Here is a 115,343-nt window from a genome sequence, read left to right on the forward strand (position 1 = left end):
TGTTCACAATGATTTTAGGCTACAAGAATTATTATTTGCCCCGCCGCGATTGGCAGTATTAGATCTCATTGCAGAAAAACTGAATTCACCGGCTCATACATTTGCTAATGGACGTATAACTCAGTCTGTCAGAACGCTGACCAAATGGGATTTTGCCCCTGCGATTCGTGCTTCTATGGCAGATATGTATTACCTACCACCGACGCATATCGCAGCCCTTGGTTGGTGTTTAGGCGGAGTGATTAATCTCACACCCATTGAGCTGGCGTGTCAATTGGGTCATAGCGTATTTGCAGAAACCAAGGCGGGTTATGATTCATGGCTTGCCGCACCAGCCATTCAACGTGTTTTTGGTTTTGACCCCAACGAGCGTTTGGCACAGGTGCAGGGTTTTGATTCAACAGAAACGCTGCCACGCGCTGATTCTGTTGAAACCAGTCCTCGAGTGAATCAACTACATTGGTTACCTTTTGCAGATAATGCTCAGCAGTTGGCAAGGCAGCATGTACAAAAGCGTTTTAACATCAGACAAATGACCGTTGAGCTCATCCACAGTGACTATGATGGCTTTGTGCAGCAAATGCAGGCGCAATGGCAGTATGGTTATCAGCGAACCACTGACTATATACGGCAGCAGGGTCTATGAGTTCGCAAATGAAAGACCTTACACACCCTACTTCAGCTCATAATCCATCGCATATCATCGTTTTCGGCGGTACGAGTGGACTTGGTTTGGCACTGGCGCTGCATCATCAGGCGCTTGGCTGGCAAGTGAGCGTGGTTGGTCATAGTATGGAGAAAATAGATAATATCAATAGTCAGCATCCTAATATTATTACTTATTGCTGTGATTTGACTGATAACGTGCAAACACAAAGTTTGTTAGAGAGCTTGTCAGGTATCAGTTTTCAAAGAGTAATTTATAGTGCGGGTAGTTATACCAATGAGCGTATTCACCATCTGAGTCAAGCGGACAGCGATCAAATGCTAGCAATTAATCTGCAAGCGTTTGAGCAGGTTTTTAGATGGGCAAGTGAGCAATTAAGGCGGCAAAGCTGTGCGTTGGATTTCAACGAAAACAGCAGCCTAAGCCTAATTTGTATTGCTTCTATCGCCGGTACAATGGATTATCCTTACGCCAGTCTTTATGCCAAAAGCAAACGCGCGATGATTGCCAATGCTAGCGCCTATCGTGCAGCACTTGCGCCTTATGATATCCAAGTAAACTGCATCGCCTCAGGCTATATCGATACCCAAGCATTACGTGATTTAAATAATGGTGATGCTAGCCATAAGCCATTCATAATAAAAACACAAACGGCGGTTGAGAAGATTATGCAGGCAATTGATAAAGATATTGAGCTGGCCATATTTCCACGCTCTATGGGCTATATCATTCGGGCGCTAAACCATTTACCTAAGCCTTTGCTTAACTGGATATTGCGTAGTAAATTGGATAAAACCACTTGATAACAGCTTAGCCAAGCAGCCAATAAAATAAGGTAAATAATGGCACACCAATCAGCAGACTATCTATTCTATCCAATACGCCGCCATGTCCAGCGAGCATAGTACCCGTGTCTTTTACTCCGTGCTGACGTTTAAAGGCGGATTCTAATAAATCTCCAGCGATACCACTTACCGCTAAACCATAGGCGGCCAATAAGCAAATCCACCAGCTAAAAGAAGTGAGCCAGATGCCTAATAGTGTGGCCAATATCGCTGCTAATACACTGCCAAAGAGAGCACCTTCGATACTTTTATTCGGGCTGATGGTTGGAGCAAGACCGCGCTTAAAGATTTTGTGACCAAGCAATCGTCCGCATAGATACTGTGCAATATCATTAAATTGACTGGCGAATAATACAAAAAACAAAATGCCATATTGTTCGCGTTGCCACGTTAATTGCTGTAAGGCAATCAAGCTGATAATCAATGCGATAAAGACAGAACTAAACAGCAAGTCTAAGAATTTTAAATGTGTATAGGCTTGCTTAGAATCAGAAGGAGTTTTTATAAAAGGCTGAGTATTTGGTTGCAAGCCACGCGCTTGAAGCTTACTAATAAGCCTAGCTTTGCTAGGTAGGTGCCATAATCGTTTAATCTCGTAGCAGCCACGCACACCAATCAACAAGAAAAAAGCGATCAGCAACCACTGATAGGGGTATGTGCGAGAGTGTAGGTGTTGACTATTATCAGTTATCTTAGCGATAACATAACAAGCGCAAAGCGCTGCTAACATGAGCCACCATGAGCGTGCTATCAAGTAGATTTTCGGTAAGCGCTGACGCAAGCGAGGTAGGGCAAGCATAGCCCAAACCGAACTCACGACTAGCATTAGAACCATCACAAACCGTAAGTCAGAAGCCATGTTTTTAGCACTTTGAGGTCGATAGAGAACGGTAACCCACCGTTTTTTTATGGCTGAAGTGGCAACGCTTAATTGCTGTTAGGCGTTAGCAACTGTACATACTGATCCAGCCTCTGTATCATCGATTATAGGCTGAATCAACCAATCAATACCACCTTCTTTCAACTTTGATAATGGCTCAATCACACTCGTCCGAGGTGTGCTTGTTAAGTTGGGATAATCCTTGCGGTAATGCCCACCGCGACTCTCATGACGCTGATAAGCAGATTGAATAACCAACGTCGCTAATTGTAATTGTCTTGCTAATTGAAAGTAAGGCAGCTCATTCAAAATAGTAGCGTTGTCTTTATTATAGATGCTTAGTTGATTAGAGTCGTAACAGTTAAGTTGTTGTTGCCATTGCTGTATTTGTAAAAGTGCTTGTTCTAATTGTTTGGCATCACGGGTAATACCCATATGAGAGGTCATCAAAGCCTTTAGTTCTGCGGTTATTCCAGTGGTGTCAGCATTTGTATTGACGTTATCATTAGTATAGCTTTCATATTCAGTAGACGATGGCAAGGTAATGCGCTGACTATTTTTAAGCGTTGGCGCTGTCCACTTATCATGGATTAATTTGTCTAAATTAGCATGAGGTAAAGTTATTTCCAACTTCTCTATTGCTTCCAGATAGCGCGGCAAGTCAGCAGCGATATTGCGCCCAACGACCACACATTCTAATAGAGAATTGCTTGCTAAGCGATTTGCACCATGCAGACCTGTATAAGCAACTTCGCCTGCGGCATAAAGCCCTGCCACATCGGTCAAACCATTGGCAGACGTTACTACACCGCCGCAGCTATAATGAGCGGTAGGGGCAACTGGAATAGGATCGATAGTAATATCGATGCCAAGCTCTAATAGCGTTTGATAAATCTGCGGGAAATGCTCTTGCAAAAATTCCGCTGGCAAGTGACTGACATCAAGATGTACATAGCTAAGTCCGTTGGTATTAATTTGCTCAGCGATGGCACGGGCGACGATATCTCTTGGAGCCAGCTCTGCACGCTTATCAATATCGAGCATAAAACGTTTGCCCGTTTGCGGACAATACAAGCGTCCACCTTCGCCGCGCAGTGCTTCAGATATCAGAAAGCTACTGTCATCTAAGGCTAAGCCAGTTGGGTGAAATTGAATAAATTCCAAATTAGCCAAGCGGCAACCCGCTTGCCATGCCATCATAACCCCATCGCCGACACAGACATTCGGCGCACTGGCACGCTTAAATAACTGTCCTAAACCGCCACTTGCCAATACGACAGAGCGACTACGAAAGGTAAGTTTACGTTGATGTACATGATCAAAAACAAGCGCACCTTGGCATTGCTTATTTGGATTAGCGCTATTTTTTAAAAGGCTCAGTGCTTCATGGTAGGGTAAGGTAGTAATATTGGATGCAGCTTGCGCTTTTAGAGTCAAGGCTTCCATAATATGCCGACCAGTTGCATCATCGGCATGTGCAACTCGCCGACAGCCATGCCCACCTTCTTTGGTCAGATGCAAATCGCTAGTCTGTAATGTCGCTAAAGGATTTGCATTATTATATGGCTGTCTTTCTTGTTGCGGAATCAGGGTAAAGGGTACACCCTGCTCACATAACCATTGTACGGCTTGCTGTCCAGCGCTGAGGATATTAGTGGTATTATCAGTCTCACATAATCCTGCGCCAGCGACTAGCGTATCAGCGATATGATCAGCGACACGGTCATTCTTGTCTAGGCTGGCTGCAATGCCGCCTTGGGCATAATGGCTTGAGCACACTTCTATCGCGGATTTACTTAATACCGTTACACTTAGCGATTTTGGCAAAGCAAGGGCGGTACTTAAGCCTGCAAGACCAGCACCGATGATAAGGACATCTGTCTGGACAGTATCCTCAGCATTATTAGTATTTACCTTATCCGCTGACCATGCCTCACTCATATTAGGCTGCTCCCACATTGGCAAATAATTCGCGGTCTTTGACGATATCACCGCTCGCCGTCACGCGTTGTTTTTGCGCTTCAGCAAAATCAAGCATGCGTTGTAAAGGTTTTCTAGCTGCTGCTGCGAGCTCAGGCGTCATGAGCACTTCACCGCTGCGCTGAGACAGACATTGCTCAATCCCTTTTAGGCCATTCATTGCCATCCAAGGACAAAATGCACAACTTTTACAACTGGCGCTCTCACCAGCCGTCGGCGCGGCTAAGAAACGTTTGTGTGGCGAGCGCTTTTGCATCTCGTGCAAGATACCCAAGTCGGTAGCGACAATAAAGGTATCGGCATCCATCTCATAAGTTGATTGTAATAGCTTACTGGTTGAGCCAACCACGTCGGCCAGCGCGACTACACTATCAGGTGATTCAGGATGTACCAACACCTTAGCGTCTGGATGCTCTTCTTTTAATTGCATCAGCTCAGTTGCTTTAAACTCGTTATGAACCAAGCAAGAGCCTTGCCAGAGCAGCATATCGGCGCCAGTCTCTTGCGCTATGTATTTACCCAAATGACGGTCAGGGCCCCAAATGATAGGCTCGCCTTGCGCATGCAGATGACGCACGATATCGATACCAACGGACGAGGTCACAACCCAATCAGCACGCGCTTTGACCGCAGCACTAGTATTGGCATAAACCACCACGGTACGCTCAGGATGGGCATCACAAAATGCGGAAAACTCATCAGCAGGGCAGCCTAAGTCAAGCGAACATTCCGCTTCCAAGTCTGGCATCAGTACCGTTTTTTCCATGCTTAATATCTTTGCCGATTCGCCCATAAAGCGTACGCCAGCGACGACCAAGGTTTGCGCGCTATGCGCTTGACCAAAGCGTGCCATCTCCAATGAGTCACCAACACAGCCACCCGTTGCTAATGCCAAATCTTGTATAAAAGGGTCGACATAGTAATGGGCAACCAATACCGCGTTATGCTCTTTCAATAATTGCTTGATATTTTCCTCAACCGCAAGCCGTTCGGCATGCGGTAAATCTTCCGGTATTTTAGCCTTGGCATATTCGATGTTCATTTGAGTCGCAATGCGATTGTCATTGCTCATGATGGGCGCGTCATAGGGATAAGTTTTCATAAGTGCAACCTTTAGTACATTAACGACAAATGAGGTGTCGTTAGAAATAAGACAGTTAAATACGGTGAATGAATAAAGTGTTTTAATTATGCTCATTTTGAGCATAAATACAAGTATTTTTTATAATTAACTTAAAAATTGAACTAAATGTGTGTGGGTGTTTTCTAAATAGCGCCGTTTCTTATACTGTTGTTCTTGCATTTATCTTCCAGTATTTATTACATGCAATTGGTATATTTACAAGGGCAGGCTATGATAGTTTTAGATTCACGCTATACTAAGCCGTGTTATAAAAGTCAGAATTTGTAGCTTTTTCACTGCATTCTTCAAGATAAAGGATATTTACTAAAGCCATGACGTTGTCTTACTCACATGCACATCAACAGGGTAGTGGCACCACAGAAGTGGTCGCCGTGTTGGTGGCGATTACTGAGCATACCGCTCGGGTCTTAACCGTTGATCAAGGTAAGCTATTGCCCAATGGGCCGTTGATGCCATTGCACCGCTCGTTGCAAGCTGGCGTGCGCCAGTGGGTTGAAGAACAGACACAGCAGCCGCTCGGTTATTTAGAGCAGCTATATACCTTTGTCGATACCAATAGACGCAATGTCGATGGCCATGCGTTGGTGTATGTCAGCTACTTGGGATTGGTGCAAGAGACGCAAACGCAGCAGCTACAGAGCCAAGCTCTATGGCGAGATTGGTATGATTATTTTCCTTGGGAAAATCACTTACAGGGTAAGCCAAGTATCATCATGGATTTTATTGTGCCAGCACTATTAGAGTGGGCGAATGATACAACAGATGCCATCGTTCAGCAGCGTCGTCGTCAGCGCATTGGCTTGTGCTGGGGATTGAGTGAAGCGTTCTTAGCGGGTAATTATTTTGGGAATTGCGAAAATAAAAATGCTGGTATTGATACAGCGAGTGATAACAATCACGACAGTCGAGAGTGGGTTGCCGAACACGTACTGCTACGCTATGAGATGCTATATGAAGCGGGGCTGATCCCTGAAGCGCCGACCTATCCACCCAGTTATTCAGCCAATGCTCAGACCAGAGCTTTACCTGAAAATTGGTCGCAGCTGATAGGTGCGCCTATGTATTATGACCATCGCCGCGTGATTGCTACCGCCATTTCACGTCTGCGCGCCAAGATTGAATATCGACCGCTTATCTTTGGCTTGATGCCAGATGTTTTCACCTTATCGCAATTACAGCAAAGCGTTGAGGCGTTGTCAGGCGTGCGCTTGCATAAGCAAAACTTCCGTCGTTTGCTAGACTCACAAAACCTTGTGATGGAGACAGGGCAGAGTAGTAGCGCCCAACGCGGTCGCCCTGCCAAGCTCTATCGCTTTCGCCACGACATTGAGCTACAAAGCTTGCTGATGGACAGTAAATTGCCCAAACGCAAATAGTGCCAATATTATTAATGCCTGCATAACGCTTCCCCCATTAGGTTTAAATATAAATTGTTAAATAAATAAAATAACGCCCTTTTCTTGCGAGGCTAGGCGCTTTACGTTATATTTATGCTCATTTTGAGCTTAATAAAATAAAGCTCGGATTAATAATGCGCATTTACCATGTAAAAGCCATCACACAAAAATAAGGGTAAAATATGACAGTTAAACAAGAGCCAGCATTGGATGAAGTATTACTTAAGCCCTTAGTGGAAGCCGCTTTAACTGAGGATTTGGGTAGACGTGGTGATGTGACGTCGCAAGCAACCATCCCAGCTACTATGCAAGCACAACTACACATCAAAGCGCGCCAAGCAGGTGTGATTTGCGGTATGGATTTAGCACGTTTGTCTTTTGCTTTGGTTGATGCGCAGATAGAGTTCGCTGCTCAGATTATTGATGGTGAAACGGTTGCAGCGGGTACGGTATTGGCGATTGTCAGCGGCAATGCGCGTCATCTTTTGACAGCGGAACGTACCGCTCTAAACTTTATGACCCATCTCAGTGGTATTGCAACGGCAACACGGCAGATTGTCGATAGTGTGGCAGAGTATCCCGCGCAAATTACCTGTACGCGTAAGACTATTCCAGGTCTACGTACGGTACAGAAATATGCGGTACGCTGTGGCGGTGGGCGCAATCATCGTTTAGGATTAGACGATGCGATTTTAATCAAAGACAATCATATTGCCATTGCAGGTGATATAAATACTGCGATTAAGCAAGCGCAAGACTTTGCAGGTCACCTGATTCCTATTGAGATTGAAGTCGATACGTTAGAGCAATTAGAGCAAGCCTTAGAGGCTGGCGTGAGCTTGGTTCTTTTAGATAATATGTCACCCGAGACATTATCGAAAGCGGTTACCATGTGCAAAGGTCGCGCCAAGACCGAGGCATCAGGAGGTATCACCCCTGAAACCGTGCAAGCCGTAGCAGAGACAGGTGTTGATTTTATTGCGATGGGTTATTTGACTCATAGCACAATGGCGCTAGATATCGGGCTTGATTTTAGCGCCTAACGTCAGCGCTTAGTCTGAGTTTATATCCGCTTTTATAGGTTAAATCTCGGACTAATAGTCTATTAAAAGGGCAGATTTGTATGGATATCCTATGGATTTGGTAAGGCGTAGGGATTAAGCGAAGTTAATGATTTAATTGGTTTATCTGCCTGTGCTACAATGCCGCTGCTACCGACTATAAGGTCATCGTACACGCGCACGACGACCTTATCTTTTGCCTGAATTGCCCAATAGATAAGCGAGCGCTTAGTGAATACTGAAATCATCAAGATAATCTTAGCCTTTATGGTATTGATTAATCCCTTTAGCGCTTTGACCTTATTTTTGGATTTGACCCGCGGTTATTCAATGAATAATCGACGAAAAGTGGCACGTGTTGCTTGTTTAACCATTTTTATCACCATCAGTTTTTTTACCGTAGCAGGCGAGACGTTACTTAAATTGCTTGGTATCTCGATTGGTTCGTTCCAGTTGGCAGGTGGTATTTTGGTGTTTTTGATTGCCCTAAATATGATGAATGGTGATGGTAACCCTGTTAAGCCTGACCAAGAAAACTTCGATGTAGAGTATGACAAACATGCTGCACCCAGTACTGCATCTGCTGTCGTGCCATTGGCCATTCCTATGATGATTGGACCGGGTGGTATCTCAACAGTAATTATTTACTCATCGCAAGTTTCCGGTATGTTGCAAGTCTCTGCTATTTTGATTGCGGGTTTGTTTATCAGTTTATTCTGTTATTTAGCCTTGATGGCGGCAGGTCGCATCAGTCGTCTATTGGGTGATACTGGGCTAAACATCATGAGCCGAATCATGGGTATGCTCCTAGCCGCTGTCTCTATCGAGATTATCGTGAATGCCTTACGTACACTATTTCCTGATTTAGTCTAGAGCGTCTCCTCAATTCAATTGATGGGCATCTAAATGGTCTAAAAATGGCTAAATTCTGCCAAACTTCGTCAAATAGCTGGGTAATATCTCGATATTAACTACACTATTTTCCTTGTTTGGCTACAATTTATCTCATTATTATCACCATTTTTAAAATGAGGACACGCCCTAATTAATTCCTAAGTGCTCATTGCTTTTATCTGCCTTTTTAATAACGGCTATTACAAGCTATATTCTATCAAAATTATAGCCTAGCACTCGCCAAAAGATAGCATTCATCAAAAACCTCCTGTCTACTTCCTAAAAGATATCTCCTAAGCAAATTTTAAAATTAATTGCTGATTTTAATACCTACGATCAATTACCAAAAGTATTAGCAAAAAACGTCAATTATGAAATTATGTTATAATAGGGGTACGATAATTTCATAGGAGTTAGTTTTGAGTAAGAAAAGGATTGCTATTTTAGGTGCAGGTCCAAGTGGTTTGGCGCAGTTGCGTGCTTTTGAAGCAGCTCGTTTGGCTGGCGCAAAAAACTTGCCTGAGATAGTTTGTTATGAAAAGCAAAACGCTATCGGCGGCATGTGGAATTATAGCTGGCGCACAGGTTTAGATAGAAACGGTGAGCCTGTCCACGGTAGTATGTATCGCTATTTATGGTCAAATGGCCCTAAAGAGTGTTTAGAGTTTGCCGATTATTCGTTCGATGAGCATTTTGGTGAACCCATCCCATCATATCCACCACGTGAAGTCCTAAAAGACTACATTATGGGTCGTATCGATAAGCAAGATATTCAAAAATACATCCGCTTTGAGTGCCCTGTACGTTGGGTATCATTTGATGATGAAACGCAAAAATTCACCGTGACGGTGATGAATCATAAAACCGATGAGCAAGAAGTGGAAGAGTTTGATTATGTCGTGGTTGCGACCGGTCATTTCTCAACGCCAAACATGCCATACTTTGAAGGTTTAGAAGCGTTCCCCGGTCGTATTCTACACGCTCATGATTTCCGTGATGCACTAGAATTTAAAGACGAAGATATCTTACTTATCGGTAGCAGTTATTCTGCCGAAGACATTGGCACGCAGTGCTACAAATATGGCACCAAATCAGTCACCATTAGCTATCGCACACAAGCGCTAGGTTATGACTGGCCAGAAGGTATTAAAGAAGTGCCATTAGTAACGCATTTTGAAGATGATGTGGCACATTTTGCTGATGGTACGAGCCAAAGCTTTGACGCCATCATCATGTGTACGGGTTATTTGTTCCACTTCCCATTTATGCCAGATGAGCTACGTTTGCAGACGCATAACTGCTTATACCCAGCCAACTTATATAAAGGTATTTTTTGGCAGCCGAATCCAAAGCTGATTTATTTAGGCATGCAGGATCAGTACTTCACCTTTAATATGTTTGATGCGCAAGCGTGGTATGCACGTGATGTGATGCTGGGCGATATCGAATTGCCTGATTTGGCGACTCGTGAAGCCGATGAGCAAAAGTGGTTGGCGACTTATGCTAAGTGCGCAACGGTCAGTGATTCTATTGATTTTCAGGCTGCTTATATCCGTGACTTGACCAATGGCACCGATTACCCAGAGTTCGCGGTAGAAGAGCAGGGCGAAATCTTAAAGGAATGGCAAAAAGATAAAGCTGAGAATATCATGACCTTTAGAGAAAAGGCCTATCGTTCTACTTTAACTGGAACGTTATCTCCTGAACTACCAGAGCCATGGTTAGATATTCTTGATGATTCGCTAGAGCATTTTTTAAACTTAACCTTTGTTAAGCCTAAAAAGCGCAAAAAAGCGTCCTAATAAGAAGTCATTAATTCAAACGAAAAAACCAAACACGTAATGTGTTTGGTTTTTTCGTTTTGATAAGCTATGTTTATTTCTTACGCTTCATTAACTTTGATATAGATGCCAAGCCAAATACAGCATTAAAATACCGACCAAAGCATCGAGTATATTCCACGCTTTTGGTTTGGCAAATAAGGGTCGAAGTAATCGCGCACCATAACCAAGCGCAAAAAAGAAAAAGAACGAGGCGCTTACCGCACCAGCGGCAAATACGACTTTGCTAGTTGCGCCTGTTGAAACCATGCCGACGAGCACCAATGTATCTAGATAGACGTGCGGATTGAGCCAAGTAAAGCCAAAGCATAATAACAGTGCTTTTTTTAAACTGGTGACGACTTGACCATCGACGGTAAGCGCATGCGATACGCGTACACTGGCGTATAAGCTTTGCAGTCCATAGCCAAGTAAAAACAAGACGCCTGCAAATTTAGCAATGTTTACGACTTGCGGATAACGTGCCGTCACTGCGCCAAAACCGCCAACGCCAGCAGAGATTAAAATCGCATCACTGACCGCGCAAAATAAGCAGACGAAAAATATGTGCTCGCGTTTCAGTCCTTGTTTGAGGACAAAGGCATTTTGTGAGCCGATGGCAATGATGAGCGATAGCCCAAGCAAGAAGCCAGAAATATAGTCGGGAGCATTCATAATAGTGCGCTTATGATTTTAAGGTTTGGTGTTTTTAGGGTTTTGTCTTTCACATGATTTGGGAGGTTGCGATGTGAGAATCTTGACATTTTGCTTACTGGCAGCGCCGTAAAAAGCTGTTAAGATACGCTATTGAATAAATCAATGCAATATGAATAAACGCAGTACGAGCAAAATATGAATGCACTGGAAGAGAGGCAGAAGCGGTCATGGTCGTAAGTTTGGCAAGAATGCTACAGTCCTTTGGGCAAGCTCAAGACCTGCCAACACTCGCGGCTAAAAATGCTCAGAAAATGGCAAGTAGTGATGATAGTACGTCTAATGATAAAGCAGCCGATAATGAGCAGACTCAAGCGAGCAGCAAACGTTCTACGCTTACGCCGCCTGAGCGTGCCGACCGTATTTGTGCTGCGTTAGCACAAGTAAATGATATCCGCTCGGCAACGCCATTGACCGATCGCTATTTAGCCAATCGTGCTCAGATGCGCCCAACCAATCGCCCTCCTTTTGACCCTGATACGTTATGGTATCTCAAACATGGACGCTGTCCGATTATGACTGAGCTTGTTGATGTGGTCGATGAGGCCACCCTAAATGCCATGCCTATTGAGGCTATTGCGATACTAGATAGGATTAATGGTAAGTTAAAGCGCTACCGTGAGTGGAGTAGCGAGCTCAATGCTGAGCAACAGCAGCAACATAATGAGCGCCAGTTTGTTATTGATAAGCTGGTGTCTGAAAGTATTCCAGAAGCGCTACACCATTATGAACAGCTGCAACGCTTTAGTCCGCACCGTACCAAAAACAATATGGTGCAAGGTAAAATGACCGCAGGCGATATGTTGACCGATTTGTTTTTAGAGATTGATTATGAGCTTGATGAATTACTAGATGAGCTCCACCAAACGGTGATGAATAAACTGGCTTCAACGCACCGTTATGTTAAAAGCCGAACCCAAAGCTAGTTGTTGCTTGCTTTTTAATTATGGGCTTTTACTCATGGGCTTTCACTCATGAACTTTGAATTGGCGTTATAAAAGTAATATAAATCAGCATGATTAAACACAATCGATTCAATGTATAACAATATAGGGCTTTAATAGAGCCTTATTTTTTTGTTTAATGATAACTATCGATTTTTACTTAGAATAATACGTTTATTAAGAATAATAAGAAATTTGCCAAGCAATTTTGCTAAGCAATAAGGACAACCTAATGACCCAATTGACTGCGATGTTCGTAATGTTTGTTTTATATGGCGTGCTGCCAGCCGCTGGGTTGTACCTAGGATATCGTGGTATCAAAAAAGTGACGGCGCCCAAAATGCTTGAGTATAAAGCGATGCCGCAGTTGGGCTATATTCCCGAAAAAAGCTTGCCAGTTGAGGTCAAAACCGCCCTTGACCAAATCAATGACAAAGGCGAAAAGCTGCGCGTTATTTATGGCGATACCAATAATGATGGCAAAATTGATGATAAAGATACCGTCAACGAAACCTATGTCATGATTCAAAACTTAATGGACAGGCATGTGCCACTTGCCGTAGCAGACTATCGCCGCTTGCATGACTTAGATGTGGGTGACGGCGCGCTTGCCGACAGCACTAAAATTAAGCACTCCAATGTCACTGGTAAAGAAGCATTGTTAGATGTGTTAAGTACGATTAATAGCCAGTTTGATGATTTGCTTAATGCTTCCTATCATCAAGATGGGCAAAAGCTACTTGCAACCAACCGATACTTACAAAAACGTTTTAACAATCCTACCGTTAATGCGGATATTCAGGGACTTAATAATAATGCCGATAGTACCATTATTAATCATAGCAATAGAGAAATCGAAGCGCTTGAAATTCCAACTGATGCAAGCGGCAAAAGCGCGAATACGAATGTTAAAGATATTAAACTGTAATTATCCAATCGTATGAGCTAAAAAAGGTTAGGCATATATGAGTGTTTTAATAGGCGTTGGCATTGTGACGATAGTCACTACCATTTATTTAGGTAGAAAAGGCTGGCACGCATTGCATAAAATGGTCGGCATTACCCCAGGTGTGCTTACGTATCAAGATAATAATACGCCATTGGCACTATCTTCAGTAAATTGGCAGCAGCTAACTTTAAATAAAAAGCACCTGAAAGTATTGCCAGATAATCACCTACGTCAACTACAACGTATCGATGAAAAGGTCAGCAGCTATCAATCTTATCAAAAAACACTACAAGCTCAGAATAAAACGCCTGCGGTCACAGAACAGCATTTTGTGTTAAATAAAATGTTGCATACCCGTTTACCTGAAATGCTGGTCAGTCATTATCAGCTAGTAAATATAAATAATAATGAGTTGAATCAGCAAAAAAAAGCTGAAGCCAGTGACTTATTGCAACAGGTCTTAGATAATATCGAACAACGTTTAGACAGACTGTTAGAACAAATGGCTACGCAGCAGTTGCAGGAATTACGAGTCATGAAGAGCTATATTAATAGCCATGATAGCTAAGCTTTGGGGTAATAACGTTATTAAGAAAACGCATAAAAAAGCGGTCAATGAATGAATCATTGACCGCTTTTTTTATTAACTACTTCAAATTTATAAAAAATTCAAAGTAAGGTTAAATTAGTCCGATTAACGCTTGTTGTTACGGTCACGGGTATTACGCGTACCGCGACTGGCAGGACTAGCACTGCTCTTAGGTTTTGCGCTGCTAGGACGGCTATCGCTACGAGTGTCCGTACGACGTGCTTTAAGCGGCTTGTTTTTAATACGTTCTTGCTTCTCTTTAGCTGCACCATGCAGACCTGTACCGTGACGGGGGCGTAAGCTCACCAAATCCGTCAAGGTATTGATGTCTTTTTTATCAAGCTCTAAGAAACGACCGGTACGTAGCTCTTTTGGTAAGATAATCGTACCGTAACGTGTACGCAGCAGACGGCTAACTTTAAGACCTTGCGACTCAAACAAACGACGTACTTCGCGGTTACGACCTTCTTTTAGCTTGACGTGATACCATTTATTGACGCCTTCACCGCCGCCTTCTTTAATATCTTCAAACTGCGCCATGCCATCTTCTAACATGACGCCAGACGTTAACGTACGAGCGATATCTGGTGTCACTTCACCAAGCACGCGCACTGCATATTCACGAGTCACTTCGCTAGACGGATGCATTAAGCGATGCGCCATTTCGCCATCATTGGTAAATAATAGCAGACCAGTCGAGTTAATATCCAAGCGACCAACCATTACCCAACGGTCATGAGTTAGCTTTGGCAACCGCTCAAAGACTGTTGGACGGCCTTCTGGATCATTGGCAGAGCACACTTCGCCCTCAGGCTTGTAATAGGCTAAAACGCGACGACGCTTTTCATTTTCGGCAGTGTATTTGATCTGACGACCATCAACACGAATCTCATCGCCTTGTTCGACACGGTCGCCGATAGTCGCAGGACCATTATTAACGGTTACGCGGCCTGCTTTGATCACTTCTTCCATCTGACGACGTGAACCAAGTCCCATACGGGCGAGGGCTTTTTGGAGTTTTTCATCTTTCATAACGATATCCTTGAGTCGGTGGGTTTACATTTCTCAATGTATAAATTTGGACTGACTATTATACGCTATTTATCAAAGCTATGTTTAAGAGAAATTTTTTAAGGCTATCATTATTGGTAATAAGCCATGCTTTATTAGATAGTTATGAGTTTAAACAAGGTCTCTATATCTGGCGAAAGCGAATATAAATTGATTGTTACTCTTACGTAATTTTTGCCAAAAACAGCCCATTATTATTCAATATTTAACCACCTATGTTATTATGGCTTTGTTTTTTTGTAGCTAATATAGCCCTTTAGTATAGTTGTCTTAATTGGTTTAATCGGTAGACGCTACTTATACCTATGATTTATAAAGGTTTTTCTATGTTTTTCAATTCATCAAAGTTATTAAGTGTAGCGTGTCTACTCATGATTAGCCTAGTGTCAGGCTGCTCTAGCATCAATTCGGGCCTACAATCTGGCGACTTACCACCTAGTGGATCGTTCTTGGCTGCGAGTGGTATACAGTTCAATGTTCAACCTTTAAGTCTAGCAACGCTGCCACCTAAAAAAACTATAGCTCCTAGTAGTGATTTAGCACGTTTGATAAAGACATCTGGTCGAGTGGATTATCGTATCTCTGAAGGGGATATTTTGGGTATTACTTTAGTAGGGTATCCAGAGATTGCACCTCCTTTAACAAACAGTAGTAATACTGCTAACCCTTATGCATTAGGTTTTCCCGTTGACCAACAGGGTTTCGTGCAATTTCCACTAATTGGGCGTATCAAAGCCAGTGGTATGAGCGTGCCGCAATTTACCGCTAATTTACAAAGACAGCTTCAGCGTTATCTTAAGTATTCAGATCCGCAGGTTAAAATCGTTAACTATCGTGGCAATAATTTTTTTATTGACGGTGAAGTAAAACAGCCTGGCGAATTTGCTATTGCTGATGTACCAGTGTCGCTATATGGTGCGATTTCTATGGCAGGCGGTGCTACTCCTACGGGTGATTCAAACAATGTCGTGTTGAATCGTAACGGGGTTAGCTACAATATTGGATTACAGTCGCTCAGACAAATGGGTGCTTCTGCAAATCAGATTTATTTGCAAGATGGTGATTCTATTCATGTGAACAGCCAAGATCGTAATAAGGTGTATGTTCTAGGGGAGTTTGGACAAGTAGAGCCTGTACCTATCTTAGAGCAAGGTATTAGCTTAGCGCAGGTCTTGGGGGAGTCTAAAGGGCTCAATTCCAGTACGGCAAATGCTGCTAAAATATATGTGGTCCGTGATAATCTGAATACGAGAGCGACGGATATTTACTATGTAGATATGCAGACCATTACTAGCTTTGCGCTTGCCAATCGTTTTGAGATGCAGCCTAATGATATCGTTTATGTTGATCCAACTGGCTTGACGCGTTGGAATCGTGTTATTAGCTCTATTCTACCTTCCACATCAGCCATCAGAGCGCTCTCAGGCTTATAGATAATAGGTGATAACAGTTATGGCGTTTGATAATATTTTAGTCGTATGTGTTGGTAATATTTGTCGCAGTCCCATGGCAGAAGCATTATTAAAACAGCGTTATCCACATAAGAATATTGATTCTGCAGGTGTTGGTGCTTTAGTCGGTCACCCTGCCGACCCTGCTGCGTTAGAGATCATGACAGCGCAACAGCTTGATATCACTAAGCATGTCGCGAAACAGCTTGACGAAAATTTGGCTAAAAAGGCGGACATTATTTTTACCATGTCAGATGGTCAAACGAAATGGATTGAAGAACGTTGGCCATTTTGTCGCGGCAAAACCTTTAAGCTTGGTCATTGGAAAAATAAAGACATTGCCGACCCTTATAAGCATGAAATGAGTGCTTTTAAAACAGCATATCAAGATATTGTTGAGAGCCTAGAACAGTGGGCCGATAAAGTTAGCTAAATAGCTGCCATTAAACGACTAACCTTAAGTGATGAACATACAGTTATGAATACAGATTCAAAGAATTTATCAAACTCTGCTTCTAAAGAAGATAATGACGAAATTGATCTTATGGCGCTGCTGTTTGCCATTTTGCGTGGCTGGAAAGTCATCGTATTTTTCGCTGTATTGGGCTTGGTAATAGGAGTGTTATATAGCAGATATGTCAATCCTACCTTTAAGTCAGACGCACTTATTCAAATTGAGGAAAACTCTAAAGGGGTTGCTGCCTTAGGGGCAGATATTTCTGAGCTAATTGGTTCAGAAGTTAGTAAAGCTCAAGCAGAGGCAGAGCTGATAAGGTCGCGTATGATCTTAGAGCCTGTGGTCAATTTATTGCATCTACGTATCCAACTGTCTGATCCTAATATTGGTGCTTTAGATAGAATAAAAAGTAATAGTACGGATACTCAGATCAATAAACCGGAAGGTGTCTCTCTTAAAACTGAGGATGGTGAAGTACAAGTCAGTCAGTTTAATGTTTCGCGAGAGTATCTAAATCAACCATTTACCTTAACGCGCTCTGCGACAGGGTTTGTGTTAAGTAATGGTTTTGATGATTTCAAAGGTCAGATAGGTAAAGCTCATCAATTCAAAGGGACGGATGGTCAGATTCAAATCACAGTCAACGACCTGCCAGCTGATGGATATCCGATTAATATTACCAAGCAATCGCTTCAAATAACGACTGAGCAGATTAATAGTGCATTATCCGTGGTTGAAAAAGGCAAGCAGACAGGCATTATTCAGTTGTCTATGACAGGTGCCAATCAGCAGCAGACCAGTTTGATATTAAAACAAATCGTTTTATCTTATATTGATCAAAACCAGTCGCGTGGCTCTGAAGAGACCACGAAAACGATTAGCTTTATGGAAACTCAGATTCCAACCTTAAAGAAAAAACTGGAAGACTCTGAAGCCATATTCAATGAGTTCCGTAAGAAATATGGCACTATTGACGTAGGTAAAGAGGCAGAGCTGTTATTGACAGAAAACTCTCAAATCGATGCTCAGCTTAATGAGTTAAAGCTCAAAAAAGCGGATCTTACGACTTACTACACGGAAGAGCATCCATTGGTTATCCAAATCAATGAGCAGCTTGCAGTACTTAACGATAGAAAAAATGAGATAGACGATACGATTGCGGGCTTACCTGAGATACAAAGAGAGTTTTTACAACTGTCAGCTGACAGTACGATTAACAGAGAGATTTATTTAACTCTACTCAAAAACTATGAACAGCTAAAAATCGTTAAAGCGGGTCAAATTGGTTTCGCACGTATTATTGATCTGCCTATTAGTACCTATCGAGCAATTGCACCTAAAAAATTGCAAATTATAATCTTGGCTATGTTGTTAGGAGCCATGCTTGGAACGATGCTCGTACTGCTTAAGAACATGCTTAGAAATGTGGTCAAAGATCCTGAACGTATTGAAGCTAAAACAGGTGTTCCTGTGGTAGCGACAATCCCACGCTCTCCACTATTAACAAGACTGCGTAGAAACAAGAAAGCGCCTAACAGATTGCTGGCTTACGTAGATAATAATAGTCTGAGCTATGAAGCTATTAAGAGCTTAAGAACGAACTTGATGTTTGGTATGCCAGTGCAGGGTCGAGCAGGTCAACGAGCCAAAGTTATCCTCATCACGGGTGAAAGCCCTGGTGTTGGTAAATCCTTTATTTCTTCTAACTTAACTGAGGTATTTGCCCAGTTAGATAAACAGGTTCTTATTATAGATGCCGATATGCGCTTGGGCGAGCTGCATAAGACGTTTAGTATGAGCCAAGATAATGGTTTGGCAGATTATCTATCACAAGATACGTCTCATTTATCAAAAGATAATTCTGAAGTATCAAAAGTTGTTGCTACTCAAGATGCTAATAGTTTGGCAAGCTTTATCCATCCGACTGGTATAGATAATATCGATTTTATGCCACGCGGTCAGCATCCACGTAACCCAGCATCACTATTGGCTAATGGCAGTTTTGATCATTTAATGACAGAACTAAACCTGCATTATGATTATATTATTATTGACTCACCACCTATCTTAGCGGCCTCTGATGCCATGATACTAGCGCAGCACGCTGATAAAGTGTTGATGGTCACAAGATATGATGACTCGATAGAAGGGCAGTTGGTTTATGCGGTCAATCAGATGAATAAAGCCAATATTAAAGTTGATGGCATTATTCTCAACGATGTACAACAAGGGATTATGAGCAAATATAGTTATCACTATAGTTATGCTTATGGTAACAATAATTAATTATTTTTAGAGTTTTACCTAAATTAATATCCTTTAAGTAGTTGAGTGTTATGTTTATAAAGTCAGAAACTAAAAGTGCGTATCAGTTACTGAATGATAAAAGCGGCTGGTTACAACGTATAGCAGAATACTTGTTGTCGTTACCTCGTGGTGTCAAGCGGGGAATCTTGCTTAGTATAGACTTTGCGCTGTCATTGATTTGTTTGTTTTTAGCCTTGTCTTTACGCTATGGCTATCTTGGCAATCACATTGGTCTATTGGCACTATGCTTTTATGCCATTATCCCTATCATAGGGTTGTATGCGATAGGGTTTTATAGAGGGGTGGCTAGGGGTTTCTTTGATGCCGTTATGGCAAATGTCTCACAGCTGTTTTTTTTGCTGATTGTGTTGTATGAAGTCGTTCTATTTATTGACTTCTTTCCCACCATGCCGCGCTCAGCCCCTATCATATTCTTATTTCTATTCTTTATATGGTTGTGGAATAGCAGACTGACTATCCGTGAGTTTCTAACGCGCCTACAAGGCAAGAGCCAACAACGCACTAAAAATGAGGATGGTTATGAGAATGTCGTTATTTATGGTGCGGGAGAGGCGGGTCGCGACCTATTAGAAGGCTTAAGAAACTCGCATAAATATAATGTTGTGGCCTATATTGACGATGATCCTCAGCTTACCGGTGCTTATTTACTCGGCAAAAAGATTTATGCTGCTGATGAGTTAGTAGGCTTGATTGATGAGCTAGATGTTGCACAGGTGTTTTTGGCCATTCCTTCTATCAGTCGCGCGCAAAAACGCCAGATTATAGATAAGCTCTCAGGCATTGCCATAAAAATAAAAGAATTGCCAAGTTTAGAGGAAATCGCTGACGAAAAAGTAACCGTCAGTAGCATGCGCAAAGTAGATATCTTGGACGTGTTAGACAGACAGACTGTTGAACCTGATGCAAAATTGCTGCAGATGAATATCAAGGGTAAGTGCGTGTTAGTCACTGGTGCTGGTGGCTCCATCGGTAGTGAATTGTGCCGTCAAGTAATTAAGAACCAGCCTAAATGTCTTGTACTTTATGAGTTGTCTGAATTTGCGCTTTATAGTATCCATCAAGAGCTAACCATAAAACAAGCTAATACCCCAGCGTATCAAGATATTAAAATCGTTGCGATCATTGGTAACGTCACCAATGAATCGAACCTGCTTAGAATACTGAATCTCTATAATATACAGACGGTTTATCATGCTGCTGCCTATAAACATGTACCTATGGTTGAACACAATCCGTTTGAAGGCGTCATTAATAATACTAAAGGTACTTATCATTGTGCCCGAGCTGCGATTGCAGCAAATGTAGAGACCTTTGTCCTTATCTCTACTGATAAGGCGGTAAGACCGACCAATGTGATGGGTGCTTCTAAGCGTTTGGCAGAGTTGGTTTGCCAAGCGCTAAGCCAGACGGATAGCCAGACCTGTATTAGTATGGTGCGTTTTGGTAATGTTCTAGGCTCGTCAGGCTCTGTTGTACCGTTATTTACCAAGCAGATAGAACAAGGTAAGCCGATTACGGTCACCCATCCTGATGTGACCCGTTACTTTATGACGATTCCAGAGGCGGCAAACTTAGTCATCCAAGCGGGTGCGATGGCATCAGGTGGTGAAGTATTTGTGCTTGATATGGGCGAGCCGGTCAAAATAGTTGATTTGGCTCAGCGAATGATTCATTTAAGTGGTTTTGATATTAAAGATGCCGCCCATCCTGAGGGTGATATCGAAGTCATCTTTACGGGTCTTAGAGATGGAGAAAAGCTTTATGAAGAGCTCATCATCGGTGAAGATAATGTCGAATCCACTGATCACCCTCTTATCATGCAAGCAATTGAGCATAGCTTCCCATTAGATGAGCTGGAATCGATATTGTTTGAGCTGACTGAAAAACAAAAACAATTCGATGTCCCTTGGCTAAAACAAAAGTTTAAGCAGTTTGTAGCAGGTTATCAAGAAGGCTCTAAAGCTGCATAACTCTCAATAAATACCCTAAATACTATTTTTCAACTAAAATTGGTTAGATAAACAAAGGAAAATTATGCTAGATATTAACAATATAAAAATAGCAGTTATCGGACTTGGCTATGTAGGTCTGCCTTTAGCAGTTGAGTTTGGTAAGCATCTGTCAGTAGTGGGCTTCGATATCAATGCCAGTCGTATAGCAGCCCTGTGTGCAGGTACAGATCATACCTTGGAAGTCAGTGATGAAGAGCTGACCCAAGCGTCACATTTGAATTATAGCTCCGATATACAAGCGCTTAAAGACTGTAATTTTTTTATTGTTACGGTACCGACGCCTATCGATGATTATAAACAGCCCGATCTTACACCTTTAATTAAAGCCTCAGAAGCTATCGGTAGTCTACTTAAAAAAGACGATATTGTCGTTTATGAATCAACCGTCTATCCGGGTGCCACAGAAGAAGTTTGTATTCCGGTGTTGGAGAAAGTCTCGGGATTAACCTTCAATCAAGACTTTTATGCTGGTTATAGTCCTGAACGTATCAATCCTGGTGATAAAGAGCACCGCGTTACCAATATTTTAAAAGTAACGGCGGGCTCAACGCCTGAAGTCGCTGATTTTGTGGATGAAGTATACAATTTAATTATTACTGCCGGCACTCATAAGGCAGCAAGCATCAAAGTAGCAGAAGCGGCAAAGGTGATCGAAAACACCCAAAGAGATGTCAATATTGCCTTAATTAATGAGTTAGCCGTCATTTTTAATAAAATGGGTATCGATACCCAAGCAGTCTTAGAAGCGGCTGGCACCAAGTGGAACTTCTTACCGTTTCGTCCGGGTTTAGTCGGTGGTCACTGCATCGGTGTAGATCCTTATTACCTAACTCATAAAGCACAAGCGATTGGTTATAATCCAGAGATTATCTTGGCCGGTCGTCGCTTGAATGACAGCATGGGTGAGTATGTGGTCACGCAACTGGTCAAAACCATGATTAAAAAGCGTATTCAAGTTGAAGGGGCAAAAGTTCTGGTCTTAGGGCTGAGTTTCAAAGAAAACTGCCCTGATGTGCGTAATACCAAGGTCATCGATATCGTCCATGAGCTAGAAGAATATAATATCGAAGTTGATGTCTATGACCCTTGGGTAGATAAAGCAGAAGCTGAGCGTGAATATAATGTGACGCCTATCAGCAAGCCCGCTATGAATCACTATGATGGTATCATTTTAGCCGTTGCGCATAATGAGTTCGTCGAGCTGGGTGTAGAGCAGATTAGAGCCTTTGGCAAGAATGAACACGTGCTTTACGATTTAAAGTATGTTTTCACTAAAGAAGACACTGATATCCGCCTATAAATCTATAAAAAATACGGAAAGTAATGGTTATGACGTTCACTGCATATAAAAAAGTTCAAAAAGTACTAATTAATGAACCAAAGACTTGGCTGATTACTGGGGTAGCGGGATTCATAGGCTCTAATTTACTAGAAGAGCTATTGTTACTAAATCAAAAAGTAGTCGGTTTAGATAACTTTGCGACGGGTTTTCAGCATAATCTAGATGAAGTGCAGGGTTTGGTAAGCAAAGATCAGTGGCAGAACTTTACCTTTATAGAAGGCGATATTCGTAATCTAGATGACTGTCAGGCAGCATGTATAGGCGTAGATTACGTATTGCATCAAGCAGCATTAGGTTCAGTACCACGCTCTATCGCTGATCCTATTAATACTAATGATACCAATATCTCAGGCTACTTAAATATGCTCGTAGCAGCTCGTGATGCTCAGGTAGCTAGCTTTACCTATGCGGCGAGTAGCTCAACGTATGGCGATCATCCAGCATTGCCAAAAGTCGAGGATGCTATTGGCAATCCATTATCACCCTATGCGGTGACTAAATATGTCAATGAGCTGTATGCAGATGTATTCTCACGTACTTATGGCTTTAAGACGATTGGTCTACGTTATTTCAATATCTTTGGTAAACGCCAAACGCCTGATGGTGCATACGCCGCGGTAATACCAAAGTGGACGGCTGCTATGATCGCAGGTGATGAGGTGTTCATTAATGGCGATGGCGATACCAGCCGCGACTTTAACTTTATTGAAAATGCGGTACAGGCCAATATTTTAGCAGCGACTGCTACTGAAGAAGCTAAGAACCAAGTATATAATGTGGCTGTTGGCGGTCGTACTACCCTTAATACACTGTTTTCAGCACTGAAAGAACATTTAAGTGCTAACGGAGTTAGCTACACTCAAGAACCAGTCTATCGAGATTTTAGAGCAGGAGATGTGCGTCATAGTCAGGCTGATATTAGCAAAATACAAAATGCATTAGGCTATGCGCCGCAATTTGATATTATTCAAGGCATTGAGAAAGCGATGCCTTGGTATGTGAATTATAAATGAAGATATCTTTAAAAATATTTAATACTATTGCTGCAAGAGGGGGAGTCGCTTTAGGTAACTTTTTACTCCCTATATTAATTGCTAGCTATTATGGTTTAGAGAAATTAGGGCTTTTTGCAACTATTATCTCAGCTATTACTTTTTTCCATATAATCCTTAAGTTTGGAATGGATAAAGTATTAATGAGAGAGGTAGCTAAATTAGAAAAGATCAAAGAGTTTATTGTTTTGGCTCTAAAAATATTTTTAATAGTATTGATGTTCTTAACGTCATTAATAGCTGTTTTTAAAGTATATATGAATTTCGACTTTGAGCAATATATTCATTATATATTAATAACGTCTATACCCTTTACTTTAGTTTTCTTAAATTCAGCTATTATACAAGCATTAAGTAAACCTGATTTAGGTCTAGTGTTTAATCCTGGTTTAGTTAGTCTGCTGTTATGTGTCTTAATATTTTTCTTACATCATCAAATAAGTGTCAATGAATTGTTAAGCATCTATAGTTTAATGTTATGGATATTATTTTTAATTTCATCTATATGTGTCCTATTCTTTATAAGAAATGAGAAAAAGTATAGTATAAAAATTTTTGAGAAGAAATCCTTTATTAAGACTTCTTTTGTTTTCTTTATTATATCTTTTTTTATATATTCTCAGCAGATTAGTTTAACATTTACTCTGAATTATTTTGAAGACTTAAATACTGTTGGCTTGATCAGGTATGTAGAGAAAATTTCTTTAATATTTACTTTCCCACTAATGGTAGTTGTGGCTATTTTCTCGCCTAGATTTTCGTTTTCTTTTTACAAAAAAGATACTATCAAGTTGAAAAACAGTTTCTTTGAAGCTCTTAAGCTTTGTTCGGTTTTAGGTTTTATACTGTTTCTAGGTCTGATTGTATGTTGGATATTATTTAAACAGTTTATACCAAGTGAATATGAGAATTTAGTTATCTATGCCATACCTTTTTTTGCAGCTCAGTTTTTTAATTTGGCAACTGGCCCTAGTGATGTTCTATTAGGAATGGTTGGAGAAGAAAAATTCTTATTATTTCTTACTGTTTTTTCTGGTTTGCTATCAATAGTTTTGTTTTATATATCGTTACTGTTTTTAGAACTTATCTATGCAGTATATATTATGAATATAATTTATATAATAAGAAATATTTTACAGCTTAGATATGCATTATTGTTTGTAAAGGAAAGTAAATAATGCTTTTAATATATATTCTTATTATTTACATGAATATTTGGCTGATTTTTTCAATAAGTTTTTATGGTTTTGCACAGATTATAACAGCTTTAATATCAGTTTTTTTCTTAATGCTAGTGCCTACAAAAAAAAACGCATTTGCAAATAAAAATATTAATATTTTGCTAATCTTACCTTTAATGCTTCTAATTTCAAACATAGGTTCTTTTTTTGTTTATGTTGAGCCTTCATTCATAGCCCGCGCTATTTACACAGCAACTCCATTAGTATTATTTTTATGCGTGCAAAGATTAAAATTAAAAAACATAGGTAAAGTTTTTAACTTTTTTTTGTACCTTTATATTGTAACTAACTTAATAGCACTGTTCTACTTTACTAAATTTAGTGTTGCTCACTCTAAATTTATCCCAGCAGTAGATTGGGCGTTTATGACTTCTAATAATATATCTTATCACACAACATTACTGGGATTTTTTCTTCTAATATTTTCCTATAAAATTAAAAAATCATTAAAGTTAACTTTTCTAGTAGTATTTTTGTTCACGATAATACATTTTTCAAAGTCACATATTGCCTTTTTAATGATTTCTTTAATTCTTTCTGGGTTAATAATATCTAAGTTAAAAATTAAGCTTTCTATTGTATTTATTTTCTCTATCATATTGTCAATATTTAAAAATTTAGATATTGAAAATATAGTTATTCAAATGAATATTAAACCGCTCTCTAGAATATATTATGGTTTATCAGAATTGCCATATTTGATTGAAGCTAATGGGTGGCAAGAGGGTTTGATAATAGCTGTTTCAGATATCGGCGATGAAACTAGAGCTGATATATATCTAAATGGTATAAACAATTTATGGAAAATAGGTTTCTTTGGTTCTGATCCAGATTTACATAACCTAGTATTCAATGGTAGGGATTATCATAATACGTTACTTTATTTTGCATATGAATATGGGCTGATAGGCTTGTTATTTTACTTTGTGTTTATCAGTACGATTTTTATGCTATCTTTAAGTATTAAGCAAAGATTTATTAAGTTTCTCCTCCTATCTGCTTTTTTCTATTTCATTTTTAGGTCCTTCTTTATCTCAATAGATATTGTTTGGATCACTATCTATTGGTTTTTTATATTATATATTTCTAATATTGGTGATTATTATGGTACTAGTAGATTTTGAGTTCGCTATATCTTGCCTAAATCAAGATATAAATAAAATTTATGATAATTTAAAAAATATCTTTGATAAGGAAGGTGTGCTTATACATATTATTCATCAAACTAGTGATGAAAATGATTATTCGAATGTGATAAAAGCTTTAATAGAGCATACGAATGTTAGATACACTAATCTGAAGAAACTGGGGCTTCCTTACAGTCGTAATTATGCATTGAAAAATTGCAGAGCTAAATATCTGATTCCCACCGATTCAGATGTTATTATATTCCCAGAAAGCTTAGATTCTATTAAAAAATTTTTTCAAATGAATGATGATGCAGATTTTCTAACGCTTCAAAGCTTCTATGATGAAAAATCTGAAAAACCAAGACGAAGTTTTAGTGCAACGAGATTTAAACATAACAAACGAACTTTATTATCTGTATCTTCGATTGAAATAATAATCAAAGTTGATAGTTTTTTGAGTAAAAAAGTGATGTGGGATTTAAACTTTGGCTTAGGCGCAAAGTTTGGCGGAGGGTTAGAAACAGTCATGTTACAGAATGCAAGTTCTGCTAAACTAAATGGTTACTATTTACCTTTACCTCTATGCTATCATAAAGAAGCATCATCAGGTAGTGAGATTACTATTGAAAGGGTTTTTATTAGATCTGCTGTATTTGAACAAATTTTTGGGAAAAACAGAGGTAAGATTATGTCTTTATTGTTCCATATTAAAAATTATAAAAAATATGAAACTCTAGGTTTTTTTAATATAATTAAAAAAATTATAGAAGATAAAGGTATATAACTTATGAATATAATATATTTACATCAGTATTTTAATACTCCAAGTATGTCTGGCGGGACTCGTTCCTATGAAATGGCAAAACGATTAATAGAATCTGGTCATGAAGTTCATATGATTACAAGTTGGACTAAAGAGACAGATCAAGATGATTGGTTTTATGAGCTGATAGACGGTATTCATGTACATTGGCTTCCCAACCCATATAGTAATAAAATGTCTTTTAAAAGACGTCTCATGGCATTTTCTAAGTTCGCTATAGCTGCCACCAGAAAAGCCATTTCAATTAAAAATTCTGACATCATATTTGCGACCAGCACGCCTTTGACTATTGCATTTCCAGGGGTAATAGCTTCTAAGGTAAAAAAAATACCTATGGTTTTTGAGGTAAGAGACCTATGGCCTGAAGTACCCATTGCGATGGGAGTTCTAAATAAACCATATCAAATTTACTTAGCTAAGCTATTAGAAAAGTGGGCATACAATAATTCTGAACATGTTATAGCTTTATCTTCTGGTATGAAAGAAGGAGTCATTCAAGCAGGTTATCCTGATAATAAAGTAACAGTTATTCCTAATAGCTCAGATAACAGCCTATTTGAAGTTAGTGATGCGGAGTACGATAGTTTTATAGCTAAAAATAAATGGTTACCAACTGGCAATTCACTTATTTATACAGGTACTTTCGGAGTAGTGAATAACGTAATTATTGCCGTAGATATTGCTGTAGAACTAAAAAAACGCAATTCCGATATTTCTATTGTTTTGATAGGTGATGGTAGTCAATATGATGAAATCATTGACTATGCAGAGAATAAGGGTGTTCTCAATAAAAGTATTTTTATAAAAAAGCAGGTTCCAAAACAGGAAATACCTTTTTATCTAAAATATGCTTCAATTGCCTCTAGTTTTGCTATTGATTTGCCTGCTATTCAAGCCAATTCAGCAAATAAATTCTTCGATGCGCTAGCAGCTTCAAAGCCTATACTCATAAATTACGGGGGATGGCAAAAAGACATTATTGAAAAAAATCAATGTGGGGTTGTAGCGTGGAAAAAAACTATCCCAGAAATAGTTGATGAACTAGAGAGTTTTTTATACGATGAGAAAGTATATAAGCAAGCTTGTATTAACTCTAAGCAACTAGCGCTTAATGAATTTTCAAGAGACAACCTTGCTAAGAAATTGCAAACAGTCCTACTTGATGCTTGCAAAAAATAGAGGTTTTAAATGATAAAAATAAAACGCCTTTTCGATATCACTGCTGCGACCACCGCTTTGGTCGCTTTATCTCCGGTATACGCCATCACCGCTTATAAAGTCAAAAAAAACTTAGGCTCGCCGGTGCTATTTCGTCAAACACGCCCGGGTCTAGACGGTAAGCCGTTTGAGATGATTAAATTTCGTACCATGAAAGATGGCATAGATAGTGATGGCAATCTTTTGCCCGATAGTGAGCGCTTGACTGTCTTTGGTAAAGCACTACGTAATAGTAGTTTGGATGAGCTACCTGAACTGTGGAATGTCGTCAAAGGTGATATGAGCTTAGTGGGGCCGCGTCCATTATTAATGGAATACCTACCGCTATATAGTAAAGATCAAGCGCGTCGCCATAATGTGCGCCCTGGTATTACCGGTTATGCGCAAGTCAATGGTCGTAATGCCATCGGTTGGGATAAGAAATTTGAGCTTGATACTTGGTATGTAGATAACCAGTCATTGTGGTTAGATATCAAGATATTGCTTAAGACAGTAAAAAAAGTGGTTATTAAAGATGGTATTAGCGCTGACGGTGAAGCGACAATGAGTAAGTTTACTGGTTCTCAAAACCAATCAGCTTTAGAAAATAGCTATGAGTAAAGTATTTGCCGTCTATGGTGCCTCAGGCTGTGGTCGTAGCTTAATGCCTGTAGCCGTTGATCAATTACAAAGATTAGATGCTCAAGCAGATAGCCAAATCGTATTTATTGATGACGCATTAGATAAAGATGCGAATGTTAACGGCTATACAGCGATGAATTATACAAAATTTAAAAGTATAAAAAGTGATGATAAATTTGTCCTGATTGCCATTGCTAATAGCAGCATTCGTGAAAAAATTGCAGATAAATTGGTTCAAGATGGTATCTCATTGTGGACAGTAAAAGGAACGACCACCTTAATTATGGATGCAGTCAGTATCGCTGCCGGTGCTGCACTCAGTCCGTTTGTCACTATTGCTGCTAATGTGACTATCGGTAAGTGCTTCCATGCCAATCTATATAGCTATGTCGAACATGATTGCGTGATTGGCGACTATGTCACCTTTGCCCCGCGCGTTAGCTGTAATGGCAATATTCATATCCATGACCATGCCTATATCGGTACAGGAGCAGTCATCAAACAAGGCACACCTGATAAGCCATTAATTATTGGTAAAGGTGCCATTGTTGGGATGGGGGCGGTTGTTACCAAAGACGTGCCAGCGGGAGCTGTCGTGGTTGGTAATCCTGCAAGACCCCTCAATAAATAAAGAGTATAAATAAAAAATCAGAATCAAATATTTCGTTATAAATTACTAATCATCAATGATGAATCACGAATCATCAATTATAAATAAGTACCATCGAGGCAACTATGTTAAACACCCCATTTTCACCTTGGCCAAGCTTTACTCAAGAAGAGGCTGATGCGGTCAGTCAAGTATTATTATCCAACAAGGTAAATTACTGGACAGGGCAAGAGTGTCGTCAGTTTGAGACGGAGTTTGCTAAATGGGCTGATAGCAAATATGCCATTGCGATGGGTAATGGTACGTTGGCATTAGACGTTGCCTTACAAGCGTTAGAAATTGGCGCAGGCGATGAAGTAATCGTCACGCCACGTACCTTTATTGCGAGTATCTCATCAGTCGTCAATGCGGGAGCAACCCCTGTTTTTGCTGATGTCGATGAGGCAACTGGTAATATCACGCCTGAGTCGATCGCGGCGGTATTGACGGCTAAAACCAAAGCTATCGTCTGTGTGCATTTGGCAGGTTGGCCTTGTGATATGGATGGCATCATGGCGTTGGCAGAACAGCATAATCTATATGTGATAGAGGACTGTGCACAGGCGCACGGTGCACGTTATAAGGGTCGTAGCGTGGGGAGTATCGGCCATATCGGTGCGTGGAGCTTTTGCCAAGATAAAGTAATGACCACAGGCGGCGAGGGCGGTATGGTTACCACCAATGACGAGCAATTATGGCGCAAAATGTGGGCGTATAAAGACCATGGTAAAAGCTACGCCGCTGTCTATGAGACCGAGCATCCACCGGGCTATCGCTGGCTACATGAAAGCTTTGGTACCAATTGGCGCATGACTGAAATGCAAGCAGTGCTTGGGCGTATCCAATTAACGAGAATGCCTGATTGGACCGCCAAGCGTACGGCTAATGCGCAAGCTATCTTAGATACCTGTGCTAAATGGGAAGCAAAAGGCTATCTGTCTGTACCAAGATTAGAAGAGTCGCTGCAGTTTGCAGATTCGACCCATGCCTATTATAAACTTTACGTCTATGTGCAGTCAGATAACCTACCTAAAGAGTGGTCAAGAGATCGTATTGTTCAAGAGATAAATGACTTAGGGGTGCCTTGTTTTTCAGGATCCGCTTCTGAAGTTTATCTGGAAAAAGCGTTTGATAATACAGGTTTACGTCCTGAAAGCAGATTGCCAGTCGCCAAGCAGCTCGGCGAAACCAGCTTGATGTTTCTCGTGCATCCAACGTTGACAGAAGACGAAATTAAGCAAACCGTACAGGCGATTGATAGCGTATTTGCGAATATACATAACCAATAAGATATCAGTTATTGAGTTAAATTTAGTTACGTTAATGCAAATTGATATTTGACCCATAGTATTTATAAGCCATTGGCATTTATAATAAACCCTTTATAACCGAAGAGTATGTGATCATGTACAAGAAGCTAAGCATTTTATTGGGTTTTGGTGTCTTATCCTCAGTGTCGGTGTTGGCATCTGCACAAAACCTGTATATGAACGATCTAAAGCTTAAGGCAGATCTTGATTGGCTGAATACTCAAGGGGTCGCGCAGATTAGCACCAGTACTTGGCCACTGACAGCCAACGAGATCAAGCGCGCTTTAAATACAGCTAATGCCCAGACGCCAGCGCAGCAGCAGATCCTACAGTCGGTACAAACGCGATTGAATCAGAACCGCAACTCAGTGGTAAAAGGCTCGGCAGCCCTGCATATACAAACCGACAGAGATCAGCTACCACAAAAATTTGCTGATGATAAGCTGGCGGGTCAACAAGGAAGCGTTGGCGTGTCGCTTAGCGAAGCGGAGTGGGAATTTAATTTACAAGCCAATTTAAAAAATGACAAACTCATCGATGACAGCTCAGACGTTAGCTTTGAGGGCTCGTACCTTGCTGGTACTGCTGCTAATCAGTGGTTGATAGCGGGTAAAATTCCAACGTGGTGGGGACCTGGGCATGATGGTAGCCTTATTCGAGGCGATGCAAGCTTACCAGTGACAGGTTTTACCATGCAGCGAGATCAGCAAACTGCGCCGATATCCCCATATTTATCGTGGGTCGGACCTTGGCAATATCAGCTATTCGCCGGTCAACTAGAGGATTATGAAGCGATTCCTGATGCTAAGCTGTTTGGTGCACGCTTAACTGCTAGCCCATGGGAATGGTTAGAAGTCGGTGCTTCACGTACCTTTATGTGGGGCGGTGAAGGTCGTCCACAGAGTTTTGGCTCCTTTACTGACGCTCTTTTAGGAACCAAAGATAATGCTGATGATGGTAATGTAGACGGTGACCCTGCCAATCAGTTAGGTGGTTTTGATGCGCGCTTAAGTTTAGCGCCATTAGTCAATGTTCCTGCTGGCGTTTATGCGCAATATATTGGTGAAGATGAAGCAGGCGGCTTACCAGCTAAAAACATGTATTTAGCCGGTGTTGATTATGCATCTGCTGCTTACGGCAAACCTTATCAGCTGTATGCGGAGTATACAGATACCCGCACAAGCGGTGAGGTAAGAGGTATCTCTTATGACCATAGTATTTATACCGACGGCTATTATCAGCAAGGCTTCCCATTAGGCTATGCGCTAGGCGGTGATGCGGAAAGTATCGCACTTGGTGGCCGCTTATGGCTCGATAACCGTAACTTTATTAATGCAAAAGTACAGCATGCTAGGGTGAATCAAGCCGATGAAGCCATTAATCAAACATTCCCAACGACTGATAAGCTGACTGGTATTGATGTGGCTTGGGAGCATCAATACAACCCCAAAGCACTTATCTCCAGCCGAATTTGGGCGGTAGATTCAGATATCCAGTCGACTGATGTCGGCGTAGGTGTAGGTATTGAGCTACAGACTTATTAAGTTCAATTTGAATGGATTTAAATAGGAGTCGTTACTAATGTAACCACTCCTATTTTTTTGTCAAAAATTTCATTATTTGCTAGGGCTTATTTTCTATTTTGAAAATAAAAATAAAATAGTTTTTTATCATTCAAAAGAAATTTTGCGGAGGATAAGAACATATTGTCTAGAAAAATGATTGAGTATCGCCGCCAACCAACCCCACTAATTGTCCTTTCATCAGCTCTAACACTGCCACACAGCTAACCACCACGCCAGTTTTATATAACGCGCTATCTAACGAGCTACTAGCTATTTATCTAATAGCTGATCGTATAACTACTATCAGATAATGGTTCTATACTATTTTTTATATAACCCTCTTAGCCAATGTAAGTAATAAATAAGTTTTGTTGCTAAATGTTGTTGGATAGTATATAAATATATAAGTGTACGTGAATATTTAAATTCGATTAAGTGTATATAGTCGTTAATTTGTTGATAAATGTTCACTAGGTTGTGACTCGTATTATGACTAAGACGTTTTTTGATTGTAATGTAGTTATTTAATGAGTTTTTCATAGTTCTACATTATGAAAATTACGGTATCGCTAATCGCTGTTACTGATAGCCACAGTTTACAAGGAATTTACTATGGGCGGATATTCATCTCCATTATCGACGATAGCGTGCTTAGTGCTCTTCACTGTCACATCTGGTTGTAGCAGTATTAATTCTGGACTACAAGCGGGCAACTTACCGCCCAGTGGTGCCTTTGTCGCAGAAAATGGTATTACCTTCAATGTTCAACCATTAGACGTCACGACCTTACCCGCTAAGCAAGTCCCAGTTCTCGACAATGAGCTATATAGCTTAGTAAAAGCTTCAAGACCAATAGAGTATCGTATTGAAGCTGGAGACGTCATGAGTATCGTGCTCACTGACTATCCAAATATCAGTGCATCAACATCAAGTATTACTGTCGATCAGCAAGGCTTTATTCAATTTCCATTGATAGGCCGCCTGAAGGCGAGTGGCATGAGTGTGCCGCAGTTCACTGCAGTATTACAAGGTAGGTTGCAACGCTATCTAAAATACTCAGACCCGCAAGTCAGAGTCATCAACTATCTTGGTAGCAAATTCTTTATCGATGGAGAAGTTACTAAGTCTGGCGAATTTCCTATTACTGATGCACCGGTCACCTTATACGGCGCTTTGTCCATGGCAGACGGTACTACTACGACAGGCGATTCAAATAATATTGTATTAAATCGCCGAGGTAAAAATTATAACTTAGGGTTGCAGTCATTAAGGCAGATGGGGCTATCTGCCAACCAAATTTATATACAAGATGGCGATTCCATTCATGTCAATAGCCAAAGCCGTAATAAAGTTTATGTCTTGGGAGAGTTTGGTCGAATCGAACCAGTCGCTATCCCTGAGCAGGGGCTTAGCTTAGCGCATGTACTGGGTGAATCAAGTGGTTTAAATGCGAACACAGCCAATGCTGCCAAAGTATATATTGTCCGTGATAACTCAAAGTATAACTATACCAATATCTATTATGCCGATATGCAGACTATCACCGGCTTAGCATTGGCAAATCGCTTTGAGATGCAAGCCAATGACATTCTTTACGTTGATCCTACGGGCCTAACTCGTTGGAACCGTGTGATCAGTGCTCTTTTACCATCAACTTCTGCAATCAGATCAATTTCAGACTTTTAAACGATAACAGTTATGGCGTTTGATAATATCGTCACAAGCCTTGAATAATGGACTAAAAAAATAAGCTGACTGACTAACACTAATTGATGAAGACATAGTTATGGATAACAATGTTATGGATAACCATTCAAAAGATTTATCTAGACACAATACTGACAAAGATAATGATCTACTGGGTCTGCTTTTAGTATTACTACGCGGCTGGAAAATCATTGCTCTGTTTGCAATTTTGGGTTTAATAATAGGGGTGTTATATGTTCGCTACGAAAATCCCACCTTTAAATCAGATGCACTGATTCAAATTGATGAAACTTCCCAAAACTTATCAGGTCTAGGGTCGAATATAGCAGAGCTATTGCCACCTGATGATAGTTCAATGCAAGCGCAGATTAAGCTAATCAGATCGCGCATGGTTTTAGAGCCAGTGGTGGATTTGCTTCATTTGGGTATTAGGTTGAATGATCCGGCAGTTAGTAAGATAGATAGAATAAAAAACAACCAAACAAACGTGCAAATGAATACTGCTGATGGTGTTGTACTCGAGACTAGCGATGGTCGAGTACAAGTGAGTCAGTTTAATGTGTCAGAAGATTATTTAGATAAAGCCTTTACTTTATTAAGAACTAACACAGGCTTTGTTTTGAGTAGTGGTAGTGAGGAATTTAAGGGACAGTTGAACAAAGCCCATCGTTTCACAGGTAAGAGCGGTCTCATTGAAATTATGGTTAATGAGCTACCTACTGGTAAACATCCTATCGATATTACCAAGCAATCACTGCAAATCACCACGGACTCTATCAATAGTGCCTTATCAGTAGTGGAAGAAGGCACTAAGACCGGTATTATCGAACTGTCTTTGTCAGGTCTAAATCAAAAGCAAGTCAGCCTGATATTAGAACATATTGTACTGTCTTATAGTGCACAGAACCAAGCACGTAGCTCGGAACAAACTATCAAGACTATTGAGTTTATGAAAAAACAAATTCCGGCCTTAAAACAAAAACTCAAAGAATCAGAAGCGATATTTAATAAATTTCGTGAGAATTCTGGCACCATTGATGTAGCACAAGAAGCATCAATATTGCTCAGTGAAAACGCTGGACTTGATACACAAATTAGTGAGCTTAAGCTAAAAAGAGCAGATCTAACAACTTACTATACCAATGATCATCCGTTGGTCATTCAGATAAACGAACAACTTAGCGTATTGAATGCTAGAAAGCAGCAAATCGACGATACCATTAGTGCGCTACCAGAAGTACAGAGAGAGTTTTTGACACTCTCTGAGGATGTAAACATCGATAGAGAGATTTATCTCACTATCCTTAAAAACTACGAGCAGCTAAAAATTGTCAAAGCAGGTGAGGTCAGCGCCGCCCGTATCATTGATTTGCCTATCAATACCAATAGAGTCATCACCCCTAAGAAACAATTAATAATGACGTTAGCCACTCTAGCAGGTGCTCTGCTAGGTGCTTTATTAGTATTCATTATGCAGATGCTTAGAAATGTCGTTAAAGACCCTGAACGTATTGAGTCTAAAACAGGAGTGCCAGTCATCGCCACAATTCCACGCTCTGCTGTATTATCACGATTAAGTATTAACAAAAAAGCAGCCCCTCGTATGCTGGCTCATGTTGATAATAGTAGCTTGAGTTATGAAGCAATCAAAAGCCTTCGAACCAGACTTATATTAAGTATGCCAACGGTGATTTCAGATAGCCAAAAGGCAAAAGTACTTTTGTTAACTGGGGAAAGCCCGGACGTTGGCAAGTCGTTTATCTCTGCTAACTTGGCAGAAGTCTTTGCTCAGCTGAACAAAAAAGTTTTGATCATAGATGCTGATATGCGTATGGGTGAGCTGCACAAGGTTTTTGGTATGAGTCAATATGATGGCTTAGCAGATTATCTGTTGCTAGACGATAACAGTTTGCAACTTAACCAACTTAGCAAGAGCGCCGTTACTCAAATAGTTAATGACGTTTCTGATTTTAGTCTAGAGAACTTTATTCATCCTAGTGGTATAGACCATATTGACTTCATGCCACGTGGAAAGCATCCAAGTGATCCTGAATCGCTACTAATCAGCGAAAAGTTTGATGCTCTGTTAACAGAATTAAAGTCTCAGTACGACTATATTATCATCGACTCACCACCATTATTGGCCGCTTCAGATGCAATGGTGTTAGCTCAGCATGCAGACAAAGTACTCATGGTAACCAGATACGATGCTTCAATGGAAAAACAGTTAATCTATGCCGTTAAGCAAATGCATGAATCTGATATCCAAGTAGATGGCATTATTCTCAACGATGTCAGGCAAGGTCTGATGAGTAAATATAGCTATAATCATCGCTATGCCTATGACGACAGTCGCTAATATGGTGTTGTTACTGTTACATTTTCAATCAAGCTGGTTAATCAGGTTCTTCAAAAACGGTCAGGTGGTAGAACTCTATGATAAATATAAATAAGCTAAAAATAGCAGTAATTGGTTTGGGGTATGTCGGACTTCCTCTAGCAGTTGAGTTCGGCAAGCAGCATTCAGTGGTAGGTTTTGACATTAACGCTAGCCGCATTGCTGCACTAATGGCAGGTACAGACCATACCTTGGAGGTTAGTGATGAAGAGCTAGCTGTAGCGATACATTTACGCTATAGCTCAGATATCCAAACGCTCAAAGACTGTAATTTCTTTATTGTAACTGTGCCGACACCTATCGATAGCTCAAAGCAACCTGACTTGACGCCACTAATCACGGCCTCAAAGGCCATAGGTTCGTTACTAAAGAAAGATGACATTGTGGTCTATGAGTCTACAGTCTATCCTGGCGCGACCGAAGAGGTTTGTGTGCCAGTACTAGAAGAAGTATCTGGGTTAATCCTTAACCAAGACTTTTATGCAGGTTATAGTCCTGAGCGTATCAATCCGGGAGACAAAGAGCACTGCGTAACTAATATTTTAAAAGTAACGGCTGGATCGACACCTGAAGTTGCTGATTTTATTGATGAAGTTTATAACTTAATCATTACCGCGGGTACGCATAAAGCACCCAGTATTAGGGTCGCAGAAGCAGCCAAGGTCATCGAGAATACCCAAAGAGATGTCAATATTGCCCTGATCAATGAGCTAGCGGTAATCTTTAATAAGATGGGAATAGATACCGAAGCGGTGCTCAAGGCAGCGGGAACCAAATGGAACTTTTTACCGTTTCGTCCCGGACTTGTCGGTGGTCACTGTATTGGTGTTGATCCTTATTATCTGACTCATAAGGCGCAAGCTATCGGCCATAATCCTGAGATTATATTGGCAGGTCGGCGTTTGAATGACAGTATGGGTGAGTATGTTGTCACACAGTTGGTCAAAACCATGATCAAAAAGCGCATACAAATTGAAGGTGCTAAAGTTTTGGTTTTAGGACTCAGTTTTAAAGAAAACTGCCCAGATGTGCGCAATACTAAAGTCATCGATATTATACATGAGCTACAAAAGTACAACGTCGAGATTGACGTTCATGACCCTTGGATAAATGCTAATGAAGCTAATCGGGAATACAGTATTACTCCTATCTCTCAACCTGTATCAAATCAATATGACGGTATTATTTTAGCGGTCGCTCATGAGCAGTTTATCAAGATGGGCATAGAGAAAATAAGAGCGTTAGGTAAAGACAATCATGTTCTCTATGATCTAAAGTATTTGTTTACTAAAGAAGATACTGACATACGCCTTTAAACATCTAGAGCAATCAAAGTAATTTGGGAGACATTTACTATGAAAGTAACCGCCTATCAACAAGTTACAGAATCGTTAGTTAATGAACCAAAAACTTGGCTCATCACAGGGGTTGCAGGGTTTATAGGTTCGAATCTACTTGAGAGTCTGTTATTACTGAATCAAAAAGTCGTGGGTTTAGATAATTTTGCCACAGGATTTCAACACAATTTAGATGAAGTTCAATCTGTGGTAACTGCTGAGCAATGGCAACGTTTCAACTTCATGGAAGGTGATATACGCAATTTAGCAGACTGCCAAAGCGCTTGCGCAGATGTTGATTATATTCTCCATCAAGCGGGACTAGGTTCAGTGCCACGCTCTATCGCAGATCCTATTAATACTAACGAAACCAACATCTCAGGTTTTTTAAACATGCTGGTCGCCGCTCGCGATGCGAAGGTGGCAAGCTTTACCTATGCCGCTAGTAGCTCGACTTATGGTGATCATCCTGCATTACCAAAGGTTGAAGAAGCCATTGGTAAGCCTTTATCACCCTATGCTGTGACCAAATACGTCAATGAGCTATATGCCGAAGTTTTTGCTCGTACTTATGGTTTTCATACTATTGGCCTGCGTTACTTTAATATCTTTGGTAAGCGCCAGACCCCGGACGGTGCTTATGCGGCGGTGATACCTAAATGGACCGCAGCCATGATCCAAGGCGATGATGTTTATATCAATGGCGATGGTGACACCAGCCGAGATTTTAATTTTATTGAAAACGCGGTACAGGCCAATATCTTGGCAGCAACTGCCGATGATGATGCCAAAAACCAAGTCTATAATGTCGCTGTCGGTGGTCGTACCACGCTCAACACTTTATTTACAGCACTAAAAGATCACTTAAGCATTAATGGCATAGATTATAGCCAAGCGCCTATTTATCGTGACTTTAGAGAAGGCGATGTGCGCCACAGTCAGGCTGATATTAGTAAGATCCAAAGTGCATTGGGTTATGATCCGCAGTTCGATGTTGTTCAAGGCGTAAAAAAAGCGATGCCTTGGTATGTTACTTTTTTACAAAATAGCTTGCATGGTTGATACTAAATAAAATAGAGACGTTACGTTATGAAGCAGGACTGGTATAAACGTTTCTGGCGTGCGGTGCCTAAGCGGACAGAGGATGCAAAAAATTGATCTCAGTCCCGCTGTATCTTTTTATATTGAACTTAATATAGTTGCATAAGTTATGTTGAAAGTAATCAAACAGCTCTTTGTTCTGCTGACCGATAAACAGTTAAAGCAGTTTTATATATTGCAAGTGCTGGTCGTTATTATGGCGTTTACAGAGCTATTAGGGATTGCTTCTATAGCCCCTTTTATGGCTTTAGTTGGTGATATTAGCATACTAGAGACCAATGGCGTTTTTGCACAGTTGTATCAGCTGTCTGGTCTGAATAATCCTATGGATTTTTTATTCTATACTGGTGTGATCGTCCTAGTCATGTTGACATTTTCTACTGTCATTTCTATGTTTACAACTTGGAGACTATCAATTTTTGGCGCGCGTATCGGTACTGAGATTGCGGATCGTCTCTATACCTACTATATGCAGCAAAGCTGGCAGTTTCACGCCAGCGGTAGTAGTGCACAGCTGACTAAGCAGGTATCTACAGAGGCAGCAAGGATAAGCTCACAAATTGTCCAGCCACTCATGATAATGAATTCAAAGCTAGTCTTGGCACTATTTATATCTATCAGTATCGTGATTTATGATCCAGTAATCGCGATACTGGGACTATTCATATTTTCGTTAGCATACTTTGTACTATATAGATTGGTGCGACAAAAATTAGAAAGTAACGGTCAACAGCTGTCTGAAGTGTCGACCCAACGTTTTAGACTCATGAACGAAGGGTTTGGCGGTATTAAAGACGTCTTACTGTTAAACCGTAGCCATGATTTTATCACTCGGTTTCATGATAGCGGTAAAGTCTTCGCTCGTGCTCAAGGAACCAATATAGCTATTAGCCAAGTACCACGATACTTTATAGAGCTTATAGCCTTTGGTGCGATGATTTCATTGGTATTGGTGCTGATTAAGGTACATTCTGGTAATTTAGGGGAAGTCTTACCAATCTTAGCTGTTTATGCTCTAGCGGCATTTAAGTTGTTGCCAGCTCTACAACAAATATATTCTAGTCTATCTCAGATTAAAGGTAATACTGCTGCGTTTGAAGCAGTCAAAGATGATTTAGAAAGATCATTTGATAGTCAAAAAACTAGCAGTGATACCGTCGTATCCACACCAATTGATTTGAAAAGAAGTATTAAGCTTAGCAATATAGAGTTCAGCTATCCTGGTAAAGAGAGACCTGCCGTGGACAGCGTAAATATGAGTATCCCTGTCAATAGTGTGATTGGTCTGGTTGGTTCATCAGGCTCTGGCAAATCAACTTTGATAGATTTATTGCTTGGTTTGCTGACCCCGCAACAGGGCGGTATATATGTCGATGACATTCGCATCACTGCAGACAATAAACGAGCATGGCAAGATCTATTGGGATTTGTACCACAAAGTATTTTTCTGAGTGAAGGAAGCATCGCTGAAAATATTGCCTTTGGTATTCCGGCAAAAGATATCAGCCTAAAAAAAGTTAATAAAGCGTTAAAGTTAGCCAATCTGACAGAATTGGTTGAGCAACTGCCAGACGGTGTCAATACCAGAGTAGGTGAGCGCGGCGTACAGCTCTCAGGTGGTCAGCGGCAACGTATCGGTATTGCGCGCGCACTTTATCATGAAGCAGAGGTGTTGGTATTCGACGAAGCAACCAGTGCATTAGATGGTATTACTGAAAAGATAGTCATGGACGCTATCCATGAGTTCAGTGGTCAAAAGACTATTATTATGATTGCGCACCGTCTAAAAACGGTAGAGAAGTGTGATCTTATCTACTTTATGGAACACGGAAAAATAATTGATCATGGGACCTATCAGGAACTTGTGGTACGTAATGTAAAGTTCAAAGAAATGGCTAAATACGCTTAGCGTTACTGACGGGAGCTCTAATATGTACTTAAGTTTGATTATCCCGTTTTTCAATTCAGCACATAAATGCAAGAGACTTCTTAAACGTGTAACAGCAATAACGTCGAGCGATCCCGATCTCGAGGTTCTTTTAGTTGATGACGGCTCAACTGACGACACTTATCGTTTACTTACAGATTTTAGAGATAGCTTGCCACAGGCTAATATAATCGCAATAAAACAAAAAAATAAGGGTCCTGGTGGTGCTAGGAACACGGGGTTGAAGCTCGCAAAAGGTGAATATGTTTGGTTCGTCGACTCTGATGATGACATAACAACTGAGGCATTGGCATTCATAAAGCAGAACTGCGATCATCAGTATGATTTTATCGATTTCAATGTTATAAGCTCAGATAGTATTCCTATCAATAGAATGGGCGTGGTGGCAGGCAGCTATAGAGATAGACAAGAAGTTCCTCATATACTTTTTAGTAGGTTTATGTCTCAAACGTGCAAAGCTTTTAGGCGAAAGTTTTTAATCGAAAACCAGGTTTATTATCCTGAATACTGCTATTACGAAGACATCCCATTGGCATTTACCCTCCCGCTTCTCGTCACGAGTTTTTTAAAAACAGACATCGTTGGCTATCTGTATCATCAAGAATTCGCTTCTATTACTAGAGGTAAGATAACGCTAAAATCACTTGATCGTCTTTATACATCAACTTGTGGACTGAGAGAAAGCTTGACACTTGCCAAAACTGATATGGAAATCGATATCATAAAGCAGCGTTTTATTCAGCTGTACTTGATAGACAGTGCTGAGATGTTCTTTAGTGTAGTGCCCAATAAAGGGTGGGTAACTATTTGGCGAATTATGAGCGAATATCGCAGATTGGCTAAGCAATTCAATATAAGCCTAAGCCTAAGCCCTTTTCATCTCATTAATGAAAAGAATTATCAATATAAACTGTATTTCCGTGCACAGTGGCTTATGTCTTTTATATTGACAGGTGATCAGACGGCTTACTTTGAGGGGATAAGAAAAAAAGAATGGAATTTATAAACTGATATAAAGCTATTTACTTTATTACAAGCGTAGCGCTTTTATTTTGAATCGACTATAGATATCTACTAAACCTTTATATTTTTGCCTCCTAATGTATTAGTCCTTTATCTTCGTTAAAAACCAAACTATAAACATAAACAGGATTAAGTAAATTACCTTATAAATATTATGCTAATATATTCGGAATATAGAATATATTTCTTTATAAAACAAGTATTTTGCAGCATAGTTTTAGTGATTAAGCATTTATGTGCTGTAAGTGAGGGGTTTCATTTCAGCGGTATTAAGGTCGAATAAAATAAGGGATATTCTTAATGAGGCTAAAGGAGAACTAGGTAATGAAAAATATTGGTATAGAAATGCACAAGCTTTGTGAAAAGCTTTTTCCGATATGTCGTAGCATAACTGGCGCAGGCTTTCGAGAATCCTTAAAGATACTAAAAAATGATATGCAATTGAATGATTTAAATGTGTTTGAGGTTGCAACTGGTACCAAATGCTTTGATTGGGAAGTCCCAAAAGAGTGGAATATTAGAGACGCCTATATCATTACTCCTGATGGCAAAAAGATATGTGATTTTCAAGTTTCTAACCTTCATGTGGTTGGCTACTCTATACCCGTAAATCAAGAAATATCGCTCGAAGAATTGCAGAAGCACCTGTACTCATTACCAGAGCAACCGAATGCGATACCCTATATAACCTCATACTATCAAGAAAGATGGGGTTTTTGTATCACTCAACAAGAGAGGGACACGCTCAAACCAGGTACTTATAAAGTATATATAGACAGTGATTTACGCGAAGGAAGCTTAACCTATGGTGAGTTGATCATTCCAGGGAAAACAGAAGAAGAGGTCTTTTTATCAACCTATTTGTGTCATCCCTCAATGGCAAACAATGAGCTATCAGGACCAGTGGTAACGGTATTTTTGGCAAAGTGGCTTTTAAGTTTGCCATTTAGAAAATATACTTATCGTATTATTATCATCCCTGAAACTATTGGCTCAATCACATACCTCAGTCGTCATCATGAAGCGATGAAACAAAACATTATTGCTGGCTTTAATATTACCTGTGTAGGTGATGATAGGGCTTACTCATATTTGCCCTCCAAAACCGGTGACACGTTAGCGGACCAAGTGGCAAAACATGTTTTAATCCACACGCATCCAGAGTTTGTCAGTTATTCTTTCTTAGACAGAGGAAGTGATGAAAGACAGTACTGTAGCAAGGGTATAGATCTGCCGGTATGTTCAATTATGAGGACAAAGTATGGATGCTATCCAGAGTATCACACCTCTTTAGATGACTTGGAGTTGGTCACTGCTACTGGGCTGCTTGGTAGTTATGAAGTGCTAAAAAAATCGATTGAATGTCTTGAAGCTAATGAAGTACTTGCAACAAACTTTTTATGCGAACCACAACTTGGCAAGAGAGGTTTACATCCCACAATCGGTACCAAAGACAGTAGCTTAGTTGTCAAAAATATGATGGATTTTCTGGCTTACTGTGATGGAGTAAGCACAAATCTAGAAATAGCAGAAAAAATAAACGCCCCATTATGGGCGTTGCAAGATACTATAAATAAGCTGAAAGCGGAAGATTTATTGATAAGTGTTGACTTGGTGTCAGATCATGACGATCGTTATGAATATTCAAAATTGCTAATTTGACCTTTATATTAATTACTAATCTGCTTACTTTTCCACATTGAACACTGTGACCTATATTTTTCTAAATTGTTTTTTCTAAATTGTTTTGACTGTAGGTAACTGTAATTTCTTCTAATCAATAAAGAGCTTTGGTTTAAATGTATGAATAATCATATGTTTAGGCCAGAGCTCTTTTTTTTGATGACTAATTTTTGTCATTTATATTAGGTTTAATTTATTTTTACTGGTTATATATTTAAATATTGATATTAATAAATATATATATGCTTTATTTTGCATATTGATGTGTGTTATAGTTTTGTTAAGTTTATTACAGAATAAATAATAGAATAATATTTGGTAGTCTTGCAACTGGTAGAGGGATTTTACATGTTGACTAATAGCACTATTCTGATCACCGGCGGTACAGGTTCATTTGGCAATACTTTCTTACCAATGACCTTAGAGAAATATAATCCTAAAAAAATTATCATCTTTTCACGTGATGAGATGAAGCAGTGGGATATGGCGAAAAAATTCGTCGGTGATGATAGGGTGCGCTTCTTCATCGGCAATGTCCGTGATAAAGAGCGCTTATATCGTGCATTAGACGGCGTTGATTATGTTGTCCATGCTGCTGCTACCAAAATTGTGCCTACCGCTGAATACAATCCCTTTGAATGCGTAAAAACCAATATCAATGGTGCCATGAACTTAATTGATGCCTGTATTGATAAAGGGGTTAAAGGTGTGGTTGCGCTATCTACCGATAAAGCCAGTAGCCCGATCAATCTTTATGGTGCTACTAAGCTTGCTTCCGATAAATTGTTCGTAGCGGGTAACGCTTATTCTGGAGAGCATGGTACTAAGTTTTCAGTTGTACGTTATGGCAATGTCATGGGTTCTCGGGGCTCAGTGATTCCTTTTTTCATGTCTATTAAAGATAAAGGTGTGCTACCGATTACAGACGACCGTATGACCCGTTTTATGATTTCATTAGAAGATGGCGTTAAGTTAGTTTGGCATGCATTCGAAGATATGATTGGTGGCGAGATTTACGTCAAAAAAATACCTTCCATGAAGATGGTGGATTTAGCTCGAGTAGTTGCACCAGAAGCCAAGCAAGAGATTATAGGCATTCGTCCCGGTGAGAAACTGCATGAACAAATGATCAGTAGTGAAGACGCTCACTATACCTATGAGTATCCTGAGCATTTCAAAATTTTGCCGCTGATACATAACTGGGCAGCATGTCCAAAACGAATCAAAGATGGCAAAAAAGTACCTAAAGGTTTCGTGTATGCCAGTGACAGTAATTCCGAGTGGATGACTGATATCGATTTACAAAATTGGCTGGAGATAAACTACGAAAAAATAGGGAGTATATAAATGATTCCCTATGGCCGCCAAGACATCAATCAGCAAGATATTAATGCGGTTGTTGACGTGCTTAAATCAGATTTTTTGACCCAAGGCCCTCAAGTCCCTGCATTTGAACAAGCTATTATAGAGGCGTGTGATGCCAAGTATGCTGTTGCTGTTAATAGTGCGACATCGGCATTACATATCGCATGTTTGGCTTTAGGGTTAGGCAATGACGATTGGCTTTGGACAACACCAAATACTTTTGTCGCTTCAGCAAATTGTGCTCTGTATTGCGGTGCCAAAGTTGATTTTGTTGATATCGATCCTCGCACTTACAATCTTTGCGCGAAACAATTAGAGAAAAAGCTTATTGCAGCGCAAAAGGTAGGAAAGCTACCCAAAATAGTGATCCCTGTGCATTTCAGTGGTCAATCATGTGATATGCAAGCGATCCATGAGTTGGCTAAAAAATACGGTTTTAGCATCATTGAAGATGCCTCACATGCGATTGGCGGTAAGTATAAGGGTGAACCTATTGGTAATAGCCGCTATAGCGACATCACCGTATTTAGTTTTCACCCTGTAAAAATAGTGACGACTGCGGAAGGTGGCATGGCTGTTACCAACAACGCTAAGTTAGCAGAACAGTTAAATCTGTTACGCAGCCATGGTATCACTCGTGATGAAGAATTAATGACTAAAGCTGCGGATGGCCCTTGGTATTATCAGCAGATTGAACTTGGCTATAATTATCGAATGACAGAGTTGCAAGCCGCTCTTGGGCTATCACAAATGCAACGGTTAGAAGCGTTTGTTATCAAGCGTCACGAGCTAGCGTCTCGCTATGACAATCTACTTCATGATCTACCAATTATCTTACCGTGGCAACACCCCGACAGTTATTCAGCTAGGCATTTATACGTCATTCGTCTGCAATTAGAACAAATTAACATCACCCATCTTGATGTATTTAATGCGCTGCGGGCAGCAGGAATTCAAGCTAATCTGCATTATATCCCTGTACATATGCAGCCCTATTATCAAAAGATGGGGTTTGCGTCTGGTCAATTCCCTGAAGCGGAAAAGTATTATAAAGAAGCAATCAGTATCCCCTTGTTTTCAGCGATGACTGAAGGGCAGCAGGACACTGTGTGCTCGACGCTGAAAACCATATTGAGTAAAGAATCATGAATAGCCTAGCGCACAGTCACAAGCTTGCGCTAGGAACAGCGCAGTTTGGACTGTCATATGGTCTTGCCAATATGACAGGTAAAGTATCTAAAGATACTGTCGGTAAGTTACTTAATATGGCAGGTGCATCTGACATAAGTATGCTCGATACAGCCATTAGTTATGGAGATAGTGAAACGGCTTTAGGGTTGCATAACCTTGCAGCATTTAATCTGGTAAGCAAGCTACCCGAGGTACCGCCTGATTGCGTAATGGTAGAAGGATGGGTGACAGAACAAGTGCATGCCTCATTAAGGCGGTTAAAAATCAATAAACTCCATGCTTTATTACTGCATAGACCAGCCCAACTGCTTGAGCCAGTTGGAGAGGCGTTATATAAGTCATTATCAACACTCAAAGAGCAGGGGTTGTTGGGACAAATCGGGGTTTCTGTTTACAGTCCCAATGAGTTGTCCCAACTTATCGAGAGATTTAATTTTGATGTTGTTCAGGCTCCTATGAATATATTTGATAGGCGCATGGAGAACACAGGAATGCTTAGCCAACTAAAAAAAACAGGGGTAGCGATACACATTAGATCGGCTTTTTTACAGGGCCTTTTATTGATGCCAAGCGAAAGGATTCCAGCATATTTTGCCCCTTGGTCTGACCTCATTAATGCCTATCAAAACTGGCTAACCGAAAATAAACTCTCTCCTTTGCAGGCCTGTCTGAGCTATCTACATCAGCAAAGGGATATCGATAAAATTATAGTTGGCGTAGATAATGTTTGGCAGCTGAAACAAATAATTGCTGCAATTGATACTCCCATCACTGACATTCCTGACTTCTTACAATCTACAGATGAAGGTTTGCTTAATCCGTCGAGGTGGCAGCGATGACATTAAAATTGGGAGTCATCGGCTCATCTGCAGGTAATGGGCATCCTTATTCTTGGAGCGCTATCTTTAATGGTTATGATTCGGTGGAAATGGAAAAATGTGGCTATCCTGTCATACCACGTTATTTAGAGCAGCAACAATGGCCTGCGAGTCAAATAAAAGAGGCAAGAGTTACTGCTATTTGGACGCAAGATATCGCACTTTCTCGGCACATTGCTAAAGCCGCAAAAATCGAGCACGTTGTGACTTGTTATACAGATATGATTGGGCAAGTAGATGCCGTTCTGTTGGCGCGTGATGATGCCTATCATCATTTGCAGTATGCCGAACCATTCTTACGTCAAGGCATCCCTATTTATATAGACAAACCCATTGCACTATCTATTAATGATTTAGATAGGTTATATGCATTAGAACAATATTCAGGTCAGATTTTTACCTGTTCAGCGCTCAGGTATAGCAAGCAATTGACATTGAGTGAAGTAGATAAGCAAAAACTGGGCAGCATTAAACAGATCACCGCGTTTACCCCTAAATCATGGTCTAAATATGCTGTTCATATTATTGAGCCTGTGCTAAACATGCTCTCTGAGGGTGACGAGATAGTCGAAATGACTGCTCCTGCCTATCATAGAAGTGATGGCTCGGGTAGCCTAATGGTTCGCTGGGAAAGTGGTATACAGACCAATTTTTTTGCGCTTGGTAATGGACAGTCTCCAATCTCGATTAGAGTATTTGGTACGGATAGTTGGATGGACTTTACATTTACAGATTCGTTCTCAGCTTTTAAAACGGCTTTGCAAGCTTTTATATTCGGCATACAAGAAAAAAAGGTAATGTCAGACAAAGCATTTAATACAAGGGTCGTTCAGTTGCTTGAAAGAGGTTGCCAATGATAGAGACAATCTTGATTACTGGTGGTACAGGTAAATTCGGCAGGCAATTTGTCAAGCACTTTGCAACTAAGGGCTGGCAGGTGTTATTTACGACGACCTCTCAAGATAATGCCGATAGTTTAATAAAAGAGATAGTTGGCGACTGTTGTTTGATGCCACTAATAGTTGATTTTACTAAGCCGCAAGCAGTACAGGACATCATTAAGCAAGTTCAAGACTCTGGCTATACCATTAATCACTTGGTAAACAATGCGCGTAGTTTGGATTTTTTGCAGACAGACTCATTAGGTCAGACAAGCCGCGAAGATTTTTTAGCAGAGTATTTGATGGACGTCATCGTGCCTTATGAGCTATCAATAGGGCTGTTCAATACTCAGCCAAATGAGCTAAGGACAATCACTAATATAGGCTCTCAGTATGGTGTCGTCGCTGCCAACCCTGCTTTATATGAGGATTATCCAAAACAGTCGCCGATTCAATACAGTGTTGCCAAAGCAGCATTGATACATTTAACAAAGGAGTTGGCTGTACGTTTTTCTGATTTCGATATAAGGGTTAATTGTATTGCCTATGGCGGTGTCAGCGGTCGCGTCGATGATAGCTTTGAAGCCAGATATGCAAAGCTTACGCCAAGCGGTCGTATGCTATCCGAGTCAGATCTCATAGGGCCTCTAGATTTTTTAGTTTCAGAAAACTGTAAAGCAATCAATGGTCAAACCATTCAGGCTGATGGTGGGTGGACATTATGGTAAAGCGTAGAATTGCCATTATTCCTGCTCGCGGCGGGTCGAAGCGAATCCCGAAAAAAAACATAACCGATTTTAATGGTCTGCCGATGATTGTATGGACGATTAAAGCGGCGGAAGAATCTAAATTGTTTGATCGAATCTTGGTATCTACCGATGATTCAACGATAGCTGAGATGGCTATAAACGCTGGTGCGGAAGTACCTTTTCTGCGTACTGATTGCGCTGATGATCACTCCACAGTAAGTGAGGCTACAACATTTGCTTTACAGCAGGCTATGGACTATTGGCAAGAAGAGTACAACGTGGTGGTTCAGTTGATGGCTAACTGTCCATTGCGTACCAGTGAAGACATAAAAACATTGGTGTCGGTATTTGAAACAGAGCAGCGCACCGCTCAGATCAGTTGTTTTGAATATGGGTGGATGAATCCGTGGTGGGCGGCGACGATTGATAAGTTAGGCAGACCCAAGCAGATTTTTTCTGACACTCTGACTCAACGTTCTCAAGATTTACCCAAGCTCTACTGTCCAACGGGTGCTATTTGGATATCTACAGTGAAAGCGTTGTTGGCTCACAGAACGTTCTACTCACCAGATCACACATTTGAGCCTATATCATTAAAAAGCGCCATGGATATAGACAGCTATGAGGATTTAAAGATTGCAAATGCATTATTACTAGTCAGTGATTACTCGCCATGACAGCAAAAGAGTACAAGATTGTCTTTCGTTGTGATGCTTCTATTCAGATAGGATCTGGTCACGTCATGCGCTGCTTGACTTTAGCTGATGAGCTATCTAGGCAAGGAGCTGAGAGTTTTTTTATATGCCGTCAGCATGATGGAAGTTTGATTGAGATTTTACAACAGCGTGGGTATCAAGTGTATACGCTTCCTTTAGAGCATGGCTTAGGTATTGAGTCAGAAAGTAAGGCTACACTTGCTCACGCTGATTGGCTGGCTAGTACACAACACAGAGATGCGGAATTAAGTATCTCGATAGTAAAGGCGATACAACCTGATTGGTTAATCGTTGATCACTATGCACTAGATGAGAATTGGGAAAAAAGACTGCAACCTTATTGCAAAAAGCTAATGGTTATCGATGATTTGGCAGATCGGAAGCATGATTGTGACGTCTTACTTGACCAAAACTTTGGTCGTGATCCGCAAGACTATGCCGCCTATGTTAATGAAGATTGTGAATTACTGTGTGGATCTAACTATGCATTACTCAGGCCTGAATTTGCAGAGTGGCGAAGATACAGCTTAGAGCGGCGTCAGCATAATAAATTGGCAAGTATTTTGATTAATTTGGGTGGGGTTGATAAGGATAATATTACAACCAAAATCCTGAAAGGACTGCAAACGAAATCTTTACCCGATCACTGTTCAATGAACATCGTTATGGGTTCAACATCACCATGGATTGAAGCAGTAAAACAACAAGCTGCAATGATGCAGTGGCGTACGGTAGTAAAGGTAGGGGTAGATAATATGGCTGAGCTAATGGCTAATAGTGATTTGGCTATTGGCGCCGCAGGGTCAACCTCATGGGAGAGATGCTGTTTGGGACTGCCGACCATTATGTTGGTTTTGGCAGATAACCAACGGGATATTGCTAACGTATTAGAAGATGTAGGAGCCGCACTGACCTTTAATATAAATAAGCTGGAAGCTGAGCCATTAGCACTTGGACAATGTATCGCCTCAATCGTACCTAAAATGAGAGCAATGAGTAGGGTAGCTAGTGCGGTTACTGATGGGCTAGGAGTAACACGGCTATCTAAAGTTTTACTCCGATAGCTCTAAAGGAAATGTTATGAAAATCAGCTTCTTATGTAGTAATCCTAGACACCCCGTCAACGACTATCTATATGCATGGATAAAAAAGAACAATAGCAAACATGAGATAGAGCTAGTACGTCAGAAAAAGGATCTGTCCGGAGGTGACATATTATTTCTCATTTCCTGTACAGAGATTATAAGTAGGCAAGAGCGCAAGGCTTATATTAGCTGCTTGGTACTGCATGCCAGTGACTTACCTAAAGGTAGGGGTTGGAGCCCTCATATATGGAGCATTATAGAAGGTAAGGAGGAGATAACTCTGACACTACTAGAAGCTAATGATGAGGTAGATAGCGGAAGAGTATGGAAAAAATTAAATTTTCAAGTACCCAAACATGCACTATGGAATGAAATTAATGCTCAGTTATTTGAAAAAGAGATTGAGTTAATAGATTTTTCGGTTAGTAACTTTAAGAGTGTCTCACCTAAGCCACAAGATCCAAATATAAAACCGACGTATTATCCAAGGCGGACACCAGATGATAGTGCAATTGATCCATTTAAAAGTATTGAGAGTCAGTTTGATAAAATTCGAGTCTGTGATCCTGATCGATTTCCTGCGCATATAGAGCTGTATGGAAAGAGATATAAGATTATTTTGGAGAAGGTAGATGACAAATAATATTCATATTGATGGTCGCATCATAGGTCGTAATCAAGCTCCTTATATCATTGCTGAGATGTCGGCAAACCATAATGGTCAACTTAATGTGGCTCTGCGTATTATAGAAGAGGCCAAACGCGCCGGTGCTGACGCCATTAAAATGCAAACGTACAGGCCTGATACGATTACTTTAAAGTCAGACTTGCCGGATTTTCAAATTTCAGATGGCTTATGGGCTGGGCGTACTTTATATGATTTGTACGAGTGGGCTCATACCCCTTGGGACTGGCATAAGCCACTGTTCGATTATGCTCGTCAGTTAGGTATTACGATATTTAGCTCCCCTTTTGACAGCACCGCTGTAGATCTACTCGAGGATCTAGGAGCACCTGCATACAAAATAGCTTCTTTTGAAGCAGTTGACTTAGCATTGATTAAGTACGTTGCTAGCACTGGCAAGCCGATGATTATATCTACTGGTATGGCCAGTGCCGAAGAGATAGAAGAAGCGATAGATGCTGCACGTGTAGGCGGCTGTAAGGAGCTTGCTATTTTGCACTGTGTCAGTGGTTACCCAGCGCCTGCTGCAGATTATAACCTGCGTACTATTGCAGATATGGTAGAGCGGTTTGGGTTGGTCACAGGTTTATCTGATCACACTCTTGATAATACCACAGCAATCACAAGTGTCGCCCTTGGAGCTTCTATCATCGAGAAGCACTTCACCCTTGATCGTAATGGTGGCGGACCTGATGACAGTTTTTCATTAGAGCCTGCAGATTTGGCCGCCTTATGCCGTGATACCAAAACAGCTTGGCAGGCGCTTGGGCAGGTAGATTACAGCCGAAAAGCCAGCGAAAAAACCAACACTAAGTTTCGGCGCTCATTGTATTTTGTAAAAGATATGGCAGAAGGCGATACCATCACTGAAGATTCTGTACGCAGTGTGCGTCCTGGATTTGGTTTGGCGCCAAAGTATCTAGCTAACATTATAGGTAAAAAGGTAACACGAAACGTTAATGCCAACACTGCTATTACTGGCGATACTGTAGAAGGGTTTTTTGAATAAAGACCATAAAAATAATGAGTGTTTTTTTATATAGCTTATAAGTATATGTATTAATATTATCTTGAATTTGAAATAATTTTCATAGCCTTCGAAAAAAAATAACTAATAACTAATATTTTAATAGATTGTAATACGGTATTTATATTTAAGACGGTCGAACGATTGAATATGTTGGAGTGTATAAGATGGATGTGTTTATCGTAAGAACGAGACTACAGTCCTTAATTGTTGAAAAAATAATAAATGTAGAAAATATGAGTAAATATATCTTAGTATTTTGTTATCTTGATAATAAATATGAAGATGACTCTGAATATTATACTACTTATAAAAGAATCAGGAAGAATGCCTTTTTTACTATAAACGTATTTTGCAGTAGTAAAATTTCGGTCAACTTTACAAAGTTTGCTTTAGCACAGTTAATGGCATTTATAACTAAAGGTAGAGTGTTTTTAGCGGTAATTGATAGCTATCCTTTCGCGCTTTCAAATATATTTTTTCCTAGTTTAGAGGTTAATACATTCGACGATGGCTCATATAATGTAATTAAGTCTTCAAAGTATTTTGATGAGACAGCTCTCGCTAGAAAAGGAATTAAAGGGTTTATTTCTAAAATGGTTTTCCCTAATGGAGGAGCTAAGTATCTAAGAGACAGAACCAAGCGTCATTATACCGTTTTCCCTGATTTAGAAAACATTGTAGAAAAAAATAGAGTAGTCAATCTTGATTGGGATTGGAGTGAGCTTTTAGACAGTAGAGACTTAGAAAAGTTGGCGACAAATACTGATACTATTTTATTAGGAACCGCCTTTCAGGATTTCAGTATTAAACAGCAAGTAAAGCTTAAAGAAAATATAATGAAAATCATTGAGGATGTAGGGTTGTATATAATGCATCCGCGTGAAGAGCATTGGTTAAAGTATTCTAAAGTGGTTAAATTGCATAGCCCTGCAGAAGCAGTACTAAAGTATATACAAAGCGCTAATAATAACGAATTAACAGTATACCATATTGACACAACAGTCTCTTATTCCTTAAAAAGTAATAAGCATATTAGGTTTATTGACTTGCTTTCTGAATTTTGATTAATGGTATTAAATAGGGGGGGTTATAGGCTGTTTCAATATGTGAAATTATACGAGTTATAGAAAGTATTTCCATGAGTATGAAGAAAAATACGTAACAAGAATTTTAGAAAGAATCTGCTTAAAAGAGGCTAAATAATAATGAAAAAAATTGCGTTTTTTTTACCAGACCTTCGGTGTGGCGGTGCAGAAAAGGTAGCCCTTTTACTAGCTAATGAATTTATACAACAAGGTTTTAATGTTGATATGGTTCTAAGCAAAGCTCAAGGAGAATTCTTACCAGAGCTAAACAGCCAAATTCGAATTGTAGACTTGAAAGCAGATCGCATACGTTATGTATTTAAGCCTTTATTAAGATATTTTAAAAGTGAAAAGCCAGAGGTTGTATTAGCATCAATGTGGCCTTTGACGTTATTAGCAGTTGTAGCATTTAAATCAGCGAAACTATCTGGTTCGGTTGTAGTCTCAGATCATACAACATTTTCTCAAGCTCCTTTGATGCAAAAAAGATCAATGCGCTGGTTTTTTAAATATAGTTTAAGCTTAGTCTATCCTTTTGCTGACGCGATAGTGGCAGTATCCGATGGTGTCGCTGACGATTTGTGTGACCTAGGTGGGCTAAAACGCAAAAGTATTACCGTTATATCTAATCCTGTAGAAATTAATACAAATATTTCTACAGAAAAGGAAGGCTATAGGAATTGGAAAAGTCACCGTGGTAAAAAAATAATCGCTGTTGGGGCTTTGAAAAAGGAAAAGAATTACCCATCGCTGCTAGAAGCATTTTCCCTTCTTATTAAAAAAGAAGATGCTTACCTAACTATATTAGGAAAGGGCGATTTATTAACTGAATTAAAAGCTTTAGCCGTAAAATTAGAGATAGCTGAACGAGTTAACTTTGCAGGCTTTAGTAGAAAACCTTCTGAATGGTTGGCCGCCTCTGACTTATTAGTTCTTTCATCTAACTGCGAAGGCTTTGGTAACGTATTGATTGAAGCAATGAGTGTTGGTACCCCAGTTGTTTCTACCGACTGTAAGTCAGGACCAAAAGAGATTCTTGAAAATGGAAAATATGGAATATTAGTACCAGTTGGTGATGTTAGCGCTTTAGCTAAAGCTATGTGTAAATCTATTAATGATAAACATGATAAAAATATTTTAAAGAGTCGTGCGGCTGATTTTTCAGTGGATAAAATTGCGAAACAATATATCGAGGCTTTTAAATAATGTGTGGATTATTAGGGGTTGTAGATTATAAAAAGAATATAAATACGAGCTTATTTAGGGAGATGTTAAATAGCTTGAAACACCGTGGCCCAGATGATGAGGGTTTAGAGGTTGTTTCTTTAGATTCGTGTTCTATATTTCTAGGTCATAGGAGGCTTTCAATAATAGACATCAGTTCTAATGGTCATCAGCCTATGTTCTACGAACACCTGGCTCTTGTATATAACGGAGAGGTTTACAATTTCAAGGAGATACGACAGGAACTAATACTAAATGGTTACTCATTCGACTCCAACACTGACACAGAAGTGATTTTAAAGTCCTATCATTTATGGGGAATACATTGCGTTGATAAGTTTAGAGGTATGTTTGCATTTGCAATTTACGACTCTGAAAAGCAAGAGATTATAATTTTCCGCGACCGTGTAGGTGTAAAACCTTTATATTATTCTTTAACAGATAATGCATTTATGTTTTCAAGTGAATTAAAACCTCTTATGAATTATCCTGATTTCAATAAAGATATAGATTTAGAAGCTGTATCTTCTTATCTTCAGTTTGGTTATATTCACGCTCCAAAAACCATACTTAAAAATACTCAAAAGCTTCTTCCTGGACATTATTTGAAATACGATATTGAATCAAAAAGTCTGATAAAAAATTGCTACTGGAATATTAATGATTTTTATGAGAATCAGGTTGCGACAGATAATGTTGTAGATGAGCTAGAATCTATTATAAAAGAGGCCTTTAACTTACGAATGATAGCAGATGTTCCGGTAGGTGTTTTTCTTAGTGGTGGAATAGACAGCTCTTTAGTAGCAGCTATTGTTCAAAAAGATAGCAAGATACCTATAAATACTTTTACTATTGGGTTTGAAGATAAAAGCTTCGATGAATCTAACTATGCTAAAGATATTGCAGGATATTTAGGTACGAATCATACCGAACTTATTTGTAAAAAAGAAGATGCCTTAGCTATTATAAAAAAATTGCCAAGTATATTTGATGAACCGTTTGCAGACAGCTCGGCTATACCAACTACCTTAGTATCTGAGCTTGCAAAGCAAAAAGTATCTGTAGTGCTGTCTGGTGATGGCGGTGATGAGTTGTTCTGCGGATATACAAGCTATGCGCTTATGGAGGAAAGATTTCGGACTTTATCTAAAATTCCATTCAAAAAAATGACAAACAAACTTTTAAACTTAATTCCTATTCCTATATTTATGCTGAATAGAGCCAATGAAAAATTATATAGAAAAATTATCAAGCTTAAAAATATGCTAGATCACGAAGATATAGTTAATAGCTTCAAGGTTTCAAATTCTATTTTCACAAAAGATGAGATTAAAAGATTAATAAAAGAAGAGTATTATTTTTCTGAAGAGACTGCTGCTGTCACATCGAACTTAGAAAAAATGATGATTTCAGATTTTAAAGGTTATCTACCCGATGATTTAATGGTTAAGGTGGATAGATCAACAATGAGTACCTCTTTGGAGGGCCGAGAGCCTTTTCTTGATCATAAAATAATCGAGTTTGCTGCTAGCATACCCATTTCGCACAAGAAGAATAAAAAGATACTAAAAGAGGTTTTAGCTCGATATATGCCAGAATGTCTATTTATTAGAGAAAAACAAGGTTTTGGTATACCAATAAATTCTTGGCTCCGTCAGGATCTTAAATATCTTTTAGATCAATACTTAAGTGAAGAGTTAATCAACGAGTATAACGTTTTTAATTATGACTATGTATCAAGGTTATTAGAATTGTTTTATGCAGAAAAAAACGATGATAGTAAGATATGGGTCTTGTTGATGTTTCAGATGTGGTTTTCAGAAAATATAGAGAGTCATATAGTCGATGAAGTCTTTAGTATAGTTAAGTCGTTATAAAATCGATACAGCCCATATCATGAAACAGTTTAGGTAGATTATTCTCCATCCACCCTTGGCGTAGAAACTTAGCCTGTGCCCACTTCTTCTCGATAGGGTTCAGATCAGGGCTGTACGGCGGTAGCCAAAGAATACGATGGCCATGTCTGTTGAGTAGCTTTTGAATACGTTTGCTTTTATGAAACCGAGCATTATCCATGACAATCACGCATTTAGTCTTGAGACTTGGAATAAGTGTGAACTTACACCAGTCATAAAATATATTGCTATTGATATTCTGCTCAACGTACTCAAGCGCAAACAGCATCTTTTTATAGAGAGCTCCGATGACATTCGTACGCTTCTTTGCTTGCCAGTTGTAGCTATCGATACAGGGTTTACCAATCGGTGCATAGCCATGAGAACGAATAGTTTCAGCCTCAAAGCCGCTTTCATCCATATAGACAATGGGGTAGCCTTGCTGAGTAAAGCAATCAAGCCTACTCTGGAATATCGCTCTTTTTATCGGACACGCTTTCGGGTGTTCCAAGGTCTTTTTTTTGACTGATACCAAGACGCTTTAAAGCATTAAAGATACCCGTTTTACTACAGTTCAAGCGACGAGCTCTTTCATAGTTATAATCATCTGGGTATCTTTTTACGTCTTCAATCAATGCGTCATCAGGTATTTTAGTCGGTGCTTTATTTCTGGTTGTTTTAGGCGCTAATTTCTTCTGCCAGCTGTGAATGGTGCTGGTGCTAAGTCCATAAAATAGCGCAGCTTCTCTTATGGTCATACCATCAGCTATGCTAGAAAGTACCTGTTTGCGATAGTCTATTGAATAAGTCATCGTTTATTTCATTAAATGCAATTGTTAATAGGATTGTATCGGTTTTATTTGGATTAGACTATAGATAAAGTTGTCGATCAATATTTAGACGTAGTTTTTTCTAAGACACTAAGCAGCTTTTGAAGCTACCAAGTTGTTTTACGGCATCGAGACGAGAGTGTTAGGTTGTTAATGTGGTCTAGCTTTACATATCTTTAAAATATTACGGAGTATCTATGAATAACTCAGTATTGTTTATCTCTTATGATGGTTTGCTAGATCCTTTAGGTGGTAGCCAAATACTACCGTATTTATATAGTATCCGTCAGCATCCTCGTCCTTTGCACATCTTAAGCTATGAAAAACCTGAACGTTTTAAGGCTGGTGGTGAGTTATTAAAAGCAGAGTTGGCCAGTTCTGGTATAGGATGGACACCTTTGTCTTTCACTACACGTTTCGGCAAGTTAGGCAAGCTTTGGGATTTGTCTCGCATGTATGAAGCTGCTTTATATTTGCAATTTAAACATCGTTTTGGCGTGATCCATTGTCGTAGCTACCAAGCCATGCAAGTTGGCGCATTACTGAGTAAGCTTACAGGAGTAAAGGTCTTGTTTGATATGCGTGGCCTCTGGGTTGACGAGAGAGTAGATGGCGATATTTGGAAGCTAGATAACAGTGTTGACGCTTCAATATTTAAGCTATACAAACATGTAGAGAGCAATCTTCTTTTGAGCGCCAGTCATATTGTGGCTCTCACAGAACGAGTGGTACCTGAACTGTATAAGTTATCACCGGATATGTCTGCTCCCATTTCAGTGATTCCTTGCTGTGCAGACTTTGAGCATTTTATGCCACCTACTGCTAAGCAAAGAATAGCCACTCGTAAGGAGCTAGGATTACCTGAAAATGCTTTTGTACTCTCATACCTAGGCTCTTTGGGGACTTGGTACATGTTAGACGAAATGCTACAACTATTCGCCCAAGCCGCTACTGAGCGAGAAGATGTACACTTTTTATTGATTACTAAGGATTGGCGAGCGGAACATGAGTCATTAATAAGTACTCTTGGCTTGTCACATTTGCGTACGCGGATACATGTACATGAAGCCAAACGTGACCAAGTGCCTTCTTACATAGGTTGCTCTGATTTAATGCTTAGTTTCATTAAGCCTGCTTATTCAAAAATAGCGAGTTCCCCTACTAAAATAGCCGAAGCGCTTGCGGTAGGTGTCCCCGTCGTTAGTAATGCTGGAATTGGTGATATAGATGATATGACTGTTCGGTTAAAAGCAGGTGCAGTTATAGATTTGGATCAGCCTGACAGCCTAACTGACATCGTATCCTCACTTGATAGTCTTAAGAAAATGGGAGGACACAATCTACGCGCGCGCGCTAAACCCGAATTAGATCTCCATGTGGCAGCATTAAGTTATAAAAAAATTTACGAGCAGCTGGAGCAGACACTATGACCAATAATTCAAATGCTACATTATTTATTACAGATGTTTGTGGCACATTGGTTTATGACGATACAACATTGGGTCTGCTCAAACAGCACTTTTCTCAGCAGCCTGAGCGGTGGTGGCGTTTGCCAATGCTTCGTGCTTTAACCGCACATCGTAGTCCGTTTCGATTAGGAATAGCAGTGATTGAGCGTCTCACTGGTAAACATGTTTTAAAACACCTACTTGTTAGAATGCTGAAAGACGATACGGTCAGCTCTCTTGAATTAAATGCAGAGGTTTATGCAAAATGGTTATTGGAAAATAGAAAAGTTCCCTCTGTATGGCAGGTTATTACACCTGCGATAAAAGACAAACACATAATATTGGCTTCTGCCAGTTTACAACCTATCGTTTCGGCATTGGCAAAGCAGTTGGGTGTAAGGTTTGTTGCTAGTGAGCTTGAGAGTAGTGACGGTGTTTTAACAGGCCGTTATAAACGTGACTTAACTGGATTAAAGTTACAAGCATTAAGTGATCTTATTGGTATCGACTTGAGTAGCAGATTTTATGATGCTATCAGTGACAATATAACAGATCAAGAGTTATTAAGTGGTGCAAAGAGAGCTTATGTGGTTCTGCATAAAGCGTCACATAAGGAGCGCTGGGCAGGATTAACCGCTACTTATATAAGGCTAAACCAATGAATATATTGTATATATTGCCATTTAGTTACTTCTATAATACTCGCCTGCGTAATGGAAGTTGGGTTTTTCATGCTTTATTTGAGTGGCTCAGTGCGGCAATACTTGTTATGGCTCTTGGTAGTGTCCCACCGTTTCAAGCTTTGATACAGGCTATCCTAGTATATTTTGCATTTATCAGTCTGTATGAGATCGGCTATCTTGTAAATGACTTATTCGCGGCACGAAAAGAGAAAGATGGTCGTCGACGCGGTCCTCAAAATGCACCTACGATGTGGGTTTTTACGTGGATTGCTTTTCGAATAATGGCTTTTATAGCATTAACCATTTTACTAGATATGCAAGAGGTATGGGCATGGTGGAGTTTCTTTTTAGCCTTGTCCATCGTCTTCGCTCTTCATAATATTTTTGTTGATCGTGAGTTCAAGGCGGCAACCTTTCTTTGGTTGGCTTGGTTTCGATTTATGGCACCCGTCATATTTGTGGTAGAAGATCGTTATAGGATGGGTATCGCCCTAGCAGCAAGTATCAGTTACGCGGCTTTCCGTCTTTTTGGTTACCTTGATAGTAAAGGGTTGCTAAAAATGCCGGGTCGTCAAAGAATTCGTTTTAGACTGGTATTTTTTTTAATGCCTTTGACTGGGGTTTTAGCATTAGCTCCTTACGATGAAGCTCGTGGTTTTGTTCTGCTTTGTGCTGTTTATTCTATTATCGCGTTAGCAGCTGCCGGTAGCAGTTGGTTACGTCACGGTCGTCTAGACTAAGGAGTATTTAATGTGTGGTATTGTTGGTTTCCGCCAAAACTCATCAAGTAATATAGACATGCGTGATGGTATCGCTCAGATGAATGATGCTCTCTATCATAGAGGTCCGGATGCTGGCGATAGTTGGTTGGATGAAACTATTGGCTTAGCGCTTGGTCATCGGCGTTTAGCCATTCTAGAGCTGTCGCCTGCAGGCGCACAGCCGATGCATTCTGTGTGTGGACGATATGTGGTTGTATTTAATGGTGAGATATATAACCATCTGCAACTACGGGATAAGCTTAATCAAGAAGGCTTCTTACTCGAATGGAAAGGTCATTCAGATACCGAGACTATGCTCGCTTGTTTCGTAGCTTGGGGTATAGAGAAAACACTACAAGCTATGATAGGTATGTTTGCCATTGCTCTATGGGATAAGCAAACAAAACTCCTGACTCTAGCTAAGGATAGGATGGGTGAAAAACCTCTATATTGGGGTTGGCAAGACGATAGTTTGTTCTTTAGTTCTGAATTAAAAGCTTTAAAAGCACACCCTATGTTCAAAGCAGACATTGATCGTGATGCAATCACTTTACTGTTGCGTCACAATTGCATCCCTGCTCCTTATAGTATTTATCAAGGCATTAAAAAGTTGCGACCTGGTTATTGGTTACAATTACCCTTAGCAGAATTGGAAACAGCTAAAATAGCGGTACCCAAGGCCTACTGGCGTTTTAATACGGTAGTTGAATCAGGGCTAGAAAATCCTTTTACGGGCAGTCCAGAGCAAGCGGTTGATATTTTAGAATCAGCTCTTGTGGAGAGTATTGGCAGTCAAATGCAATCAGACGTTCCACTTGGTGCTTTTTTGAGCGGTGGTATAGATAGCAGTACAGTAGTTGCACTAATGCAGGCGCAAAGCGAGCAGCCAATTAAGACTTTTACTATTGGTTTTGAGGATGAGGCATATAACGAGGCAACACATGCAAAAGCTGTGGCTAAGCACATTGGTACCGAACATACTGAGCTTTATATAACCCCTAAAGATGCTTTATCAGTGATACCGAAATTATCGTCTATATACTGTGAGCCATTTTCAGATAGCTCACAAATCCCGACCTTTTTAGTCAGTCAGTTAGCCAGTGAGCATGTGACGGTTGCCTTAAGTGGTGACGGGGGTGATGAGCTATTTGGAGGCTACAATCGCTACCTCATGGCTCAGCAAGTTTGGAATAAAAATCGTAAACTGCCTAGACCAATAAGAAGATTGGCGTCGACGACACTGGCTGCTTTCGCACCTAAGAGCTGGGATGCTATGTTCACAACGCTTAATCCTATTCTCCCTAAAAGATTACGGTTGAGTGCTCCTGGTGATAAGGCTCACAAGCTAGCAGGTGTACTAAATATTGATAGTGAACAGGATTTTTACCAGTCATTGACCAGTCATTGGCAGCAGCCTGAGACGTTAGTCATAGGTGCAAAAGAGCCTAGTACGTTGATAAGTGACATAAATTGTTGGCCGAAAACAGATAGCTTTCAACATGCGATGATGGCTATGGACGCACAGACTTATATGGCTGATGATATTTTGGTAAAGGTTGATCGCGCTGCTATGGCTAATAGCTTAGAGACGCGAGTGCCGATGCTCGATCATCGTATTGTTGAATTAGCCTGGAAAATGCCATTAGAGTACAAAATACGGAATGGGGAAGGTAAGTGGTTGCTGAAGCAGGTACTATTTCGTCATGTCCCTTGCCAATTGATTGAACGACCTAAAATGGGGTTTAGCCTACCTTTACACGATTGGTTACGAGGCTCATTACGGGATTGGGCTGAAGCATTATTAGATGAAAAGCTATTACTGCAGCAAGGTTATTTTTATCCCGCACCCATACGTATGATGTGGACAGAACACCTGAGTGGTAAATATAATCATCAAGATCAACTCTGGAATATATTAATGTTCCAAGCTTGGCTTGAGACCCAGTGATTTATATGGAATGATTTATATGAGCAGCAAAATTATGATTATATTTATTTTTTTGAATGTATACAATTATTAGACTACAATCAGCAAGACACCTTTTAAAACGTAGTCGTACAAAGCCAGTAGGTTAAATTAGAATTTAGAATAATACCCCAATATTATAATCACAACAGTCCCTTGATAGTAGCCAAAACAGACATGTAATTTTAATCTTTTATTAAAAATATAGAGACAAACTAATGTCAGACCTAAGTTGGATTTATACGTATGGATTTTTAGGTATCAGACTTTTTGAGTTACCCAGTCTGCTGATATGCTTGTTGCTAATTGTTACTGTCGGATACAAGTTTAAAGTTCCCTCCAATTATCAAGTAGTCCTTGCTTTACACTGTTTGCTTCCTTTTGTTCTAAATGACGTATTGTTTAGTACTTCATATATGGGTGATCAGTTTAGGTACTGGGAGGGCGTGAATGCGATAAGATCTGGAGAACTGGGTTTGATTGAAGCACTCACAGGTGGTGATAATGTCTTTCAAGCCAGTGCTATGCTTGCACTGTTACCATTTCCAGCCCCAGTTTCTCCTATTAGTTTAGGATTCTATAATACTTTTCTCTATATCGTTTTGTTCTTCGTTTTGTATGTCAAAAACATTTTTACAAAAGTATCAATATGGTTTTATCTGTTGTTTCCAAGCATGGCTCTATACACAGCGCTAAGCTTGCGGGAAACTCTCATTCTATTTTTTATGGTGCTCACTGTTGTCTATGCCCGTGAGTCTAAGATACTTAAAAGCATTTTATTTATTATTCCTTTATACCTAATTAAATTCCAGAACTTTTTTATTTTAGGTCCTATTGTTCTAATGTATTTTATTTTTAATGTGGCCAAAAAGGGTATGGGGTTAGCAAAAGCAGTAATTATAAGCCTGATTAGCCTAGCTGGATTGCTTCTTTCTGCTCCGATAGCGATCCCTCAAATTAATCATTTTAGGGCCGCTATGTTTGTAGAAGATGGAGGTAAAGCTGAAGAAATTATGCTTATTTCTGGCGCAGGCGAGTTTGTCGTTGAAGGTTTGACGTCGGGTATTTACTTTTTGTCTAAACCATTTATATGGGAAGCGAGCGGCGTTTTACCTTTGATTCAGTCATTTGAAAATTTATTTATACTTGCTATTTTGTTTCTGATAACACGTAAAGCTTGGATGAAAAGTCCTGATAAGCTCGCTTTTTGGTTGTTATTTATGGCTTTATCCATGTCTGTATATGGCTTAGTTGTATTCAACTATGGGACAGCTGTTCGTTATAGATATCCATTCGTTATGATATATGTACTGTTCGTATGTGCTGACTGCAAAATTCGCACGTTATTTCCCAATGAGAAACTTCCTAATAAAGACCTTCCAAATAAGAACCCACTTCCTAAAATCAATCAGTAAAAATTCTTAACCACCTCTCTCAAAGGTATAAATATAAATTATTTATGTCTTTCTATTGTAATTAGTATGAAAACTACCTATAGTATATTTATATATGTGAATATATAAATATACTTTGAGTCGAATTTTAGTTTGCAGTATTAATAATGATATTCATGGCTATTCTCTTTATACGATTTAAATAATTAAGCTGAAAAATTATGCCTAAGAGAAAAAGGTTTCTAATATTTTCTAACTATTTGCCTCATGTATTGAATTTTAGAGGCAAGCTTTTGGAGTGCATTGCTCAATTAGGATATGAGATACATGTCGTTTCTCCTGATTTAGAGAAATATGCTGCAGACCATAATGAGCTTATAGGTCGTGGATATCATGTTCATGAGATTACTATGCAAAGAACCGGAACTAACCCAGTTAAAGATATAAAGACCTTTTTTCATAGTTATCAGATATTAAATAAAATCAAACCAGAATATGTACTCTCTTACACTGTAAAGCCTGTGGTGTATGGAACATTAGCAGCATGGCTGACCAAAGTACCCTATCGTTTTGTGTTGATATCAGGATTAGGTTATACCTTTCAGCAAGTAGAAGAGACCAACAAGCGTAGCATTTTTCAAAAATTTGTACATGCGCTTTACCAACAAGCATTAGCAAAGTCTTCTAAGGTGTTTTTTCAGAATACAGATGACTTAAATTTATTAAAAAAACTGAATATAGTTCAGCCAATCATTCCAACAGTAGTGGTGAACGGCTCAGGGGTAGATTTAAATGATTTCAATGTATCTCCATTACCTAGGAATGAGTCAGGGGGCGTCAAGCCATCCTTTTTGTTGATTGCTAGACTGCTCAAAGATAAAGGAATAGTGGAATATGTTGAAGCATCCAAACAGATAAAGAGAGAATATTCTGATGCCGAATTTCATCTAGTAGGCTCAATAGATGAAAACCCAGCAGCCATTGAGCAAGCACAGTTAGATCAATGGATAGCAGATGGCGACATCATCTATTGGGGTCAGGTTAGGGATGTGCGTCCTGCCATAGCGGCCAGCTCAGTCTATGTATTGCCGTCTTATCGCGAGGGCACATCACGCTCTGTATTAGAGGCCATGTCAATGGGACGAGCTATTATTACGACGGATGCTCCAGGGTGTAGGGAGCCTGTGACCAATGGTATAAATGGTTATTTAGTTCCCGTCCAAGCCATTGATGAGTTAATAGATGCCATGCGTCAGTTTATAGAGCATCCCAATCTTTGTGAACAAATGGGGTTGGCCTCTAGAGGTATTGCGGTCGATAAGTATGACGTTAAAAAGGTAAACGCTCATATGATAGTCGAGATGGGTTTAGGTTAGATTCTTATATCGAAATATATCTCTTAATCATAGTTTTAGGAAATACATAGTCTAATTATTTTTATCTTGGAAGTTACTTTACCTTATATATTCGTTTGTAAGGATTTATATATTTAATATTTACTATATACAAAAAAAGCATTATGGGTTTGGTATATCGTCAACTGCTCTACATAGGAGGTTTAAAATGCTTAAGAGAGTATTCGACGTGAGTATTGCTCTAATGGCCTTAATCTTAATGTTGCCTATTTTTATATTGGTGGCATACAAAGTTAGGAAGAATTTTGGAGCACCTGTATTATTTCGTCAAGCTCGGTCTGGCCTTGATGGTAAAACATTTGAGATTATTAAATTTCGGACAATGAGCGATGATAAAGATTCTGAAGGCAATCTTTTGCCTGATGAGTATCGTCTTACAGATTTTGGTAAGCAACTTCGAGCGAGTAGCTTCGATGAATTACCCCAACTATGGAATGTGCTCAAAGGTGACATGAGTATAGTAGGCCCGCGTCCTCAGCTTATAGAGTATTTACCATTATATAGTGAAGAGCAGTTTAAGAGGCACTTAGTTAAACCAGGAATCACTGGTCATGCCCAAATCAATGGTCGTAATAGCATCAGTTGGGAAAAACGCTTTGAGCTTGATATTTGGTACGTTGATAATCAATCGATGTGGTTAGATATTCAAATATTATTCAAAACAGTGGGGCTGGTTATTAAAAAGCAAGGTATTTGTGCAGAGGGAGAAGCTACAATGAGTCGATTTACTGGTAATAAACAACGAAGGTATAAAGTTATAAACGCTAATGTTAGAAGAAGCCTGCTAAGATATCGACGTCTTAATAGGCATTTTTCAGAGCGTGATATCGATATTTAGTTTGGTATTAAAAAATAAGATGTATCAGTACTATGCTTTATTAGAAGAGTATTCAGTTATATAAATTACCTACCGCTTATAGAAGCGGTGGCTGCTTAATCAGTTTATAAAAATTATTGAATGCCTAAAGTTGGTCTATTAGGATTTAATAGCTCGACTTTTTTATGGCCATGTTATTAATTTTTAATAAGGCCTTTTAATAGGGTGCTAGGATTTTTTAGCCCAGACAGGTACAATATCAGTCTCAATTAACGGTCAAAAAGAATTGACCGGGCATAAGACAGGCATGCAAAAATACTGCAGGCGCTGTCTTTACTTTTTTTATCGCACCCTCTATTGGAGTTACTATGTCAATTGCGTCTATTACGTCAACTGCCCAAGGATCTGCTACCGTTTTGGACGGTAAAGCACTTGCTAAACAAATAGAACAGCAACTGAGTACGCGTGTAGACGCTATTAAAGCTAAGACAGGACGTACCCCAAGCTTGGCGACGATATTGGTCGGTGACGATCCTGCGTCTGCGACTTATGTGCGTATGAAGGGCAATGCTTGTAAGCGTGTCGGTATGGATTCTATACGGGTTGAAATGCCAAGTGCGACAACGACTGCAGAGCTGATGGCAAAAATAGACGAGCTTAATAGCAATCCAGACGTTCATGGTATTTTGCTGCAGCACCCAGTACCGGCTCATATCGATGAGCGTGCTTGCTTTGAGCAGATTGACTTGGCAAAAGACGTCGATGGTGTGACCTGTCTTGGCTTTGGTCGTATGGCGATGCAGCAGTCCGCTTATGGCTCATGCACCCCGCAAGGTATCATGCATTTACTAGAGCATCATAATATTGAGCTGTCAGGTAAAGAAGCCGTGGTTGTAGGCCGTAGTGCCATTTTAGGTAAGCCAATGGCAATGATGCTGTTAAATGCCAACTGTACCGTAACGATTTGCCATTCAAGAACGCAAGATTTAGAATCGCATATTAAGCGTGCTGATATCGTGGTTGGGGCAGTAGGCGTACCTGAGCTGATCAAAGCCGATTGGATTAAAGCCGGGGCTGTAGTCATCGATGCAGGTTTCCATCCGACTGATAATGGCGGCGTTGGTGATATCGAATTGCAAGGCGTAGAAAATATCGCTAGTGCTTATACACCAGTTCCAGGTGGCGTTGGCCCTATGACGATTAATACGCTTATTCGCCAAACCGTTGATGCGGCTGAAAAATCTGCTGGTTTAGACAACAGTGCAGTTAGCTAATGAAGCCGCTGTCAGAGCAAGAACCAGAACAGCAATCGGAACAGAAAAATAGTAAAGTCCATCAAGCCCAACAAACCAATACCGCTCATGTACCAAAGCTAAATATGGGGATACATGAGCGCATGCAACATATCGGCCGTGAGTTTGTCGATATTTGTCACTATATTATTTTGTTTTTGATTAGTGTGGTGGTGGTTTGGACAGCGGGCAAAGAGTTCTTTGTGATTTTTCAAAAAGGCTCAGCAGATTTAAAAGATATTTTACTGCTATTTATTTATCTTGAACTACTGGCGATGATTGGTATTTACTTTAAAACCCATCGTCTGCCAGTGCAGTTTTTGATATTTATCGCGATTACCGCTTTGTCACGACATTTGGTCGTCGATGTGCAGGCGGTATCAGATAACTTCCATTTATGGTTATTGGCAACGATTTCCTTTGCCATCATGGTGCTCAGTGCGTCTATTGTGATATTAACGTGGACGGCGAAGATGTTTGGGCGACCAGAAGATTATTTGGATGATCATCAAGTGACCAGTACCGAGCATCATCTACCGAGCGTCGATAGCACCCATTATCGTAAATAAGGTCTTATTATATTTCATTAACATCATTGATGAATGGTTGTTAATAAATAGCTGATAGTTGTTAATAAAAAAGGGTTGCCAATGGCAGCCCTTTTCCTGTTTTAAATGAAGACATGCTCTGACTTATAACCAACCCAACCTTTTAAAGTTAAAGTATAAAAAGCTACATAACGAGATAATAACTGCCATGATAACCAGATAAGAGTACTGCCAATGTAGCTCTGGCATAAAATCAAAGTTCATTCCATAGATACCAGCAATCGCCGTTGGTACCGCTAAAATACCAGCCCAAGCGGCAAGCTTACGTACCACCTCATTCTGTCCCATATTGACCATAGCAAGATAGGTATTCATCACCACGCTGAGCATCTCATTTAAGCCGTTAATGGCATCCAAAGAATGTAGCAAATGGTCATTCACATCTCGGAAGTAGGGTTTAGCAGCGTGAGAAAACGGGGAGATTAAGTCGCTTTTATCGTGATTAATAAAGAAACTACAGATATCTTGCACTGGTAAAATCACCGCACGCATATGTACCAGCTGGGATTTTAATTCATATAAATTTCTAAGCGTTTCTTTATTAAACTCATAAGTAAAAATGTTACGTTCTTGTTCGCGTAGATAACTGCCCAAACGATCGGTAATCGGCATATAGTTATCGACAATAAAATCGAGAATGGCATGCAAGACAAAGATAGGTCCCATGCGTAGCTTTTCTGGGCGACGATGACAGTGCTCGCGTACCGGCATATAAGAGTTAGAAGGGCCATTGCGAATGGTAATCAGGTAGTTTTTGCCCATAAATATCGCGGTAGTGCCATAGCGAATGATATTGTCTTCGAGCTTGGCGGTACGTAACACCACAAATATCATGTCATTTTCGTAGTTCTCAACCTTGGCGCGCTGATGTTCGGCAAAGGCATCTTCAATCGCCAGCTCATGTAATTCAAAAGCATCTCTGACTTTGACCATGGTCTCTAAACTGGGGTCATAAAGACCAAGCCAGATAAACTGACCACTATTGCTTAAAGCGCGACTGACATCATTCAGTGCCACTTTATTCACTTTTTCGCCCGTTTTACGCGAATAAGCATAGCAATTGACCACTTCGTCATCGCTGGATAAATCGATATCCTCATAGCGCTCAGAGTCGGGGTCATAGACGGTCATCGTCTCAATCGTATCCTCGACCGTGGCGTCCGCATCGCCATAAATATAGCTGTCATAGCTATCATAATTGTCTAAATAAGAGCGCTCATCGCCCATGTTAGGGTCGATAAGGCTGACATTAGAGTCAGGTGTGATACGAGTTGTCGGTTTGACAATCAGGTCATCATCTTGTTTCATACCTTCTCCTTTAGTCTGTGGTTAATATCAAATAAAATAAATATTAATTAAAATAGATTATGACATGCGACCAAAATGAATTTTTTTATGTAAGTTACTTGTCTGCAAACTACAATGCAAAGCGTTTTAGCGTTTCGATATCAACCAGACTTAATAAGCTTTCGTGACAGGCTTCAAGCTTTATTTGCGGAGCAATATCGAAGTCCAAGGCTTCAACCCAGCGTAGCGCACAAATACACCAATAGTCACCAGGCTGTAGACCGGCAAAACCATACTCAGGCAGCGGCGTAATCAAGTCATTGCCACGACTGGCAGAAAAGTTCAAAAATTCGCTGGTCATCTTAGCGCACACGGTATGCTGACCAACATCGTGGTTGCCGGTATGACAAAAGCCATTGCGGTAGTAGCCAGTAAGCGGGTCAAAACAACAGCTGGCAAGGGCAGTGCCGAGGACGTTGGTTTGATTAATGGCAGGATTTGGGTGGTAATCAGTTGACATAAGGCTTTCCGAGATAAAATATGTGTTAGTGTAACATGAGTCTACCGATAAGGCGTTAGGCAAGCAACAGACTGCAAACGCTTCAGGCTGACAGAAACAGTAATACTAATAAGCAGTGATGTTAAGAAACGGGGTTCTAGAAAATAAGTAAAAATCATGAAAGATAGTTAGCATAAATAACTCCGTGTTACTCTTATCGATGATAGGTATTACTTTTTATTTTTAGTTATTCATCTTGAATACATACGCTATTAATAATGAAGGCTTTAAAACTTATTGACCATGAATTAGATGGTAATTGGGGTTAATTGTCACTAGGCGAAGCTTGGCTGCTATGCTAAACTAAAGCATAAAGTGCCTTGATTATTTATCATAGTTTTCTATCGCATAAATTTTAGCGCATAAAGATACTCGTCTTATCATCCTAACTTATACTTATTACTCACCCTTTTGCGGTCACCTAGTTTGCTTATAGATAATTGGGTCAGTGATGTTGCGCGTCAAAAATACAAAACGCCTTACATCCCTGCAATTGTAAATACAACCTTTTAGTACCGCATCAGTACCGCGTTTTTGGTAAGCGATACGCCAAACAAGGATTCATTGTGTCTGCCAGTTCTGATTCTGCAAAACCTGCCCAGTCAAATACGACAAAACCAGCGGCGACTCAGCCTGCTGATAATCGTGCTACCGCTAATGGCCTGCCATATCTAAGCAACTTTGCCAGCGATGTTGCCAATAACAGCTGGCTGCTGCCTGATGGGGTCGTCGATGTGTTGTTTGAAGATGCCCATAAGCAAGAAGTACTGAGACATCAATTGATCCAGCAGCTTATTAGTCATGGCTATGAGTTGGTCAATCCGCCGATGATTGAGTTTACTGAATCTTTATTAAGTGAAGCCTCAGAAGATTTAAAGCGCCAAACCTTTAAGATTATCGATCAGCTGACCGGTCGTTTGATGGGCGTGCGCGCTGATATTACCCCGCAGATTTTGCGTATTGATGCCCATCATGGCGGTAATGGCATTGCGCGTTATTGCTACGCCGGCGATGTCATCCATACCTTACCTTCAGGATTGTTTGGCTCACGGACACCGCTACAATTGGGTGCGGAGATATTTGGTTGCGGCGAACTTGCAGCCGATATCGAGCTGATAGATGTGCTGTTTAGTATGGTCAATAGCTTAGATATGAGCGCCGCCCTACATATTGACTTGGGTCATGTGGCGATATTTAAGCGTTTAGCGGCATTGGCTGAGTTGTCTGATAATGACACCAAGCAATTGATGAATCTCTATGCCAATAAAAATTTACCAGAGCTAAAACGTGTCTGTCAGTTACTGACCATGGGTGATGATTTTTACGCATTGGCGCGCTTTGGTCATGATATGGCAAAGTTATTAGATACACTGTCAGATACTGCCAAGCAAGATACACACATTGTGACGGCTGTCGATGAGCTACAACGTCTAAAAGCACATTTAGAGATGCAATGGCAGACGCCAGTCAGTATCGATGTGACCGAACTGTCGGGCTATCATTATCATACGGGCATTATCTTTAACGGCTATATCAATAGTGAAACTCAGCCACTGGTACGTGGCGGGCGCTTTGATGGTATGCAGAGCGTGGGGCAATTAAGTGCGAAGCGGTCACGTGAAGCGACAGGTTTTAGTATGGATGTTAGCCGTTTGCTGGCGCATACGCAGCTTGAGTCACCGATTATTGTATTGGTTGATTATGAGGCATTAAAGCAGGCTAATGCTGATAAAGCGCAAATGCAAATACTATTGCAGCAGGTCACAAGCTTACGTCAGCAAGGCTATCGCGTCACTATGCCATTAACGTGCGATGACCGTCCAGCGGCTATGACGCATCGTTTAAACTTTGCGAATAATCAGTGGCAGTTAGAAGCTATCTAATTTTAAACGCTATTTAATTTTAAAAGCTATGTCTAGAATCTATTTAAAGAAATATCATTAAATGACTGAGTTATTAAATCGCTAAAGAATGACTTTTAATTATATTTTTTAGCATAATTTCAGTTTTAAACCGTTATTGCACACACCTCAATACATCAAGGTAAGGATTAATCATGGGTAAGAATGTCGTAGTTTTGGGTAGCCAATGGGGCGATGAAGGTAAAGGTAAAATCGTTGATTTACTGACCGAAAAAGCCGCAGCAGTTGCACGCTTTCAAGGCGGACATAATGCTGGTCACACCCTAGTCGTTGATGGTAAAACCACCGTTTTACATCTAATTCCATCAGGTATCTTACGTGAAGGCGTGACTTGCTTCATCGGTAATGGCGTGGTGTTAGCACCTGACGCATTATTAAAAGAGATGAAAGAGCTAGAAGACAACAACGTGCCAGTACGTGAGCGCCTACGTATTTCACCAAACTGCCCATTGATCATGCCTTATCACGTAGCGCTTGACCAAGCTCGTGAAGCAAAACGTGGCACTGGCAAAATCGGTACGACAGGTCGCGGTATTGGACCAGCTTATGAAGATAAAGTTGCGCGCCGTGCGATTAAGCTTGCTGACTTGTTCCGTGATGACTTAGAAGAAAAACTACGTAACTTAATCGAATATCATAACTTCCAACTGACTCAGTATTATAAAGTTGACGCCATTGATTTTGATGAGACGTTTAAGCTTTGCCAAGAGTGGAAAGAAGAAATCAAAGGCATGGTTACTGATGTAACCGAAGACCTAAATCAATTACGTCTTGCTGGCAAGAACCTGATGTTTGAAGGTGCGCAAGGTACGTTGCTTGATATTGACCATGGTACTTATCCGTTTGTCACCAGCTCTAGCGTAACTGCGGGCGGTGTATCTACTGGTACGGGTATCGGTCCATTATATTTAGACTATGTATTGGGTATCACTAAAGCGTATACCACGCGTGTTGGTAGCGGTCCATTCCCAACTGAATTGTTTGATGATGTTGGCGCGCATTTAGCCAAAGTCGGTCATGAGTTTGGTGCAACCACTGGTCGCGCGCGTCGCTGTGGTTGGTTCGATGCCGAATCATTACGCCGTGCTGTGGTACTTAACTCTATGTCAGGTATCTGCTTGACCAAGCTTGACGTATTAGACGGTTTAGAAGAATTGCTAATCGGTGTCGGTTATAATCTACCTGAGACTGAGTGTGCTGGCGCGCATGATGCTGAATTCTATGAGTCGGTAACGCCTAAGTACGAAACCCTACAAGGTTGGAGCGAGTCAACCGTTGGTATTACCAACTATGACGACCTACCAGAAAACGCCAAAATATATATCAAACGTATCGAAGAGTTGATTGGCTGCCCTGTTGATATCATCTCAACCGGTCCTGACCGCGAAGAGACAATTGTATTACGCGATCCGTATGATGCTTAGTCAGTGACAACCCTATGTTATAAGTAATTCATAAGACCCTAATGTTAAGCATTGGGGTTTTTTAGTAGCAATAAATCATAAATATTTGATAAATGAGCGGTAAGTTTTGGCTTTATACAAGCGACTTTTATAAATTAACCCTATCATTTATAGCCTCAATCATTATAATAGGCAGCAATCCTATGTTGGCGCTCATACTACCTGATGTTACTTGATTTTATGTTTTCGTATTGGTAAAGCATAAGTCATCTTGGTCAGCCTAAGTCAACATAGCGGTCAGAGATAAAATTAGTGGTTAGAAATAAAATAACCCCTTTGCCATTTCATTTCTTATTTTAGTTCAATTTTTTAACCCCCTCATCCATTAGGAGCTTTTCATGGCTAACGAACGTACTTTATCTATCATCAAACCTGACGCAGTTGCTGGCAATAACATCGGCGCTATCTACGACCGTTTTGAAAAATCAGGTCTAAAAATTGTTGCGGCTAAAATGATGCAACTTGATGATAAAAAAGCAGGCGGTTTCTACGCTGAGCACGCTGAACGTCCATTTTATAATGACCTAGTTTCATTTATGACTTCAGGTCCAGTATTGGTATCAGTATTAGAAGGCGAAAACGCTATCGCTAAGCATCGCGATATCATGGGCGCTACTAACCCAAAAGACGCCGCTGAAGGTACTATCCGTGCTGACTTCGCTAGCAGCATCGATGAAAACGCCGTTCATGGTTCAGATTCAGCTGAATCAGCAGCACGTGAAATCAGCTACTTCTTCAATGAAGATGAAGTTTGTGCACGTACGCGTTAATAGCAACAATTATTGATATCAGCTTATGATGTTGGTTATTAATAATTAGTGTGGCGAGACGGCTTATATCTTAGGGTATAAGCCGTTTTAGCTATTATAATATTCCGGTATTTTATTATGAATCATTAAAATGACTCATTGAAATTTCTAGTCACTTGCCTCATTATTAGTTTTACTGAGCATTATCAATCCCTTATCAGCATGTTTTTATCAGATTTTTGTGATTTTTAAGCATTTACCAATGCCTCGATAAAAAATGCGCTCATAACGGATTGCTCCTGCACTCATACATAACGTATATATAATGTATGACTGGCAACGCCCATCTCAATAATTGCAGCGCTTATCGTAATGGCTGCAAAAAGGTTCCCTATTATGTCGACTTCTCAAACACCCATCCAACATATCCCAACAAAGCCTGCGAATAGCATTAAGCTCGTTGATGAGGCGCAGGCAAAAACCAATCTATTGGGCATGACCCAAGCGCAACTGGCGGATTATTTTAAGAGCATCGGCGAAAAGCCGTTCCGCTCGACGCAAGTCATTAAATGGATTTATCAGCAGGGTGTAACCGACTTTGAGCAAATGACCAATTTGAGCAAATCATTGCGTGATAAATTGTCAGCCAATGCCTGTGTTGTTCCGCCAAAAGTAATTCATCGTCAATATAGTGATGATGGTACGCGTAAATGGGTTTTTGAAGTGACGGGCGGCTCGTTGGTGGAGACAGTATTGATTCCAGCTGATGACAGTAAATTAAACGGTCGTAAAACTCTATGTATATCGTCGCAAGTAGGCTGTGCATTAGATTGTAGTTTCTGTAGTACCGGTAAGCAGGGTTTTGAGCGTGATTTAAGCGCCGCTGAAATCATCGGACAATTATGGGTGGCAAATGCCTCTTATATGACCGATGACAATGACAGTTTAGAAAACGTTGACCATAGTTTATGGGAAAATAACGTCACCAACGTCGTGATGATGGGTATGGGTGAGCCGTTATTAAACTATAAACCAGTGGTCGGTTCGATGGAGTTGATGCTGAGCGACCATGCTTATGGGCTATCAAAGCGCCGCGTCACCTTATCAACGTCGGGCGTGGTGCCAAAGATGTACCAATTGGCGCAAGATATCGATGTAGCGTTGGCGATTTCACTACACGCGCCAAATAACGAGCTGCGTAATGAGCTGGTGCCTATTAATAAAAAGTATCCGCTAGAAGAGCTGATTGCCGCAGCAAAAAACTACGTTTACGATGTCAATCCGCGTCATAAAAAGCATGTGACAATTGAATATGTCATGCTTGATGGCGTCAATGATCGTAATGAGCATGCCCATCAACTAGTGGCGTTGCTTGAAGGTTTACCAAGTAAGATTAATCTGATTCCGTTTAATCCATTCCCACATGCGCCGTATGATAAATCAAGCAATAATCGTATCCATGCCTTTAGTGATATCTTAAGCCAAGCGGGTTTTGTTTGCACCATTCGCCAAACGCGCGGTGATGATATTGATGCCGCTTGTGGTCAATTGGTTGGACAAGTGGCGGATAGAACGCGTCGTTCAGCAGCGTGGCAGCAAAGTATTAAAGATCGCGAAAATATTTAGTGCAGTGTTAATGATGCAGCGTTAATAATGCAGGGCTAACATTGTAGAGTTAAATACTACAGCGTTAACTATTTGCTGATTGAGCATTTAGATGTAGTAATGGGCTTAAGCACTTAGATTAAATGCTTAACTGTCGTTTTTGTCTCATAACAGTAATAAAATGTAGTCATTAGCATTAATAATTGAGGGCGGCGCAATTAATCACAATAAATTGTACTTATGGGGGCTAAATCTATTAAACTGATGCCTCGAAGATCGAACGCATTGAACCTCAGTTTTATGATGGCGGCTATGATGACTTTTAAAAATCTTTGTCAGTTCAAATATCAAACATTTATTTCTCAGACGGCGCAGCAATCGAGTGTCAATGTTGTCCGTATTGCCAAAAAGCGCGGCGCAAACGTTATTTTGTTGGCCAGCGCTTTAAGTGCCTTGCTACTTAGCGGTTGCCAGAGTACAACGACCACGGATTTAACCGGTGGTACGCCTTATCAAACCTCGACGCGGCCGAGTGACAATCGTAATTTGGATCAGCAAGAAATTGCTCGCGTTCGCACCTCACTTGCGGCACAATATATCCGCAAAAATGAGCTTGATACCGCTCAGCGTCAACTTGAAAAAGCCTTTGCTGCCGATAGCCGTTATGCGCCAGCCTATGATATGATGGGCGTTTTGTTGCAGCAAGAGGGCAGTCGCCTCAATCTTGAAAAAGCCGATCAATACTTTAAAAAAGCCATTATGCTTGATAAAGATTTTGATCAAGCCCACAACAATTATGGTGTTTATCTGTCGCAGATGAAGCGCTATAAAGAGGCGGCGGCGCAGTTTGAGATTGCAGGAGCAGCACTTGGTTACGAAGGTCGTATTGGGGCGTTAGAAAACTTAGGACGCACTTATCTTCAGCTAAATGATCATCCAGCCGCTGCCAAAGCATTTTTGCGTGCCTTAGATGGCAACCGCAATAGTGTGATTGCACACATTGAATTGGTCGATTTATTACTCGAGCAGCAGCGTGTGCAGCAAGCACAAAGGCTTTATGACGAAACTTTGATGCTGGTACAAGGGCAGGGTATTAGCCCGCGCTTACTTTTACAAGGTATCAAACTTGCGGCAGCACAAAATAACATAGCAACCCGCCAGCAATTGGCACAGCAGCTTTTATCCGCTTATCCACTAAGCGATGAAGCAAAACAACTTAAGACTTGGCTTAACAATCCAGAGGCACCATGGAAATGACCACCCCATCATCAAACACTCAATCTAACGCTCAGGGATCATTTGGTGCCATGTTGCAGCAAGCCCGCAAAACTAAGCAAGTCAGCTTGGAGGACGCGGCCGCCGAGTTATTTATTTTAAAACGACATTTGCAAGCTTTAGAAAATGAAAATTTTGCAGATTTACCGCAGGCGGCGTTTGCGCGTGGTTTTGCGATTAACTACGCAAAGTTTTTGGGTTTAGATCCAGTAAAAATAGCCAATAGCTTCGATGCTGCTTACCCAACTGAGCTAAAGTCGCGCTCAACCAACAATATTGAGTCGCCACTACGCCCGATGGGTACCCTGCAGCGTGATACTCATAACCGTATCCGTTTTAATCCATTATTAATCATCGCGGTCATTGGCGTCATTATCTTAGCGATTTTCCTATTTCGTATGGTCAGTAATGCCAGTAAAGACAATAATGAACAGCCAGTAACCAGCAGTGAAGATATCTCAGCACTAGAACAAGCGCAAGGTGCGGCGATTGATACCGATGCTAATGGCGTTGGTGCTTCTGGTTCAGCACTTAACTTGGGCGGCGATGCAAGTATGGCACCAGCTATGCTAGACGTTAAGCTAACAGATGCCGCTGTCGTCACTATCACTGACGCTACCGGTAATAGCTTGATAGCTGGTTCGCAGACTGCTGGTAATTATCAATTATCTGGTATGCCACCCTTTAATGTACAGATTGATAATGTTAAAAATGTCAGCTTGATGCTTAACCAAGAAGCGGTAGCTCTAGACAGCTATGCTACAGGCACGCAAGCCAGTTTTGAGCTAGCGCCTTAGTTTTTAAGTAATTGGTTAGTTTATTAAATAACCGGTTTTAAAGTGAATACCAATTTTTCCAGTGATTGCTATTTTTAAAACCGTTATTGTTAGTGTTAAATAGTTATTAGTCTTAAGAAAATTATTGGTGTTAAAAAGCTATTGGTCTTAAAAAAGCTATTAGCGTTATAAAAGCGATGTTTGTTTCCAGTTTTTTTCGTTCCAATTTGTTCCAATGAAAGGGTTTGTCTATGTCAACGTCAGCGCCTATTAACCGTCGTCTTACTAAAAAAATATATGTCGGTGATGTCGCGATTGGTGGTGATGCACCGATTAGCGTGCAAAGTATGACCAATACCGATACTTGTGATGTGGCAGCGACCGTTGCCCAAATCGAGCGCTGTGTTGAAGCAGGGGCGGATTTGATGCGCGTATCGACGCCGACGATGGATACGGTAAAAGCCTTTGCGGAAATTCGTAAGCGTGTCAGCGTACCTTTGATTGCTGACGTGCATTTTGACCATAAAATTGCCTTGGCCGTTGCTGAAGCTGGTGCCGACTGCCTGCGTATTAACCCGGGTAATATCGGTAGCGACGCCAAAGTACGAGAAGTGGTTGCTTGTGCCAAGCATTACAATATTCCTATTCGTATTGGTGTTAATGCCGGCTCATTGGAAAAAGACATTCAGCGTAAATATACTGAGCCAACCGGCGCGGCGATGCTCGAATCAGCCATGCGCCATATCGATATATTAGAGCGCTTGAACTTTGATCAATATAAAGTGTCTGTGAAAGCCAGTAATGTGTTTTTGACATTAGATGCTTATCGCTTGATCTCTGCTCAGATTGATAATCCACTACATTTAGGCGTCACCGAAGCCGGTGTTTATCGTACAGGCGCGGTTAAATCTGCGATTGCCTTAGGTGGTCTATTATTAGATGGCATCGGCGATACCATTCGTATCTCCTTAGCCGCAGAGCCGGAAGAAGAGATTAAAATCGGCTTTGACATTTTAAAATCGCTAAATATTCGCTCAAATGGCGTTAACTTTATCGCTTGCCCAAGCTGCTCGCGCCAAGAGTTTGATGTCATTAGAGTGATGACGGCGTTAGAATCACGTTTAGAAGATATCCGTGAACCGATGAACTTGTCAGTGATTGGCTGTAAAGTAAACGGTCCGGGTGAAGCGAAAGAAGCGGACATTGGTATTGTCGGCGCGGCACCAAAATCACTGGTCTACCGTATGGGTGAAAAAAGCCATTTGATTGATACCAATAATTTGGTCGATGAGATTGAAGGCATGGTACGTGCTCATGCTGAAGATTTGGCGAAAAAACGTGAGAATGAAATCATTCGTGTAAAGTAATAAAGTAAGCGTAAGACGCTGAGCTATTTAAAGCTTAATGTATAAGCGTCACGACCAGAATAATGAGTAATAGAGTACTTTGTTAAAAATTTTAAGGATGCGACCGTACCATGATTAAAGCGATCAAAGGGTTTAATGATATTTTGCCTGAACAGTCTGCAAAATGGCTGCACTTAGAGTCGATATTGGCTGATGTGCTGGGCAGATACGGTTATGAGCATATTCGCCTGCCTATCGTTGAGCAAACCGACTTGTTTGCCCGTGCTATCGGCGGCGCAACCGATATCGTCGAAAAAGAGATGTATAGCTTTACCGATAAGTCTGAGCCGCCAACGCCATTGGCATTGCGTCCAGAAGGTACGGCAGGGGCAGTACGTGCAGTGATTGAGCACAATTTATTGCGCGGTGATACGCCGAAACTTTGGTATATCGGTCCGATGTTTCGCTATGAGCGTCCGCAAAAAGGTCGCTACCGTCAGTTTCATCAATTGGGTGTCGAAAGCTTTGGTAGTGCGCTACCGGATGCCGATGCAGAGCTGATTGCCATGACGCATCTAATGTGGCAGGAATTGGGTCTAAAAGACGAGATGCGCTTAGAGCTTAATAGTTTGGGTGAGCTTGATGAGCGCCATGCTTATCGCGAAGCACTGGTTGCTTATCTGACTGATAAACAAGATCAGTTAGATGAGGACAGCAAACGCCGTTTAACGACCAATCCGCTCCGTATTTTGGACAGTAAAGAGGCGAGTACCCAAGCGTTATTGGTAGATGCGCCAAAGCTTGCTGAGTTTTTGGGTGCCGAGAGCAAGGCGCATTTTGAGCAAGTGCAAGCGTATTTAACCGCACTTGGTATTGAGTTCGTTATTAACCCGCACTTAGTACGCGGTCTTGATTACTATAATAAAACCGTTTTTGAGTGGGTAACTGATAAGCTTGGTAGCCAAGCGACCGTTTGTGCGGGTGGTCGTTACGATGGTTTGATTGGGCAATTAAAATCTATCGGTAGCCCTGATGATAAAGGGCATAATAAACCAGTGAAGTCTGAGCCAGCCGTTGGTTTTGCGATGGGTCTTGAGCGTCTGTTATTACTTATCGAAGCCGTGGCGCCGATTGCAGAGCTGCCAGCTTGTGACGTTTTTGTGGTTGCTCATCCAGAAGTTTATAGTGCGGGTATTGGCTATGCGCAAGAGCTGCGCTACAGCCGTCCTGACCTACGGGTAAAAATGGCGAGCGCAACCAGCTTAAAAGCACAAATGAAAAAAGCGGATAAGTCGGGCGCTGCATTGACGGTGATTATCGCCCAGCAAGAGCTCGATGATAATACCATTAGCATTAAAGATATGCAGACGGGTGAGCAACAAACGGTTGCGACAGATTGGCTATCGACTAAAGAAAACTTTGATCGTTAATAAAAGAAAACTTGGTTCGCCAGTAATCGATAGTGGCTTTAGCATTCGCATTTAATAACACTTTTATCAGGTAAAAATATATGGCTCTGACACCCAATTCGCCAAACACAGACAATTCAATGCAAGCGTTAAAGCAGTATGGCAGCTATATTGTCACCGCGATTTTATTGGCGTTGGCCGCCTATTTCGGCTGGACCTATTGGCAAAATAACCATGCGCGCGTCGATACGGTTGCAGCCGACCATTATGCCGATATTCAGCGTTTAAATGAAGAAGTCAGCCTAGCGTCGCAAAATCCAGATTTAGAAGCAGAGGCGCAAGCGTCATTGGCTGAGAGCCGTAAACAGTTAGACAAAGATATTGATGCTTTAGTAAGCACTCATGGTAGCTCTGTCTATGCATGGCAAGCGCTGATGATTAAAGCCCGTCAACAAGTGGATAACGATGACTTTAAAGGTGCGGGTGAGACCTTTAAAAAGGCACTAGCAATTGATTTGGGCGATGCAGGCCTAGAAGCGATTACCCGTCTGCGCTATGCGAAGACGTTACTAGCGGCTGGTGATGCCGACGCCGCCTTGGCTGAAGCCAATAATGATATGCCAAGCTCGTTTGAAGCGAGTCAGCAAGAGCTATTGGGTGATATTTATCTGGCACAAGATAATAAAGACTCAGCGGTTAAATCTTACAATAATGCTTGGGAATTGTTACGTAACCGTCAAGAAACACGTGCAGTATTGGCATTAAAGATGGAAAGCTTGGGTATCGTACCTGAACCTATTGCGGCGCCAGCCAGTCTTATCCAAGAACCTGCGGTAGCTCCAGCACCTGCACAACAGCCATCAATGGTTGAAAATGAAAATACGGTAGTAACTGCTCAATAGTAGAGGTTGAAAATAGATAGTAAAAAGATTTTCAATAATAATCGCTGGTGCTAGATATGAGCGCTAACGCTTTGATAAGTATTTTAATAAAAATTGTAATACCTCAAATCGTTCTACAAACCGTTTTAAAAAACTGTTTTAAAAACCAAGTAGCGCAGTAAGTCAGGAGGGTAGTATTAATAATGAGTGCTTATTTATGTGCTGGTTATTATTGTTCACCGTTTACTTGCTGATAGCTAATTTATTAATGATTAATTTATTGCTAGTGAGACCCTATAATGACTCAAGCTATTCGCTCTAACAGAACTATAAACGCTAAGACCATCAAAACGACGGCCATGCATGTCGCCGTCATCGCAGTGATGGCAACTGCAGTCGTTGGGTGTAATCGAGGTATCAAACCAGTCGTCAATGACCCTGTCAAATTGGTGCAAATTGCGCAGCCAATTAGTGTATTGCAGCCGGTTTTTAGTACCGATGTTGGTAGCAAAAAAGCCAGTAGTAAAGATCCGCTTGACCTGCAAGTGGGCTATGCCAACTCGCAAATCGTTACTGCATCACGCGGTGGTGATTTAATAGGCTTTGATAATGCCGGTCAACGCCTATGGTCAGTCAATGTTGGTGATCAAATTACCGGCGGCGTGGCCTTAGATGCCTTGAGCCAAACCGCTATTATCAGTACCCGCGGTGGTCAAGTGATGGCGTTTGATAGTGCCACTGGCGCTAAACGCTGGCAAACCCAGCTTAGCGGTTCGGTACTAACGCCTGCTTTAATCAGCAATAACCGCGTGGTTTTATCAGCGAACGATGGTTTCTTACATGGGTTATCGTTACAGAATGGTCAGTCGGTTTGGCAGTTTGTCACCCAAGTACCTGCTATCAGCGTACGCGGTAGTGCAGCGCCAACATTGCTAGATGCGAAAACCGCACTATTAGCCACGGCTGATGGTCGCTTGCATGCCGTTACTATCGATAATGGCCTACCGCAGTGGTCACGCCGCGTTGGCGTCGGTGCGGGTAGTAGTGAAGTTGAGCGTATGAGCGATGTCGATGGTATGCCTATCGTCGATAAAAACCAATTGTTTGCCATCAGCTATAGTGGTCAGTTGTTAGGTATCGACTTAGCTTCTCGTCAAGTGCTTTTCGTTAATGAGCTTGCGAGCTTAAAATCACTGGCGGTGAACAATCAGCAAGTCATTGCGACCAGTTTAGACGGCAAAGTAGTTGCTTATAATCGCAGCAATGGTGAAGTGTTGTGGGAAAGTGAAGAGTTGGCTTATCGTCATTTAACCAACCCTGTGATGATTGGTAATTATATTGCTGTTGGTGATTTTGATGGCGTGGTGCATTTATTTGACCCTGCTAGCGGCAAAATTGTCAGCCGTGTACAGACTAAAGGCGCATTAAGTAGCTTGCAAGTACAAGGTAGCCGTTTACTGACCCAAAGCACCTCAGGGCAAGTTGCTATTTGGCAATTGGCGCGCTAGATTTTTATAAGTCATTGCTTATTTGATTGTACTGATTAAATAAGCCTGCTTATAGTGACATCAATACAAAACGCTGCTCAGTCAGCGTTTCGTGCCTTGTGTAAATTGCTTGTTTAAGCGGTCGCTTTCGCGTACTCTATGCGACCGCTATGTAGTAGGCGTTATTCATATATAATAGCGTTATCTATATAGTCGATTCATTTTAGAATTTATATTTATAGCCCGTGGCCATTAATATCTCGATATTATTTCGCACTGACTATATTTGCTATTATCTAATTTTATCGTTTTATTTCTATAATTTATTTAAATTTGCGGTCAAGTGCAGCTATTCATCTTTATGATAAGAGTCAGCGACCTGTCCGCCATTGTGCCCTTCACTGAGAGTAACCCATGAGTATCAAGCCTGTGGTCGCCTTAATTGGCCGTCCAAACGTCGGTAAATCTACCTTATTTAACCAGTTCACTAAAAGTCGGCAGGCATTGGTTGCTGATTTATCAGGGCTGACTCGTGACCGCCAATACGGTGATGCAACCTATGAAGACAAATCTTTCATCGTTGTAGACACCGGCGGTATTGGTGAAGCGGATGATGGTAGCGGCAATATTGATGACTATATGTCTGAGCAGTCGCATACGGCCATTCATGAAGCCGATATTATTGTCTTCGTGGTCGACGCCCGTGCCGGTATGATTGGTGCCGATGCTGAGATTGGCAAGTTTTTACATACCCTTGGTAAGCCTGTTTATGTCGTTGCGAATAAAGTTGATGGCGCGCACGATGCCGCGCCTGCAGAGTTTTATGCCTTAGGATTGGGCGAGCCGTATCCGATGGCAGCCAGTCATGGTCGCGGTGTTGGTAACTTGCTAGAAGTTCTGACTGCTGATATGCCAACGCAAGAAAACGTTGTCGAGCCAAAAGGCTTAAAGCTGGCTATTATTGGTCGTCCAAACGTTGGTAAATCAACACTGGTTAACCGCCTATTGGGTGAAGACCGTGTGGTAGTATTTGATATGCCGGGTACGACGCGTGACAGTATTTATATTCCTTATACGCGCGAGGGTAGAGACTACGTATTGATTGATACCGCCGGTGTCCGTCGCCGTGGCAGAATCGATGAAAAGGTAGAGAAATTCTCAGTCATCAAAACCTTGCAAGCAATTGACGATTCTAACGTCACGGTTATTGTGATTGATGCCCAAGAAGGTATCGTCGACCAAGATTTGCATATGATTGGTTATGCGCTTGATGCGGGTCGTGCCTTGGTAGTCGCCATCAATAAATGGGATGGTCTCACTGCAGATCAAAAGAACTATATTAAGATTGAGATGGATCGCCGTTTCAACTTTATCTCTTACGTAAAAGTCCATCAAATCTCAGCATTGCACGGTACAGGCGTGGGTAACTTATATCCTTCTATCTTGCGTGCTTATCAGTCGTCGATGTTTGAGGTGTCAACCAACCGTTTGACGCAGATTTTACAAGATGCCGTTGCTGCCAACCCGCCACCAACGGTTGCCGGTCGCCGTATCAAGCTACGTTTCGCACATATTGGTGGTCATAATCCGCCGGTGATTGTCATTCATGGTAACCAAACGTCTTCGCTACCAAAGAGCTATCAGCGCTATCTTGAAAACCAATTCCGTCAAGTATTTAAGCTCGAAGGCACGCCACTGAATGTTATCTTTAAACAAAATGATAACCCATACGCCAATAAAAGCGACACGCCAACCAAGGCAAAAGCGCAACAGCTACGCCAACGTGAACGCAATCGTGCGCAGAAATTTACCACCAAAGATAAGCCAAGATTCACTAACAAAGATAAAAAACGTTAATTTTGCAAGATAGTGAGTGTCTTTATAGTTTTTAGCAAATAAAGACCGTTTTATTTTATCTTTGCTATTTTTCCATCCTTGGCTTTTCTGTAATATAATTTGCCATGATGACTATACTAGCCATCATGGTATTTTTTAATTTAATAGATTCTTAAGTTACATTAAAATGTCGCATTCCGCTCATCACCCTTATAGAATACCTGTACTATAATCAAAAGTTGTCTTAACTCAGTTGAGTGATATGAACAACCGCCCACCACAAACCCTTCCTATGCTTGTTTGGCAATCTATCGTACAGACCATGATTTTGGCTGTATTGGCAGGTTTTCTATTGTCTTTTGTTTATGGTTTGGTGCAGCACTATAAAGAAGAGCGTCAGCATATCCAGCAATTAGCGAACTTGCTAACGATTAGTGCGGCGAGCATCGATGGTGACAAGATGGTCGCGGAGCAAGTGCGCTTCTTGTTAAAGCATGAGCAGAGTGTTGAGAGTATTTTGTTTTATTCAACTTCTCAGCCTATTGCCGATAGCAACCAGTCCAGAGATGATTGGAAAAATGCCTTATTTGCCAATACGGTCAGCTTTAACTATCCGGTGGTCGGCGATTATATTAATGGCAGCAGCAGCCTATCTATGGTTAGCGATACGCTAAACCCCGCACAAAAAAGCATCGCCGCGCAGAATATCTCTCAAAACGCGCTTCAGCTAAATTCAAGCCTGCAAGCTGTAAATAGTCCGCCGAATAATAGACATGAATCAAATTCGGCCAGTAATTTGAGTACGAAAAATGCCTTGGTCGGCTATATTAATATTACCTTAGATGTGGCGACCCTACGTTCAAATTGGCTGCAAAATAATCTATGGTTGTGGTTAATGACGACAGCATTAGCCATTATTTGGGCGCTGTATATTTTGCGTAAATTAAACTGGCCGTCACAAGATATCGCCGTGTTTACGGAAGTTTGTGACATTGTCATCAAAAACCCTGAGCTTGAGCAGCTGCCCGTGATTCCGCAGCGCTTTAAGTTTCAGGAGCTGGTGCAGATTAAGCAGGCTTTTACGACGTTGTTCAATCGTCTGCAAGAATCGAAACAAGATTATGAAGCGCTTGCCGCTTTTGAGCAGCAATTGCATCAAAAGGATTTGTCTTTAGATGTGCAGCTGCATAATTTTCAAAGCATGATTACTCATGAGTTAAAAACCTCGCTAAACGCCATTGTCGGCGGCTTACAACTGTTAGATGATGAACACCTCAATGATGAGCAAAAAGACGCGGTTGATATCATTCATAATGGCAGTGACAAGCTGGTTTTGGCATTGGATCAAATTATTCAGCTTAATCAGATACAAAAAGGTCAGGTCAGCCTACAGATAAGTGCGTTTAATCCACTGCAATTAATTGCTGATTTGTTGGCAGATTTTGAGCCTATTGCCAGACAAAAAGGCTTGGCATTAATCAGTCATATCCATCATATTGATTATAGTCTTGAAGGTGATGTCGGAAAAATACAGCAAATATTATCGATACTGCTGAGCAACGCGATTAAATTTACCCCCGTAGGTGAAGTCAGTATTACCTCGCAATTGACCCATTTTGATAATAGCAATCGTTGGCAGATTCGAGTCAAAGATACGGGCATCGGTATCGATAGTGGCTTTATAGACGATATTTTTAATCCGTTTTTTCAGGTAGATTCATCGCAAACTCGTCAGTATGAAGGCACGGGCATTGGCTTGCCAGTCGTCAAACAAATGACGCAGTTGATGGGAGCCAGTATTAGTGTCGAGAGCACGCTTGGCGTCGGGACTGAGTTTGTTATTACTATTCCGACGTCCAATCAACGCCAATCGCGCCAGCAACAGCTGCTGACGGGACTGGTCGTTGTCTACTACTATGATCAAGATAGCGGTGCTTTGATGGATGAATTGCAGCGTTTAGGCGCGCATGTTATCTGCTATCAACATGAACAGCTTGTGATTGATGAGATGCAGCATAGAAAAGTCGATATGGTAATGTTCGCGGAAGACGTTTTAGCAAGCAAAGCGGAATTATTGGCCAAGCGTATTCGCGCCTCTGAGACCGACTATCGGGCTTTATTGGTATTTTGGTATCCACAGCAGCGTGCACGACATTTAGACAGCTTTGAGCATGGCTTAAAAGCGGCCGGAGTTGATTACTGTCAGGTGGCGACCTATGAAGATAAAGCGCTGAGTAATTTATTAAAGAGCTGGCTCGCTTGGTCTTAATGATGGCGGTAGGCATGAACATAGTGATAAGCATAGACAAATAAAAAAGACGCCCATAAACAGGCGTCTTTTTTAATACTAAAATCACTGCTAACTATTATAGTTAAATGCAAACATATTTTTATGCAGATTATTAAATAATGAGCTTAAAATAAGTTTTGTGCCCAACGCGTAAAACGTTGCCAGATACGGCTCATAAAGCCTGATTGTTCGATATCGCTAGTGGCTACGATAGGCACTGAAGCAACCGCTTTACCATCAATAACCGCCATCATTTTGCCAATTTCTTGACCTTTTTTGATAGGCGCTTCTAAGCTCTCAGGAATATCGACCACAGTAGTGATTTTATTCTTTTGCGTTTTATCGGTTAGAATTTGCAAACTGTCGCCAGTGGCAAGCTCTACTTCTGTCGCTTCGCCAAACCATACCGGTACTTTGCTAACAAACTGTCCAGCGGGTGCTTTAGTTACGGTAGTAAAATGACCAAAACCCCAGTTAAGTAGCTCACGTGACTGATCGGCACGGGCTTGCTGGCTTTCTGTACCCATAATGACAGAGATTAGGCGCATGCCATCACGATTACTAGAGGCGGCTAAGCAGTAGCCTGCCGCATCGGTATGACCTGTTTTTAGACCATCAACCGTAGGGTCAGTGGCTAGTAGGGCATTACGGTTACCTTGAGTAATACCGTTATAAGTGAACTCTTTTTCCGAATAAAGACCGTAATAGTCGCCACTGTTTTTGATAATTGCACGTGACAATATGGCCAAATCTAACGCTGATGCTTGATGCCCTTCGTCTGGCATACCTGTCGAGTTGACGAAATGGGTGTTTTTCATCCCAAGCTTTTCTGCCTGCTCATTCATCAAGATTGCAAATGAGGCTTCGCTACCAGCAATATGCTCAGCCATCGCTTTTGAAGCATCGTTGCCTGATTGAATAATGATACCGCGTAACATATCGATGACGCTGGCGGTTTTATTGACCGGCACATACATACAAGACTGACTGCTACTACCACGGCACCAAGCATTTGGGCTCATCAAAACTTGTTCGTCTTCTTTGAGGTCACCTGATGCTAAGCGCTGCTCGATGATGTAACTGGTCATCATCTTGGTCAAGGACGCTGGTGGTAGTGCTTGATTGGCATTTTTTTGTGCCAATATTTCACCAGTATTGTAGTCCATTAATACATAAGCCGTATTTTCCATCTCGGGTGGCTGTATGGCTGCACTCGCCATCATTGCACTCATAGAAACACTGACACCCACTACCAGCTGTACTAACTGTTTTTTTACACGCTTTACTGTCATAGATTGTTACACCGCATCATAAAACCAAATGTATCTATCGCTTATATTTCGTGCGGAATCCCAAAGTTAATCTATTGTGGCATGCTTTAAAGCTGACTCTAAAGCTAAGATTTAAAACAGATTTTTGATGAGAGACTTAACGACTAAGCGATGGACATAAAATTAACGCCTTATCTTAGCAAAATGCCGACCGATGGGGAATCGATAAATACAATAAAATAGGACGCGACCAAAAACAGCGCATCATTGTGATAAACCATAGCGTTTAGAAGGGCAAAAATATGGGCATATAAAGCCCTTAGCTATAGATTGCATTTCGATGCACGAATGCTTTTCTAACTGCCACAAAAAAGCCTGCTGCACCACCTGCGATACGCAGACCAGATGACAGCAAGCTTGATACTATACTATAGGTTAATTAATAGGTGGTGTGTCAAAAAGTATGCTGATTAAAAATTGAACAATTTTTAAAGCCTTGAGAGCCCTATAGAATCAGAGAACTTAGCATGGATTTCTTATTGACTTCTATCGCCAGCATACTTTTTAGAACACCACCAATTAATAAACTTATAGCGTTTTTTAGTTGATTAACATTGATATAGTAAAAACCAGCGACTTGACGGTGATATGAGCAGTAGCTTTATTATGGTTATTTATCGCTACTTATCGTGCATATAAAGTAATGCTGGTTTCTGTTTATATCAATGCTTTTTATATCTTTATATCAGCAGTGCTTGGGCTACTACTTTATTTATACTTCTCTAAAAAACAAGCTTCACTGTTTTTTATAATAGCTTATGAAGAATACTTTTTAATAGTAGCCTTTATGAAAGTCAGATTTATTAAAAGCATCTTCTATTAATTTCTTAAGAATACTCAGCATTCGCCAAATCTTCACATAAGGCTTTGTTATCTTGTCTAGAGAAACCCATCGTCCAACTGCGAATACCTTGCAATATCTGACGGTAATCTTGCTGAGTAGATAGATACTGAATAGCCGCTTTTGGGTCTTCTAACGACGGCATCAACTCATGCAACTGTACGTTATAAGATTTATAAAAACGCTGTTTTTGTTTGCCCGTCAGCATCGGTGGACATATCTCTGACAGTACTTGCATCACCGCAATTTCATGCTTGGTGATATTAATACCAGATAAATCCAGAGGAATGGTCGTCGCTGAATTAGACGCGGCATTGGTAGCTTGAGACAGCATAGCAATAGACGTTATCAGTCCTGCTAGACCTACTTTTGAGGCGGTCTTCGCTATCACAGAAGCTATAGATAATATCGATTGATTATTCATTCAGTATTACACTCGCTTATCTTTGTTTGATGGTGCTATGTTAATCGGTAAAAAAATAAAAGTCACATAAAATATTGATTTATGTGTAGATATATTGTGAGCTAAGCCACGTTTACAGCAACATATCAGTAGTATGTAGTACTAAGTTACCTCAACATAAAAATATTCATTGATAATGTTGTACCTTGTTGCCTACTGTAACTCTATCGCCATATTTTTATACTAAAAAATGGTCATTATTGCTACTGAAAATCGCCTATAAAAAGTCGCCTATAAAACCGAATATCAGGAAAATTCTAGCCCAAGACTGGGTTCGTCTGGTGGCACTATTAGGGTATAATCGGCCGAAATATTTTGGGTATAGCCACTGACATAGTCTCAATAAGAGGGATTATAGCAATTTTACGATAACAAAGTAGCTAAGTGGACAGACGGTCATTAATAACGGTATTGGGCAGAATTGAGCAAAAATGAAAATTTTAATGAGTAATGATGATGGGGTGCATGCTCCGGGGTTGTTGGCACTGTATCACGCGTTGTCCACCATTGCAGAGGTGGTGGTGGTTGCGCCAAGTAATGAGCAAAGCGGCTGCGCAAGCTCCTTAAGTATCTCAACGCCGCTATATACTCATGAATTGGAGTCTGGTTTTATTGCGGTGAATGGTTCGCCAGCAGATTGTGTGTATTTGGCGTTACATGAAATTTACCGTCATACCGATTTTGACTGTGTGATTACAGGTATCAATTCAGGTGCCAATCTTGGTCAGGATGTTTTATTTTCTGGTACATTTGGCGCTGCATTGACCGCGCAGCTTTTTGGCTTGCCAGCGATTGCCACCTCTTTAGTGGGCGGCGGGGTCAAAGGTACAGGGCAGGAGCAGGTAAGTCATTATCAAATGGCGGCCAACGAGATTGTCAAATTATTGACCGAAACTCCGATATTAGATGCTTGCAAAAATTTGCCCTATCATGTATTAAACGTTAATATTCCTGATGTTGATAGTGCCGATGCGATTAAAGGTCGAAAAATCACGGCTTTAAGTCACAGTGAGATTGCACGTCCTGTGCATCATGTGGTCGACCCACGCGGCCGCGATGCCTACTGGTTATCGCTACGCAAACGTCAACGTACATTATCCAGTGAGCTATCAAGTGAGCTATCAACAGAAAATGTAGACGCTCAAACATCGTCCATAGAAATGACGGATGACCAAGCGGTGGCAGCAGGGTATATTAGTCTATCGCCTGTGCGCCTGCATCATACGCCAGCTGCTACCCTTGATACGCTCTCGGCGTTGATGCTGTAAATTGATAGGTTTATCCGTAGTGATATTTATTAGTGCTTAAAAATCGCTAAAAAACCATTGGTTATCCAATAATTAATCATGGTATCTGAGACATTAAACGTTATAACCGTTAGCAAAATGCTTGTGAGTAACACAAGGAATTTGTGAGCAACATAAAGAATAGGAAATCTTGTATGAAGAAGCTTATTGCTGGATCGCGCTTGGCAACAGTGGCATTGATGGGTACGTTGACAGCAGCCACATTGACGATGGTCGGCTGTGCCACCAAGCCCACTTATCAGGCAGCCAACCAAGCAGGACCTAAGATTATTACCAACGGACAAGGTGTTCCCAATTATCATCGCGTCCAGCGCGGTGATACGGTCAGCCAAATCGCGGCGCGCTATCGTTTAAATTATCGTCAAATTGGTGCGCTAAATGGCTTAGATAGTAAATATACGATTTATAGTGGTCAATGGCTCAAATTATGGCAAGGTGAGCCAGTACGCGCCACCAATAACAATCGCTATAACGCCTCTACACCAACGCAATCACAGCCAACCTATACGCCGCCTGTGACTAATGCACCTAATTATTCACAAAATCCTGTCTATGAAGTGACAGCCAATGCCACTTCAGGTTATGAATATCCGAGTCGCAACCAAGTGACGCGTAACTTTGATGCTGCCGCCGGTAATATGGGTATGTGGTTTGCTGGCACCATGGGCGATCCGGTACTTGCGAGCCAATCAGGCACAGTACTGTACTCGGGTAATGGTCTGCCAGAGTATGGCAATCTGATTATGATTCGTCATAGCGATAACTATATCACCGCCTACGCGCATAACAGTGCGCTTCTGGTCAAAGAAGGTGAGGCGGTACAGCGTGGTCAGCGTATTGCAAATATGGGTAGCAGCGGTCAGACCAATCAAGTAGGCTTGGAGTTCCAAGTACGCTTAAATGGCAATCCTATCGACCCACGCGCGGTATTGGGTCGTTAAAAAAGCTCGTTGAAAAAGACAGTAATAAAGGCGTTAAAAAGGACGTTAACTCTGTGGCAGCTTTTATAATAACTTGGCTATGTTAATTGGCAATTATCAAAGCTGCGCCCATCAAGCTACTTTACTTATTCATACTTGAGATCTCTTATGTTATTAAAAAAACAATATCTGGCTTTGTTTCCCGCCTTAGTTATGGTTGGCTGTACCAGTCAGCAGGCGATGCAAAAGCCGAGCAAACCTGTACGCCAAGGTAATGTGCAAATTACCCAGACCCAAACCATTCAGGTGAAGCCAACGCCAGTACCTGTCGTTAGACCCACACCCGTTGCCAAACCAAGCTATAACAGTTTCTCTGATTGGAAATCTGATTTTTCTATGCGCGCGCTTGCATCGGGTCATGACGCATCAACAGTGCGTCGTTTGCTTGATACGGCTTATTTAAACCAGCAAGTTATCTCGCTTGACTCAGGACAGCCAGAGTTTTCTAAGATGCCTTGGGAGTATGTCGATTCTGCCGTATCAGATGGCCGTGTCAGCACAGGTAAGCGTAAGTTTGCCGAGCAACGGGCGTTTTTATCACAGTTAGAGTCGCAGTATGGCGTCAATGCAGAAATCATCGCCGCGATTTGGGGCATGGAGTCCTCATACGGTGTGGTAACGGGCAATAGCAGTATTCCAAGCTCGCTTGCCAGCCTTGCTTATGATGGCCGTCGTCAAGAATTTGCTGAAACCCAGTTATTATCATTAGCGACGCTATTGCAACGCGGCGATGTTTCGTGGTCACAGCTCGATGGCTCTTGGGCAGGCGGCATGGGGCAAACGCAGTTTATCCCTGATACCTGGCTTAAGCATGGCGTTGATGGCGATGGTAATGGTCACCGTAACCCATGGTCGACAGGCGATGCTTTGGCGTCTACGGCTAATTACCTGAGTAATTCAGGTTGGGTGCGTGGTCTTGCGCCATTTTATGAAGCGACTGTTCCTGCGTCATTTGATTATTCATTGGTGGGTACCAAGCAGCCTGCTGCCAGATGGGCATCTATGGGTGTCGATACCATAGCTGATGTCTATTTGGATGCCAATACTCAAATGGAGCTATGGCTGCCCGCTGGTAAAGATGGTCCAGTATTGCTACTTAGCCCAAACTTTGATGTCATCAAGGTTTATAACAATTCATCGAACTATGCGCTTGGCGTGAGCTTATTGGGTAAAGCGCTTGCCGGTCAGAGTGGATTACAAAAATCATGGCCGCGCTATGAGCGTCCGTTATCAACGGCGCAAGTTCGTAATTTGCAGCAGCGTTTGACCAGCTCAGGTTATGATACCAAGGGTGCGGATGGTATCGTCGGTACCAATACGCGACTGGCATTCCAACGCTGGCAAGCAGATAATGGTCAAACCCCAGATGGTTTTATCACCCAGCGTAGTGCGTCTTCATTAGCAGGATGGTGAGACAGAGTAAAGTCACTGTTTTTGGACAATCGTTGTTTTCAGCGATGGTTTAAACATAATGATATTGACCAATAAAAAACTCCGTTAATGACGGAGTTTTTTATTGGTATGTTTTTATAAAATATTGCAGCAGCAGGTTAGATAGTCATCTTAAATTCGTACATATCAAACTCAGCATTATTATTGTCTGAATTTGCATCTGAACCTTCATCTGCCGTCACAGCACCAATCACCGCACTGACTTTTGGCTGGCGTGTTTCGCTATCTAGCAAGCGCCAATCACCAAGTACGTAGCGTTTTTTATTACTCGTGGCTTGATGAATATCTGGACGATGGGTATGACCATGTAGTAACGCATCGCTATCAGCCACTGCTTGTATCACCGCATCTTCATTGACATCCATGATATACGCCGCTTTATTGGCATTATTCTGCTGGCTTTTTTGGCGCATTTTATCGGCGATAGCCAAGCGTTTTTCTAGTGATTTATTGAGCAAATACCACTGGGTTAACCGATTGCGCATGATTTTGCGAAAAAACTGATATTTCTTATCATCAATGCATAACGCATCGCCGTGTTCTAAGCGATAGCTCTGCTGTCCAACGCTTAAGATGTACGGCTCATAAATAAGCTCAGCACCGAATAAATTGCAAAATGGCTGACCTAATAAGAAATCACGGTTGCCATGCATGATTAAAATCTCACAGCCAGCTACCCGTAATTGTTTTAATTTAACGATAAGCGGAGTTAGCCAATGGGTTTGGCGCTCATCTTCTGATAATAATAAATAAGCATCATCGCCAATCCATACTTCAAACCAATCGCCCAAGATAAATAAGCGTTTAAGCGCAGGCAAGGCAAGGCAATCATCAAGCAGCGCCAAAAAAGCCTGCACTAAGGCAGGCTCTTCAGGCGATAAATGCAAATCGCTAATCAATACTTGTCGCACCTCATGAGGGCGGGTGGTAATTAGATGGTCAAAACTTTGCATTTATCCTTATCCTCATAACTTTAAACAGTAACGACTCATAAGCTTGCACTGATTCATCGCTACTGAGTAATAACTATTGAAGAATGATTACTGAGTGATGATAGTGGCTGAATTGATAACCACTGGCTCTTTTGGCACATCAGCATGCATGCCGAAACGACCAGTAGGTACGCCGCGCATTTTTTCGATGACGTCCATACCGCTTGTTACTTTACCAAATACCGTGTAGCCCCAACCCTGCATATTTTTGCCAGAATGGTTTAGGAAATCGTTGTCTTTTACGTTAACGAAAAACTGGCTAGTCGCTGAATGTGGGTCTTGCGTACGTGCCATCGCAATTGTACCTTTATCATTCTTTAAGCCATTATCAGCTTCGTTTTCAACTGGCGCGTTGGTCGCTTTTTCATTCATTTCAGCGTCCATTCCGCCGCCTTGAATCATAAAGCCATCAATGATGCGATGGAAAATCGTACCGTCATAATGCCCAGATTTTACATAGTTTAAAAAGTTTTCTACGGTTTTAGGTGCTTTTTCTTCATTGAGTTCGATAACGATCGCACCCATATTGGTGTCAAGTTCTACTACTGGTGGCATGTCTACCATGTGATATTCCTCTTTGATTGCAGCGCCTAACATGACGCTGTTAAGTGGTGGATGAAAAGTTGGTGATTAAAAAGTTATGGCTAGTCTAACGGCTTTTTTATCCCGTGTCATGTATCAGGCTGTTAATGCCTTTGCAAAAGCTGATAGAATAACGCAACTTTAACTTTTTACTATCATTTTTAATAACTTGTTTTTAATGATTTGGTTTGAATTTTCCATGCTGCGTGATGGCACGTAGCATGAACTGATAATTTGCTTTAGGAGCAATGCCCGATGAGTGAGCACTCAAGCAACAATGCACAAAAAGACGAACAAAAAAACGATTTTATTCGTAATATCATTCGTGACGATGTTAATGCGCAAAAATACCCACAAATCGTGACACGCTTTCCACCTGAGCCAAATGGTTATTTGCATTTAGGGCACGTGAAATCTATTTGCTTAAACTTTGGTGTGGCTCAAGAGTTTGGCGGTGTTTGTAACTTACGTTTTGATGACACCAATCCAACCGCAGAAAAGCAGGATTACATCGATAACATTAAGAACGATGTGAAATGGTTAGGATTTGAGTGGGCAGGAGAGGCGCACCATGCGTCAGGCTACTTCGACCAGTTGTATGCATGGGCCGTGCAGTTGATTGAGCAGGGCGATGCCTATGTAGATTTGCAGTCACCTGAGCAAATTAAAGAAAAACGTGGCTCATTTAATGAGGCTGGCACGCCATCACCACATCGTGATGCCAGTGTTGAAGAAAACTTGACCCTCTTTAATGATATGAAAGAAGGTAAGTTTGCGGAAGGGAAAGCGGTGTTGCGCGCCAAGATTGATATGGCAAGCCCAAACATGAATATGCGCGACCCTGTTATCTACCGTGTCATGCATCAAGAACATCATCAAACGGGTGATAAATGGTGCATTTATCCGATGTATGATTTTGCCCATCCGCTCTCGGATGCACTCGAAGGCATTACCCATTCGTTATGTACGCTGGAGTTTGAAGACCATCGTCCCTTTTATGATTGGGCGGTTGAAAAAATCGGCTTTGATGTACCGCCGCATCAGTACGAATTTAGCCGCCTAAATGTCGACCATACCATGACCAGTAAGCGTAAGCTTAAGCAGCTGGTTGATGAAAATATCGTTAGCGGCTGGGATGATCCGCGTATGCCAACGATCGCTGGCATGCGTCGTCGTGGTTATACGCCAGAGGGTTTACGTGATTTTTGTGAGCGTGTTGGCGTGACCAAAGTAGATAGTGTCGTCGATTTTCGTTTATTAGAGTTTAGTATTCGTCAGTCGTTAGAGACAACCACAGCGCGCGGTATGGCGGTGCTTAAGCCGTTAAAAGTGACGATTACTAACTTTAGCGATGCGGTTAGTAGTTGGGAAGCGCAAAAGGCTGATAGCGTTAATGCGCGTTGGGACGATGATGCACAGACTTTATGGTTAACGCAGCCAAATCATCCTAATGTCGATATGGGCGAGCGTGAAATTCCGTTTACCGAAACCCTTTATATTGACCAAGGTGATTACGAAATTGAGCCGCCAGCAGGTTATAAGCGTCTATCACCAGAGAAGAATGAGATTCGTCTGCGTAATACCTATGTATTGGCAGTGACTGAGCATATTCTTGATGACGCTGGCAATGTTGTTGAGCTAAAAGCCACGATTGATCCTGCAACGCTAGGCAACAATCCTGAAGGTCGTAAGGTTAAGGGCGTCATTCATTGGGTATCTGCCAGCCAAGGCGTTCCAGCGACCGTACGCATGTATGAGCAGCTATTTAGTGTCGAAGACCCAAGTAGCGTTGATGACGTTCATCAAGCCTTGAATGCTGACTCGTTGACTGAGCTCAATGCAGTGGTTGAGCCATCATTAGCAAATGCAGATGCTGGCACGCGTTTCCAGTTTGAGCGTGAAGGTTACTTTATCGCGGATAGCGAAGAACATACTAGCGACAAGCCAGTATTTAACCAAATCGTTAGCTTACGTGATAGTTATAAACCAGCGTAACTGTTAACTGTGTTTTCACTCTTAGAGTTTGAGAAGGCACTGCACAATAGTGGTTTTAAAAATTGCCTATTTCTAGTACGCTAGAGATGGGTTTTTTATGAATTTTGCTTGTGGGATGCAAGCATGGTAGTTTAATGCTCTATGCGACCTATATACCGGTTTGCTTATTGGTAAATGGAATAAACGCATTACAATCCGTCACAAGACATTCATAACCAGTTTGGTAATATAAAGTGAGTTTTTTGCTGATGTGCTTAGTGTTATTTTGATAACTGAGCATATCATTAATAATAATAGAGTGAGCCGATATCTTTTTACCTTAATGTATTGATATTAACGCTCATCACAAACATAAATAAGGAATTTAAGTATGGCAAATTTACGTCTGGGTGATACTGCACCAAATTTTGACGCGACAACCACTGATGGTGATATCAATTTCCACGAATGGGCAGGGGACAGTTGGGTTGTTTTCTTCTCACATCCTGCAGATTATACGCCAGTATGTACCACTGAGCTTGGTCGTACCGCAGCACTAGGCGGTGAGTTCCAGAAGCGCAATGTTAAACCAATTGCGCTATCGGTTGATGGTTTAGAAGATCATAAAGGTTGGGTAAGTGACATTGAAGAAACCCAAGGTACTGCTGTCAATTTCCCTATCATTGCAGACCCTGAGCGCAAGGTTGCAGATCTTTATGACATGATTCATCCAAATGCTGACAATACAGCGACGGTCAGAAGCGTGTTTATTATTGATCCTAAGAAAAAAGTACGCTTAACACTGACTTATCCAGCCAGCTGTGGCCGTAACTTTGATGAGATTATTCGTGTGATTGATGCGATGCAATTGTCTGATGAATATAACGTAGCAACGCCTGTTGATTGGAAAGATGGCGACGACGTTATCATTCCTCCAAGCGTGAAAAACGAAGATATCGCTGCTAATTATCCTAAAGGTCATACCGAAATTAAGCCTTATTTACGTACCACACCTGCGCCTAACAAATAAGTTAAATGCATGTGGTATTGATAAGTGATTAAGAATTGCTCAAAAATTAAAAGCCCTATAACGGAATGTTATGGGGCTTTTTTTATGTTTCAGCTTTTTATTGGCGTTAAGGTTTTGCTATGATGAGCAGAGTAGGCTATAACTGTTATATAGCGCATTGATAACTTTATCCAAACGCTATTTGCAATAATCATAATAAAGCCTAGCAGCGCTGAGTCGCTTTTGAGACCATCTTACAAGGAGTTTGCCATGAAAAAACTATACGTTACCCGTACTGCGCCCAATCCACGTAAAGCCCTTATTTTATTAGCGTCAAAAGGTATCGATGTTGATGATATGGATGATGTCGATGTGGTCGATATAGATTTTGCTACTAATGAGCAGATGTCTGATGAGTTTACCAAGATGAATCCGATGCAGACAGTGCCAGTATTAAAGTTGGATGATGGCACCATACTCAATGATTCGCAGGCCGTGTGCGAATATCTCGACCGTGTCTATGGCGAGCGTTCAGTGATGGGTAATGATGTGGTACAGCGGGCGCAAGTATGTTCTATGCGCCGTATTGCTGAGTTTGAAGTGCTATATAATTTTATGCTGGCGTTTCAGCACAGTCATCCCTCCAAAGCGCAGCGGGTTGAACAAGTGCCAGAATTTGTCGCGCCGTCTATCGCGCGCGCTGTTAAAGCATTGCCCTATTTTGAAACTATGCTAGATGGTCACGATTACTTAGTTGGCGACCAGTTAAGTTTTGCTGATATTGTGCTGTATTTAGGTTTGGACTTTGGCAAAATACTCAAGGTTAACCCGAGTGAACAGGGCGAAAATCTGGCGCGGTTTTATCAAATGATGAATGAGCGTTTTAGTATTAAAAATATGGCAAAGGCCAAGCCTGCTCATGAAAGTGAGTAAAAACGGTATGGCATTATAAATTTAACAGCAAATTTAGCAATAAATAACGCCGATAGCCTTGGGTCGCTAATATCATTGTTAGCGACCCGAGGATTTTTTAATCCACAGCTTAAATGAGAAATCAAACGATAATAGTTACTATTGATATATAAGATTACACACTTCGTTACAAAACCTACCATCATCGGCGCTATAGTGGTCAAATTATGAACACTTTACAAAAATAGATATAATCACTCCTTGTATAGGCAACAGTGAATTATGAAAAAGTTTAATCACAAGGTATGACGCTCATGACATCATCTTTTACCACGCTATCTTCCATCCGCTCATTTTCTAGGTTTGCCTTAGTGCCAAGTATTTTAGCAGCAAGTCTGGTCTTGGGTGCTTGTCAAAAAGACCCTGCGCCTACTGGCGGTGACGCACCAGACAACACTGAAGCGGGCACAGTAACTGATGCCACATTAAACACCGATACGGCATCTGATACAGCTAATGATACGAAACTGACTGCAGAGCAAGAGATGATTAAAGATTTAGCGCGTTATCGTTGGACATTATTGGATATCGATGACAAAAGTGGTGGACCTGTCATAACGACGCTTGTGGATATTAAGGAGCAAGTCACGCTGCTGTTTAATCAAAATCAAGGTCAAAACACGCTGAACTATAGTGTGGGTTGCAACACGATAAGTGCCGTGTATCAGTTGCAAGGTCAGACACTAACGACCGAAGAGAGCATGAGCACTAAAATGCTCTGCGAAGATCTCAATAAAGCAGAAAATCGTTTAAATACCTTGATGCAAGGTAGCAGTCAGCTGAGTTTGACTGAAGGTGAAAACCCAGTGCTCACACAAGTGACCAGTAATGCGATTACGTTGACTTGGGAAGGTAAGCTTACTTCACAAGCCAAATATAACAGTAAGGGTGAAACTGTATTTTGGGCGGTAAATGCTAAGAAAGTAGCGTGTGCTGATGATAGCTCAGAGATGTGTTTACAAGTGAAGCCCATCACTTATGATGACCAAGGTATTAAAGTGAGTGAAGGAGAATGGTCAGCATTTACTGGTGAAATTGATGGCTATCAGCATGACGGCATGCATAACGAAGTATTGCGTCTCCAGCGTTATGAGTTAGATAGTAACGAAAGCACAGAAGGCGAAGAATATGCTTATGTGTTGGATGCGGTGATTGAGAGTGCGGTAGCAGAGTAACTCGGTTAGTTGCTTATACTATATAGTCAGTTCAATATAAAAGAGATACGTTCAAAATAACGTTCTGCTGAGATAAATTTTCCTAGCTTGCTGTGCGCTTCGCACTCCAGAGGCTTCGAAAAATTTATCTCAGCAGCACTGCATTCTTTTTAAATCGAATCCGCCATAGTAAAAACATAACATAAATAAATAGTCAGATAGTTTAAATAAAAAACACGCGCCGTTTGGACGCGTGTTTTTTTATGGTTATTTGCTTTATGACTATATGTTTTTATTCTAACGCAAATTGCCTAAGTCTTCTTCTGTCAAACGCCAGCGCCCTTTTTTCTTAGAAGCACCGCGGCCACGCATGGCGCTGTTTAAAATTAATTTGTTCATTGAATGGCTTGAGTGCGCATGACAAATGGCGCAGGCAAGACCATCAGCGGCGTCTTGTTGCGGTACCACGTCTAAAGACAGGATGCGGCAGACCATCTCTTGCACTTGCTCTTTTGCCGCTGCCCCATAACCGCAAACGGCTTGTTTAATTTGGCGTGCGGTATATTCTGATACTTCTAAATCTAAAGCGACCATAGCAGCAATAGCAGCGCCACGTGCTTGCCCTAGTTTCAATGCTGAGTCTGGGTTTTCTGCCATAAACACTTGCTCGATAGCGGTGTAAATAGGCTCATCGGCATATTTTAGATGATGCTGGGTGATGCGGGTCAAGCCATTAAAAATACGCTTAAGGCGCTCAGGCATCTCTTTGGTATCCGTACGAATGGTGCCGGCATCAATATATGTCAGCTTATCGCCCGTTTGTTGAACAATGCCATAACCGGTCATGCGTGAACCCGGATCAATCCCGATAATAATTGCCATAGTATTCCGTCTTGCTTACATTTTGTTTTATGGCTTAAAAATCAGCCTTAAGTTTGATAGTATAGCAATCAATCCCCATATACATCATATGTTAGCCATTTTAATTTGCATGGCGCTCAATTTTTTAGATTTTATCTTATAGGACGACACTTTATGGGTCAGATAGTTGGTATTGCCATCGTTTGGTTTATTATCGAGATGCTACTGTGGTATTTACTTGCTCAATTTATGAGCGGTTGGTGGGTGTTTATGTGGTTTATCATCGCCGCCGTTATCGGTATCTCACTGATGCGTAAAGGGATGGCAGCACTCAATCCAATGGCACAGCAGATGAAAGCGGGCGGTATGATGAATCCTGCGATGCGTCCACAAGAATCAACCATGATTAAAAGTGTCGCCATGGCAGCTGCCGGTATTTTGCTGCTGATTCCGGGCGTGCTGAGTGATTTATTGGCGTTATTGGTGATATTGCCGCCAGTGCAGAAAAAGTTGAAAGACTTTGCTAATAACTACGTCATGAACAATCAGCAAAAAATGATGGAGATGATGGCGAAACAGATGGGCGGCGGACAAAATCCGTTCGGTGGTGCTGGCGGCATGGGTGGTCAAAACCCATTTGGCGGTGCAGGTGGTATGAATAACCAAAACCCGTTTGGTCAGCAACAGCAAAACCCATTCGGCGATGTGTTTAAACAGCATACCACCGTTGATGGTACGGCAAAAACCATTCCGAAGGATGTGAAAAAAATCACCAAATCTGCCAATGATGAATAGTTTATTTATTAATAAGTAGATAGATAAGCAGACATAAAAAAAGCCCCTTTCGTTAATGACAAAAGGGGCTTTTTGAGCGTTAAAACTATTTTTTATAAAGGTAATATTTATAAATAAAATAGTTAATAACTGAATGAAACAACCGAAGTGCCGCCGCAAGATGGTGACCCATGAACCGTGAAGTTCAGGGCGGATGCGTCACTGCCTCTGCAGGTTTCCTGAGACACCGCAAGCGGTGCAGGCATACACAATGAAGCAATAGGTACCACATCCTGGTAAAGCATTATCGGCTCAGGGAATAAACATCTACTAGCCAACACTTCAGAATATAATTATCTTAACCAATGGTTTGAGTGATTGCAAGTACGATTTACAGATTACTACGTAGGTTAAGGTCTTAGCATTATTGTTGTCGAGTTTTAAGCACTTTTTCTAGCCAATAAAAGCACTCAAAACCTTTAATTACGGGCTTAAAGGGGCGATTTTTCAGCTATTTGGAGATGTGTGGTAATATAGAGGGCTTTAAACATCCTAATATAGCATTATAGGCGTTCATTCACTTGAGGAGCGGTAATCCATGACCCATAACCAGCAACAATCAGAATTTATCGACGATAGTCAGGCCCAGCTCAATAATAAGCAGGATAGCGAGCAAAATAAAAAAGTGCCGCATGTCTTAATGATATTAGATGGTTTTGGGCATCGTGAAGACGACAAGGATAATGCGATTGCTGCCGCCGATATGCCAAACTTGGATAAGATTTATCAGCAATATCCGCATGGATTGATATCGGCTTCAGGAGAAGATGTCGGTCTGCCAGACGGACAGTTTGGTAACTCAGAAGTTGGCCATATGAATTTGGGCGCGGGCCGTGTGCTGTATCAAGACTCAACCCGTATCTCAAGTGAAGTGGCCAATCGTGAGTTTTATAAAAACGAAGCCTTGGTCAATGCGGTGAAAGCAGCCAACGAGCTTGGCGGAAACGTGCATATTATGGGATTGTTGTCAGATGGCGGCGTCCACTCGCATCAAGACCATATCGAAGCAATGTGTCATTCAGCGTTGGTACACGGTGCCAAAAATGTCTTTGTCCATTGCTTCTTAGACGGCCGTGATACGCCGCCAAAATCTGCTGATAAGTATATCAATCGCTTACGGGAGCATATTGGGAAACTCAACGCCCATTATGAAGGTGGGCGCGTCCAGATTGCCAGTATCATCGGGCGCTACTATGCGATGGATCGTGACAATCGTTGGGATCGCGTGCAAAAAGCCTATGAGCTTATCACCGAAGGTAAAGCCGATCGCTTAGCAACGCGTGCAGATGGCGCGGTACAAGCGGCGTACAAAGCACGTGAAACTGATGAATTTATTAATCCAACCATTGTCATTGGTCGCGATGAAGTGCCATATACAGTCGATGATAATGATGCGCTTATCTTTATGAACTTCCGTGCCGACCGTGCCCGTGAGCTTGCGCAAGCATTCGTGCTACCAGATCATGAGTTTTCAGGTTTTGCCCGTCATAAACAGCCAAGGCTTGCCGCTTTTGTGATGTTGACCAAATATTCTGACGTTTTAGCAGCCAATCCAAAAACCAGCATTGCTTATTATCCAACCTCATTGACCAATACGCTTGGCGAGTATTTGCAGAATAAAGGTAAAACCCAGTTGCGTATCGCCGAAACTGAAAAATATGCGCATGTGACATTTTTCTTTAGTGGTGGCCGTGAAGAAGAGTATAAAGGCGAGACGCGGATTTTAGTGCCCTCTCCCGATGTTGCCACTTATGATTTAAAGCCAGAAATGAGCGCCCCTGAGGTGACGGATGAGCTGGTTGCTGCCATTGAGTCTGGTAAATATGATGTATTAGTAGTCAACTATGCCAATGGCGATATGGTAGGGCATACAGGTATCTTTGATGCGGCGGTTAAAGCGGTAGAGGCGTTAGATGTCTGTATTGGTCGCGTAGAAACCGCAGTGCGCGCAGCTGGCGGTAATATGCTTATCACGGCTGACCATGGTAACTGTGAGCAGATGCAAGATTATGAAAGCGGGCAGGTACATACACAGCATACCACCGAACACGTGCCATTGATTTATATTGGCGAGCAGTCAGTAACAGTACGTAGTGGCGGTAAGCTGAGTGATATTGCGCCAACTATTTTGGCGTTGATGGATATTGAGCAGCCAGATGAGATGACCGGTGAAAATTTATTGGTTCCAGCATCATAATATGGTCACGTATTATTAATGTTTAAGGCTAATGCTTAATCGCTAATGCTTAATAGTAAGGCTTTAACAGCTTATTAGTACAGCTAAGCATTTTAAAAGAGGGAAGGATATTTATTATCCTTCTCTTTTTTTATGTGCTTTTTCCGATATTTTCTGCTGCCTTATTCTTCATGCATTTTGGCCGATACATTTTGCCTAAATTATTTGCAATACTATCCTAGTTTAAGATAGCCGCTTGGTGTTATTTTAACGGACATTGTTGATTAATAACTCTATAATTTATTCATCACCCTATAACCATATAACCATATAACCATATAATCATCTGATACATCTAACAAAGTTATAACAATAATAACCAAACCAAAATAACCAAAGCAAATTTTTTAAGGGGTTTCTTTTATGCGTCCTATTAGCTCTTTATCCTTATTGATGTTTAAGAGATTGGAAAACCCAATGCTGACACTATTTATGAGCGCTCGGTTTATAAGTTCTCAATCTTTTGGCTTTAAATCTATTAGCTCGCAGGTATTAAAGCCAGCTATTCTTACAAGCTTACTGGGTTTAAGCGTTATGATCATGTCTGCCCAAGCGGCTATCAATAATAACGGTAAAATAAATAACAATAAAAACCCTACTTCAAGTTTGCAATTAATCAGTCTTAATGCAGATGATGTGCCATTGGACAACGGTGCGGACGATTTTTCAGATATTGCAGATATGCTCGAATCAGCCGATCAAGTTGATGACTCAATAGATGCTGTCGCTGATGAGAGTGCATTGGATAATGGCTCAGATGCGATTAATACTGATATTCCAGATGAAGTGGCGCAGGTGTCATTAAATGCCATTTCGCCTGAAACCCTAAAAACCTTTGTTGCTGTCGTTGATTTGGTACGCCGTGAATATGTTGACGCGGTGAAGGATGAAGAGTTATTTAACAATGCCATGAGTGGTATGTTGACCAAGCTTGATAGTCATGCTGAGTTTTTGGATGCAGAGGCGTATGAGAATTTGCGCGCTTTTACCGAAGGAGATGTCGGTGATATCGGTATCAAAGTGCAATATCAGCCAAAAGAAGGTTATTGGGTGATTACGGAAGTAATTGATGGTTCACCTGCTGATAAAAAGGGCATTGCCGTTGGCGATTATTTGCATCAAGTCGATGAGTTTAAGCTTGGCGAAGAGGAAGAAAGTAATGATATCGAGCAACTCTTGACAGGGATTGCCGGCACGCAAGTAGATGTAGTAACGTCAAAAGCAGGTCGCCGTAAACACACCACGACTTTGCAGCGTAATAACAATCATCCGCAGATTATTGAAACTCGATTTGTTGATGGTATGGCGATTATTAGATTGCCCGCCTTTCAAAACAACAGCCGTGAGAAATTACTGCAAAGTTTGATTGATTTAGATGCGCCCGTCACCGGAGTATTATTAGATATGCGCGATAATCCCGGCGGCGTATTGGCGTCAGCCGTAAGCGTTGCTAGCTTGTTTATGACCGATACCGATGTGGTACAAGTAAAAGGTCGTCAAAGTGACTCGCGCACGCTATCGACGCAAGGTGCCGCGTTATTAGAAGCGTTGCCCGTCGTGGTTTTGCAAAACCGTTATTCAGCATCTGCCGCCGAGGTATTAGCCAGCAGTTTGCAAGCGCAGAAGCGCGCCACTATCTTGGGCGAGGTCAGTTATGGTAAAGGCTCAGTACAGTCCGTTATCCCGCTGAATGATGAGCAGGCGGTCAAGCTGACGGTTGCCAACTATATGACCGCATTGGGTAAAAAGATAGATGGGGTTGGGGTAGAGCCTGATGTGACGTTGTTGGGTAATGAGAGCACATGGGAGCAACAGGCGCTTGATTTACTCCGTCAGCAAGCACTGCCTTCGGGTATTCGCTTTGTACGTAAGGCACAGGCAGACAGCGGTGCTAAGCAAGATAAGTCTATTAAAGACGAAGCGATTAAAAAGAAAGTCACTCAAAACAATACGGTCATCGACCATGTGATTGATAAACCGACTGCTAAAGACAAACGTTAATTTAAGTAGAGTTTAAATCAAGGCATCGCTTTAACAGTCGCTATTACTTATGATTCAGATTGATCTTCGGCAATCTCTAGCTTGGTCATGCGATAGCGCAAGGAGCGGAAGGTCGTACCCAATAGTTCGGCCGCTTGGGTCTTATTCCAGTTGGTTTGCTTAAGCGCTGTAATGATCAGCCGTCTTTCTTGTTCTTGTAGATAATGCTCTAAGCCTTGGGCAGGTAAGTGACCAGCGGCAATATCTTCTTTATGCCCTGACTTACTTAGACTGTCTTGCTTATCAGCTTGATTGTTTATTGACGCATCTAAACTACTAGCCACCGATTTATCAGCAGTTTTTTCGGCATTTTCTGCTGAGCGCGTGCTCGCTGGGCTTGTATTCATTGAAGGATAATGCTGAGTGGTGGTTCGATAAGGATGTATATTCGCTTTCGCTTGTTGCGTGCTGTCTGTTTGTACCTTACTTTTTATGGCATTATCTTTTATTGGGTCAGTTACCGAGCTTTCACTTTTATTTGAAAGAGAAGCGTTCGAGATTGTCGCTTTATTGGTACTGATATTTTGACTGGCAGATGTAACTACTTCTTGGTTGCTATCAACATCAGGTAGACCTAGATGACTGGCATCGATAGTCGACGTTTCTGCTAACGTTACCGCGCGCTCAAGGACGTTACGCAACTCACGAACGTTACCAGCAAAGTCATGATGTTGCAGGCGCGCGCAAGCACCGTCAGTCAGTGTTGGCGGCGATTCTAATTGCCATTCATCGGCGATTAGTGCCAAAAAGTGCTTAGCCAATACAGGGATATCATCACGCCGCGCGTTGAGCGTTGGCAGTTTAAGCTCAATCACATTAATACGATAATACAAATCTTGGCGAAAATTGCCCGCTTGCACCAGCTGATTTAAATCCTTATGGGTCGCCGATAAAATACGAATATCGACCGGTACTTCTTTGGTATCACCGATTGCGCGCACGGTTTTCTCTTGAATAGCCCGCAGTAATTTAACTTGCATCGCTAGTGGTAAGTCGGCGACCTCATCCAAAAATAGCGTGCCGCCATTGGCTTGTTGAAACAGTCCTTGCTTATCGGCAACAGCGCCGGTAAAGCTGCCTTTTTTATGACCAAAAAATTCTGACTCCATCAGCTCTGACGGTATTGCCCCGCAGTTGACCGGCACAAAGCTACCATCGCGGCGCGGGCTTAAGTCATGAATCAAGCGCGCCACCACTTCTTTACCTGTACCTGAAGCCCCTGATAAAAAAACCGGCGCTTGTGAGCGTGCCAATTTTAAAATGGTATTTTTTAGCGGATGCATGACAGCAGAGTCGCCAATCAAACGGCTATCGAGCATTTGCTGCTCAGGTGAACGCTCAGGCGTCGACTTGGACACATTATCTTGATGAATAACCTTAAGGGCGCTTTCAACCAATTGACGCAAACGAGGCAGCTCAAGGGGTTTATTTACGAAATCAAAAGCGCCTAGTTTTAACGCTTCAATCGCCAAATCCATACTGCCGTGTGCCGTAATCACTGCAATGGGCGTCGTTGAGCTGCCGCTAATATGCTTAACCAACTCTAATCCTGAACCGTCAGGTAATTTTAAATCGGTTAGACAAAAATCATAGTCATTTTCTTGCCAATAGGATTTGGCTTGCGACAAAGTATAGGCCACATCACTTTTGATGCCCATCTTGGTCAACGTGATTTGCATCAAGCGGCATAAATCTATTTCGTCATCAACGACTAGCGCGGTTGTGGTCATACATCATCTCATTGTTTTCAAGTACTTCATTGTCTTCAAGTACTACAAGGGTGTTAAAAAGGTATTAAAAAATCATCGTATCAAAGTTTATAGTGCATAAGTATCAAGGTTTATAGTGCATAAATAGTAGCGTTTATGAGACATTTATAGGTTTTCAATTATTAGGCAAACGCTTCCTATATGCTTTCATTTGTACTTTCATGGACGTCATGCTGGATGGCAGGGGCAATCAAACGGAAGCAGGTTTTTTTATGTTCCGGAATATAAAGCAGGCGCGCATGATTGGCCTCACAAAATGCTTGCGATAAGTATAATCCCAAACCTGTGCCAGCTTTATCGGTGGTAAAAAACGGATTAAATAAATGGGTTAAATCCACATCACTAACGCCCGTACCATCATCCAACACATCAATTATAACATCGTTATCAGCACAATAAATCTCGATTTCCACAATAGCATGAGGGTTAGCATAGCTGCTATGACGTAAACCATTGTTAATTAAATTGATAAGAATTTGCTCTAACTGGTGCGTGTCAAACGAGATTGTCGGCTGCGTATGGCTGCGTAAAAAAACATCGTGACCTTGAAAGTAATTGTCTAAAAATGTTGGCATCCAATCCGCAAGGACAATCATTTGCTGGTTGGCAATCTGCTGACGAGACAGCTTTAAGACATCTTCAATAATGCGATTGACGCGCTTGGTCTGCGTAAATATCATTTTATAAAGCTCATGGTTGCCAGCCATCTTGTCATTGGTACTTGTGTCGTTATCTGCTGTCTGACTTTCTTCGATATCTTCTATTAATAATTGGCTGGCTTGGGAGATTGCTGCTAAAGGATTTCTTATTTCATGGGCAATACTAGCGGTAAGCTGTCCTAGAGAGGCCAATTTTAATTGCTGCGCACTGGCTTGTTCACGGCGTAAATCTTCTAATATGATTAGCTTGCTGTCATCTTTTAAAGGGATAATCTCGACACGCAGCTTTCCGACGACTGAAGCATTGGCTACGGCTGGTAACTCATAAATAAAAGTGCGAGATTGACCAGCCTCTACCGATAAGCAGGCTTCGAGTAGTTGCAGATGTTGTGCGCGCAGCTGCTGCTGAAAATCAGATACGGGTTGATTTTCATTATAGTGTGACGTTTTTTTCGCCGTCTCGCTTGGGGTTTTTAGCATCTGACTGATATTGACCGCTTCTGTTATCACTAGCGGGGAAGGGTTTGGAATACTGAGCAGTTGATGGGCGGCAAGGTTTGCCAGCACAACATGCTTAGAGTCGATGACGATAACGCCATTGACCATTTGCGTGATGACTTCTTGATTAATGACGTTTAAGCGTTCGACTTCTTTTGCGTGGCTTGCCGCTACCTTTTCAAGCTGAACCAAACGCTGTGAGATTGACCAGCTTAAGCCACCCACTGCTAAAAAGCTGGCTGACATCAGTAGCGCGTCACCCAAATTTGCCAAACTCATACTGTTGGCAATGGCATAAAAAAACTGCTGATAGATAACAAAGATAATCGCAAGCAAGGTAATGATAAGCGCTTGCGAGCTATGTAAAAGCATAAAGCTGGCGGCGACTACCACCATATATAGCATGGTCAACTGCAAATCGGGCGCGCCAGCGGTATAAAGTAATAAGCTTAAAATGATGACATCTACTACTAAACCAAAAGCCAGCTGTCGCCGTAGATGCTTGGTCACCACATAAAATAAACCGAGTAAAATCAGGCTCAGCAGGACATAAAAGCTGAGCGCGGTTTGCTGCAAAAAGCTTGGTAATGATGAGCCATCGCTAGAGCGAGCCGTGATATAGACCATCAGCATAGAAAACAGGCTGAGAATAAATCGATAGCTGCTATAGATCAAACCCAACCTGCGTAGCTGCGGCAACGGCAAGGTATCGTCGCGCTGCAAATAATCCGTGATAGCGGTTATAACGCTAGGAGCAGATTTCTTATGTTGCTCATGTTGCTCATGTTGCTTAGACTTTGACGATGGCACAGGCTTTGGAGGTTTCATAGGCTTTAAAGTTTTCACTGGCTCTAAAGCCTTTTAAGTTGAGCGTAATAGAAGGGAAGGTGCTTACTAAACTTAGTAGCTTATACTTAGTAGCTTATACTTAGTAATTTATACTTAGTAATTTACGGTTGAATAAGACCATGACGAATGGCTAGATGGGTCAATTTCACATCGCTATCGACGCCGACTTTTTCATAAATACGATAGCGATAAGTGTTGATGGTTTTTACACTGACAAACAACTGATCAGCGATTTGCTGCGGACTTTGGCAGTTGACTACCATCATAGCGACTTGTTTTTCGCGGTCACTTAATAAGTCAAAAGGCGAGCTGGCGTTATCAGATAAAAGCACGTCAGCCAATTGCTCGGCGACGTCTTGACTAAAATAACGCCCACCTTGATAGATTTTTTTGACCGCGCGTATCATCTCATCAAGCGGCGTGCCTTTGGTAATATAACCATTAACGCCCGCTTTGATGAGCATCGAAGGATAAGGCTGCGCTGACATACTGCTGACGGCCAATATTTTGATGCCCATATCTAACTGAACCAAGCGTTTGGTGGCTTCAAGACCGCCAATGTTGGGCATATTGACATCCAGCAATATCACATCAGGGCGTAGCTGCTTGGCTATTTTAATCGCCATATCGCCGCTATCTGCCTCGCCGACGACTTCGATATCGGCACTATCTGCCAACATACGGCTAATGCCCATCCGCACCAAATCATGATCATCTACTACTAATACTCGAATCATAGTTATACTCTTTTCTATCTGTCAGAATAAAGGGCGCACTGCTAATGTTAAGCTGTTTAGCGTGTCTTATTTTTGGGTGCTTTATTGAATTGCTTTATTGAAATACTCTAAAAATTCGCTACTATAAGTATATCAATTAACAAAGACACTGATATTATGCGTCATAGTTTAATATTAACTTTGCAATTAAGAGGTTATAAGCTTAAATGTAAGGCTATATTGCGCCAGTGTTAATAAATATTGCTGTAATATAAAGTAAATGTAGTAAAGTTTGAATGTGGCTAAAAAATGACATCTAATTGATTTAGTAGATTAAACTTAAATGCAAACCATGATACACTAAAAATACAAAAACTCTATGTGAGTATCTACAAACACATCCATAAACGCTACGTACGTGGTTGCTGTTAGTGAGTATGTAACTGACTCTCTAACTAATGGCAGCGCGGCAGCAGGAGGCATAATGAAGCAACTACCATTAACCAAACAGCAATTAATCGCTGCTCTGATTTCATTGAGTTTGGGCAGTGTTGCACAAGCCGCACTTACAATTAATGGTGGTTCTAGCTCAGAGTCTAGCGCTCGTGTGAGCTGGGGCGGTGCCGATAGCCTGTCTGAAGCTCGCAGCATCATGTATAAAGCCAATAATAGTAATAGCGGCTCGGCGATTAAAAAAGTAGATAACGGTCACGGTACCACCAATATTACCAATACCCGCACGTTTGGTAATAGTAATAATAGTTTTAGCAATACGACTAACGCCAACAGCTATAACACCACCTATCGTGGCAGTTTTGGCAGCAGTAGTATGATTCCAATCAGTACCGATTCGCGCAGTGTTGCGGTCATCGATGCTGAAACGGGCGAATCTATCTACGAAAAAGACGCTGATATTGCCCGTCCAATGGCCAGTATCACCAAAGTCATGACGGCGATGGTGGTTTTAGATGCCGGTCTCGACATGCGTGAAGAGCTTACCCTTGACCCAGAAGATTTCGTCGGTCCTAAACGCGCCAGCTCAAACCTTAAGTCGGGCGACCGCCTAAACCGTGCTGAGATGTTACTGATGGCATTAATGAAATCAGAAAATCCTGCGGCAAAAAGTCTAGCGCGTAATTATCCAGGTGGTTATAGTGCCTTTATCCGTGCGATGAATCGCAAAGCACAAGACTTGGGTATGACTACTGCTTTTTTCGGTGATCCAACGGGTCTTGATAAGCGTAACGTTGCTTCGTCAAATGATTTGGTAAAAATGGTTCGTGCTGCAGGTAATTACGATGTCATTCGTCGTTTTTCTACCACCAAAAGTTACGACTTTTATGTCTCTAACTTTTCAAGCGGCAACCGTACTTATAAAGCCAATAACACCAGCAGCTTAGTGCGTGATGGTAGCTATCCGATTGGTATCTCAAAAACAGGCTTTATTAATGAAGCTGGTCGTTGTGTGGTGATGGAAACCCGCGTTAATAATCGCCCTGCAATTATTGTGATTTTAGGTGCGAACAGCTCAGCGACGCGTTGGGGTGATGCTAAAAACATTCTAAACAGCTTGGCGACTCGCCGTACGGTGTAAGCTTGCTGTTTTAGTATCTATAAAAAAGGCTGTTATGCGATATAACAGCCTTTTTATTGTGTTGAATTTAGGGCGTCTTTCAGGAAAAATCATATGAATCAAGCATCGGCTGTTACGCGAGCTCCCAAACTATACTTACTTACCAATGACGATGAGTTTGCAGTTTTATATGCCAAATTAGAAGCAGCATTCGCGACAGGGTTGATAGCGCTATTGCAAATCCGCCGTAAAAAGATTTTACAGCTGCCTGATGGCGCCGCAAAACTCTATGATGAAGCGCTGCAAATAGTCCGTTTGGCAAAAACTTATAATGTCCCAGTGGTCATTAATGATGATATAACACTTGCCGAAAAACTTGGTGTTGGGGTGCATTTAGGTCAACAAGATGGCGATATTAATGATGCTAAATGTCAACTAGCGCCCAAAAAGATTATTGGTCGTACTTGTCATGGTGATGTAGATTTAGTCAAAGAAGCCAAAAAAGAGGGCGCAAGCTATGCGGCGATGGGGGCGGTTTTTGCCTCAAACACCAAGCCCAATGCCAATATTATCTCACGCCAAGAGCTTATTGATGGCTGTCAGCAAGGGATTGATATATGTGTGATTGGAGGCTTAAGCGCAGAAAATATCGTTGAGCTGGCAGGTTTGCCGATTGCTTATGTGGCGGTCGTTGGAGATATTATGGACTTGCCTGTGCAGCAAATCACTGCGCGTTGTCAGCAATGGCAGCAGGCGCTCGATACTTGGCGTGCGCCTGCGGTATAAACGATAAAGTTAAAATAACAGTGAAGTTAAAATAAGGCTCAAGTTAAAATAACACTGAAGTGTTACTCAGCGTGTTCCATACAGAGAGTCGCGTAAGGTAATGCTTTTAAGCGTTGTTCTTCAATTTTTTCACCGCAGACTTCACATTCACCGTAAGTACCATTTTCAATGCGGCTTAGCGCGTTTTCAACATAGACTAAACTTTGACGTGCTTCGCCCATTAAGTTTGTGCGCATGTCGTTTTGACGATAAGAGATGGCTTGATCTTCCCAATGTTCATTGAGGTCGTCTTGTGGGTTTTGGATATGATCCTCGATTTTATTGATACGAGTCTCATACTCTTCTTTGAGTTTTAATAGTTCTTGTTTAGCTGTTTTAAGGTCGATACTCATTGGGTTCTCCTAATGGGTTATTTTTATTGTTGGCATTAATTATTACTAGCAGTTTATTATCACTAACCGCTTTATCATAAACAGCCTAACGAGTGAGTACCACCACGAAATGTTACTGATTTTTATCGAAATTTCGCCCATTTTTTTATTGTCTAAGCTTACTGGGTGAAATTTATGCAGGTTCTTTATGAGCATCTGCTAGAAAACTGCTAGAATACACCGCCGCAAATTCTTGTTGGGTTGTCTTTATAAAACCACAAGTAACAACAGCCAAAGAGCAACCCACTAGATGATTTGAACAATATTATTTAGACATTAATAAAAAGCCACACGGCAGATTAACCATAGATGATGCATAGGAGCAGGTAATGAATTTTTTGCGTATGAGTGAGCTGAGCTTAACCGATAAAGTGGTATTGATTCGTGAAGACTTAAATGTGCCTATCAAAGACGGTAAAGTCAGCAGTGACGCTCGCCTGCAAGCCAGTTTGCCTACCATTAAAATGGCGCTAGAAAAAGGCGCGGCGGTGATTGTCTGCTCACACCTTGGTCGTCCGACTGAAAGCAACCCTGAAGCCATATATTCGCTCGCACCGGTCGCTGAGTATCTAAGCGATAAATTAGCCGCACAACTATCAAAGCCAGTAAGCTTAAACACTGACTATTTGACTGCAGGCGTGACAATCAACGCCGGCGAAGTCGTATTACTAGAAAACGTGCGCTTTAATAAAGGCGAGAAGAAAAACGATGCCGATTTGGCGCAGAAATACGCTGAGTTGTGCGACGTATTTGTCATGGATGCCTTTGGTACTGCCCACCGTGCGCAAGCATCAACTGAAGGCGTGACCCAAGCCATGCACCAAGCAGGCAAAGTAGCTTGCGCCGGACCTTTACTGGCAGCAGAGCTTGATGCGTTGAGCTTAGCACTTGAAACGCCTGCACAGCCGATGCTAGCAATCGTTGGTGGCTCGAAAGTATCGACTAAGCTTGAAGTCTTGCACAGCTTGGCTGAAGTATGCTCACAGATTATCGTTGGCGGCGGTATTGCCAACACTTTCCTAGCAGCTAAAGGTTATAGCGTTGGCGCTTCCTTATATGAGGCGGACTTGGTGGACACTGCTCGTGATATCATGAGTAAAACTGAGATTTTATTACCTGAGTATGTGGTCGTTGCTGATAAAAACGACATCAACTTTGATGACTTTACCGGCTCATTACAACAAGCTACTGCAACTATCAAATCTGTCGATGCCATTGGTGACAATGACATGATCTTAGACATCGCGCCGGCAAGTGCTAAGCAATTGGCTGATGCTATCATCAAGGCAAAAACCATCTTATGGAATGGTCCGGTCGGCGTTTTTGAAGTCGATGCTTTCGGTCAGGGCACCCAAATCGTAGCAAATGCTGTTAAAGACAGCCAGGGTTTCTCGATTGCTGGCGGCGGCGATACCTTAGCGGCGATTGATAAATATCAAGTGGCTGATGGTGTCAGCTATATGTCAACAGGCGGCGGCGCGTTCTTAGAGTTTGTAGAAGGTAAGGTGTTACCTGCTGTTGCTGCCTTACAAATTCAGGAATAGCGCTTAACGATACTTCAGCAGTTAAGTAACAGTAGACGTACAACTTATCGTGAGCATCTAGGTTAGGCTATAAAAAGTTAGGCCATATAAATAATAAAATATAAGGTGACCGCTATGGTTGGCTTTCAATTGATGCTTAACCTGTCAATATGAAAGCAAGAAGTAAGAGTGGTCACTGATTATTATTAAGTGGTAATTATTTGTTTCTATACTGAAAATTGTTATTGCATGTCTAATTTGCACTCTATAAAATAGCGCAAATCATGTATTTGGCATGCTTTATTTACGAGAGGTTTATTATGTTAAAACGTCATTTATTACTTGCTAGCGTACTTGCTGGTACTTTTGCAATCACTGCATGTAGCCAAGAAACACAAGATAAAACGGCAGCTGCTGCTGATTCTGCTGCTGAAGATACTGCTGCTAACACTGATGCTGCCGCTGCTGAAGCTGAAGTTGCTGCTGCTGAAGCTGAAGTTGCTGCTCAAAACGCCGGTACTGAAGTTGCCGAAGGCGCTGAAACTGCCGGTGCTGCTGCTACTGATGCACTAGCAAATACTGGTGAAGCGGTTGTGGTAGGCGCCAATGAAGCCGTGTCCGCTACTGCTGGCGTGGTTGCCGATGGCGCAGCTGCTGTTGAAGATAAAGCCAGTGAAAACGCAGTAGAAGCAGAGCAACAGTACTAATTAGTAGTTTTAATTTTAAGCATTGGTTATAAATACCAATTGCTTTATAAGCCCTCAAAATATTTAAAAAGCTTTGGTAATAGCCAAGGCTTTTTTGTATTTAAAACATTCATCTAGCACAGCCAAATCAAAGACATAAGGTATTTGGTTTTATACGTATTTTTAATAGAGCTGTATAGGCGATAAGTCTTACCAAATAGATTGATAAAAACCGACCGTATTTTTTATAAATTAAGCAAAGAAATAAATAGTCGGCTAAGCGCTACGAAGCGGTGACAATTTTTGCTATAATCACGGCGTAATAATTACGATAAAAAACACCAGTTTTTCGCTGGTCTGGCTATATAAGGCTAGGATTTTAGGGCAATTGTTGCAACATCGTATTTTTAAGAATGATTTCTTAATATCATATTCAAAATTTAATCAGAGAGCGTCTTATGGCTTTAATATCGTTACGTCAACTTCTAGATCATGCCGCCGAGCACAGCTACGGTGTTCCTGCCTTTAACGTCAATAACTTAGAGCAGATGCGTGCAATCATGATGGCGGCCGACGCCTGTGACTCACCTG

At 41.2% G+C, this 115,343-nt stretch carries 96 protein-coding genes and 1 other RNA gene (2 of these 97 cut by a window edge); 78 read left to right on the top strand and 19 right to left on the bottom strand.

Annotated elements, in window-relative coordinates:
* On the top strand, positions 1–646 hold the 3' portion of the coding sequence (locus ACP7AA_RS08845; protein ID WP_426223312.1) for a patatin-like phospholipase family protein. Its footprint begins 557 nt before the window's first position; 646 of the gene's 1,203 nt are visible here — the last part of the coding sequence; its start codon lies beyond the left edge, outside the window; it ends in the stop codon at positions 644–646.
* A gap of 8 nt (positions 647–654) precedes the next feature.
* Positions 655–1,470, top strand: a complete 816-nt coding sequence (locus ACP7AA_RS08850) for an SDR family NAD(P)-dependent oxidoreductase (RefSeq protein WP_426223313.1) — start codon at positions 655–657, stop codon at positions 1,468–1,470.
* 7 nt (positions 1,471–1,477) lie between these two features.
* On the opposite strand, the gene ACP7AA_RS08855 is transcribed toward ACP7AA_RS08850, so the two are convergent.
* The 3 genes from ACP7AA_RS08855 to nadA form a co-directional block, all read right to left on the bottom strand.
* The gene (locus tag ACP7AA_RS08855) at positions 1,478–2,371 is read right to left on the bottom strand and encodes a phosphatidate cytidylyltransferase (protein WP_413501245.1); all 894 of its coding nucleotides are present in this window, start codon (positions 2,369–2,371) and stop codon (positions 1,478–1,480) included.
* A gap of 78 nt (positions 2,372–2,449) precedes the next feature.
* A complete protein-coding gene (gene nadB, locus ACP7AA_RS08860) occupies positions 2,450–4,333 on the bottom strand; it encodes an L-aspartate oxidase (RefSeq protein WP_426223314.1) in 1,884 nt (627 codons plus the stop codon).
* A gap of 1 nt (position 4,334) precedes the next feature.
* Complete coding sequence (gene nadA, locus ACP7AA_RS08865; RefSeq protein WP_426223315.1) at positions 4,335–5,474, bottom strand: quinolinate synthase NadA; 1,140 nt, start codon at positions 5,472–5,474, stop codon at positions 4,335–4,337.
* Between the two features lie 353 nt (positions 5,475–5,827).
* Between nadA and ACP7AA_RS08870 the strand changes: the two genes are divergently transcribed.
* The 4 genes from ACP7AA_RS08870 (at position 5,828) to ACP7AA_RS08885 (ending at position 10,670) form a co-directional block, all read left to right on the top strand.
* Complete coding sequence (locus ACP7AA_RS08870; RefSeq protein WP_426223316.1) at positions 5,828–6,892, top strand: NUDIX hydrolase; 1,065 nt, start codon at positions 5,828–5,830, stop codon at positions 6,890–6,892.
* A gap of 203 nt (positions 6,893–7,095) precedes the next feature.
* A complete protein-coding gene (gene nadC, locus ACP7AA_RS08875) occupies positions 7,096–7,956 on the top strand; it encodes a carboxylating nicotinate-nucleotide diphosphorylase (RefSeq protein ID WP_426223317.1) in 861 nt (286 codons plus the stop codon).
* Positions 7,957–8,205: 249 nt separating this feature from the next.
* Positions 8,206–8,847 carry a MarC family protein gene (locus ACP7AA_RS08880; RefSeq protein WP_201562505.1) on the top strand — a complete coding sequence of 214 codons (642 nt, stop codon included), beginning with the start codon at positions 8,206–8,208 and terminating at the stop codon, positions 8,845–8,847.
* Positions 8,848–9,287: 440 nt separating this feature from the next.
* Positions 9,288–10,670 (top strand): NAD(P)-binding domain-containing protein, encoded by a 1,383-nt coding sequence (locus tag ACP7AA_RS08885; protein WP_426223318.1) that lies wholly within the window; start codon positions 9,288–9,290, stop codon positions 10,668–10,670.
* Positions 10,671–10,760: 90 nt separating this feature from the next.
* Here the strand turns inward: ACP7AA_RS08885 and ACP7AA_RS08890 are convergent, their stop codons facing one another.
* Positions 10,761–11,363 carry a LysE/ArgO family amino acid transporter gene (locus tag ACP7AA_RS08890; RefSeq protein WP_426223319.1) on the bottom strand — a complete coding sequence of 201 codons (603 nt, stop codon included), beginning with the start codon at positions 11,361–11,363 and terminating at the stop codon, positions 10,761–10,763.
* A 209-nt stretch (positions 11,364–11,572) separates the two neighbouring features.
* On the opposite strand from ACP7AA_RS08890, the gene ACP7AA_RS08895 reads away from it, so the two are divergent.
* The 3 genes from ACP7AA_RS08895 (at position 11,573) to ACP7AA_RS08905 (ending at position 13,863) form a co-directional block, all read left to right on the top strand.
* Complete coding sequence (locus ACP7AA_RS08895; protein WP_426223320.1) at positions 11,573–12,328, top strand: hypothetical protein; 756 nt, start codon at positions 11,573–11,575, stop codon at positions 12,326–12,328.
* Positions 12,329–12,578: 250 nt separating this feature from the next.
* On the top strand, positions 12,579–13,274 hold the full coding sequence (locus tag ACP7AA_RS08900; RefSeq protein WP_426223321.1) for a hypothetical protein: 696 nt from the start codon (positions 12,579–12,581) through the stop codon (positions 13,272–13,274).
* A 37-nt stretch (positions 13,275–13,311) separates the two neighbouring features.
* On the top strand, positions 13,312–13,863 hold the full coding sequence (locus tag ACP7AA_RS08905; protein WP_426223322.1) for a hypothetical protein: 552 nt from the start codon (positions 13,312–13,314) through the stop codon (positions 13,861–13,863).
* Between the two features lie 126 nt (positions 13,864–13,989).
* Here ACP7AA_RS08905 and rluB read toward each other — a convergent pair whose 3' ends face one another.
* Positions 13,990–14,916, bottom strand: a complete 927-nt coding sequence (rluB, locus tag ACP7AA_RS08910; protein ID WP_201562495.1) for a 23S rRNA pseudouridine(2605) synthase RluB — start codon at positions 14,914–14,916, stop codon at positions 13,990–13,992.
* A gap of 365 nt (positions 14,917–15,281) precedes the next feature.
* On the opposite strand from rluB, the gene ACP7AA_RS08915 reads away from it, so the two are divergent.
* The 33 genes from ACP7AA_RS08915 to asnB (ACP7AA_RS09075) all read left to right on the top strand — a co-directional run bounded on the left by ACP7AA_RS08915 (position 15,282) and on the right by asnB (ACP7AA_RS09075) (position 56,117).
* A complete protein-coding gene (locus ACP7AA_RS08915) occupies positions 15,282–16,388 on the top strand; it encodes a polysaccharide biosynthesis/export family protein (RefSeq protein ID WP_426223323.1) in 1,107 nt (368 codons plus the stop codon).
* Between the two features lie 19 nt (positions 16,389–16,407).
* Positions 16,408–16,839, top strand: coding sequence for a low molecular weight protein-tyrosine-phosphatase (locus ACP7AA_RS08920; protein WP_426223324.1), 432 nt, complete (start codon positions 16,408–16,410; stop codon positions 16,837–16,839).
* A gap of 45 nt (positions 16,840–16,884) precedes the next feature.
* Positions 16,885–19,149, top strand: a complete 2,265-nt coding sequence (locus tag ACP7AA_RS08925) for a polysaccharide biosynthesis tyrosine autokinase (protein ID WP_426223325.1) — start codon at positions 16,885–16,887, stop codon at positions 19,147–19,149.
* 50 nt (positions 19,150–19,199) lie between these two features.
* Positions 19,200–21,161: a polysaccharide biosynthesis protein gene (locus ACP7AA_RS08930; protein ID WP_426223326.1), complete on the top strand. Its 1,962-nt coding sequence runs from the start codon at positions 19,200–19,202 to the stop codon at positions 21,159–21,161.
* A 64-nt stretch (positions 21,162–21,225) separates the two neighbouring features.
* Complete coding sequence (gene tviB / locus ACP7AA_RS08935) at positions 21,226–22,503, top strand: Vi polysaccharide biosynthesis UDP-N-acetylglucosamine C-6 dehydrogenase TviB (protein ID WP_426223327.1); 1,278 nt, start codon at positions 21,226–21,228, stop codon at positions 22,501–22,503.
* A gap of 23 nt (positions 22,504–22,526) precedes the next feature.
* Positions 22,527–23,558 (top strand): NAD-dependent epimerase/dehydratase family protein, encoded by a 1,032-nt coding sequence (locus ACP7AA_RS08940; protein ID WP_426223328.1) that lies wholly within the window; start codon positions 22,527–22,529, stop codon positions 23,556–23,558.
* On the top strand, positions 23,555–24,775 hold the full coding sequence (locus ACP7AA_RS08945; RefSeq protein WP_426223329.1) for a lipopolysaccharide biosynthesis protein: 1,221 nt from the start codon (positions 23,555–23,557) through the stop codon (positions 24,773–24,775). Before ACP7AA_RS08940 ends, ACP7AA_RS08945 begins: the two co-directional genes overlap by 4 nt.
* Positions 24,775–25,962 (top strand): hypothetical protein, encoded by a 1,188-nt coding sequence (locus ACP7AA_RS08950; RefSeq protein WP_426223330.1) that lies wholly within the window; start codon positions 24,775–24,777, stop codon positions 25,960–25,962. Before ACP7AA_RS08945 ends, ACP7AA_RS08950 begins: the two co-directional genes overlap by 1 nt.
* Positions 25,943–26,752, top strand: a complete 810-nt coding sequence (locus ACP7AA_RS08955) for a glycosyltransferase (RefSeq protein ID WP_426223331.1) — start codon at positions 25,943–25,945, stop codon at positions 26,750–26,752. Before ACP7AA_RS08950 ends, ACP7AA_RS08955 begins: the two co-directional genes overlap by 20 nt.
* A 3-nt stretch (positions 26,753–26,755) precedes the next feature.
* Entirely contained in the window at positions 26,756–27,970 is a 1,215-nt protein-coding gene (locus tag ACP7AA_RS08960) for a glycosyltransferase family 4 protein (RefSeq protein ID WP_426223332.1), read from the top strand.
* Between the two features lie 9 nt (positions 27,971–27,979).
* Positions 27,980–28,609, top strand: a complete 630-nt coding sequence (locus ACP7AA_RS08965) for a sugar transferase (protein WP_426223333.1) — start codon at positions 27,980–27,982, stop codon at positions 28,607–28,609.
* A complete protein-coding gene (locus ACP7AA_RS08970) occupies positions 28,602–29,261 on the top strand; it encodes an acetyltransferase (protein WP_426223334.1) in 660 nt (219 codons plus the stop codon). The genes ACP7AA_RS08965 and ACP7AA_RS08970 overlap by 8 nt, the downstream gene beginning before the upstream one ends.
* Before the next feature lie 104 nt (positions 29,262–29,365).
* Positions 29,366–30,568: a DegT/DnrJ/EryC1/StrS family aminotransferase gene (locus ACP7AA_RS08975; RefSeq protein ID WP_426223335.1), complete on the top strand. Its 1,203-nt coding sequence runs from the start codon at positions 29,366–29,368 to the stop codon at positions 30,566–30,568.
* 116 nt (positions 30,569–30,684) lie between these two features.
* Positions 30,685–32,133: a capsule assembly Wzi family protein gene (locus ACP7AA_RS08980; protein ID WP_426223336.1), complete on the top strand. Its 1,449-nt coding sequence runs from the start codon at positions 30,685–30,687 to the stop codon at positions 32,131–32,133.
* Between the two features lie 633 nt (positions 32,134–32,766).
* Positions 32,767–33,840 (top strand): polysaccharide biosynthesis/export family protein, encoded by a 1,074-nt coding sequence (locus tag ACP7AA_RS08985; RefSeq protein WP_426223337.1) that lies wholly within the window; start codon positions 32,767–32,769, stop codon positions 33,838–33,840.
* Positions 33,841–33,955: 115 nt separating this feature from the next.
* Positions 33,956–36,220: a GNVR domain-containing protein gene (locus ACP7AA_RS08990; RefSeq protein ID WP_426223338.1), complete on the top strand. Its 2,265-nt coding sequence runs from the start codon at positions 33,956–33,958 to the stop codon at positions 36,218–36,220.
* A gap of 77 nt (positions 36,221–36,297) precedes the next feature.
* Positions 36,298–37,575, top strand: coding sequence for a Vi polysaccharide biosynthesis UDP-N-acetylglucosamine C-6 dehydrogenase TviB (tviB, locus tag ACP7AA_RS08995; protein ID WP_426223339.1), 1,278 nt, complete (start codon positions 36,298–36,300; stop codon positions 37,573–37,575).
* A 39-nt stretch (positions 37,576–37,614) separates the two neighbouring features.
* Entirely contained in the window at positions 37,615–38,658 is a 1,044-nt protein-coding gene (locus ACP7AA_RS09000; protein WP_426223340.1) for an NAD-dependent epimerase/dehydratase family protein, read from the top strand.
* Positions 38,659–38,806: 148 nt separating this feature from the next.
* Positions 38,807–40,606 (top strand): ABC transporter ATP-binding protein, encoded by a 1,800-nt coding sequence (locus ACP7AA_RS09005; protein WP_426223341.1) that lies wholly within the window; start codon positions 38,807–38,809, stop codon positions 40,604–40,606.
* A gap of 22 nt (positions 40,607–40,628) precedes the next feature.
* On the top strand, positions 40,629–41,651 hold the full coding sequence (locus ACP7AA_RS09010; RefSeq protein WP_426223342.1) for a glycosyltransferase family 2 protein: 1,023 nt from the start codon (positions 40,629–40,631) through the stop codon (positions 41,649–41,651).
* Between the two features lie 341 nt (positions 41,652–41,992).
* Entirely contained in the window at positions 41,993–43,330 is a 1,338-nt protein-coding gene (locus ACP7AA_RS09015) for a DUF4910 domain-containing protein (protein WP_426223343.1), read from the top strand.
* Between the two features lie 369 nt (positions 43,331–43,699).
* Entirely contained in the window at positions 43,700–44,698 is a 999-nt protein-coding gene (gene pseB, locus ACP7AA_RS09020) for a UDP-N-acetylglucosamine 4,6-dehydratase (inverting) (RefSeq protein WP_426223344.1), read from the top strand.
* Positions 44,699–45,865 (top strand): UDP-4-amino-4,6-dideoxy-N-acetyl-beta-L-altrosamine transaminase, encoded by a 1,167-nt coding sequence (pseC, locus tag ACP7AA_RS09025; protein WP_426223345.1) that lies wholly within the window; start codon positions 44,699–44,701, stop codon positions 45,863–45,865. It begins immediately after the preceding gene.
* Positions 45,862–46,746, top strand: coding sequence for an aldo/keto reductase (locus tag ACP7AA_RS09030; RefSeq protein ID WP_426223346.1), 885 nt, complete (start codon positions 45,862–45,864; stop codon positions 46,744–46,746). The genes pseC and ACP7AA_RS09030 overlap by 4 nt, the downstream gene beginning before the upstream one ends.
* Positions 46,743–47,642, top strand: coding sequence for a Gfo/Idh/MocA family oxidoreductase (locus ACP7AA_RS09035; protein WP_426223347.1), 900 nt, complete (start codon positions 46,743–46,745; stop codon positions 47,640–47,642). The genes ACP7AA_RS09030 and ACP7AA_RS09035 overlap by 4 nt, the downstream gene beginning before the upstream one ends.
* Positions 47,639–48,394 (top strand): SDR family oxidoreductase, encoded by a 756-nt coding sequence (locus ACP7AA_RS09040; RefSeq protein ID WP_426223348.1) that lies wholly within the window; start codon positions 47,639–47,641, stop codon positions 48,392–48,394. Before ACP7AA_RS09035 ends, ACP7AA_RS09040 begins: the two co-directional genes overlap by 4 nt.
* A complete protein-coding gene (locus ACP7AA_RS09045) occupies positions 48,388–49,092 on the top strand; it encodes a cytidylyltransferase domain-containing protein (RefSeq protein WP_426223349.1) in 705 nt (234 codons plus the stop codon). The genes ACP7AA_RS09040 and ACP7AA_RS09045 overlap by 7 nt, the downstream gene beginning before the upstream one ends.
* Positions 49,089–50,195, top strand: a complete 1,107-nt coding sequence (pseG, locus tag ACP7AA_RS09050) for a UDP-2,4-diacetamido-2,4,6-trideoxy-beta-L-altropyranose hydrolase (RefSeq protein WP_426223350.1) — start codon at positions 49,089–49,091, stop codon at positions 50,193–50,195. The genes ACP7AA_RS09045 and pseG overlap by 4 nt, the downstream gene beginning before the upstream one ends.
* 16 nt (positions 50,196–50,211) lie before the next feature.
* Positions 50,212–50,859, top strand: coding sequence for a formyltransferase family protein (locus ACP7AA_RS09055; protein ID WP_426223351.1), 648 nt, complete (start codon positions 50,212–50,214; stop codon positions 50,857–50,859).
* A complete protein-coding gene (pseI, locus tag ACP7AA_RS09060) occupies positions 50,849–51,910 on the top strand; it encodes a pseudaminic acid synthase (RefSeq protein ID WP_426223352.1) in 1,062 nt (353 codons plus the stop codon). Before ACP7AA_RS09055 ends, pseI begins: the two co-directional genes overlap by 11 nt.
* A gap of 185 nt (positions 51,911–52,095) precedes the next feature.
* Positions 52,096–52,995: a glycosyltransferase family 52 gene (locus ACP7AA_RS09065; RefSeq protein ID WP_426223353.1), complete on the top strand. Its 900-nt coding sequence runs from the start codon at positions 52,096–52,098 to the stop codon at positions 52,993–52,995.
* 141 nt (positions 52,996–53,136) lie between these two features.
* A complete protein-coding gene (locus ACP7AA_RS09070) occupies positions 53,137–54,222 on the top strand; it encodes a glycosyltransferase (RefSeq protein ID WP_426223354.1) in 1,086 nt (361 codons plus the stop codon).
* Positions 54,222–56,117, top strand: coding sequence for an asparagine synthase (glutamine-hydrolyzing) (gene asnB, locus ACP7AA_RS09075; RefSeq protein ID WP_426223355.1), 1,896 nt, complete (start codon positions 54,222–54,224; stop codon positions 56,115–56,117). The genes ACP7AA_RS09070 and asnB (ACP7AA_RS09075) overlap by 1 nt, the downstream gene beginning before the upstream one ends.
* On the opposite strand, the gene ACP7AA_RS09080 is transcribed toward asnB (ACP7AA_RS09075), so the two are convergent.
* Both ACP7AA_RS09080 and ACP7AA_RS09085 read right to left on the bottom strand, forming a co-directional pair.
* Positions 56,104–56,670 carry an IS630 family transposase gene (locus tag ACP7AA_RS09080; RefSeq protein ID WP_426223356.1) on the bottom strand — a complete coding sequence of 189 codons (567 nt, stop codon included), beginning with the start codon at positions 56,668–56,670 and terminating at the stop codon, positions 56,104–56,106. The genes asnB (ACP7AA_RS09075) and ACP7AA_RS09080 overlap by 14 nt on opposite strands.
* Positions 56,597–56,947, bottom strand: a complete 351-nt coding sequence (locus tag ACP7AA_RS09085) for an IS630 transposase-related protein (protein WP_426223357.1) — start codon at positions 56,945–56,947, stop codon at positions 56,597–56,599. The genes ACP7AA_RS09080 and ACP7AA_RS09085 overlap by 74 nt, the downstream gene beginning before the upstream one ends.
* A 215-nt stretch (positions 56,948–57,162) precedes the next feature.
* Here ACP7AA_RS09085 and ACP7AA_RS09090 point away from each other — a divergent pair, with 215 nt between their 5' ends.
* From ACP7AA_RS09090 to ACP7AA_RS09130, 9 genes are all read left to right on the top strand, one after another.
* Positions 57,163–58,395 (top strand): glycosyltransferase, encoded by a 1,233-nt coding sequence (locus ACP7AA_RS09090; protein WP_426223358.1) that lies wholly within the window; start codon positions 57,163–57,165, stop codon positions 58,393–58,395.
* Positions 58,392–59,075, top strand: coding sequence for a haloacid dehalogenase-like hydrolase (locus ACP7AA_RS09095; protein ID WP_426223359.1), 684 nt, complete (start codon positions 58,392–58,394; stop codon positions 59,073–59,075). The genes ACP7AA_RS09090 and ACP7AA_RS09095 overlap by 4 nt, the downstream gene beginning before the upstream one ends.
* Complete coding sequence (locus ACP7AA_RS09100) at positions 59,072–59,836, top strand: hypothetical protein (protein WP_426223360.1); 765 nt, start codon at positions 59,072–59,074, stop codon at positions 59,834–59,836. The genes ACP7AA_RS09095 and ACP7AA_RS09100 overlap by 4 nt, the downstream gene beginning before the upstream one ends.
* 10 nt (positions 59,837–59,846) lie before the next feature.
* Positions 59,847–61,805, top strand: coding sequence for an asparagine synthase (glutamine-hydrolyzing) (gene asnB, locus ACP7AA_RS09105; protein WP_426223361.1), 1,959 nt, complete (start codon positions 59,847–59,849; stop codon positions 61,803–61,805).
* A 434-nt stretch (positions 61,806–62,239) separates the two neighbouring features.
* Complete coding sequence (locus tag ACP7AA_RS09110; protein ID WP_426223362.1) at positions 62,240–63,238, top strand: hypothetical protein; 999 nt, start codon at positions 62,240–62,242, stop codon at positions 63,236–63,238.
* Positions 63,239–63,438: 200 nt separating this feature from the next.
* On the top strand, positions 63,439–64,593 hold the full coding sequence (locus tag ACP7AA_RS09115) for a glycosyltransferase family 4 protein (protein ID WP_426223363.1): 1,155 nt from the start codon (positions 63,439–63,441) through the stop codon (positions 64,591–64,593).
* Positions 64,594–64,780: 187 nt separating this feature from the next.
* Entirely contained in the window at positions 64,781–65,470 is a 690-nt protein-coding gene (locus tag ACP7AA_RS09120; RefSeq protein WP_426223364.1) for a sugar transferase, read from the top strand.
* Between the two features lie 347 nt (positions 65,471–65,817).
* On the top strand, positions 65,818–66,723 hold the full coding sequence (gene folD, locus ACP7AA_RS09125; protein ID WP_201618884.1) for a bifunctional methylenetetrahydrofolate dehydrogenase/methenyltetrahydrofolate cyclohydrolase FolD: 906 nt from the start codon (positions 65,818–65,820) through the stop codon (positions 66,721–66,723).
* 104 nt (positions 66,724–66,827) lie between these two features.
* The gene (locus ACP7AA_RS09130; RefSeq protein WP_201626087.1) at positions 66,828–67,310 is read left to right on the top strand and encodes a phosphate-starvation-inducible protein PsiE; all 483 of its coding nucleotides are present in this window, start codon (positions 66,828–66,830) and stop codon (positions 67,308–67,310) included.
* 123 nt (positions 67,311–67,433) lie between these two features.
* On the opposite strand, the gene corA is transcribed toward ACP7AA_RS09130, so the two are convergent.
* Complete coding sequence (gene corA / locus ACP7AA_RS09135; protein ID WP_201625275.1) at positions 67,434–68,657, bottom strand: magnesium/cobalt transporter CorA; 1,224 nt, start codon at positions 68,655–68,657, stop codon at positions 67,434–67,436.
* Positions 68,658–68,766: 109 nt separating this feature from the next.
* Positions 68,767–69,156, bottom strand: a complete 390-nt coding sequence (locus ACP7AA_RS09140; RefSeq protein WP_201562997.1) for a DUF2237 family protein — start codon at positions 69,154–69,156, stop codon at positions 68,767–68,769.
* A gap of 605 nt (positions 69,157–69,761) precedes the next feature.
* On the opposite strand from ACP7AA_RS09140, the gene ACP7AA_RS09145 reads away from it, so the two are divergent.
* From ACP7AA_RS09145 to ACP7AA_RS09200, 12 genes are all read left to right on the top strand, one after another.
* Entirely contained in the window at positions 69,762–71,078 is a 1,317-nt protein-coding gene (locus tag ACP7AA_RS09145) for an ATP phosphoribosyltransferase regulatory subunit (protein ID WP_426223365.1), read from the top strand.
* Positions 71,079–71,251: 173 nt separating this feature from the next.
* Positions 71,252–72,541: an adenylosuccinate synthase gene (locus ACP7AA_RS09150; RefSeq protein ID WP_183619033.1), complete on the top strand. Its 1,290-nt coding sequence runs from the start codon at positions 71,252–71,254 to the stop codon at positions 72,539–72,541.
* A 377-nt stretch (positions 72,542–72,918) separates the two neighbouring features.
* The gene (gene ndk, locus ACP7AA_RS09155; RefSeq protein ID WP_193011877.1) at positions 72,919–73,350 is read left to right on the top strand and encodes a nucleoside-diphosphate kinase; all 432 of its coding nucleotides are present in this window, start codon (positions 72,919–72,921) and stop codon (positions 73,348–73,350) included.
* Positions 73,351–73,725: 375 nt separating this feature from the next.
* Positions 73,726–74,955 carry a 23S rRNA (adenine(2503)-C(2))-methyltransferase RlmN gene (gene rlmN, locus ACP7AA_RS09160; protein ID WP_426223366.1) on the top strand — a complete coding sequence of 410 codons (1,230 nt, stop codon included), beginning with the start codon at positions 73,726–73,728 and terminating at the stop codon, positions 74,953–74,955.
* Between the two features lie 291 nt (positions 74,956–75,246).
* Complete coding sequence (gene pilW, locus ACP7AA_RS09165) at positions 75,247–76,191, top strand: type IV pilus biogenesis/stability protein PilW (protein ID WP_298872496.1); 945 nt, start codon at positions 75,247–75,249, stop codon at positions 76,189–76,191.
* Complete coding sequence (locus tag ACP7AA_RS09170; RefSeq protein ID WP_426223367.1) at positions 76,188–77,006, top strand: RodZ domain-containing protein; 819 nt, start codon at positions 76,188–76,190, stop codon at positions 77,004–77,006. The genes pilW and ACP7AA_RS09170 overlap by 4 nt, the downstream gene beginning before the upstream one ends.
* Before the next feature lie 230 nt (positions 77,007–77,236).
* Positions 77,237–78,352, top strand: coding sequence for a flavodoxin-dependent (E)-4-hydroxy-3-methylbut-2-enyl-diphosphate synthase (gene ispG / locus ACP7AA_RS09175; protein WP_201618878.1), 1,116 nt, complete (start codon positions 77,237–77,239; stop codon positions 78,350–78,352).
* 110 nt (positions 78,353–78,462) lie between these two features.
* A complete protein-coding gene (gene hisS, locus ACP7AA_RS09180) occupies positions 78,463–79,761 on the top strand; it encodes a histidine--tRNA ligase (protein WP_298872490.1) in 1,299 nt (432 codons plus the stop codon).
* Positions 79,762–79,841: 80 nt separating this feature from the next.
* Positions 79,842–80,642 (top strand): YfgM family protein, encoded by an 801-nt coding sequence (locus ACP7AA_RS09185; RefSeq protein WP_426223368.1) that lies wholly within the window; start codon positions 79,842–79,844, stop codon positions 80,640–80,642.
* 278 nt (positions 80,643–80,920) lie between these two features.
* Complete coding sequence (gene bamB, locus ACP7AA_RS09190) at positions 80,921–82,129, top strand: outer membrane protein assembly factor BamB (protein WP_426223369.1); 1,209 nt, start codon at positions 80,921–80,923, stop codon at positions 82,127–82,129.
* A gap of 393 nt (positions 82,130–82,522) precedes the next feature.
* The gene (gene der / locus ACP7AA_RS09195) at positions 82,523–83,965 is read left to right on the top strand and encodes a ribosome biogenesis GTPase Der (RefSeq protein WP_201546843.1); all 1,443 of its coding nucleotides are present in this window, start codon (positions 82,523–82,525) and stop codon (positions 83,963–83,965) included.
* Between the two features lie 241 nt (positions 83,966–84,206).
* The gene (locus ACP7AA_RS09200; RefSeq protein ID WP_426223370.1) at positions 84,207–86,213 is read left to right on the top strand and encodes a sensor histidine kinase; all 2,007 of its coding nucleotides are present in this window, start codon (positions 84,207–84,209) and stop codon (positions 86,211–86,213) included.
* Positions 86,214–86,359: 146 nt separating this feature from the next.
* Here ACP7AA_RS09200 and ACP7AA_RS09205 read toward each other — a convergent pair whose 3' ends face one another.
* Positions 86,360–87,526, bottom strand: a complete 1,167-nt coding sequence (locus tag ACP7AA_RS09205; protein ID WP_201562979.1) for a D-alanyl-D-alanine carboxypeptidase family protein — start codon at positions 87,524–87,526, stop codon at positions 86,360–86,362.
* An 866-nt stretch (positions 87,527–88,392) separates the two neighbouring features.
* The gene (locus tag ACP7AA_RS09210) at positions 88,393–88,830 is read right to left on the bottom strand and encodes an MCR_0457 family protein (protein WP_201562977.1); all 438 of its coding nucleotides are present in this window, start codon (positions 88,828–88,830) and stop codon (positions 88,393–88,395) included.
* Between the two features lie 470 nt (positions 88,831–89,300).
* On the opposite strand from ACP7AA_RS09210, the gene surE reads away from it, so the two are divergent.
* From surE to ACP7AA_RS09225, 3 genes are all read left to right on the top strand, one after another.
* Positions 89,301–90,137, top strand: coding sequence for a 5'/3'-nucleotidase SurE (surE, locus tag ACP7AA_RS09215; protein WP_426223371.1), 837 nt, complete (start codon positions 89,301–89,303; stop codon positions 90,135–90,137).
* 173 nt (positions 90,138–90,310) lie between these two features.
* Positions 90,311–91,117 (top strand): peptidoglycan DD-metalloendopeptidase family protein, encoded by an 807-nt coding sequence (locus ACP7AA_RS09220; protein WP_426223372.1) that lies wholly within the window; start codon positions 90,311–90,313, stop codon positions 91,115–91,117.
* 147 nt (positions 91,118–91,264) lie between these two features.
* Positions 91,265–92,569, top strand: a complete 1,305-nt coding sequence (locus ACP7AA_RS09225) for a lytic murein transglycosylase (RefSeq protein ID WP_426223373.1) — start codon at positions 91,265–91,267, stop codon at positions 92,567–92,569.
* A gap of 137 nt (positions 92,570–92,706) precedes the next feature.
* Here the strand turns inward: ACP7AA_RS09225 and ACP7AA_RS09230 are convergent, their stop codons facing one another.
* Complete coding sequence (locus ACP7AA_RS09230) at positions 92,707–93,561, bottom strand: UDP-2,3-diacylglucosamine diphosphatase (RefSeq protein WP_426223374.1); 855 nt, start codon at positions 93,559–93,561, stop codon at positions 92,707–92,709.
* Positions 93,562–93,648: 87 nt separating this feature from the next.
* A complete protein-coding gene (locus tag ACP7AA_RS09235; RefSeq protein ID WP_201618867.1) occupies positions 93,649–94,164 on the bottom strand; it encodes a peptidylprolyl isomerase in 516 nt (171 codons plus the stop codon).
* A 273-nt stretch (positions 94,165–94,437) separates the two neighbouring features.
* On the opposite strand from ACP7AA_RS09235, the gene ACP7AA_RS09240 reads away from it, so the two are divergent.
* From ACP7AA_RS09240 to ACP7AA_RS09255, 4 genes are all read left to right on the top strand, one after another.
* Positions 94,438–96,177 carry a glutamine--tRNA ligase/YqeY domain fusion protein gene (locus ACP7AA_RS09240; RefSeq protein WP_426223375.1) on the top strand — a complete coding sequence of 580 codons (1,740 nt, stop codon included), beginning with the start codon at positions 94,438–94,440 and terminating at the stop codon, positions 96,175–96,177.
* Positions 96,178–96,547: 370 nt separating this feature from the next.
* A complete protein-coding gene (locus ACP7AA_RS09245) occupies positions 96,548–97,186 on the top strand; it encodes a peroxiredoxin (protein WP_290187650.1) in 639 nt (212 codons plus the stop codon).
* Between the two features lie 249 nt (positions 97,187–97,435).
* Positions 97,436–98,098, top strand: coding sequence for a glutathione S-transferase family protein (locus ACP7AA_RS09250; RefSeq protein ID WP_426223376.1), 663 nt, complete (start codon positions 97,436–97,438; stop codon positions 98,096–98,098).
* Positions 98,099–98,391: 293 nt separating this feature from the next.
* Positions 98,392–99,312, top strand: coding sequence for an META domain-containing protein (locus ACP7AA_RS09255; protein WP_426223377.1), 921 nt, complete (start codon positions 98,392–98,394; stop codon positions 99,310–99,312).
* Positions 99,313–99,588: 276 nt separating this feature from the next.
* Here ACP7AA_RS09255 and ruvC read toward each other — a convergent pair whose 3' ends face one another.
* Positions 99,589–100,173, bottom strand: a complete 585-nt coding sequence (gene ruvC, locus ACP7AA_RS09260; protein WP_045446965.1) for a crossover junction endodeoxyribonuclease RuvC — start codon at positions 100,171–100,173, stop codon at positions 99,589–99,591.
* Between the two features lie 153 nt (positions 100,174–100,326).
* On the opposite strand from ruvC, the gene ACP7AA_RS09265 reads away from it, so the two are divergent.
* Positions 100,327–100,947, top strand: a complete 621-nt coding sequence (locus ACP7AA_RS09265; RefSeq protein WP_201562955.1) for an FxsA family protein — start codon at positions 100,327–100,329, stop codon at positions 100,945–100,947.
* A 135-nt stretch (positions 100,948–101,082) separates the two neighbouring features.
* On the opposite strand, the gene ssrS is transcribed toward ACP7AA_RS09265, so the two are convergent.
* A non-coding RNA gene (gene ssrS / locus ACP7AA_RS09270) (6S RNA) lies at positions 101,083–101,278 on the bottom strand.
* Positions 101,279–101,524: 246 nt separating this feature from the next.
* On the opposite strand from ssrS, the gene gpmI reads away from it, so the two are divergent.
* Complete coding sequence (gpmI, locus tag ACP7AA_RS09275; protein ID WP_201562953.1) at positions 101,525–103,183, top strand: 2,3-bisphosphoglycerate-independent phosphoglycerate mutase; 1,659 nt, start codon at positions 101,525–101,527, stop codon at positions 103,181–103,183.
* 573 nt (positions 103,184–103,756) lie between these two features.
* Positions 103,757–105,223 (top strand): S41 family peptidase, encoded by a 1,467-nt coding sequence (locus ACP7AA_RS09280; RefSeq protein ID WP_426223378.1) that lies wholly within the window; start codon positions 103,757–103,759, stop codon positions 105,221–105,223.
* A gap of 47 nt (positions 105,224–105,270) precedes the next feature.
* Here ACP7AA_RS09280 and ACP7AA_RS09285 read toward each other — a convergent pair whose 3' ends face one another.
* From ACP7AA_RS09285 to ACP7AA_RS09295, 3 genes are all read right to left on the bottom strand, one after another.
* A complete protein-coding gene (locus tag ACP7AA_RS09285) occupies positions 105,271–106,992 on the bottom strand; it encodes a sigma 54-interacting transcriptional regulator (protein ID WP_426223379.1) in 1,722 nt (573 codons plus the stop codon).
* 176 nt (positions 106,993–107,168) lie between these two features.
* Positions 107,169–109,016: a sensor histidine kinase gene (locus ACP7AA_RS09290; protein ID WP_426223380.1), complete on the bottom strand. Its 1,848-nt coding sequence runs from the start codon at positions 109,014–109,016 to the stop codon at positions 107,169–107,171.
* Positions 109,017–109,138: 122 nt separating this feature from the next.
* Positions 109,139–109,774: a response regulator gene (locus ACP7AA_RS09295; RefSeq protein WP_426223381.1), complete on the bottom strand. Its 636-nt coding sequence runs from the start codon at positions 109,772–109,774 to the stop codon at positions 109,139–109,141.
* Between the two features lie 463 nt (positions 109,775–110,237).
* On the opposite strand from ACP7AA_RS09295, the gene ACP7AA_RS09300 reads away from it, so the two are divergent.
* Positions 110,238–111,347: a serine hydrolase gene (locus ACP7AA_RS09300; RefSeq protein WP_281490163.1), complete on the top strand. Its 1,110-nt coding sequence runs from the start codon at positions 110,238–110,240 to the stop codon at positions 111,345–111,347.
* 93 nt (positions 111,348–111,440) lie between these two features.
* A complete protein-coding gene (locus ACP7AA_RS09305; RefSeq protein ID WP_426223382.1) occupies positions 111,441–112,112 on the top strand; it encodes a thiamine phosphate synthase in 672 nt (223 codons plus the stop codon).
* Between the two features lie 62 nt (positions 112,113–112,174).
* Here ACP7AA_RS09305 and ACP7AA_RS09310 read toward each other — a convergent pair whose 3' ends face one another.
* The gene (locus ACP7AA_RS09310; RefSeq protein WP_201562941.1) at positions 112,175–112,504 is read right to left on the bottom strand and encodes a TraR/DksA family transcriptional regulator; all 330 of its coding nucleotides are present in this window, start codon (positions 112,502–112,504) and stop codon (positions 112,175–112,177) included.
* A gap of 368 nt (positions 112,505–112,872) precedes the next feature.
* Between ACP7AA_RS09310 and ACP7AA_RS09315 the strand changes: the two genes are divergently transcribed.
* The 3 genes from ACP7AA_RS09315 to fba form a co-directional block, all read left to right on the top strand.
* A complete protein-coding gene (locus tag ACP7AA_RS09315) occupies positions 112,873–114,087 on the top strand; it encodes a phosphoglycerate kinase (protein ID WP_426223383.1) in 1,215 nt (404 codons plus the stop codon).
* Between the two features lie 299 nt (positions 114,088–114,386).
* Positions 114,387–114,773: a hypothetical protein gene (locus ACP7AA_RS09320; RefSeq protein WP_426223384.1), complete on the top strand. Its 387-nt coding sequence runs from the start codon at positions 114,387–114,389 to the stop codon at positions 114,771–114,773.
* 437 nt (positions 114,774–115,210) lie between these two features.
* Positions 115,211–115,343: the start of a class II fructose-bisphosphate aldolase gene (gene fba / locus ACP7AA_RS09325; protein WP_426223385.1), read on the top strand. The gene runs 905 nt beyond the window's last position; the window shows 133 of its 1,038 coding nt (coding positions 1–133); it begins with the start codon at positions 115,211–115,213; its stop codon lies beyond the right edge, outside the window.

The sequence above is a fragment of the Psychrobacter sp. DWR1-2-3 genome, assembly GCF_049896465.1.
GTDB lineage: Bacteria > Pseudomonadota > Gammaproteobacteria > Pseudomonadales > Moraxellaceae > Psychrobacter > Psychrobacter maritimus.

Excerpts from the sequence above, each read along its gene's own strand:
- ACP7AA_RS08850 (WP_426223313.1), top strand. The coding sequence starts at position 655 with ATGAAAGACCTTACACACCCTACTTCAGCTCATAATCCATCGCATATC.
- ACP7AA_RS08855 (WP_413501245.1), bottom strand. The coding sequence starts at position 2,371 with ATGGCTTCTGACTTACGGTTTGTGATGGTTCTAATGCTAGTCGTGAGT.
- nadB (WP_426223314.1), bottom strand. The coding sequence starts at position 4,333 with ATGAGTGAGGCATGGTCAGCGGATAAGGTAAATACTAATAATGCTGAG.
- nadA (WP_426223315.1), bottom strand. The coding sequence starts at position 5,474 with ATGAAAACTTATCCCTATGACGCGCCCATCATGAGCAATGACAATCGC.
- ACP7AA_RS08870 (WP_426223316.1), top strand. The coding sequence starts at position 5,828 with ATGACGTTGTCTTACTCACATGCACATCAACAGGGTAGTGGCACCACA.
- nadC (WP_426223317.1), top strand. The coding sequence starts at position 7,096 with ATGACAGTTAAACAAGAGCCAGCATTGGATGAAGTATTACTTAAGCCC.
- ACP7AA_RS08890 (WP_426223319.1), bottom strand. The coding sequence starts at position 11,363 with ATGAATGCTCCCGACTATATTTCTGGCTTCTTGCTTGGGCTATCGCTC.
- ACP7AA_RS08895 (WP_426223320.1), top strand. The coding sequence starts at position 11,573 with ATGGTCGTAAGTTTGGCAAGAATGCTACAGTCCTTTGGGCAAGCTCAA.
- ACP7AA_RS08900 (WP_426223321.1), top strand. The coding sequence starts at position 12,579 with ATGACCCAATTGACTGCGATGTTCGTAATGTTTGTTTTATATGGCGTG.
- ACP7AA_RS08905 (WP_426223322.1), top strand. The coding sequence starts at position 13,312 with ATGAGTGTTTTAATAGGCGTTGGCATTGTGACGATAGTCACTACCATT.
- rluB (WP_201562495.1), bottom strand. The coding sequence starts at position 14,916 with ATGAAAGATGAAAAACTCCAAAAAGCCCTCGCCCGTATGGGACTTGGT.
- ACP7AA_RS08915 (WP_426223323.1), top strand. The coding sequence starts at position 15,282 with ATGTTTTTCAATTCATCAAAGTTATTAAGTGTAGCGTGTCTACTCATG.
- ACP7AA_RS08920 (WP_426223324.1), top strand. The coding sequence starts at position 16,408 with ATGGCGTTTGATAATATTTTAGTCGTATGTGTTGGTAATATTTGTCGC.
- ACP7AA_RS08925 (WP_426223325.1), top strand. The coding sequence starts at position 16,885 with ATGAATACAGATTCAAAGAATTTATCAAACTCTGCTTCTAAAGAAGAT.
- ACP7AA_RS08930 (WP_426223326.1), top strand. The coding sequence starts at position 19,200 with ATGTTTATAAAGTCAGAAACTAAAAGTGCGTATCAGTTACTGAATGAT.
- tviB (WP_426223327.1), top strand. The coding sequence starts at position 21,226 with ATGCTAGATATTAACAATATAAAAATAGCAGTTATCGGACTTGGCTAT.
- ACP7AA_RS08940 (WP_426223328.1), top strand. The coding sequence starts at position 22,527 with ATGGTTATGACGTTCACTGCATATAAAAAAGTTCAAAAAGTACTAATT.
- ACP7AA_RS08945 (WP_426223329.1), top strand. The coding sequence starts at position 23,555 with ATGAAGATATCTTTAAAAATATTTAATACTATTGCTGCAAGAGGGGGA.
- ACP7AA_RS08950 (WP_426223330.1), top strand. The coding sequence starts at position 24,775 with ATGCTTTTAATATATATTCTTATTATTTACATGAATATTTGGCTGATT.
- ACP7AA_RS08955 (WP_426223331.1), top strand. The coding sequence starts at position 25,943 with ATGGTACTAGTAGATTTTGAGTTCGCTATATCTTGCCTAAATCAAGAT.
- ACP7AA_RS08960 (WP_426223332.1), top strand. The coding sequence starts at position 26,756 with ATGAATATAATATATTTACATCAGTATTTTAATACTCCAAGTATGTCT.
- ACP7AA_RS08965 (WP_426223333.1), top strand. The coding sequence starts at position 27,980 with ATGATAAAAATAAAACGCCTTTTCGATATCACTGCTGCGACCACCGCT.
- ACP7AA_RS08970 (WP_426223334.1), top strand. The coding sequence starts at position 28,602 with ATGAGTAAAGTATTTGCCGTCTATGGTGCCTCAGGCTGTGGTCGTAGC.
- ACP7AA_RS08975 (WP_426223335.1), top strand. The coding sequence starts at position 29,366 with ATGTTAAACACCCCATTTTCACCTTGGCCAAGCTTTACTCAAGAAGAG.
- ACP7AA_RS08980 (WP_426223336.1), top strand. The coding sequence starts at position 30,685 with ATGTACAAGAAGCTAAGCATTTTATTGGGTTTTGGTGTCTTATCCTCA.
- ACP7AA_RS08985 (WP_426223337.1), top strand. The coding sequence starts at position 32,767 with ATGGGCGGATATTCATCTCCATTATCGACGATAGCGTGCTTAGTGCTC.
- ACP7AA_RS08990 (WP_426223338.1), top strand. The coding sequence starts at position 33,956 with ATGGATAACCATTCAAAAGATTTATCTAGACACAATACTGACAAAGAT.
- tviB (WP_426223339.1), top strand. The coding sequence starts at position 36,298 with ATGATAAATATAAATAAGCTAAAAATAGCAGTAATTGGTTTGGGGTAT.
- ACP7AA_RS09000 (WP_426223340.1), top strand. The coding sequence starts at position 37,615 with ATGAAAGTAACCGCCTATCAACAAGTTACAGAATCGTTAGTTAATGAA.
- ACP7AA_RS09005 (WP_426223341.1), top strand. The coding sequence starts at position 38,807 with ATGTTGAAAGTAATCAAACAGCTCTTTGTTCTGCTGACCGATAAACAG.
- ACP7AA_RS09010 (WP_426223342.1), top strand. The coding sequence starts at position 40,629 with ATGTACTTAAGTTTGATTATCCCGTTTTTCAATTCAGCACATAAATGC.
- ACP7AA_RS09015 (WP_426223343.1), top strand. The coding sequence starts at position 41,993 with ATGAAAAATATTGGTATAGAAATGCACAAGCTTTGTGAAAAGCTTTTT.
- pseB (WP_426223344.1), top strand. The coding sequence starts at position 43,700 with ATGTTGACTAATAGCACTATTCTGATCACCGGCGGTACAGGTTCATTT.
- pseC (WP_426223345.1), top strand. The coding sequence starts at position 44,699 with ATGATTCCCTATGGCCGCCAAGACATCAATCAGCAAGATATTAATGCG.
- ACP7AA_RS09030 (WP_426223346.1), top strand. The coding sequence starts at position 45,862 with ATGAATAGCCTAGCGCACAGTCACAAGCTTGCGCTAGGAACAGCGCAG.
- ACP7AA_RS09035 (WP_426223347.1), top strand. The coding sequence starts at position 46,743 with ATGACATTAAAATTGGGAGTCATCGGCTCATCTGCAGGTAATGGGCAT.
- ACP7AA_RS09040 (WP_426223348.1), top strand. The coding sequence starts at position 47,639 with ATGATAGAGACAATCTTGATTACTGGTGGTACAGGTAAATTCGGCAGG.
- ACP7AA_RS09045 (WP_426223349.1), top strand. The coding sequence starts at position 48,388 with ATGGTAAAGCGTAGAATTGCCATTATTCCTGCTCGCGGCGGGTCGAAG.
- pseG (WP_426223350.1), top strand. The coding sequence starts at position 49,089 with ATGACAGCAAAAGAGTACAAGATTGTCTTTCGTTGTGATGCTTCTATT.
- ACP7AA_RS09055 (WP_426223351.1), top strand. The coding sequence starts at position 50,212 with ATGAAAATCAGCTTCTTATGTAGTAATCCTAGACACCCCGTCAACGAC.
- pseI (WP_426223352.1), top strand. The coding sequence starts at position 50,849 with ATGACAAATAATATTCATATTGATGGTCGCATCATAGGTCGTAATCAA.
- ACP7AA_RS09065 (WP_426223353.1), top strand. The coding sequence starts at position 52,096 with ATGGATGTGTTTATCGTAAGAACGAGACTACAGTCCTTAATTGTTGAA.
- ACP7AA_RS09070 (WP_426223354.1), top strand. The coding sequence starts at position 53,137 with ATGAAAAAAATTGCGTTTTTTTTACCAGACCTTCGGTGTGGCGGTGCA.
- asnB (WP_426223355.1), top strand. The coding sequence starts at position 54,222 with ATGTGTGGATTATTAGGGGTTGTAGATTATAAAAAGAATATAAATACG.
- ACP7AA_RS09085 (WP_426223357.1), bottom strand. The coding sequence starts at position 56,947 with ATGACTTATTCAATAGACTATCGCAAACAGGTACTTTCTAGCATAGCT.
- ACP7AA_RS09090 (WP_426223358.1), top strand. The coding sequence starts at position 57,163 with ATGAATAACTCAGTATTGTTTATCTCTTATGATGGTTTGCTAGATCCT.
- ACP7AA_RS09095 (WP_426223359.1), top strand. The coding sequence starts at position 58,392 with ATGACCAATAATTCAAATGCTACATTATTTATTACAGATGTTTGTGGC.
- ACP7AA_RS09100 (WP_426223360.1), top strand. The coding sequence starts at position 59,072 with ATGAATATATTGTATATATTGCCATTTAGTTACTTCTATAATACTCGC.
- asnB (WP_426223361.1), top strand. The coding sequence starts at position 59,847 with ATGTGTGGTATTGTTGGTTTCCGCCAAAACTCATCAAGTAATATAGAC.
- ACP7AA_RS09110 (WP_426223362.1), top strand. The coding sequence starts at position 62,240 with ATGGGTGATCAGTTTAGGTACTGGGAGGGCGTGAATGCGATAAGATCT.
- ACP7AA_RS09115 (WP_426223363.1), top strand. The coding sequence starts at position 63,439 with ATGCCTAAGAGAAAAAGGTTTCTAATATTTTCTAACTATTTGCCTCAT.
- ACP7AA_RS09120 (WP_426223364.1), top strand. The coding sequence starts at position 64,781 with ATGCTTAAGAGAGTATTCGACGTGAGTATTGCTCTAATGGCCTTAATC.
- folD (WP_201618884.1), top strand. The coding sequence starts at position 65,818 with ATGTCAATTGCGTCTATTACGTCAACTGCCCAAGGATCTGCTACCGTT.
- ACP7AA_RS09130 (WP_201626087.1), top strand. The coding sequence starts at position 66,828 with ATGGGGATACATGAGCGCATGCAACATATCGGCCGTGAGTTTGTCGAT.
- corA (WP_201625275.1), bottom strand. The coding sequence starts at position 68,657 with ATGAAACAAGATGATGACCTGATTGTCAAACCGACAACTCGTATCACA.
- ACP7AA_RS09140 (WP_201562997.1), bottom strand. The coding sequence starts at position 69,156 with ATGTCAACTGATTACCACCCAAATCCTGCCATTAATCAAACCAACGTC.
- ACP7AA_RS09150 (WP_183619033.1), top strand. The coding sequence starts at position 71,252 with ATGGGTAAGAATGTCGTAGTTTTGGGTAGCCAATGGGGCGATGAAGGT.
- ndk (WP_193011877.1), top strand. The coding sequence starts at position 72,919 with ATGGCTAACGAACGTACTTTATCTATCATCAAACCTGACGCAGTTGCT.
- rlmN (WP_426223366.1), top strand. The coding sequence starts at position 73,726 with ATGTCGACTTCTCAAACACCCATCCAACATATCCCAACAAAGCCTGCG.
- pilW (WP_298872496.1), top strand. The coding sequence starts at position 75,247 with ATGATGACTTTTAAAAATCTTTGTCAGTTCAAATATCAAACATTTATT.
- ACP7AA_RS09170 (WP_426223367.1), top strand. The coding sequence starts at position 76,188 with ATGACCACCCCATCATCAAACACTCAATCTAACGCTCAGGGATCATTT.
- ispG (WP_201618878.1), top strand. The coding sequence starts at position 77,237 with ATGTCAACGTCAGCGCCTATTAACCGTCGTCTTACTAAAAAAATATAT.
- hisS (WP_298872490.1), top strand. The coding sequence starts at position 78,463 with ATGATTAAAGCGATCAAAGGGTTTAATGATATTTTGCCTGAACAGTCT.
- ACP7AA_RS09185 (WP_426223368.1), top strand. The coding sequence starts at position 79,842 with ATGGCTCTGACACCCAATTCGCCAAACACAGACAATTCAATGCAAGCG.
- bamB (WP_426223369.1), top strand. The coding sequence starts at position 80,921 with ATGACTCAAGCTATTCGCTCTAACAGAACTATAAACGCTAAGACCATC.
- der (WP_201546843.1), top strand. The coding sequence starts at position 82,523 with ATGAGTATCAAGCCTGTGGTCGCCTTAATTGGCCGTCCAAACGTCGGT.
- ACP7AA_RS09200 (WP_426223370.1), top strand. The coding sequence starts at position 84,207 with ATGAACAACCGCCCACCACAAACCCTTCCTATGCTTGTTTGGCAATCT.
- ACP7AA_RS09205 (WP_201562979.1), bottom strand. The coding sequence starts at position 87,526 with ATGACAGTAAAGCGTGTAAAAAAACAGTTAGTACAGCTGGTAGTGGGT.
- ACP7AA_RS09210 (WP_201562977.1), bottom strand. The coding sequence starts at position 88,830 with ATGAATAATCAATCGATATTATCTATAGCTTCTGTGATAGCGAAGACC.
- surE (WP_426223371.1), top strand. The coding sequence starts at position 89,301 with ATGAAAATTTTAATGAGTAATGATGATGGGGTGCATGCTCCGGGGTTG.
- ACP7AA_RS09220 (WP_426223372.1), top strand. The coding sequence starts at position 90,311 with ATGAAGAAGCTTATTGCTGGATCGCGCTTGGCAACAGTGGCATTGATG.
- ACP7AA_RS09225 (WP_426223373.1), top strand. The coding sequence starts at position 91,265 with ATGTTATTAAAAAAACAATATCTGGCTTTGTTTCCCGCCTTAGTTATG.
- ACP7AA_RS09230 (WP_426223374.1), bottom strand. The coding sequence starts at position 93,561 with ATGCAAAGTTTTGACCATCTAATTACCACCCGCCCTCATGAGGTGCGA.
- ACP7AA_RS09235 (WP_201618867.1), bottom strand. The coding sequence starts at position 94,164 with ATGGTAGACATGCCACCAGTAGTAGAACTTGACACCAATATGGGTGCG.
- ACP7AA_RS09240 (WP_426223375.1), top strand. The coding sequence starts at position 94,438 with ATGAGTGAGCACTCAAGCAACAATGCACAAAAAGACGAACAAAAAAAC.
- ACP7AA_RS09245 (WP_290187650.1), top strand. The coding sequence starts at position 96,548 with ATGGCAAATTTACGTCTGGGTGATACTGCACCAAATTTTGACGCGACA.
- ACP7AA_RS09250 (WP_426223376.1), top strand. The coding sequence starts at position 97,436 with ATGAAAAAACTATACGTTACCCGTACTGCGCCCAATCCACGTAAAGCC.
- ACP7AA_RS09255 (WP_426223377.1), top strand. The coding sequence starts at position 98,392 with ATGACATCATCTTTTACCACGCTATCTTCCATCCGCTCATTTTCTAGG.
- ruvC (WP_045446965.1), bottom strand. The coding sequence starts at position 100,173 with ATGGCAATTATTATCGGGATTGATCCGGGTTCACGCATGACCGGTTAT.
- ACP7AA_RS09265 (WP_201562955.1), top strand. The coding sequence starts at position 100,327 with ATGGGTCAGATAGTTGGTATTGCCATCGTTTGGTTTATTATCGAGATG.
- gpmI (WP_201562953.1), top strand. The coding sequence starts at position 101,525 with ATGACCCATAACCAGCAACAATCAGAATTTATCGACGATAGTCAGGCC.
- ACP7AA_RS09280 (WP_426223378.1), top strand. The coding sequence starts at position 103,757 with ATGATCATGTCTGCCCAAGCGGCTATCAATAATAACGGTAAAATAAAT.
- ACP7AA_RS09285 (WP_426223379.1), bottom strand. The coding sequence starts at position 106,992 with ATGACCACAACCGCGCTAGTCGTTGATGACGAAATAGATTTATGCCGC.
- ACP7AA_RS09290 (WP_426223380.1), bottom strand. The coding sequence starts at position 109,016 with ATGAAACCTCCAAAGCCTGTGCCATCGTCAAAGTCTAAGCAACATGAG.
- ACP7AA_RS09295 (WP_426223381.1), bottom strand. The coding sequence starts at position 109,774 with ATGATTCGAGTATTAGTAGTAGATGATCATGATTTGGTGCGGATGGGC.
- ACP7AA_RS09300 (WP_281490163.1), top strand. The coding sequence starts at position 110,238 with ATGAAGCAACTACCATTAACCAAACAGCAATTAATCGCTGCTCTGATT.
- ACP7AA_RS09305 (WP_426223382.1), top strand. The coding sequence starts at position 111,441 with ATGAATCAAGCATCGGCTGTTACGCGAGCTCCCAAACTATACTTACTT.
- ACP7AA_RS09310 (WP_201562941.1), bottom strand. The coding sequence starts at position 112,504 with ATGAGTATCGACCTTAAAACAGCTAAACAAGAACTATTAAAACTCAAA.
- ACP7AA_RS09315 (WP_426223383.1), top strand. The coding sequence starts at position 112,873 with ATGAATTTTTTGCGTATGAGTGAGCTGAGCTTAACCGATAAAGTGGTA.
- ACP7AA_RS09320 (WP_426223384.1), top strand. The coding sequence starts at position 114,387 with ATGTTAAAACGTCATTTATTACTTGCTAGCGTACTTGCTGGTACTTTT.